Consider the following 112,803-nt stretch of genomic DNA (forward strand, 5'->3'; position numbering starts at 1 on the left):
GTTGCGCGCATCGTAAAGCCCGATAACACCGCGATTGCCATCGAAGTCGTTTTCGCTGGCGTAGAGGATCGCACCGTCGGGAGAAAATTGTCCGTGGCCGTAGAAGTGGCGGTTTTCCGGCGTGTGCATCACGACAGGCTCGCGGCGTCGCGCGGGGTCAAAGGCCATGAAGAAGGTGCCGGGCCGGCGCGCAAAGGCCACTGTCATGCCGGTCGCATGGCTCGTTGCCATTCCATGGGCGCGGGCCGGGAGCGCAACACGGTCGATGATCTCGCCGCGTTCGCTCACAGTCGCAATGCCGTAGGAACCGTCATGAGCGCGAAAAGCGGAAGCGAAGACAGCGTCGGCGCGTTCAAGCGCATGCAGCGAGCCGGGAGCGAGCGTCGCTAGGAACGGAATGCCCGCCGCCTTGATGAAGCTACGCCTGTCTATCAGCGTCGGCTTTTTGCATGATATCACCGCCTCAATCTCCGTCGGCGAAGGAAAAGCCGGAGCTGAGACCGATTGCGCCGCCATACTGGTCGTTGAGGCGGTAGATCAGGTCTTTGCCGTTCAGCAGCAGGTAATCCACCTTGGCGCGTTGCTGGTCGTCATCAAGCGCCTGTTCCACGTTGGTATCAATCGTTCCGGCAATGCGAATCATCGATTTGGCGATGAAATCGATGGAGTTGACGATGGAGCGCTGGTCGGATGGCACGAGTTCGACCATATCGGCCGTGTGCAGGAGGGTCTGAACGGCCTTGATGTTTGCGGCAATGCTTTTCCACGTCAGGCCGGACCGCCAGTAGATCGCCGTGCGGGGAAACTTCGCCTTGTCCGGCCCTTTGTAGAACGTCTCAATGCGCTGGTCGCGGATTGCTTCAGCGCCGTGTACGAGAATGCCAAGCAGCGCAACCAGCGCCTCACGCTCATCGCGAAAGACGGGATTATCCGCGCCGGGCTGCGTCCAGTTTTTCTGCGCGCCGTCAGGTGCGTTCCAGCTGTCGGAAAGCTCCGCCGCCACATTGGCAACGTTGCCGGCAATCGCCGCGCCATAACGGCAACGGAAATAGCCCTTCTTGTCGAACAGGTCACCCGCTCCGGCGCCATAGAGCACGAATTCCAGCGCGCCGAGGCCCTGCGCTGCGACACTCTTGCCCTTCAGGCTCTCGGCGCTGGTGACGCTTTCGTCCTTTTCCGCAAGGTAACGCTGTACCTGTTTCAGGCCAAGACCCTTCTTGTCTGGGTAATAGAGCACACGTTCGAAGCGGTTGTGCTCGATCACCGGACCGACCCGAACGATCTCGATGGTTGACCAGCTGGAGACCGTATCGGCAAAGGCCGCTTTGGCCGCCTCATCCGTCGTTTTGGAAGGGGCGGCGCAGAACGCCTTCATGCTGCCTTCCAGCTTCTCTGCCGATTGCCGGAAGTGGTCATAGCCGGGACGTATGAAACCGTTCACTGCTTTTTCCATCACGCCCCGCACCTGTATGGGGTCGAGCGGTGGCGGCGGCATCAGCTCCACATCCTGCGCCATTGCGGGCCGCATACCCAAAAGCAGCAGCACGGAGATGAGACCGGGTATTTTTCGCATGGCATTTTTCATCAAAGGGACTCCAGAAAAGCCAGCAAAGCCTGCCGGTCGGATTTTTGCAAGGCGGCAAAGGCATCGCGCGCTTTTTGCGCTTCGCCACCGTGCCATAATATCGCTTCTGTCAGGCTGCGCGCCCGCCCGTCATGCAGGTAAAAGCCGTTGCCATTCACGCTTCGCGTCAGACCGATACCCCAGAGCGGCTGGGTTCGCCATTCCTGCCCGCTTGCTTCGCCCACCTGCTGGCCGTCGGCAAGCTCCTCTCCCATGTCGTGCAGCAGAAAATCCGAATAGGGCCAGATCAGCTGGAAAGACTGCATGGGGTCGGCAGCGTCACGGCGGGTGACAAATTTCGGTGTATGGCAGGATGTGCAGCCGGATGCGTAAAAAAGCTGCTTTCCCCGCAACACGGTGGGATCACCCACATCGCGGCGCTGCGGCACTGCAAGGTTTTCGGTGTAAAAGGTCACGAGATCGAGAATGGGGTCTGGCGCCTCCACTGGCCCAAGCCGTGGCTGCACGCCGGTCGGCATGGCAAGACAGTCTTTCTGAACGTCGGTGCAATCACCATAGGCGTTTTGTGCATCCGGCGTGGAAATGCCGATATCGTGGGAGAAGGCGCTGGCGCTCTGGTCGCGGACGCTGGCGTTCTGGGCTTTCCAGCCAAATCGGCCGAGCTTCACTTCGCCGGTCCGGTGATCCCGTACAAAAGCAGGGCGCCCGGAAATGCCGTCGCCATTTTTGTCATCCGGATCGGCGCCGGCCAGAATGTCGGCATCGGCAATGGCCTCGATCAGCCCAAGCCCAAGGGTTGGCATTGCAATCCGCGCCGACAAAGTCGTATCGACGCCCAGGGGGCCATAGTGCAGGCCTGCCACGGCATAGTCTGGCTTGCGCAGCATCACCACCTCGCCGTCGGCCAGCCGCACGGGCTTTTCGATATAGGTGATGACAGGTTTGCCCTCTGCGGCGAGGCCGGGAATGGCAACGTTCTGAAGCTGCCGGCCATAGGTCTCGTCGGGAAAATTCAACACCTCGTGGCGCGCAATCGCTGCCCGTTCCGCCTCGTTGCGGGCAGGCCGGGCCAGCCGCAGAAACAGGGAGACGGCATCTTCGCCGGCAAGTGGCGGTCGGCCTCTGCCGTCCTTCACATGGCAGGCCTGGCAGGATCGGGCGTTATAGAGCGGCCCCAACCCGTCTGAGGCTTGCGTGGAGGAGGGGGAAGACACCCAGAGCTTCTGGAACAGCGCATTGCCGAGCTTGAAATCCTGTTTTCGCTCAAACGGCATTGTTGCGGATGGATGCGAAAACGCGCCGCTATCGGCTTTATGGGTGCTGGTCGTTGCCCCGCCGGACATGGCCTCGAAGGGCTCCGGCATGGTAAAATCCATCGTCGGCGCGGTGACAGCCTGAACGCGGCTTTGGTCTTTTTCCGTCAGATCGTCACGAAGCGGCGCGGCAAGCACCATCGATGCCACAAGGCAGGCTGCCCCGGCGAAAAAGAACGGCTTGCGGATCCGGGGCAGCGATGAGTTCATGGAAAGCATGGGAATGGCGGGCCGCAGCGATCTGCGGCCCGCATTGGCTCTTATTTGAAGACGGCGTTCGGATTATCGAGGCTGGCGGAACCCTCAAGTTCGATCTTGCCGAGATCGAGTGCCGCAATCACGCGTTCGACGGTTTTCGTCTGGTCGAGAAGGCCGTCGATGGCAGCCTGAACCACGGCGTTGCCTTCCTTGTTGCCTTCGCCGATCATCTGGTCGTAGGCCTCGACCGTCTGGGCACGCTTTTCCATGGCATGCATGGCGTCGAGCGTCTTGTTCAGTTTCGCCGTCATCTCGTCGTTCAGCGCCTTGTCCTTGGCGCCGACCAGCTCCGACAGCGAGGCGCCGGTCATCTTCGTTCCATCCACACGGGTATATTCGCCGGTATAGGCAGATGCGATGCCGATGGCGTCGTTAAGATGCGAATTATAGGTATTGTCTGAGAAGCAATCATGCTCCTCTTCCGGATCGTGCAGCAGAAGGCCGAGCTTCATGCGCTCCCCTGCCAGCTCGCCATAGGAAAGAGAGCCCATGCCGGTGAGAATGGCGGTCAGGCCGGCTTTCGGGTCGGCTTCCACTGTCTTGGTGGCTTCGCCTTCCGGCGCCCAGGCGTCCACCATTTCCTGAAGATCCTTGATCAGCAGGGTGGAGGCGGACTTCAGGTAATCGGCGCGGCGGTCGCAATTGCCGTTCGTGCAATTCTTCTTGTCGTAGTCGGTATAGGGGCGGTTGCCCGCACCCGGTCCGGTGCCGTTCAGGTCCTGGCCCCAGAGCAGGAATTCGATGGCGTGGTAACCGGTCGTCACATTGGCTTCGACATCGCCCGCCTCGTGCAGGCTTTCGATCAGTTCGGGGGTGATCTTCGAGGTATCGACATCTTCGCCGCTGATCTTGATCTTCGGATTGGCGATGATGTTTGCGACGTAAAGCTCGTTCTCGTCGCTCTCGGTGCCGTAGGAACCGTCGACATAGTCGATCAGGCCTTCATCCAGCGGCCAGGCATTTACCTTGCCTTCCCAGGCGTCGACCACAGGGTTGCCGAAACGATAGACTTCCGATTGCTGGTAGGGAACGCGCGCCTTGATCCACGCTTCACGTGCAGCTTTCAGCGTTCCTTCGCTCGGTGTTGCGATCAGCGCGTCGATTGCCTTGTCCAGCGCCTTCGCCGTGGTCAGCGAATCCTCGTATTTCGCATGCGCGACGTCGGCGTAATGCTTGACGACAGCGGCGGCGTCGGTCGCAGCGCGGGCGGGAAGCGCGGTGAAGGTCGCGGATGCGGCCAGAAGCGCGAAAGACGCGCTGAGAATGGTTTTGCGGATCATGATCCCTCTCCTTGGGCAGGCGTGAAATAACTTCACGCTGCGGCAAGCGAGTTCTGACCCAATCGCAAACTTGTGTCAAATATTCTAGTTTAGAATGCTTTGAAACAAGCTACTCGGTATTTTTCGAAGTAAAATCAGCGCGTGCAAAACCTGTTTCAGGCTTTGCGTTTCATTACGCAGAAGAAGAAACCGTCCGTATCTGTAGTTGCAGGCGTCAGCGTCACTGTCTTGCCGTCAGAGGAATGCGGTTTGTTTGCATTGCCGCCAAAAGTCGTCTGCCAGCGTTCCAGTGCCGAACCGATATAGAATTGCGGATTTTCTTCGCAGAAGCGCTTGACCTGCTGCTCGTTTTCCTCGGGCAGAACCGAGCAGGTGACATAAAGCAGCTCGCCGCCGGGGCGCACAAAACCCTTGGCCTGCGAAAGGGCCTCGCCCTGCTGCTGTACCCGTTCTTCCAGATTGCGTGTCGTCAGCCGCCATTTGGTGTCAGGCCGCCGGCGCCATGTTCCGGTGCCAGTGCAGGGGGCGTCCACCAGAACGCGATCGAATTTTTCATGAAACGGGACAAGTCCGGCTGCGCGGTCATGAACCTGCACATTGCGCGTGCCGGCTCGTTTCAGCCGCTCGATGATCGGCGCGAGGCGCTTGCGATCGGCGTCGAAGGCGTGAACCTGACCCTTGTTGTTCATGCTGGCGGCCATGGCCAGCGTCTTGCCGCCGCCACCGGCGCAATAATCGAGTATCTGTTCGCCTTCATGCGCGCCGGCAAGATCGGCAACGATCTGCGATCCCTCGTCCTGCACTTCGAACCAGCCTTTCTGGAAGGACAGTTCGGCGGTCACATTCGGCAGGCGGGAAGGGCCTTCGCCGGCGGGGATGCGGACACCCTGACGGGCGATATGCGTTGCTTCCGCACCGCTCTCTTCCAGCGCCTTCAGCACCTTGTCGCGAGTGGCCTTCAGCGTGTTGGCCCGCAGATCAAGTGTCGGGCGCTGGTTCAGCGCCTGCGCCTCGGCAAGCCAGCCCTCTCCGAACGCCGTCTCGAAGGATGCTTGAACCCATTCGGGAATGTCGCCCTGAATATGGGCTGGTGCATCGGCGAGAGAACGGGAGAGAAAGGCTTTCTGCTTTTCTTCATCAGGCGCGGCAGGGGCAAATTTGTCGCCGTCGAATTCCGCCGCAAGTTCCGAAAAGCTCTTGCCCCATTGGCGCAGCAGAACTGCATAACCAAGCGAGGCGGCGCTGTCGTCATCCATCAGCCAGGCGTGTGACAGTTTCATGCGCAACGCGTCATAGACGATGTTGCCGATCGCGGCCCTATCACCCGAACCTGCGAAACGATGGGCAAGTCCCCAGTCCTTCAGAGCATCGGCAACGGGACGCCTGCGTCCCTCAATATCCGCCAATACTTCGATTGCTCCGGCCAAACGCCCGCCCAAACGCATTGTCTACCTCATTTTGCTGATTAGCCCGGTTGGTAGACGCGAATGGCGGCAAGGGCAAGGCTCAATCGGCGCTGACGACCTCGTAGCAGACCTTGGCGGTGCCGGAACTGATCATGCCGATGTTTTTGGCAGCGGCCTTGGAAAGATCGAGAACGCGACCCTTGATGAACGGACCGCGGTCATTGATGCGTACCACAACGGCCTTGCCGTTACGGGCATTGGTAACCTTGACCTTGGTGCCGAACCGCAGCGAACGGTGAGCGGCGGTCATGTTTGCGGCGTTCATACGCTCGCCCGAAGCAGTCTTGGAGCTCAACGCATACCACGATGCCCCTCCACAACCATTTGCCGCATTCGCCTGAAGAGGCGCAATGATGGAACAGGCGGCTATAGTTGCGACGGTGAAAGTTATACGACGGATATTCAACAAACTGTGCTTCCCTGAAAATCGGCCCCGCGCCGATTGATTGTGCCCTTGCTAAACGGCCATTGTCTGGCCTGAACGCGTTTGAATGCGAGATTGTAGGGCGAGGGAAAAATGGCGAAAAAAAGCTGATCTCAAATCACGAAGTGTTACAGACCGTAACATTCGTGATTGTTAGCCGGAAAGGTGTTGTCGGTGCCTTATTGTTGAAAAGTGGAAAAAATGACGCAGAATCAATGCTCAATGGAAATGCTGTTACAAGTCACGCCTTCGTGAATCGAGTTCACGAAATGTGAGCGAAATATTTTTCTAATGGCTATGATTTTAGCGATTTTTGCATGGTTAATAAAAGCCTAATTGACTGAAAAACCACCAAAACCATCCTCAAAAACGGGTTTGGAAGGATTTTTCATCGCTTTTAAATGGGGGATTTTTAGCCCCGCCAGAGGCCGCTTTCCCACAATTGTGTCAGGGAGATTTTGTACTCCGGGAAGCTGAAATCGAAACCGAGGCCACGTATCCTGGCGTTGGAAACGCGCTTGTTCTCGCCGTAGAAGGAGCGTGCCATCGGCGTCAGATCCGCGGTCTCGAATGCCTGTTCGGGCGGCGGCTCGAGGCCCATCAACGTGGCGGCGAAGCTCACCACATCCTGCGGCGGGGCGGGTTCATCATCCGTCACATTGAAGACGCCGCGTTCATTTCTCCGCGCCAGAAAGGCGTGGGCCGCACCAATATCCTCAACCCGGATGCGGTTGAACACCTGGTCTTTCTTCACCAGCCTGCGCGCCGTTCCCTTTTTGAAATTCATGAAACTATTGCGTCCGGGGCCGTAAATTCCCGAAAGGCGCAAGATGGCAAGCGGCACCCCCGCTTTTTCAGCAGCCGCAGCCCAGGCGGTTTCGGCAGCAACGCGTTCCACGGACCGGGCGGAAACCGGGCGGCACGGGGTTTCCTCATCCACCCATGCGCCGTCATGGTCGCCATAGACGCCAACGGTGGAAAGATAAGCGATCCATTCAAGCTTGGGCAGAAGCCGATTCACGTCGTCGCCCAAAAGCGCAAGCAGTGGATCTCCATCCTTGCCCGGCGCGATGGACTGCACGAGATGCGTGACATTGGCCATTGTGGCGATGAGATCGTCATTAAGATGGGCACCGTCGAACAGGAAGGGTGTCATGCCAGTTGCAGCAAGGCTTGCGAACTTGTCAGTGCTGCGCGTGGTGCCCGATATCGTTGCAGCTTCGGTTTTCAGCGCGTTTGCGATGGCCTTGCCCGAATATCCTGCGCCGAAAATCATCACATGCATGGGTCATGCCTCTGCCAGTTGCCATTCCATTTCCGCCTCTGGATCAGGCTCCGGGGCGCGGCCGGCAGAGTATGCACTGAATTCCTCGCTGTCCATAAGCTGCGACAAAGCCCATGCGGCCATGCCGCGCACCTCCGGTGCCTGGTCTTTTTCGGCGAGAGACTTGCATTGCTGCACGAATTGCTGGTCGCGCGAGTTTCCAGCCGCTATCAGCACATTGCGGATGAAGCGGTTACGCCCGATGCGCTTGACTGGTGAGCCGCTGAAGAAGCTGCGGAAGGCAGCGTCGTCCAGCGTCAGCAGGAAGGCGATGGAAGGTTCCTTCAAATCCTCGCGCGCCTGCAGCTTCATCTCGGAGGCGCTGGCCGCGAATTTGTTCCAGGGACAGGCAGCAAGGCAATCGTCGCAGCCATAGATGCGGTTGCCTATCATCGGCCGGAACTCGTGCGGGATGACGCCTTTGTGCTCAATGGTGAGGTAGGAGATGCAGCGGCGGGCGTCCAGCTGGTAGGGGGCGGGGAAGGCGGCCGTCGGACAGGCATCGAGACAGGCGCGACAGGAGCCGCAATGGTCCTTCTCGGCCTCATCAAGAAAAAGCTCGGCGGTGGTGAACATGCTGCCGAGAAACAGCCAGGAACCATGGGTGCGGCTGACCAGATTGGTGTGTTTGCCCTGCCAGCCGAGACCCGCGGCTGCGGCAAGCGGTTTTTCCATCACCGGCGCAGTGTCAACGAAGACCTTCACGTCCTCGCCGGCGCGCGCGGCAAAACGGGTGGCGATTTCTTTCAGTCGCCCTTTTATGACGTCGTGATAGTCGCGGTTGCGGGCATAGACCGAAATGGCTGCCTTGTCGGCTTTGGAAAGAACGCCGCGAGGATCTTCCTCAGGCCCGTAATTCAGCCCGAACATGACAATGGAGCGCACGTCACCCCACAGCGTTTTCGGCTCGGCGCGACGGGCTTCGGTCTCCTCCATCCACGCCATCGTGCCATGATAGCCCTTATCGAGAAACTGCCTCAACCGTCCCGGTGCCAGCGGAATGCTGTCCGGCGCGGTGATACGACAGAGATCGAAGCCGAGCGAAAGCGCCTCCTGACGAACGAAGTCCGTCAGTTTGCGAGCGCGTATCCGCTGCTTGTCGCTGGCAACGTCGATGGTCGTTTCTCCTGCGGGTTACTCTGCGACATATATATGCGTAGCTACACGCCGCAGCAAATAACCGGGAGGCCGGAACTTAGAAATCCAGATCGGCGTAGTGGGAGGAGGGGGCAAGGCGCGGAATGCGCTCGCTGAGGAAAGGCCGGAAGGACGGGCGCGATTTCAGCCGCTGATACCACTCCTTGGCAATTGGCGCTTCAAGCCAGTTGATTTCGCCGAGATAATCCAGCACCGAAACAGAAGCAGCCGCGGCCAGATCGGCATAACTCAATCGGTCGCCGGCGAGCCAAGTGCGCGAACCCGCCAGCCATTCCAGATATTTGATGTGCTGACGAACATTGTTACGCGCGGTGCGCAGAAGCTTGGAGTCCGGGGGGCCACCACCCTGCGCCGCCGTCATCTGCAATTTATAAACCCGCTCCCGCACCAGCGGTCGGGTCACATCGTTTTCCATCTTCTGCAGGAACCACTCGGTCAAGCGGCGGATTTCCGCCCGCTGAAACGGGTCTTCCGCCAGCAATCGCCGGTCACGCTTCAAAACCCCGTGCGTTTCGTCGAGAAACTCGGCGAGCACGTAGGGACCGCTGAGAGAGCGCATATTGTCATCGAGATAGACCGGCAGGGTGCCCGCCGGATTCAGCGCCAGAAACTCCCGCCTTCTTTCCCACGGCTGCTCCTCCACGAGATCGGTCTGGAACCCGTATTCCGAAAGGATCAGACGAACGAACCGCGATGCGGTCGACATGGGAGAGTGATAGAGAGTTGGCATCGGTACTCAATTTTTACGATTGGTTGTCATGATCGACAATTGCCGGAAAACTTTTTCAGTTTCGCTTCATCAAGACGCTATAAGAGCTTGGCTACTTTAAAACAAGTTTAACGCAATTGCTTTCCATTCCCGCTTCCCCCTGAAAAAAGGATACCTCATGGGTGACCAATCGATCATCAGCGCGCTTTTGCTGGGCATTATCGAGGGTCTTACGGAGTTCATTCCCGTTTCCTCAACGGCGCATGTGCTGCTGGCCGGGCATTTTCTCGGCTTCAAATCGCCGGGCAACACCTTTGCCGTTCTCATTCAGCTCGGCGCGATCATTGCTATCCTTCTTGTTTATTTTCAGAAGCTTGTGTCGATCGCCATGGCGATGCCAACAAGTGCCAAGGCGCGCCGCTTCGTGCTGGCTGTCGCTGTCGCCTTCCTGCCGGCGGCGGTGATCGGCGCTCTGGCGCATGACTTCATCAAGACGGTGCTGTTCGAAACACCCATCCTCATCTGTATCGTACTGGTTATCGGCGGCGTCATATTGCTGGCCGTCGACCGGATGCCGCTGAAGCCCAGATATACCGACATCATGGATTATCCGCCGTCGCTTGCCTTCAAGATCGGTCTGTTCCAGTGCCTTGCGATGGTTCCGGGCACCTCCCGGTCCGGCGCTACCATTGTTGGCGCGCTGTTGATGGGCACGGACAAGCGCTCCGCCGCCGAATTCTCGTTTTTCCTGGCGATGCCGACCATGCTCGGCGCGTTTGTGCTCGATCTCTACAAGAACCGAGATGCCCTGAGCTTCGATGACAGTGCGCTGATTGTCGTCGGCTTCATCGCCGCTTTCGTCTCCGGCCTGTTCGTCGTGCGCTCGCTGCTGGACTTCGTATCGCGGCGCGGTTTTGCACCCTTTGCCTGGTGGCGCATCGTCATCGGCTCGCTGGGTCTGGCGGCACTTCTGCTCTACCGTTGAGCCGAGCTTTAAAATAGCCGTTCGTTTCCAATGCACGGACAAAACAAAAAGCGCCCCGGAGAATCCGGAGGCGCTTTTTATTTGAGACTTGTGAAAGCTGATCAGTTCGTGCTGATCGAAGCCGTTGCGCAAGGGTCGACACCGTAGGCGGGAGCGCAACCGCTCTTACCCGCTGCAACCGTGCCCGGCGCCATGAAAGAACCCGCCAGAACCACCAAAGCCGCACACGCAAAAAAGAGTGCGATAGATCTGCCCATTTTATTATTGCCTTTCAGACGTTCGTTCGCGCGGATTACGCCGCCGTGTGTGAAGTGAGGGTTCTGGATATGTTAGGAATGTGGCCATTATCAATAAAGCGGCTTGCTGAATACCGGGTTAATGCGAAGTCTTTTCCACAGTTGCGCTTGTGCCACGCTTGGCTGTGAAGGCCACTTGGCCGTTAACTTTTACCCGGCTGTTCAAAACAGCTTCAGTCGATGGTGCACCTCCCCTGCAGTTGAGGGGGAAATGCGCCAATAGCGGTTTGGTTGCGATTGAATTGCGCAAAAACAAAAAGCGGGAATGGTTCCCGCTTTCGTTCAGATCGTTAATGCGCGACGGTAGGTTTATGCTGCTTTTCCGGCGTTCGAGAACTGTCCGTGCGGGCGATAGTGCACCATGTAGGACGGCAGGACGGAAGCAACGCGAACGGGCGTAATGCCGATGCCTTCCAGGGTCAGGCCGTTCTTTTCCGCGTCAGCGGAAACGACATTATCCTTTTTCAGCATGGTCACCTGATCGACAGTCAGCGGCGGCGTAATCAGCGGCACCAGCGAAGCGATCTTGCCGATCATTGAGGCGACGCCGAAAGGCAGGTTGACGAAAGGACGCTGACGGTAGGTTGCGGCAAGAACCGCCTCAAGACAGTCGCGGAACGTCATGACGTCCTGGCCACCCAGTTCATAGATGGCGCCGGGCTTCAGCTTGCCATCCACGCTGCGGGCAACGGCTTCCGCTACATCCTCCACATAGACCGGCTGGAACTTGGTTTTTCCGCCGCCGATCAGCGGCAGGAACGGCAGGCTGCGGGCCATCTTGGCGAATTTATTGAAGAAGTCGTCTTCCGGTCCAAAGATGATCGAAGGGCGCAGGATCACGGCGCCGGGCAGAACGGAATGGATTGCTGCCTCGGCGCGGCCCTTTGTGCGGCCGTAGCCGGTCGACGAATTGGCATCGGCACCGATGGCGGAGATGTGCGTCAGCGTTGCACCGGCGTTGCGGGCTGCCTCGGCAATGGCTTTCGCGCCGAATTCCTGCACGGCGTCAAAGGTGTTGCGGCCGCTTTCGGCCAGAATGCCAACGCAATTGACCACGTGGTCGGCGTCTTCGATGGCTTTGACGATGGAGTCGCGATACCGCAGGTTCGCCTGGGCAAACGAGATCTGGCCGACATTGCCGAGCGGCTGCAGGAAACCAGCAAGATCGGGACGGCGCACGGCAACGCGGATGCGGTAACCGCGCTTGGCGAGCATCCGCACGACATGCCGCCCGACGAAACCCGAACCGCCGAAAACGGTGACGAGGGGTGGAAGGTTGGCCAAGGTCATGGGAGGCTCCTCAGAAGCTGTCGATAAAGCGTTTTTCAGTCTCTTAGCCCAAAGCCGTGCGCGCGTGAAGAGACGTTGTCACAAGGCCCGGGACTAGTTTTGGAAATGCGGTTGACGACCGTCAAATTCCTTCGACGATCATCATCTCCGCGTCGGCGACTTCCTGACGGATTTTGGCCGCCGCCTGGTATTCGGGCGAGTTGTAGCAATCGATCGCGTGCTGCACCGAAGGGAATTCGATGATGACGTTGCGTGCGCGTGCCTTGCCCTCAAGTTCGGTCAACGCACCGCCGCGGGCGAGAAAGTTGGCGCCGAACCGCTCGAAAGCGGGCTTCGCAGTCGACACGTAGTCCTTGTAGCGTTCGTTGTCGCGTACATCCACGCGCGCGATCCAGTAACCCTTTGCCATTTCGTCTCCTCCGATGGTCCTTATTGATTTGCCGGAAAGCTGGCGCGCAGCATGTCGTCAAGAATGGCGCGGGCTGCTGCTTTCGGATCTTCTGCTCTGACGATGGGGCGGCCGACAACCAGATGGCTCGAACCGGCTTTGATGGCGTCAAAAGGCGTCATCACGCGCTTCTGGTCTCCCGCCTCGGCACCGGCCGGGCGAATACCAGGGGTGACGACGGCAAGTTCGGGGCCCAAGATTTCACGCACCGCCGTCGATTCCTCTGCCGAACAGACGATGCCGCCCATGCCCGCCTCGCGCGCCTGTTCCGCACGGCGCAGCACCAGCGAACGGGCATCCGATGCATAGCCGGCTTCCGCAAGATCGGCATCATCCATCGAGGTTAGCACGGTGACACCAAGCAAGCAGAGGCCAGAGCCTTCGGCTGCCTTGACTGCGGCGCGCATGGCTTTCGGGTAGGCATGCAGGGTCAGCATCGACATGCCCATGCGGGCGATGTTTTCGACACCAGAGGCGACGGTGTTGTCGATGTCGAGCAGTTTCATGTCGAGAAAGACTTTCTTGCCGCTCTGGGCAAGGTCGCGGGCGAATTCGAGACCACCGGCAAATACCAGCTGATAGCCGATCTTGTAGAACAGAACCTCATCGCCAATCTTCGATACGATGTCTTCAGCTTGTTGCACAGTCGGAACATCGAGCCCGACGATCAGTTTTTCGCGCGCGGTCATTGTCTTATCCCTGCCATGTTTCCATTGCCGTCCAGTCGCATGTGGGGCGCTGAGCTGCAAGTGAAAATTCGGCGATTGGGAACCGGAAAAGATTGCCGCCGCCGGGTGGCTGGTCCTTGCTACGACTGATGCCGACGCCTTCGATATGGCATTTCAAAAGCGTGCCGACGCCGCCATGGCCGACAAAGGCAATCGGCTGTTGCGGGTCGTGCCGGTCTAGAACGGCCCTGACGGCGTTAACAATTCGCGCCTGCGCATCGATTGCCCGTTCCCAGCCGTGAAAGCTCTCTCGCGGATGGGCAAAAAACCAGTCGGCAGCCTTTTCGAATTCCGGCGGCGTCAGGAAGCCTGTTGCCGACCGGTCGTTCTCATGCATCACCTCGATGATCTCAATATCCGCGCCGGATGTTTCAGCAAGGATTCGGGCGGTTTCGATGGCTTTGGTTTCCGCGCTCGACACGATCCGGCGCAATGCGCGTGCCCATGGCAGGCGGCTTGCCTCACACGCCCGCCGTGCACCCAAGTCCGAAAGTCCCCATTCCGGAACCGGAACCGCCGGATCGATCCGGACCTGGGGATGGGTAATGTAAAGGGCATGCATGGGAACGGTCCTCAATGGCGATGGAAAGGGAAAATCAGGACCCTAACCATCTGTCACGACCGGGAAATGACGGCCTTTGCCCACTCTGCCGTGTGATCAGGCCCGCGTATAGGTCCACAATTGCGCCGGAGGAATGTTGCGCACGATGAAATCGAAATGGCGGATGTGGTAGAGATGCGGCTGCGCAACGATCGGGGAAATCGGACCGTAGGATATCTGTATGACGGGGCGACCGTGCGGCACGCGTTTCAGCAATTCGTCGAGAAGCTTGATGCGGGCGGCCATCGGAAAATTCAGCATCGGTACGGCGGAAATGACGCTGTCGAACATCTGGCCCTGGTGCTCGCCAAGTGTCGCATTCAGATCGAAGGCATCGCCATTGATGAAGTTGACGCCCGGATAACTTCTGAGAAGCTGGTTGTAGAAATCGGTCGAATATTCGATGGCCGTCAGGCGCTCCGGCTTGATGCCGCGTGCCAGAATGGCCTTGGTGATGACACCGGTACCGGGGCCGAGTTCGAGAACTGGCAAGTCCGAATGCGGGTCGATGACACTCGCCATTTTTCTTGCCGTGATGGAGGATGTCGGGACGATGGCTCCGACCTTTTTCGGCTGGCTGACCATGCCTTTGAAAAAGCGGATTTCTTCCTCAAATTTTCTTTCAAAGCGTTGCTTCAGGTTGAGTGCCATAATTCCCCTCGGATGTATTTTGGTCATTGTCAAAAAAATGTTACGCACTGTTGATCTCATTTGGCGCTAAAACAAGGCAAAATGTCGTAATTGGAAAAATTCGTTTAGCGTTAGAAATCTGTCTGCGCCGAATCAAAAAACGCCGGTGGAGCGATCCACCGGCGTTTTTTGATTGATTTGAGGACAAAAAGTCCACTTTAAACGCGCATCGGCATCAGAACATAAAGCGCATCGTCGCCGGCGGTGTCGCGAACGAGCGTTGGCGAGCCCGCATCCGCCAGAAGGAAAATCGCGTCTTCACCGGAAAGCTGCGAGGTGATGTCGAGGAGATATTTGGCATTGAAGCCGATTTCCATCGAATCATTGTCGTAACCGACAGCCACTTCTTCCGTCGCACTGCCGGAATCCGGATTGTTGACGGTCAGCGTCAGCTGGCCGTTGGTCAACGCCAGCTTCACGGCGCGGCCACGCTCGGAAGAGATGGTCGACACGCGATCGACCGCACGGGCGAAGGTCTGGCAATCGACGCGCATTTCCTTGTCGTTGCCGGTGGGGATGACGCGCTGGTAATCCGGGAAGGTGCCGTCGATCAGCTTCGAGGTCAAAACGACCGAGCCGATGGTCAGGCGGATTTTCGCGTCCGATACCTCGACAGTGACATCAAGTTCGGGATTGTCCATCAGCTTCTGCAATTCGCCGACGGTCTTGCGCGGAATGATGATGCCCGGCATGCCTTCGGAGCCGGAAGGCGCATCCACATCGGCGCGCGCAAGGCGGTGACCGTCCGTCGCGACTGCGCGCAGCTTGAGGTCGCCGTTGCTTTCGATGGTGTGGAAGAAGATGCCGTTCAGATAATAGCGTGTCTCTTCGGTCGAAATCGCAAATTGCGTCCGGTCGATCAGCATCTTCAGGTCGGTCGCCTTCAGTTTGAAGGTGTGGCTGAAAGTACCGGCGGTCAGATCCGGGAAATCGGTTTCTGGAAGGCATTGCAGCGAGAATTTCGAACGGCCGGAAGCAACCGTCATTGTGGAGCCATCCGGATTGGTGGCCAGAAGCACTTCGGAACCATCCGGCAGCTTGCGCACGATTTCATAAAGCAGATGCGCCGGCACGGTGGTCGCGCCCGCCTGCTCCACCATGGCCGGCGTCGCTTCGGTGATTTCGAGGTCGAGGTCGGTCGCCTTCATATCCAGATTGGCGCCGGATGCGCGCAGCAGAACGTTGGACAGGATCGGGATCGTGTTACGACGCTCTACGACCCTGTGGACGTGGTTCAGCGATTTAAGAAGGTTCGACCGCTCAAGAGTAATACGCATGGACGCTACCGCTTTCAACCGTTGCGACCCGGCCACCGCCGGATCGGTAAGAAGAGTCTTGACCGGCCGGAACGCCGGATAATGTGGACGGGCAAAATGGCAGAGTTATTGCAGAAAATGCAAGAGCCGAGTGCATCTGCCGCCGGTCATTTTGCTGCTATACAGCATGATCCACAGCCTGTGACCGCCCGTGGACCTTGTTCGCCGGTTTTCTATTGCCCATAAAGGGGTAAAACTGGAGCGACCGGCCGGGAATGATCGGCCAGAATGATTGGAAGCCGTGTGACGGAAGAAATATCGAACAGCGACGCCGGACAGGCGACCAAGAGCTTCAGGATCGGCACGGCCACTATTCCGGCGCGGCCGTTGGAGCCGGCGCTCTATCTCGTGGCCACTCCCATCGGCAATCTCGGCGACATCACCATCCGGGCGCTGGAAACGCTGGCTTCGGCTGACGTCCTTGCCTGCGAGGATACCCGCGTCACCCGCATTTTGCTCGAACGTTACGGTATCCGCACACGTCCGCTCTCCTATCACGAGCATAATGCGCAGGAAGCGGGGCCAAAACTCATAGCCGCTTTGGAGGCCGGAAAATCCGTGGCGCTGGTGTCGGATGCCGGAACGCCACTCGTCTCCGATCCCGGTTATCGCCTTGGTCAGCTCGCGCTTGAGGCCGGTCATCGCGTCGTGCCGGTGCCGGGAGCATCTGCGCCGCTTGCTGCCCTTGTCGGTTCTGGCATGCCGAGTGACGCCTTTCTGTTTGCGGGCTTTCTGCCCGTAAAGGATCGCGGCAAGCGCGACCGTTTTGCCGAACTTGCGAAAATTCCGGCCACCCTCATGTTTTTTGAATCGCCACGCCGCATTGGCACCTCCGTAAAGGTGGCATCGGAAGTCCTTGGCCGCGATCGCCGTGCTGTGGTGTGCCGCGAGCTGACCAAGACTTTCGAGGAGTTCCGGCGTGGCACGCTGGGCGAGCTTGCGGAATATTACGACGAGGACCGTGTGGTGAAGGGCGAGATCGTGCTCCTGATAGAGCCGCCCTCCTATGACGAAATTCCCGATATCGAGGATGTCGAGAGACTCCTGAAGGATCTCGTCACAACCATGCCTGCCGCAAGGGCCGCAGCCGAGGCGGCAAAGCTGACGGGCCTGCCGCGCAAGGAGCTTTATCAACGGCTGCTGGATATGAAGGATGCGGATGGCCGCTGACGGGCAAACGAACAAGAGACGAAAGGCCGAGCGACGCGGCCACACTGCGGAATACTGGGCAGCACTCTATCTGCTGTTTCGGGGATACCGCATCCTCGCCATTCGTTATCGAACCCGACTGGGGGAAATCGATCTCATTGCCCGCAAGAAGGATGTCGTCGCCATCGTCGAGGTCAAGGCGCGGCCTTCCGGTGCCGGGGCTGTCGATGCGGTCGGCTGCCGTTCGCAACAGCGCATTCGGGCGGCTGCCGATATTTGGCTCTCCCGCCGCAAGGATGCCGCGCGGTTTTCGTTGCGTTTCGATATCGTCGCAGTCCTGCCACGACGCCTGCCGCAGCATTTCATCGACGCTTTTTGAGGGGGGAGGCAATGTCCACTGAGCGGGAAAAAATGGCTGCGGGCGAATGGTACTGTTGCATGGATGCCGAACTGGACGTGCTGCGCGTCCGCGCCCGCCGTGCCGTTCACCAGCACAACACCGCGCCGCCGGATGAGCGTGAGGCCATGTCGCCTTTGCTGCGGGCGCTCTTTGCCTCCGTTGCGGAAGGAGCCTTTATCGAAGCACCGTTTCATTGCGCTTACGGCTTCAACATTACGTTGGGTGCGAACGTCTATCTCAATACCGGCTGCGTCATTCTTGATTCTGCGCCCGTGCGGATTGGCGATGGCGCGATGTTGGGGCCGGCCGTGCAGATCTATTGCGCCGAACATCACCTGGACCCGGTTCCGCGTTCGCAAGGCATTGAAATCGCAAAGCCGGTCACGATCGGTCGCGATGTCTGGATCGGCGGCGGCGCGATCCTTCTGGCCGGCATCACCATTGGCGATGGCGCGATCGTCGGGGCCGGTTCGGTGGTGACGCGGGATGTCTTGGCCGGGACGACGGTGGTCGGAAATCCGGCTCGCCCCATAAAGCGCAAGGACGCTTGAGACATCCGTTTCTGGAAGAATGGAGTCCCTATCGCAGGGACTGTAATAAATCTGACATAAAACCGTTAAAGAGGCGTCATGGAACGTCTCTATTCGCATCCTCATCCCAATAAATGGTGGAGAGGATTTAGTAATGTTGAAGAAGATTTCCATGGCCGCAGTGGCGGTCAGCATTTCGGCAACGTCTTCCATGGCTGCGACCAACATCACCTGGTGGCACGGCATGGGCGGCCGTAACGGCGAAGTCATCAACGAAGTTTCGCAGAAGTTCAACGAAGCCCAGAAGGAATGCGCTCTGACGCCGGTTTCCAAGGGCTCATACGAAGAAGCGCTTGCAAGCGGCATCGCTGCTTTCCGTTCGGGCGAACAGCCGAACATTCTTCAGGTTTTCGATGCTGGCGCTGCCACCATCATCAACGCCAAGGGCGCTGTCATTCCTGCAGAAGACCTCATCAACAAGGCCGGTTACAAGTTCGACCGCGAAGCCTTCATCAACGGCGTCCGCTATTTCTACGCTGCCGCTGACGGCAAGTTCGTCGGCATGCCTTTCAACACTTCCGCGCCGATCATGTATGTCAACGACGAAGCCCTGAAGAAGGCCGGCGTCGAAGCTCCGAAGACCTGGGAAGATTTTGAAAAGGTCGCACCGAAGCTGAAGGAAGCCGGTTACATCCCGCTCGTCCAGTCGCAGCTCACCTGGCAGTTCACGGAGAACTTCTTCTCCCGCAACAACATCCAGTTCGCAACCAACAACAATGGTTATGACAGCGTCACCGACACCAAGCTGAAGGTCACCGATCCGAACCTTGTCATGATGTTCGACAAGCTGAAGGACTGGAAAGACAAGGGTCTGTTCGCCTACTACGGCGCCGGCTGGAACGACAACCAGAAGCCCTTCGAAGAAGGCAAGGTTGCCCTCTGGATCGGTTCCTCGGGTTCGTTCGGTGGCCTGCAGAAGACGGCGTCCATGCCGTTCTCGGCAACCTTCCTTCCCTACTGGGGCTCCATCAAGGGCGCTGGCACCAACTCCTTCATCGGCGGCGCTGCCCTCTTTGCAATGTCGGGCAAGTCTGAAGCCGAAAACAAGTGCGTGGCTGACTTCTTCCAGTTCCTGACTTCGCCGGAAATCCAGGTCTTCTACCACAAGGCAACCGGTTACGTCGCTATCACCACGGCTGCTTACGAAAAGGCCAAGGCTGAAGGCTTCTACAAGGAAAAGCCTGCCGCCGAAGTCGGTATCCAGCAGCTGTCGCTGCCTTCAGGCGAATGGTCCAAGGGCTACCGCCTCGGTTTCTACCCGCAGATCCGCTCCATCATGGAACGCGAATACAACCGCATCTTCTCCGGCGAAGTAACGCCGAAGGACGCCTTCGACATCATCGAAAAAGAAGGCAATGATCTTCTCGCCCGTTTCGCTAAAACGGCTGGCTGATCTCCCTTTTTGAAACCAACGATAGTTGTCGAGCCTCCTTTCCGCCGGAAAGGAGGCTCGCTCTTGGATTAAGGAGGCGCAAGCGTGGCCTATACATCGTCTCAACCGCGTCTGGCCCGGTTTCTATCCGGCCGGTCTGCAAAAACCGGAAAAACGGCGAAGGCCGCAGAAGCCAGCATGAAGCGCGTGCAGTTCTCCTCGTCCTACGTGCCCTATCTGTTTCTGGCGCCGCAACTGGCGGTGATTTTCATCTTCTTCTACTGGCCCTCCGTTCAGGCCGTGCAATCGTCGTTCTTTATCGAAGACCCTTTCGGGTTCGGTGCAACGTTCGTGGGATTCGCCAATTATTCCGATGCCATCTTCAATCCGGAATATCTAAACATCGCCAAATTCACGGTTGTCTTCACCGTGCTGGTCACTTTCTTTTCGCTGGCGCTCGGTCTTTTGCTTGCGGTCAAGGCCGATGCGGTCGTTCGCGGCAGTTCCGCCTACAAGACGTTGCTGATCTCCGTTTACGCCATCGCGCCGCCGGTTGCGGGTCTCATCGGCATGATGTTTTTCGACCAGCATATCGGGCCTTTCGTCAAGATGGCTGCGTTTTTGGGCTGGGATATGAAGGTTGGCCTCAACTACTTCGATACAGCCTTCGCCATGATTGCCGTCGCGGTCTGGAAGCAGATCCCTTATAATTTCATCTTCTTCCTGTCCGGATTGCAGGGCGTATCCGTCGCCGTGCGCGAGGCTGCCGCCATCGATTGCCGATCGAGCGTGCGCCGGTTCTGGACGGTCATCATGCCGCTTCTGGCACCGACTGCCTTCTTCCTGCTGATCATCAACATCACCTATTCACTGTTCGATACGTTCGGCATTATCGACGTGATGGTGAAGGACAAGGCCGCCAACAATCCGATTACGCTAGTCTACAAGGTCTTTCTCGACGGTTTCCGCGGCAATGACATCGGCGGTTCCTCTGCTCAGTCCGTCATCCTGATGCTGGTCGTCTTCGTTCTGACCATCATCCAGTTCCGCTTCATCGAAAAACGCATCCATTACAATTGAGGGAAAAGACAATGTACAAGACAAAACCCCTCGACCATCTGGTGCTGATCATCGGCGCACTCTTCCTGATATTGCCTGTCGTCGTGGCATTCATGACGTCCACCCATACGGCAGCGGAAATCCACCGCAGCGGCCTGACACTCATTCCGGGCGACAATTTCGTCGGAACCTATGAAAAGGTCCTGACGCAGAAGGGCGGCTTCACCGGGCAGATCACCGGTCTCAACATGGTGCTCAACTCGCTGATCCTCGGCATCGGTTTTGCCGTCGGCAAGATCGTCCTGTCGATGATGGCAGCCTATGCGATCGTCTATTTCCGGTTCCGGTTTGCAACGCTTGCCTTCTGGATCATCTTCACCACCCTGCTTCTGCCGCTCGAAGTACGCATCATGCCGTCCTATGAGGTGATGAGCAAACTCGGCCTCTTGAACTCCTACACCGGTCTGATCGTGCCGCTTCTGGCGTCTGCGACGGGCACCTTCTATTTCCGGCAGTTCTTCAAATCCATTCCTGAAGAATTGCTGGAAGCCGCTCGCATAGACGGTGCGGGCCCGGTCAAGTTCTTCATTGATGTGATCATCCCGCTTTCCCGTACCATGATGGCGGCGATCTTCATCATCATGTTCGTTTACGGCTGGAACCAGTACCTCTGGCCCATGCTGATGACCACGGACGAGAGTTTCTTCACCCTGATGCGCGGCATCAAGTCGATCCTGCAAGTCTGGGTCGGTTCGCAAATCCCCGATTACAACGAAGCTTTCGCGCTTGCCGTTCTGGCCATGCTGCCGCCTGTGATGATCGTCGTGATCTTCCAGCGCTGGTTCATCAAGGGCCTGACGGAAAGCGACAAATAAGGAAACCGAAAATGGCCGCGATAGAAATCAGTCAGGTCTGCAAGGATTATCACGGCGGCGTGCGTGCCGTGCATCACGTCGATATCGACATCAGGGACGGCGAGTTCATTGTTCTCGTCGGTCCTTCCGGCTGCGGCAAGTCCACGCTCCTGCGTATGGTGGCCGGACTTGAGGATATTTCCGAAGGCACGGTGAAGATCGGAGACCGGGTGGTCAACCAGGTAGATCCTGCTGACCGGGATATCGCTATGGTGTTCCAGAACTATGCGCTCTATCCGCATATGTCGGTGCGCCAGAACCTGGAATACGGGTTGAAGAACCGCAAGACGCCGAAGGCGGAGATCGATGCGCGCGTGGCCGAGGCCGCCCGCATGCTCCAGCTCGAACCCTATCTGGAGCGCAAGCCGCGCGCCCTTTCCGGCGGCCAGCGTCAGCGAGTCGCCATGGGCCGCGCCATCGTGCGCAAACCGGCGGCCTTCCTGTTTGATGAGCCCCTGTCCAACCTTGATGCCAAACTGCGCGTTTCCATGCGCGGGGAGATCAAGCGCCTGCAAAAGCGCCTCGGCACCACTTCGATCTACGTCACGCACGATCAGCTGGAAGCCATGACGCTGGCAGATCGTCTGGTGGTGCTGAACGGCGGCCGCATCGAACAGATCGGCGCACCGCTTGAGGTCTATCACACCCCCGCTTCCACCTTTGTCGCAAGCTTCATCGGTTCTCCCGCCATGAACCTGCTGAGCGGCGAGTTGCATGGGGATAGCCTTGCGGTCGGGCCGTCGCTGACCGCGCTCAACGGTTTCGCCCCCACCTCCGGCCCGGTTACTGTGGGCATGCGGGCGGAAGATTTCCGCCTGGCGGCGGCAAGTGAGCCCGGTTTTTCGCTACGCGTCGAGTATATCGAGGAACTCGGCTCGCAGCGTCTTATCCACGGCATGATCGGCGACCAGAACCTGACTGTGGCGTTTTCGCCGGAGGTCGAGATTCCGGCTACCTTGTCGGTCGCCATATCTCCGGACAAGCTGCACTTCTTCTCCAGCGAGACCGGCAAGCGCATAGCGGGCAAGGCGGAACAGGCTGTGGCGCAGCCCGTGCAGTTGGCAACGGCCTGAGTGGACGATAAGAAATCGGCGCGATGACTAAAATTGCGCCGATTGTCAAAACCGCTTCGTTACGATCCCGATGATAGAAGATCTCCAATATTTCACGGGGGTTTTCTAATATGCCTTTAAAGATGATGTTCGCGGCGGCTGCCACCATGGCGATCCGCACGGTGCCGATATTTCCCGCCTCTTTGCGCCGGGCAAAAGACGAGGGCGTGGTTAGCGCGTCCTGCACCGATTTGCGGCTGCAGCCGGCCCCCATCAACCCCGACTGGATCATTTCCGGCGATCCTCAGGCGCGTGCGGCGGATCATTCCAGAAGCGGAGACCGCGCCTCCAGCACAGCCATGTGGGATTGTACGGCGGGCGAGTTCCGCTGGTTCTTCGGTTGGGACGAGACGGTCTATATCCTTGAGGGTGAGGTGCATGTGACGGCGGAAGACGGCACAGTCAGTATCCTGCGGGTGGGTGACGTCGCTTATTTCCGCGCGGGAACATGGGCCACCTGGCGGGTGGATGAGTATGTCCGCAAGGTTGCCTTCATGCGCCGCCCTTTCCCCACGGCGCTGGCTCTGGCCTACCGGGTCAAGAACAAGCTGTTTGCCGGTCGTTCCTACAAGCTGGCGGCCTGAACTGGTAAAACACTCCGTCAGGTGGGGCTCTGCGCAGCGCCACCTGCGGAATTGTGAAGGTTCAATAAAACTCACAAAAAGCACCCCTCGCAGCAGTTGCGTTTGAATGGTCGCTGCCCTACATCTTCAGGGTTTTCTGAAGCATTTCCGGGTCTCTTCCGGTCCTGCGGGGAATCGCGAACAGACGAGGCAATGGGCACGGCGGAACCGCGAAGCGTCCGCATGCTGCAAGAGGAAGATGCGCATGGCGAAGATCAAGAACGTCGCGATCCAGATGGATCATGTCTCCGGCATAAATATCGCCGGCGACTCCACCTTCGCCATGAGCCTTGAGGCGCAGGCACGTGGATACCGGCTGTTTCACTATACGCCCGAACGCCTCTCCATGCGCGATGGCAAGATCTACGCGACCGTCGAACAGATGGAACTGCGCGATATCAAGGGCGACCATTTTTCGCTCTCGGAGCCGGAGCGGGTCGATCTCTCGACCATGGATGTCATTCATCTGCGCCAAGATCCGCCATTCGACATGGCCTACATCACCTCGACCCATTTGCTCGAGCGCATTCATCCCAAAACGCTTGTTGTCAACGATCCCGCCTGGGTCCGCAACTCGCCGGAAAAGATTTTCGTCACCGAATTCGCCGATCTGATGCCGAAGACGCTGATCACCAAGGATGTCTCTGAAATCGCCCGCTTCCGCAATGAAATGGGCGATATCATCCTCAAGCCGCTTTATGGCAATGGTGGTGCAGGCGTCTTCCATTCCGCGCGGGACGACCGCAATTTCTCATCGCTGCTGGAAATGTTCGGCCAGATGTTCCGCGAACCCTATATCGCCCAGGAATACTTGCCGGATGTTCGCAAGGGCGACAAGCGTATCCTTCTGGTGGATGGCGAGCCCGTGGGCGCGATCAATCGCGTGCCAGCGGAAAATGATGCTCGCTCCAACATGCATGCCGGCGGCCGCCCGGAGCCAACGGAACTCACCGCGCGTGAGAAGGAAATCTGCCGCCGCATCGGCCCCGCCCTGCGCGAGCGCGGTTTCCTGTTCGTTGGCATCGATGTGATCGGCGATTACCTCACGGAAATCAACGTCACCTCACCGACAGGCATTCGTGAAGTGCAGAAATTCGGCGGTGCCGATGTGGCAAGCCTGTTGTGGGATGCGATCGAGAAAAAGCGCGAAGCACAGGATTTCTGAGGCAATTTCCTCGCCACCTGCGTTTGTTCCGCGTGCACAACTCTATACAACTGAAATACACCGTGCGCGCGAAATTGTTCGCTTAATGTTCTTGTTTTATTCTTTGCTCTGTGGCAGGTTACTTGAGAGTGGCCGCCATCGGGGCATAGTGCTTTGATGTTGTGGCCGGTTTGCGGGGGCAGGCCATGGTGGCGCGGGTCAATACGGTTGCATTTCAGGGAATAGAGGGTGTGCCGGTCGAGGTGCAGGTGATGGTCGCACCCGGAAAGGTCGGCATCCAGATCGTCGGCCTGCCGGACAAGGCGGTGGCGGAAAGCCGGGAGCGGGTGCAGGCCGCGCTCCACGCCTCCGGTCTGGCGCTGCCGGCAAAAAAAGTCACGGTCAATCTGGCGCCTGCGGATTTGCCCAAGGAAGGATCGCATTTCGATCTTCCGATCGCTTTGGGTCTCATGGCCGCGTTGGGAGCGATCCCGGCGGAAGCGCTCGGGCAATATGTGGTTCTCGGCGAACTCAATCTCGATGGCACCATCGGCACGGTTTCGGGCGCTCTGCCCGCGGCCATCGGTGCCAATGCGCTCGGGAAGGGTTTGATTTGCCCGGCTGATAGCGGGCCGGAAGCAGCCTGGGCGGGGGCTGGCATCGATATTCTCGCCCCACGCAGCCTTATTGCGCTTGCCAACCATTTTCGCGGCACCCAGCTTCTCTCCCGCCCGATGCCCGCCATCCGCGCCAATCCGGTCAATTTGCCGGATCTGGCCGATATCAAGGGGCAGGAGACGGCCCGGCGCGCGTTGGAGGTGGCAGCTGCCGGTGGCCATAATCTGCTGATGGTTGGCCCGCCCGGCTCCGGTAAATCCATGCTCGCCGCGCGCTTGCCCTCAATTCTTCCACCGCTCGAGGCTGCGGAATTGCTGGAAGTGTCCATGGTCCATTCCATCGCCGGCCAATTGTCCGGCGGCAAGCTGTCGGACCGCAGACCGTTTCGCACGCCACACCATTCCGCCACCATGGCCGCGCTGATCGGCGGAGGGCTGCGTGCCAAGCCGGGTGAGGCTTCACTTGCCCACCACGGCGTTCTTTTCCTCGATGAGTTCCCGGAATTTGCGCCACAGGTGTTGGATGCGCTGCGCCAGCCGCTGGAAACGGGCGAATGCATCATCGCCCGTGCCAATCACCGCGTCACCTATCCGGCGGAAATCCAGCTTGTCGCTGCGATGAACCCCTGCCGGTGCGGCAGAGCGGGGGAGCCGGGTTTCACCTGCGCCAGAGGGCCACGTTGCATGACAGATTATCAGGCCCGCATTTCCGGCCCGCTGATGGATCGCATCGATATCCGCATCGACGTTCCCGCCGTCTCCGCCACGGACCTCATCCGTCCTATGACTGCCGAACCGAGTTCGGTGGTGGCCGCCCGTGTCGCTCGCGCCCGCCTTGCGCAGCAGGAGCGTTATGCGGCGGCGGGCTTTTCAGGCATTCGCACCAACGCTCGCTGCACGACAACGCTGATCGAAAAATATGCGGAGCCCGATGTGTCCGGGCTGCAATTGCTGCGCGATGCTGCCGAACGGTTGAAGTTCTCCGCACGCGGTTATCATCGCATTCTCAAGGTCGCCCGCACATTGGCTGATTTGGACGGCAAACAAACTGTCGGACGTATACATGTGGCCGAAGCCATTTCATACCGCATTGCCGGTGAAGGACTGACGGCGGCGGCATAAGAGGCGTTCTTTCGCCCTTTACCGGCTAAAACAATTGTGCCGCTGGCGGATGGCCAGCGGCACAGTTTGTCATTGCGGTCAGGCGCGCGTTTGCGGCCTGACCGAAGAGGAACGGCTTAAAGCCCAAGCCCTTCGAAAAGAGCGGTCGAAAGGTAACGTTCCGCGAAGGAGGGAATGATGACGACGATATTCTTGCCGGCATTTTCCTCACGTGCGCCGACCTTGATTGCCGCTGCGAGTGCCGCGCCCGAGGAGATGCCGACGGGTACGCCTTCCAGCCTCGCCACCAGACGGGCGATTTCAAAAGCGTCGTCATTGGTCACGGTGACGATTTCGTCATAGATTCCAGTGTCGAGGATCGCGGGTGCAAAACCGGCGCCGATGCCCTGGATCTTGTGCGGACCGGGGTTGCCACCGGAAAGAACCGGGCTGTCGGCTGGCTCGACGGCAATGACCTTCACCTCCGGCTTGCGGGATTTCAGCACCTGGCCCGTACCGGTGATAGTGCCACCCGTGCCGATGCCCGAAACAAAAATATCGACAGCACCCTCGGTATCGTTCCAGATTTCTTCCGCCGTCGTCTTGCGATGAATATCCGGGTTTGCGGGGTTTTCGAACTGCTGGGGAATAATCGCGTCTGGCAGGGTTTCGGCCAGTTCCTGTGCCTTGGCGATGGCGCCCTTCATGCCCTTCGGGCCTTCGGTCAACACCAGTTCCGCGCCCAGCAAGGCGAGCATTTTCCGGCGTTCGACCGACATCGTTTCCGGCATGGTCAAGATCAGCTTGTAACCCTTGGCGGCGGCGGCAAAGGCTAGCGCAATGCCCGTGTTGCCAGAGGTCGGTTCAACCAGCGTCGTTTTGCCGGGGGTGATCTTGCCTTGGGCTTCCAGCGCTTCGATCATGGCAACGCCAATGCGGTCTTTCACGGAGGCGATGGGGTTGAAGAACTCCAGCTTGGCGAGAAGATTGGCCTTCACGCCCTTTTCCCTCGCCAGCTTGTCCAGCCGCACGATCGGCGTATCGCCGATTGTTTCGGTGATGGAGGAATAGACGCGTCCGCGTCCGGGCTTTCTGGCTTCGGGCATGATGCTCTCCTGTATGAAGGCCACACGATGTGTGGCCGCAAGATTTCAGCGGCAGAATAGGAGCAATAGTCTTGTCAGGCCAGCGAACGTTCGTCCTAATATCGTCTGATTACCGGAAAAAATTCACGATAAATCAGGCAAATGCACGAAATCGTTTCAGGTGCTGCGGATCGCGATCATGGTCGCCGTTCCCGCCAGAATTCCCGCCGCGGTGCGGTTGAGGATCGTCAACGCACTTGGCCGTTTCAGGAGGTTGCGCGCCTTGGCAGCAAGCAGGATGTAAGGCAGGAGAACGGCCATCAACACGACGAAGGTCAGCGCCAGAAGTGTCGCATATTCCGATGGGCCGATCATGCGGATGTCGATCAGCGTCGGCACTAGCGCCACATAAAACAGCATGGTTTTTGGATTACCCAGCGTGATCAGCAGGCCGGACAGAAACGACATGGGAATGCTGGTGCTTTTTTTCGCCTTCAGGTCCTGCGGCAAGAGGCCGGCGGTCCAGAGCTTCCATGCGATATAGAGAAGATAGGCTGCGCCGGCAAACTTCAGGACCATGAAGGCCTCCTGAAAAGTCTGCGCCACGAAGGCGAGGCCGAGGATCACGCCGGTCAGGTAGATCATGTCGCCCAGCACCAGCCCGAGGCCCATGAAGAAGGTTTCCCGAAACCCCGATCCAAGCGCCCGCGCCACGATCGCCGTCATGCCGGGGCCGGGAATGGCAGCGGCGATGAAGAGTGCGGTGGCATAGGCAAGAAGGGTCGTCAGCGTCATGGTCATTTTCCCCGAAAATCCGCCAGATCAATAGCGAAAATCAGGGGTGAAAACAATCGCCCATAAGGGGGCTGGTCAAAGCCCCGTGGAGCCGAAACCACCGGCACCGCGTGCCGTCTCGGATGTTTCGGCCACTTCGCTGACTGCCACCTGCGTAACTGGTGCAATCACCATCTGTGCGATGCGCATGCCGCGCTCGATGACAAAATCGGCCTGCCCCAGATTGGCGAGAATGACCTTCACTTCGCCGCGATAGTCGCTGTCCACCGTGCCGGGGGAATTGAGGCAGGTGATGCCGTTCTTGATGGCGAGGCCGGAGCGCGGACGGATTTGCGCCTCATAGCCTTGCGGAACCTCGAAGACGAAGCCGGTCGGCACCAGCGCCCGTTCGCCCGGCTGCAAAGTCAGCGGTTCATCGGCCGGCACTGCGGCGCGCAGGTCCATTCCGGCGGCGCCACGGGTTTCATAGGAAGGCAATTCGAGGTCTGCGCCATTGGCAAGACGCACAAGCCGGAGGAGGGGTCGATTATCATTTTGAACGGTCATGCGGCATTAGTTTGCCGAGATCGCGGCAAGGTCAATTGCAAATGCGGGCCTGAAACGCTAGATACCCCGCAATTCCACAGGATTTGTCAGATGGCCGAAACACTTGCCGAGGCGGTCTCCCGCCGCCGCACCTTTGCTATTATTGCGCACCCGGACGCGGGTAAGACCACGCTTACGGAAAAACTGCTGCTGTTCGGCGGAGCGATCCAGCTTGCCGGCGAGGTGAAGGCGAAGAAGGATCGCATCCAGACCCGTTCGGACTGGATGAAGATCGAGCGCGAGCGCGGCATTTCGGTCGTCACTTCGGTCATGACCTTCGAATATAACGACCGCGTCTTCAACATCCTCGATACGCCCGGCCACGAAGACTTTGCCGATGACACCTACCGCACGCTGACGGCGGTGGATGCGGCGATCATGGTCATCGATGCCGCCAAGGGTATCGAGCCGCGCACGCTGAAGCTTTTCGAAGTTTGCCGCATGCGCGATATTCCGATCATCACCTTCATCAACAAGATGGACCGCGAAAGCCGCGATCCCTTCGAGATTCTGGATGAGGTCGAGGAAAAGCTGGCGCTCGATACCGCGCCGATCACCTGGCCGGTCGGCCGGGCGAAGAGCTTCTGTGGCGCTTACAATCTTGCTGAAAACACCTTTCGTGGCAACGACACGCAGGTGGATGGCCTTTCGGTCAACGGCCCTCAGGCTGTCGCCGATCGTCTGCCGGAAAATGAGCGCAAGGTCTTTATCGAGGAAACGGAACTGGCTCTGGAAGCCTGCCGCCCCTTCGACCGTCAGGCGTTCCTGGAAGGTCACATGACGCCGGTATTCTTCGGTTCGGCGCTGCGCAATTTCGGTGTGCGCGACCTCATCAATGCGCTGGGTGATTTCGCCCCGCCGCCGCGCGATCAGGTGGCGGATACCCGCACCGTGCATGCGGCGGAAGACAAGATGACGGCCTTCGTGTTCAAGATTCAGGCCAATATGGATCCCAACCATCGCGACCGCATCGCGTTTGCCCGCATCTGCTCCGGCAAGCTGGAGCGCGGCATGAAGGCGCGGCTGTCGCGCACCGGCAAGCTCATGGGGCTGACAGCACCGCAATTCTTCTTCGCGTCACAGCGCCAGCTGGCCGATACCGCCTTTGCGGGCGATGTGGTCGGCATTCCCAACCACGGCACGCTGCGCATCGGTGATACGCTGACCGAAGGTGAAAACCTCGTATTCCAGGGCGTGCCGAACTTCTCGCCGGAAATCCTGCGCCGCGTGCGCTTGGAAGACGCGATGAAGGCGAAGAAGCTGAAGGAAGCTTTGCAGCAGATGGCGGAAGAAGGTGTCGTGCAGCTCTTTTCGCCAGAAGACGGCTCGCCCGCCATCGTCGGCGTTGTCGGCGCGCTGCAGCTCGATGTGTTGAAGGAACGGCTGATGGGCGAATATGGCCTGCCGGTCTCGTTTGAAATGTCTCGCTTTTCCGTCTGCCGCTGGATCTCGTCCGATCAGCCGGCGGAAATGGACAAGTTCCTCAACGTCAAGCGCGGCGATATCGCTCGCGATCTGGATGGCGATCCGGTGTTTCTGGCGCAGGATGCCTTCTCGCTGCGGTATGAATCCGAGCGGTTTCCGGCGATCAAGATGGTCGCGATCAAGGAATATCACGTCGCCAAGGCGGCGTGATATCAGCCGGATTGCACTTTGAATGCCAAGGGCTTAGTTTCCCGGTTAAACGGGAAACTGGTCCGGCATCATGACGCTTTCAGGCAAACATATTCTCCTCATCATCTCCGGCGGCATCGCGGCCTATAAGAGCCTCGACCTCATCCGCCGTCTGAAAGAGCGCGGCGCCAAGGTGACGCCAGTCATGACGAAGGGCGCACAGGAATTCGTCACTCCGCTTGCTGTTGGCGCACTGTCCGCCACCCACGTCTTCACCGAGCTTTTTTCGAGGCAGGACGAGCAGGATGTCGGGCATATCCGGCTCGCGCGCGAATGCGACCTCGTGCTGGTCGCGCCCGCCACCGCTGATCTGATGGCGAAGATGGCGAATGGTCTGACTGATGATCTTGCCTCCACGATCCTTCTGGCGACCGATCGGAAGGTGCTGGTCGCACCTGCCATGAACCCGAAAATGTGGTCGGCAAAGCCAACGGTGCGCAATGTCGAAACGCTGAAAAAAGACGGCGTGTTTTTCATCGGCCCTATGGCAGGCGAAATGGCGGAAAAGGCCGAGGCCGGTCTTGGTCGTATGGCGGAGCCTTTGCAGATCGTTCAAGGCGTTGAGGCTTTGCTGGATGGCGGGCTGAAGCCTTTAAGAGGCAGAACGGCGATCGTTACCTCCGGCCCCACCCATGAGCCGATCGATCCGGTGCGTTACATCGCCAACCGCTCCTCCGGCAAGCAGGGCCATGCCATCGCAGCTGCGCTTGCGGAGTTGGGTGCGGAGGTAACGCTGGTCTCGGGTCCCGTCACGATTGCCGATTTGGCGGGCGTTGCAACGGTCCATGTCGAGCGTGCCGAGGAGATGCGCGATGCGGTGATTTCAAGGCTGCCGGTGGATATCGCCGTCATGGTTGCCGCTGTCGCCGACTGGCGGGTGGCGGGTTCTTCGGAGCAAAAGATCAAAAAGCAGCCGGGCGATGCCCCGCCTGCGCTGCAACTTATGGAAAACCCCGATATTCTCAAAACCGTCGGCCACCACGAAAAGCGCCCGAAGCTGGTGGTGGGTTTCGCCGCCGAGACGCAGGATGTGGAGAAAAACGGCCGAGCCAAACTGGAGCGCAAGGGCGCCGATTATATCGTTGCCAATGATGTGTCGGCGGAAACCGGCATCATGGGCGGAGACCGCAACAGCGTGAAGATCATTTCGAATGAGGGTATCGAGGCCTGGCCTGATATGGACAAGGCCGAAGTCGCCAAACGTCTGGCGGCCCTCATCGCGGAGAAACTCGCATGAGCCTTTTCGATCGCAAGACATTCGACAGGGTGCTCGGAGAATGGCCGGGCGTCCGTTTCGTCGATCAATGGGACTCCCACGTTGCCAAGGTCGGAGACAAGGTCTTTTCCGTTTTGGGTGAACGTGACGACTGGCGGCTTGTGGTGAAATGTTCGGAGGAAAGCTTCGAAATCCTCACCTCGCTGGAAGGCATCCACCAGGCACCTTATTTCGCCAAGCGCAAATGGATATCGATCTCCGATCATTCACCGCTGGAGCAAGAGGAGCTGGAACACTATGTCCGCCGCTCCTATGAACTCGTTGCCGCCGGGCTGACGAAGAAGCTGCGGGTCGAACTGGGAATTCTCCCGGCCTGAAGGCGGCATTGTCGCCAATCCCTTCAATTTTCTTTCGTGTTTCGCCCGATGATCTGGCGAACCCCTTCTTTAGTGAAAGGCTGAAAAAGCTGTGGCAGAAAGCCCTTTGCAATTTCTCCCTTGATGCCGATGTTGGTCGAGGAAGGGCGATCGGGATTGAAATAGCTGCCGAACAACTGGTCGAAAATGACAAGGTTCTCGCCATAATTGGTATTTCCCTCAGGCAGCTCTTTGGAGTGGTGCCATCGGTGCAGCCGGGGCGTGCTGAACACGTAGTCCAGCGGCCCGGTTTTCATATCCACATTGCAATGGGTCAGAATGCCGATGAAGGCGGTCACAGCCGCGAGCCACCAGAACACCTGCAACGGTGCGCCCATGAGATAAAGCGGAATCTGGCTGAGCGCGATCTTGAACAGCGAGTCGGCCACATGAAAACGGCCCGTATTGACGACCCAAAGACGGACAACGCTGTGATGAAGCGCGTGGAAACGCCAGAAGAACACCGTTTCATGGGCGATACGGTGCGCCCAGTAGAGACCGAATTCAGCGATCATCAGGGCGAGCGTGACCTGAACAACCATCGGCAACTGAGAAGGCCACAGGTCGAATTTCATGGCCGCCAAAGGTTGCAGAAAAATGGCGGTCAGCATTGGAAAGAGCACCGCTGCCATGGCGGCAAGCTGAACAAGCCCCTTGGTCAAGAGCGTGTGGGCGATATTGTTGACGGTTTCACCATCAGATTGAAGCCATTCCGTCTCATAGGGAATGTAACGCTCAAGAAGAAACAGGCTGGCCACCGCGCCCGCGTAGACGGCGAGGAATGTGGTGATCGGATGCTCACTCGAAAAAGCGAAATAAGCCCCGGTAAGACCGAGAAAAAACACCATGGGCCACGAGCAATAGGTAAGGACCCGTTTTACGGCTTCATTTTTTGCCATCAATCTCAATTCCCGTCCGGCAATCATTTAACTTTCAACCAAGATCAGGTCATTATCCTCGATATGTTGCAGCAGCATGGTACGCATCTATCAAACTGGAAGACCGGCGATTTTCGGTTCGAAAGTGTGCCGCACCGGCGTGAGCGTCGAGTTTGAGTATCGTTTAGCTGATCCTGATCGCGATATAGAGAAGCGTGAGCGCAATCACCCAGAGCGCCGCCCGGCCCCATTTGGTGTGGCGCGCTTCCGCCTTGCCGATCGCTTCCGCGGTCTGGGCGTCGAAACGCAGGCCGTTCTCGCTCATATACACCAGGTCGGAATGCAGCTTCTCCGTCTTGGCAGCGATCTCGGGTGCCGCTTCCGCAAGCTTGAGAGCCGCCTTCACGCCGTCCTTCAGATCGGTGACAATGCGTTTCGGGCCAAGATTGTCCCTTATCCAGCCGCTGACGACCGGATCGGCCGCTTTCCACATGTTGAAACGCGGATTGAGCATGCGGGATACGCCTTCCACCACCACCATGGTCTTTTGCAGCATCACCAGTTCCGGGCGCGTTTCCATGTCGAAGAGCTCGGTAACTTCGAACAGCAGCGTCAGCAACTTGCCCATGGAGATCGTCTCGGCCGGCTGGCCGTGGATTGGTTCGCCGATGGCGCGGATCGCCTGCGCAAAGCTGGCTTTATCGTGATGGCCCGGCACATAACCGGCCTCGAAATGCACCTCCGCGACGCGCATGTAATCGCGGGTGATGAAGCCGTAGAGGATTTCGGCAAGGAACCTGCGTTCTTTTTTGCCCAGCCGCCCGGCAATGCCCATATCCACGGCTACGATCATGCCCTGCGGATCGACAAAGAGATTGCCGGGGTGCATGTCGGCATGGAAAAAGCCGTCGCGCAACGTGTGCCGCAGGAAGGACTGGATGAGAGTATCAGCCAGCTTGTTCAGATCGTGGCCGGCAGCCTTCAGTCCCTCAATATCCGACATCTTGACGCCGTCGATCCATTCCATGGTGACGACATCGCGGCCGGTGCGTTCCCAATCTACCTCCGGAACGCGGAATCCGGGGTCTTCTTTGGTATTTTCGGCAAGTTCGGAAAGGGCGGCGGCCTCAAGCCGCAGATCCATCTCGATCTTGGTTGTCTGTTCCAGCGTGCGAGTGACTTCCACCGGCCGCAGGCGGCGGGCAGAGCGGACGAAACGCTGTTGCAGGTCGGCGATCAGATACATCGCCTCCAGATCGTTCTGGAAGCGCTGGCGAACGCCGGGGCGAATGACCTTGACGGCGACCTTGCGCGGCCCTTTCGGCGTATCCACTATCGCCGGGTGAACCTGGGCGATGGAAGCGGCGGCGATCGGATCGCCAAATTCCCTGTAGAGTTCCGAAACAGAACGCCCGAGCGAACCTTCAATATTGGCCTTGGCCGCGGCTGCGGGGAAAAATGCCATGCGGTCCTGCAGGCTCGCAAGATCGTCGGCGAAGTCGGCGCCGACCACATCCGGCCTTGTGGCCAGAAACTGTCCCATCTTCACATAGGACGGGCCAAGCCGCTCGACAGCTACCGCCAGCCGGTCGCTACGTTGCGCCCGCTTGGCCTTGCTGCGGGCGAATGGCTTCAGCAATGCCTTCATCACTTGCGCGGAGGCAGGAAGGTCATCGGATGGCAAGGCCAGCACGACGCCTTCGCGCACGAGAACCCAGCCAACCCTTGCGAGGCGGAAATATGCGCCCAAAGTGCTCATGCTTATGCTTGTCTCCTGCTTTTGCCGGGCATGGTCTTAAAGCTTCCAGCCGGAATGCAGGGCGGCGATACCGCCGGTGTAATTTGTATAGGTCACGCGCGAAAAGCCGGCGGAGCGGATCATCGTCGCGAAATCCTCCTGATTGGGGAATTTGCGGATAGACTCGACCAGATATTGATAGGGCTCGGCATCCCCGGTGATCATCTTGCCGAATTGCGGAATGGCGTTGAACGACCATGCATCATAGACGCGGTCGAGTAGCGGCATTTCCACTTCGGAAAATTCCAGCACCAACAGTCGCCCGCCACGTTTCAGTACGCGGTAGGCTTCTTTCAGCGCGACGTCGATGCGCGGTACGTTGCGAATGCCGAAGGCGACCGTATAGGCGTCGAAGGTATTCGCCTCGAAGGGCAGCTCCTCGGCATTGGCTTCAACGAAGGTCAGATTGTCGGAGAGCTTTCGTTTTGCCGCGCGCTCCTCGCCAACGGCAAGCATCGAGCCGTTGATATCGAGAACGGTGGCATGCGCCAGACGGTTGGAGGCTTCCACGATGCGGAAAGCGATATCGCCGGTGCCACCAGCTACGTCAAGCACCTTATAAGAGGCGTCCTTGCGCGGTGAAAGCGAGGACACCATGGCGTCCTTCCACAGCCGGTGCAGGCCGGCCGACATCACGTCGTTCATAATGTCGTAGCGCTTGGCCACCTTGTGGAAGACATCGTTGACCAGCCCCTGCTTTTTGCCTTCGTCCACTTTGTGGAAGCCATAGGACGTTTCCATGCCGCCTTGGGCAGTGGTACGGGCGTCGGTCATCGTCTGTCTCCATATTAATTGCGTGGCGGACCATAGCGGAAACGCCATGGCGACGCTATCTGTTGCCGCATCGCCTGGGCGCGACATTTCGCGTGCATTGTATAGACCACATGGTCCTAACGATAAACTGCCGGATAAGCCAGATGCCAGAATTGCCAGAAGTCGAAACCGTTAGACGCGGCCTCGCGCCCACCATGGAAGGGGCAAGAATCCGCAAGCTCCACCTTGGCCGTCCCGATCTGCGCTTTCCGTTCCCGGAGGACTTCGCGGGCCTGATCGAGGGCAGGACGATCATATCGCTCGGGCGCAGGGCGAAGTATCTCTTGATAGAGCTGGAAGACGGGCTGACGATCGTTGCCCATCTTGGAATGTCCGGCTCGTTCCGTATCGAGGCGGCGGCAGATGAGGCAGGGAATAGGAACGCGCCCGGCGCGTTTCATTATGCCCGCTCGAAGGACGGCAAGCACGATCATGTCGTCTTTCATCTGGATAAGGGCGAAGAGCGCATCTGCGTCATCTATAATGACCCGCGCCGCTTCGGCTTCATGCATCTGGTGGAGCGCAACAAGCTCGACCTCTACCCCGCTTTTGCGGGGCTGGGACCGGAACCGACCGGCAACGCGCTGAGCGCGGATTATCTCGCGAGCCGGTTCCAGGGTAAAAGCCAGCCGTTAAAAAGCACGCTGCTGGACCAGAAGGTCATTGCGGGCCTTGGCAATATCTATGTCTGTGAGGCGCTGTGGCGTGCCCATCTCTCGCCTTTGCGGGCGGCGGGAACGCTGGTGACCAAAACCGGAGAGCCGAAGCCGCAGCTCATCAATCTCACGGAGAAGATCCGGGACGTGATCGCGGACGCAATCGCCGCCGGCGGCTCTTCCCTGCGCGACCATATACAGACGGACGGAACGCTCGGTTATTTCCAGCATTCCTTTTCAGTCTACGATCAGGAAGGCCAGCCTTGCCGTACACCCGGCTGCGGGGGTACGGTTGAAAGGATAGTGCAGGCCGGTCGTTCGACCTTTTATTGCGCGGCCTGCCAGAAGTAGCTGAGGCGGAATAATGGCGAGGGAGACTGCCGTGGATTATGAAACGATACTGGTCGAGAAACGCGACGAGGTGGGCGTCATCACGCTAAACCGGCCCAAGGCGCTCAACGCCCTCAATTCGGTGCTTCTGAAGGAGCTGCGGCACATTCTCTCCTCGTTCTCTGCTGACGATTCCATCGGCGCGATCATTATAACGGGGTCGGAAAAGGCATTTGCCGCTGGCGCGGACATCAAGGAAATGCAGGGGCTGGATTTTGTCGATGCCTATGTCGGCGACTTTCTCGGCGGCTGGGACGAGGTCGCATCGACCCGCAAGCCGGTCATTGCCGCAGTCTCCGGCTTTGCGCTGGGCGGCGGGTGTGAGCTGGCAATGATGTGCGATTTCATCATCGCTTCGGACACGGCGAAATTCGGCCAGCCGGAAATCACGCTTGGCGTCATTCCCGGCATGGGCGGCTCGCAGCGGCTGACGCGGGCGGTGGGCAAGGCGAAGGCGATGGATCTGGTTCTGACCGGCCGCATGATGGATGCGGCCGAGGCAGAGCGCGCCGGCCTCGTTTCGCGGATCGTCCCCGCGGCAAATCTCATGGATGAGGCGGTGGATGCCGCCACGCGCATCGCCTCGCTGTCTCGCGCTTCCGTTCTCATGGCCAAGGAAAGCGTCAATCGCTCCTTCGAGGTTCCTCTTTCGGAAGGGCTGAGATATGAAAGGCGATCCTTTCAGTCGCTCTTTGCAACAGCGGATCAGAAGGAGGGCATGGCGGCCTTCGTTGAAAAGCGCAAACCCGCTTTCCGGAATCGCTAAGGATTCGGAATATCGGCGTTTTCCGCCATTTGCGCGTTGACGGGCGTACGCTTTAGCGGTATATGCCCGCCCACGGTTAAGGAAAGCCATCCGGCTTGTCCGAAATTACTCCCGCATTCTTGGGTTAAGTGAGGTCTTCGAACGACCCGATCCTCTGGTTGCGGAATTTGGTTTGAATTCGAAGAGAGGCATACATGGCCAATACAACTTCGGCGAAAAAGGCGACCCGCAAGATCGCTCGCCGTACCGCAGTCAACAAGGCTCGCCGTTCGCGCGTTCGCGGCTTCATCCGCAAGGTCGAGGAAGCTATCGCTTCGGGCGATCTGGCAGTAGCCACCGAAGCTCTGAAGGCAGCTCAGCCTGAGATCCAGCGCGCAGCGACGCGTGGCGTTCTGCATGGCAACACGGCATCCCGTAAGGTGTCGCGTCTTGCCCAGCGCGTTAAGGCTCTTTCCGCCTAATCCGGCTAATCACAATTAACTATTCAAAAAGCCTGGTCTTTTGACCGGGCTTTTTGTGATTCTAACCCTACGTTAATCATTCCTGCCGTAACGTGACAAACGCGTGTCAGATGAGCGACAAGAAAAACTGAATAAAAACAATGGATTGCCGGAGGTCTCCCGAAAAATGGGAAGCTTTCTCTACGGAAGTCGCAGCCAGTTTTGAGTCAAGAAGATTTTTATTTTTTTGCCAAAACGGGCTATCGAAAAATGCCAAAATTGAATCTCATTGATTCATAAGCGATTCTGCTTCGGACCTTGCCGGTGATGCAAAACGACCATTGCGAGTCAATGGTCGATCTGAGTTTTTGCAGAAAAAACGCCATTGATCTCTCCCCACGATCCTGCCTAAATGCATTTCAACAAGGGGTGCGGATCTCAGTCCACAGATTATCTCGATGATCGTATCGACGATATTCACCTTCTTGCTGGCGGGCCTTTCGAGGTCCGTTTTCTCAGGTCATTGAGCTTTTTGTGCCGTTTCGGTCTCGGAACGGGCTGGAGCTTTTTGTCCTTAAGAATGCGCCTTACAGTTGTAGCGAAAGGAGCGTTTTTAGCGTGTCGCAGGCCTCTCCATGAAGGGGAGGGAAATGGGATAACCGGCTCGCAAACAAGTAGTAGTCTTTGACGCTCTTTCGAGGGGAGTGCTGGAGGCGGGAAATAATACGAGGGGGATCTCTGGCGATCGTTTTTTGATCGTCAGGCTATGATTGGCAATTTGAAAGGCGGCAATATGCAATTGAATTTGGCGATGGGTGCGGTGGCCGATGGGGACCGCGCACCACAGGCTCGTGATGCAGCTTGCTCAGAAGCGGCAGGGGATAAATCGGCAATGAAGCACGATGCGCTGTTTGAACGTTTTAGCGCGCGGCTGAAGGCACAGGTTGGTCCCGAGGTCTATGCAAGCTGGTTTGCACGGCTCAAACTCCACACCGTTTCGAAAAGCGTCGTCCGTTTTACCGTTCCGACGACCTTTCTGAAGTCCTGGATCAACAACCGTTATATGGATCTGATCACCAGTCTCGTCCAAAGCGAGGATCCGGACGTGCTGAAGGTGGAAATTCTTGTCCGCTCCGCCAGCCGCCCGGCCCGCCCCGCGCAGGTCGAGGAACGGGTGCAGCCCGTTCAGGACATGGGCGCGGTTGCGCGCAACAAGTCCTTCATTCCGTCGCAGCCGGCGACAGCACCTTCTGCACAGCCTGCGGCGGCGCAGGCGACGCTGCGGCAGGGTAGCTCCGGGCCGCTGTTCGGTTCGCCGCTCGATACACGTTTCACCTTTGACACTTTTGTCGAGGGCTCGTCCAACCGCGTCGCGCTTGCGGCGGCAAAGACGATCGCTGAAGCGGGTGCCGGTGCTGTGCGCTTCAATCCGCTGTTCATTCATGCGGGTGTCGGGCTTGGCAAGACACACCTTCTGCAGGCGATTGCCAATGCCGCCATCGACAGCCCGCGCAACCCGCGTGTGGTCTATCTGACGGCCGAATATTTCATGTGGCGTTTTGCGACCGCGATCCGCGACAATGATGCGCTGACGCTGAAAGACACCCTGCGCAATATCGACCTTCTCGTCATCGACGACATGCAGTTCCTGCAGGGCAAGATGATCCAGCACGAATTCTGCCACCTGTTGAACATGCTGCTCGACAGCGCCAAGCAGGTTGTCGTGGCCGCTGACCGCGCGCCGTGGGAGCTGGAATCGCTTGATCCGCGTGTCCGTTCGCGCCTTCAGGGTGGCATGGCCATCGAGATCGAAGGTCCCGATTACGACATGCGCTACGAAATGCTCAACCGTCGCATGGGTTCTGCACGTCAGGACGATCCGTCTTTCGAGATTTCGGACGAAATACTGACCCATGTGGCCAAAAGCGTGACGGCGAGCGGACGCGAGCTTGAAGGCGCCTTCAACCAGCTGATGTTCAGACGCTCTTTCGAGCCGAACCTCTCGGTTGACCGTGTCGATGAGCTGCTGTCGCACCTCGTCGGCAGTGGGGAGGCCAAGCGCGTCCGTATCGAGGATATTCAGCGCATCGTCGCCAGGCATTATAATGTGTCGCGGCAGGAGCTGGTTTCCAACCGTCGCACCCGCGTCATCGTCAAGCCGCGCCAGATCGCCATGTATCTGGCAAAGATGCTGACACCGCGCTCATTTCCCGAGATCGGTCGCCGTTTCGGCGGTCGCGACCACACCACGGTTCTTCACGCGGTGCGCAAGATCGAGGATCTGATTTCCGGCGACACCAAGCTCGGCCACGAGGTTGAGCTGCTGAAGCGCCTGATCAACGAAAACAACGCATGAAAAAAGCGGCCTTCGGGCCGCTTTTTTATTGGTTTCTCGGTTGTTGATTGGCTCAGGACCAGGCAGGCTGCCGGTCAGCAGGCGAGATCGGCGACCACGGCATCCAGAATAAGCATGCCGGAAGGGGTGCAGCGCAGGCGGGAATTGCCGATCCGTTCCACGAAGCCGTGTTGCAGGAGGAATTCCTCTTTCTCCGGGTCGAGTTCGCGGCCGGAGAGATCGCTCCAGCGAGCAAGATCAATGCCTTCGCGCAGGCGAAGACCCATCAATAGCAATTCGTCTGCCTGTTCGTCGACGCCGAGAAGCTCCTGATCGACCATGCCGTGGCCTTCACGCTCGACGGTATCGAGCCAGGTTTCGGGATGGCGCTCGGTGACGGTGGCGAGCTTGGAGGCGCCATTGGTCAGGCGTCCATGCGCACCGGGTCCAATACCGGCATAATCGCCATAACGCCAATAGGTCAGGTTATGGCGGCTTTCCGCACCGGGGCGGGCGTGATTGGAAACCTCGTACGCCGGCATGCCGTAACGCTCGGTGATTTCCTGCGTCGCTTCATAAAGCACCGCCGAATGCTCGCCATCCGGTACGATCAGCTTGCCAGCCTTGTGCAGCCCGTAGAACGGCGTGCCTTCCTCGATAGTGAGCTGATAGAGCGACAGATGGTCGACGGCGTAGGAGACGGCTTCCTTCAGCTCAGCGTCCCATTCGGCCACCGTCTGGTTCGGGCGGGCGTAAATCAGATCGAAGGACATGCGCGGAAAAATTTCCCGCGCCAGACGGATGGCTTTAAGCGCATCGGCAACATCATGCAGACGGCCAAGGAACTTCAGGTCCCGGTCGTTCAGCGCCTGGACGCCGAGCGAGACGCGATTGACGCCGGCTGCCCGGTAACCGCGAAACCGCTCCGCCTCGACGCTTGAAGGATTGGCCTCCATGGTGATCTCGATACCATCAGGCACATGCCAGAAGCGCGAAACGCCATCAAGAAGCGCGCCTACGGTCTGCGGGTCCATCAGCGAAGGTGTGCCGCCGCCCATGAAAATGCTGGTAACGACACGCGGACCGCTGAGCGCCCGCATCTTTGCCATTTCGCTGAGGAACGCCGCAGTGAACCGGTCCTGATCCACCGGGCGGTGGCGGACATGGCTGTTGAAATCGCAATAGGGGCATTTGGCCGCACAGAAGGGCCAGTGCAGATAGATCCCGAAACCGGGATCGCCCGTATCCGGCAGAAGCGACGCGCCGGGGGCAGAAAGTTGGTGCTCCCCGGTCATCGGGTTCATGCCTCCAGACAGGTTTCGACGAATTTTTTGAACGCGCGGGCACGGTGGGAGAGCGCAAACGCATCGCCGTGCTTCCAGCCGTGTTTTTCGTCTGCGGTCATTTCACCGAATGTGGTGTCGTAACCTTCCGGTTTGAAGATCGGGTCATAGCCGAAACCGCTCGTTCCACGCGGTGGCCACGCCACCGTGCCTTCCACCTCGCCGCGAAAATATTCGACATGCCCGTCCGGCCAGGCAAGGCACAGCACGCTGACGAAGCGGCCCGTGCGGTCTTCCGGCTTCGTTGCACCGCGTTCGGCAAGCGCATCCTCGACCTTCTGCATGGCCATGGCGAAGTCGCGCGTACCGTCAGCCGTTTCCGCCCAATTGGCGGTGTAAACGCCCGGCGCGCCATCCAGCGCATCGATGACCAGACCGGAATCGTCAGAAAGAGCCGGCAGGCCGGACGCCTTCGCAGACGCAAGCGCCTTGATGGCAGCATTTTCCTCAAAGGTGGTGCCTGTCTCGTCCGGCTCCACGAAGTTCAGCTCCGCAGCCGATTTCGCTGAAAAGCCGAAAGGCCCGATCAGGTCGGCGATTTCGGCGATCTTGCCCTTGTTGTGGCTGGCGACGACGATCGTTCTGGTATCGAGCTTGCGCATGACGTTTTCCTGTCGGCTCAGGCTATTGCCTGTTTCTGAAGGGCGACCAGTTCGCTGCATCCGGCCTTTGCAAGACCGAGCAGCGTCAGGAATTCCTCTTCGGAGAAGGGGGCACCTTCCGCGGTTCCCTGCACTTCGACGATGCCGCCGGAGCCGGTGATGACGAAATTCGCATCGGTCTCGGCGGAGGAATCCTCGAGATAATCGAGATCGATGACCGGCTGTTTTGCAAAGATGCCGCAGGAGATCGCGGCGATATGGTCTTTCAGGACCTTCTCGACCTTGATCATGTTGCGAGTTTCCATCCACTTCAGGCAATCATGCAGGGCGATCCATGCGCCGGTGATGGAGGCCGTGCGCGTGCCGCCATCGGCCTGAATGACGTCGCAGTCGATGCTGATCTGGCGCTCGCCAAGCGCCTGCAGGTCGACCACTGCACGCAGCGAGCGGCCAATGAGGCGCTGGATTTCCTGCGTGCGTCCGCCCTGCTTGCCGGCCGAGGCCTCGCGTTTCATCCGCTCATGAGTGGAACGCGGCAGCATGCCGTATTCGGCGGTGACCCAGCCCTTGCCGCTGTTGCGCAGCCACGGCGGCGTCTTTTCCTCAAGGCTTGCGGTGACGAGCACATGCGTATCACCGAATTTGACCAGACAGGAACCTTCGGCATGTTTCGAGAAATTGCGCTCGAAGGAAACCTTGCGCATCTGATCGGTTTTTCTGCCTGAAGGCCGCATATGATCCACTCTCCATGTTGGTTCCTGCCTTCTAAGGCGCGCCCCGGGGTTTTGCAAAGCCAATTTCCATTTTGCCGCAGCGGTGCAACGCATTATATTGGTACGGACAGAGTTTTGACGATAAAGAACGGATGATATGGGCTTTTCCGCACCGCTTTCAAAAGATCAGGCATCGTTGCTGGATGAACGGTCGCGGGAGATTTTCCGGCGCATCGTCGAAGGCTATCTCGACACCGGCGAACCCTTGGGGTCGCGCAGCCTGTCGCGGCTGTTGCCGATGTCGCTTTCACCGGCCTCCGTTCGCAACGTCATGAGCGACCTCGAGGAACTGGGTCTCATCTATTCGCCGCATATCAGCGCCGGGCGACTGCCCACCCAGACGGGGCTGCGCTTCTTCGTGGACGCATTCATGCAGGTGGGCGATCTGCCCGCCGATGAGAGAGCCAGTATCGACCGTCAGATCGGTCCGGTCGCCGGCCACGAGCAATCGCTGGAAGGGTTGCTGACGGAGGCAAGCCGCATGCTTTCAGGCATGTCGCGCGGTGCTGGCCTGGTGCTGACGGCCAAGAGCGACGTCATTCTCAAGCATGTTGAATTCATCCGGCTGGAGCCCACCAAGGCGCTTGCCGTGCTGGTGGGGGACCACAATCAGGTCGAAAACCGTATCATCGAATTGCCGGTCGGCATTTCGTCATCGCAATTGACAGAGGCGGCAAATTTCATCAATGCCCATCTTTCCGGGCAGACGCTGCAGGAACTGCGGGGCCAGTTTCAGACGCAGCGTGCCGAATTGCAGTCGGAACTCGGCACGCTCGCGCAGGACCTCATCGAACGTGGTCTCGCCATATGGGCGGGCGACAATGAAGAGGGCAAGCTCGGCCGCCTCATCGTACGCGGACGCTCCAACCTGCTGGAAGGTCTGGCCGGTGAGGAAGATATCGATCGTGTGCGCCTGCTGTTCGACGATCTGGAACGCAAGGAAAACCTCATCGAGATCCTCAACCTTGCAGAAAGTGGCTCAGGCGTCAGGATTTTCATCGGCTCGGAAAACAAGCTCTTCTCGCTGTCCGGCTCGTCACTGATCGTGGCACCTTATCGGGATGAGGAAAATCGCGTTGTGGGTGCCGTCGGCGTCATCGGTCCCACGAGGCTCAATTACGCCCGTATCGTGCCTATGGTGGACTACACCGCACAAATTATGGCCCGCCTTTCCCGAAAGCAGAGATAGGACAAGCCCGCAAGGTTAGAGAATGCGGCAAGCTTTTCGCCGCAAGCCTTGATTTTTGCCCTTCAAACCTCGATATCGGGCGCAACCAACAATATTCAAATCTGGAGAACGTCATGACCGACGATACGAAAAAGCCCGGACCTGACGCGGACGTCGCCGAAGAGTTTGTCGAACCCGCATTTACAGGGGAAGAGACGGCGGAAGCTGCCGAGCCCGATCCGATCGAACTGCTCAGGGCCGAAAATGCCGATCTGCGCGACAAGTTCCTGCGTCTTGCAGCAGAAATGGACAATCTTCGTCGCCGCACCGAACGCGAAGTCAAGGATGCGAAGGCCTATTCTCTCGCCGCTTTCGCGCGCGACATGCTTGCCGTTTCCGACAATCTTCGCCGCGCTCTTGAAGCCATTCCGGACGAACTCAAGACCAATGGCGAAGCCGGTCTCAACGGCCTGATCGAAGGTGTCGAGATGACGGAGCGCTCGATGCTCTCGACGCTGGAGCGCCATGGCGTCAAAAAGATCGATGCGGAAGGCCAGAAATTCGATCCGAATTTCCACCAGGCGATGTTCGAAATTCCGAACACGGCAGTTCCGAACAACACGGTACTGCAGGTGGTTCAGGCCGGTTTCACCATCGGTGACCGGGTGCTGCGCCCCGCCATGGTTGGCGTCTCAAAGGGTGGCCCGAAGGTGGAGACCGCCGCAGCGCCCGAGCCGGGCACCGCCTCCGTCAACGAGAAGGATGCGTGAGGCATTCCCTCATCTAAAGCGCGTCCGGATATAAAACCGGGACGCGCTTTTGTTTGAAATGCTCCAATAAAAAACGCGCCTCAAGGGCGCGTTTTTTTGTCCATGGAAAGGACCGTCGGCAGCCTTTGATCAGGCAGCGGTCGCCTGCTCCTGATTGAGGAAGGCGTAAATTGCCGTGTCGGAATCGGTGGCGCGCAGCTTGGCCACCAGCTCGGGGTCGCGTAAAGCACGGGCAATTCTCGACAGCGCCTTCAGATGATCCGCGCCGGCGCCTTCGGGTGCAAGCAGCAGGAAAACCAGATCGACCGGCTGGTCATCCAGCGCCTCGAAATCAACAGGTGTTTCAAGACGTGCGAAGACGCCGGTGATCTGATGGATGCTGCTCAGCTTGCCATGCGGAATGGCAATGCCGTGCCCCACACCGGTGGAGCCGAGTTTCTCACGCTGGAGGATGACGTCGAAAACTTCCCGTTCCGAGACTCCGGTAATTCTGGCTGCCTTTGCGGCCAGCTCCTGAAGCAATTGCTTTTTGGAATTCACCTTGAGGGCGGGAATAATCGCATCTTGTTGCAGCAAATCTGCCAACGCCATTCTCTTTTTCCTTCATGCCATCGAGACGATGCAGGAGGCAGATACGCTTTCGCGCTCTGCCTCCCATGTCTTGTCAGACTGTTCAGCTCTTGATCGTTTCCGCGTCGATCCAGCCAATATTGCCGTCATGTCGTCGGTAGACGATGTTGAGATATTCCTTGCCGGGGCTGCGGAACAGCAGAACCGGTTCGTCCGTCATGTCGAGCGCCATCACGGCGCTGGCGACGGACATCGTCTTTATCTGTTTCGAACTTTCCGCAACGATCGTGGGTGCGTAGTCTTCCGGAACCTCGTGGTCCTCATCGGGGACAGCATCCATTACCGTATAGGCGATTTCCGACATCGCGCCGTTCGCCGCGGAACCATTGTGGTGATGGTCCTTCAGCTTCCGTTTGTAGCGACGCAGGCGCTTCTCGATACGCTCGGCGGCGGCATCGAAACTCGCTTGCGGATCATTTGCCTGACCCGCCGCATGCAATACAACGCCCGTATCGAGATGCAGTTTGCAATCGGCTGCAAAACGCGATCCGGACTTCTCTACGGTCACTTGGCCTGAATACCCCCCATCGAAGTATTTGGTAACTGCCAGACCTATATTGTCCTCAATCCGCTGCCGGAAAGATTCGCCGATCTCCATATGTTTACCAGATACACGCACACTCATGGAAAATTTCCTTTTTGTAGTGATTTGCGAGTACCAGCTTACGTCAAGCCGCGCGCGCATCCAAGCGTTTCGAAGGCCTTTAAAAGCCCCCATTCGAATTTTACGCCCATGGACGGTGGAGATGAATCCGTTACAAATGACCTTGCTTACGTGTGCGGCGGGCTTCTAGCCCTTGCCGTAGCAAGAGTCAATGGTGCGGCTGGAAAGCCCTGAAAACGTGACCAGCGCCACCGCTCAGAACGCCGACAGTCTGGCCAGGGCCTTCTTCTCGCGCCGTCTCTGAACGGAGGATGGGATGTTCATCGCCTCGCGATATTTGGCCACGGTCCGGCGGGCAAGATCGATACCACTCTTTTTCAGATTATCGACGATATCGTCGTCGGAAAGCACTGCGTCGGCGGCCTCCTGCGCGATCATCGCCTTGATGCGATGACGCACCGCTTCTGCCGAATGGCTGTCACCGCCTTCCACCGAGCTGATGGAAACACTGAAGAAATATTTCAGCTCGAACAGGCCGCGCGGCGTCAGCATGTATTTTTTCGACGTCACCCGGCTGACGGTGGATTCGTGCATCTTGATGGCGTCGGCCACCGTCTTGAGGTTCAGCGGGCGAAGGTGGTCCACGCCATTGACGAGAAAGGCGTCCTGCTGGCGCACGATTTCGGTCGCCACCTTCATGATCGTTCTGGCGCGCTGGTCGAGGCTGCGGGTCAGCCAATGGGCCGTCTGCATGCATTCGGAAAGGAAATCCTGATCCTCTCCCTCGCGCGACTTGTGCCTTGAAACCTCTGCGAAATAGGTCTGGTTGATGAGCACGCGCGGCAGGGTCTCGGGGTTGATTTCCACAAGCCAGCCGCCGGCAGAGGAGGGGCGAATGATGATATCAGGAACGATTGTCTCGGAAACGGTCGAATCGTAACCAGCGCCCGGACGCGGATTGAGCGTGCGGATTTCCGCCAGCATGTCGAGAAGGTCTTCCTCATCCACGCCGCAGAGTTTTTTTAGAGAAGCGAAATCCCGTTTCGCCAGAAGATCCAGATTGTCGATAAAAGCCCGCATTGCCGGATCAAGCCTGTCCTTCTGGGCAAGCTGGATCGCCAGACATTCGCTCAGCGAGCGGGAAAACACGCCGGGAGGATCAAAGCCCTGAAGCGTCTCCAGAATGCGCTCTACTGCCGAAGGCGCCGCCCCCAGCCGTTCAGCGACGTCTTCGACGGCATCTACGGCGATATATCCGGTCTCGTCGAGCTGGCCGATCAGCGCATCGGCAATCATCCTATCTTCCACAGAGGATATGGCGAGAGGCAATTGCTGATTGAGATGGTCGCTGAGGGTCTGTTTCGCGGCAACGAAGTCGTCGAGATCGTAACTCTCGCCTGACTCCTGCCCGGGCATGGATTTCCACTGCCCCGCAAGTTCGGGTGCGTCGGGCTTTCTGGGTTCGGTATCGTCGGGAAAGACATTTTCGAAGCTGGTGTCGAGCTGTTCGCCGAGATTTGCCGCGCGATCGCTGTACCAGTCGTCGCTGTCGGCCGTTACCGGCGCGGCCTTGTCGGACCCTTCGCTGTCGGCATCGCCGAAATTCTCCGCATCAACAGGGCTATCGCTGCTCAAATCGCCGTCGTTTGCCGCAATTTCAAGCAAAGGATTGCGCTCCACCTCCTGCGCGATGAACTGCGTCAGTTCGAAATGCGTCATCTGAAGCAGCTGGATGGACTGCATCAGTTGCGGTGTCATCACGAGAGACTGGTTTTGACGCAGCAAAAGGCTGGCAGATAATGCCATGGCGGACGCGAAACTCCCCTTACAGCTTCTTCGTCGCCACAAATTTCATAAATTTTGCGCTGGCAACGAAACTTGGCCCAAAAATTGCTTTTTTATTATGTTTGGTCAAGCGTCACTGCGGGGCGCGATGAAGAATCTTTCGCGCCCGGGAGCTTAAAGGCTAAAATTATTGCCGAGATAGAGCCGGCGCACATCCGGATTGTTGACGATATCGTCTGCACGGCCATGGGTGAGAACCTCACCGGCATGGATGATATAGGCGCGGTCAATGAGGCCGAGCGTTTCGCGGACATTGTGGTCAGTGATGAGAACGCCGATCCCGCGCGCGGTCAAATGTCTGACAAGGTTCTGAATGTCGCTGACGGAGATCGGATCGACGCCGGCAAAAGGTTCGTCCAGAAGCATGAAGGTCGGATCGGTCGCCAGAGCACGGGCGATTTCCAGACGGCGACGTTCGCCGCCCGACAGCGCGACAGCGGGCGATTTGCGCAGCTGCGCAATGTGGAACTCTTCCAGCAACTCATCGAGCTTGCGGCTGCGCTTGGCGCTGTCAGGTTCGTGCACTTCCAGCACGGCGCGGATGTTTTCCTCGACTGTCAGTCCACGGAAGATGGAGGCTTCCTGTGGCAGATAGCCGACACCGAGGCGGGCACGCCTGTACATCGGCATGGTGGTGACGTCGTTGCCGTTGATGGCGATCTTGCCGCTATCGACGGGTACAAGGCCCGTGATCATGTAGAAACAGGTGGTTTTGCCTGCGCCGTTCGGGCCAAGCAGCCCCACGGCTTCACCGCGGCGCACGACCAGCGAGACGCCGTTGACGACGCGCCGTGTATTGTAGGTCTTCGTCAGACCATGCGCGATCAGGGTGCCGTCATAGCGAGCCTTGTCGGCCTGCGACGCAGCGTCCACAGGTCGGTCGCGCCCACCGCCAAATATTTTTGAGATCGAGGCTATCTTCACGAGGTAAGACTACTGTTTCTTCTGCTGCGATTTCGGATCGAGCATGATCCGGACAGGGCCGCCGCAGCTTTCAAGCTTTGCCTGCCCCGAATTCATCAGAACAGTGAGCTTGCAGCCGGTGAAGACATTCGCGCCCTCGGACAGCACAACCTGCTTGCCGGTCAGAATGAAGGTCTGCGCCGCCATGTCGAATTCGCCGTGATCGGCCGTGGCCTTCTGCGTCTCGGACGTCAGGTAGACGTTATTGTCGACGAAGATTTTTTCGATATTGGCGTCACCGCTGGTGAGCGAGGAACCTTCACCCTTGTAATTGACCGTCATCTTGCCGGCCTGAAGGGTGGTGGTGCCCTGCACAACTTTCACGTTACCGGTGAAATAGGCCTTGCGCTCCTGGTCCCGAATCTCGAGCTGATCGCTTTCGATAGCGATCGGCTGGTCGCCGGAGAGCTTGACGCCTGTCATGTTGCTGGTGGTGTTCTGAGCGAAAGCCACGGTTGCAAGACAGGAAAAAGCAAAAGCTGCGGCTGTAACGCCTGCGGATTTGCCAAGGGAAACGGGACGGGAAATTTGCATCATCTGGACCGGGCTCTCACTTGCCTTCATTCTTGATATTGGATGCAGCGATACGTGCGCGTACCTGCCCCGAAAACGTAATAGTCTTGCCATTATCCGCGATATCAATCGATTGCGCAACAATGGCGCCGTCGTTTGTTTTGATCGAAACCGGCTCTTTACTGCTCATTTTTCCAGCCTTCAGATCGACATCCGCAGATTGGAACTTCGCTTGTATGCCATTGCTGAGATTGATGTCAAAAGGGGCGGTCATCTTCAGCGTGTTGGTGGCCCGGTCGAAAATGCCTTCCTTGGCGACCACCTGGGCGACGCTGTCGTTCACAGGCACCGCAGCCAGAACCCTTTCGAGCGTCATGAGGTTGGGGTTGGCGATATCCTGCAACGCACGGTCTGCGTTCATGGAGTAGTCGATCCCCTTCTCGTTGCGGCCCGCAACGGCCGGCTTTTCCATCACGATCTTGCCGTCTTCGATCCTTGCGCTTTCAAGCGAAACCTCTTCGGGCGCCCAGGTGCGAATGAGCGAAACGGCGACGAAGGCAAACGAGATGATCGCCGCACCGAGCGGCAGAATGATTTTCAGCCGCTTCACGCGCGCGGAATGCCTCAGCGCGCGCTCGTAAGCGCCGTTCTGGTCATTGGGCAGCGGAAACGCTGGCGCGGGTTGGCGGAGTCTTTCGAGCATAAGAGTGGGTCCGGAAAACTTCCTGGGCGCCACTTTGGCGCGCAACTGAAGCTTATATGTTTATCTTGATGTCTTTGGCATGAGTGCTGTGTCCTGCCAATATGGTTTTTGTCTGGAAAGGTGCAAGGGAAATGCGAATTTAATCGTAATTCTGGTTTCCTTATTGTTTCCTTGCGGCTTCGCGCTAGAAGAACCATATGGCCATGACACTTACATTACGCTTCAAATGCCGGAAGGCAGGGGTTTTCGATGGATAATATGGCGATAGCGGATCGCAGACGATTGCGCCGCAAGCTGACTTTCTGGCGGATTGCCGCTGTTTTTCTGTTTGTCGCCGGCATTTTCGGCCTCTACCGGTTTTTATGGGCCACCCCGCAGCAAAGCGAGAGACCCCATATTGCCCGTGTCCAGATCTCCGGGCTGATCCAGGACAATACCGAACTTCTGGAGCGGCTGGACAAGATTGCCAAGAGTGACAATGTCAAAGGGCTGATCGTTTCGATTTCATCGCCCGGTGGCACCACCTATGGCGGCGAGCGCATCTTCAAGGCCATTCGCGGCGTTGCGGAAAAGAAGCCGGTGGTCTCCGATGTCCGCACGCTTGCCGCCTCCGCTGGATATATGATCGCATCTGCAGGCGACGTCATCATCGCTGGCGAAACCTCGATCACCGGCTCTATCGGCGTGATCTTTCAATATCCCCAGATCGGCCAGCTGATGGATAAGCTCGGCGTCTCGCTGCAGGAAATAAAGTCCTCTCCGATGAAGGCGGAGCCTTCGCCGTTCCACGAGGCGCCCGAAGAGGCGAAGACGATGATCCGTTCCATGGTGATGGACAGCTACGGCTGGTTCGTCGATCTTGTGGCCGATCGCCGCAAATTGCCGCGCGAGGATGTGTTGAAACTGGCGGACGGATCGATTTTCACGGGCAGACAGGCGCTCGCCAACAAGCTGGTCGACACGCTTGGCGGCGAAAAGGAAATTCGCGGCTATTTCGAAACGCGCGGTGTTGCCAAGGATTTGCCGATCGTGGAATGGCGCGCACCGTCTTCCAGTTCGCCTTTTTCGCTTTTCAGTGTTGCGCAAATAGCGAAGCTTCTGGGATATGACGATTTAATCCCATTTGCGGGCTCCGGTCAGCTCGGTGCGGACAAGTTGTTTCTTGACGGTCTTGTTTCCGTTTGGCAGGTTGAGCCGCATTAAAAATCCAATTCTTTCAGGGGGCAACCGTGATCAAGTCTGAACTGGTGCAGATCGTTGCTGCGCGTAACCCGCACCTTTATCACCGTGACGTGGAAAATATCGTCAATGCGGTGCTGGATGAAATCACCGATGCCTTGGCAGCGGGAAATCGTGTCGAGCTTCGTGGTTTCGGCGCATTTTCGGTGAAGAACCGTCCTTCGCGATCCGGTCGGAACCCGCGCACGGGTGAATCGGTTTTCGTTGAGGAAAAATGGGTGCCTTTCTTCAAGACGGGCAAGGAACTGCGTGAGCGCCTGAACCCCGGTATGGGTGACGAAGAGGACGATTGATCGTTCTCACCGCCGCCCCGGAAACGGAGCCGAGGGAATGCACGCCGCGATGGAGTAATGTCGGATGTCGAAAAAAATCATCAACCTCATCATCCTGCTTCCGCTGGCGATTATCCTCGTCATCCTGTGCGTGGCCAATCGTCAGTCCGTGACGCTCGCGCTCAATCCGTTCCGGCCGGAGGATGGTGTACTTTCCTTCACCGCGCCGTTTTTCGTGTTCCTGTTTCTGGCCGTCATTTTCGGTGTGCTTCTGGGATCTTCCGCCACATGGTTTGCGCAGGGCAAGCATCGCAAGCGCGCCCGTATCGAGGCGAAGGAAGCCGTTCGCTGGCATGACGAGGCGAACCGGCACAAAGCGGCAACAGCCGCGCAGCTTCCGAATGCGGGCCAACTCCCGGCAAAGTGATGGTGCCGACATTCGTTGCGGCTCTAGTCGAGCGACGCTTGGAATGCTATTTGCTGGCGCGATAAGACGCGGGCAGAAGCGGAAAGATTTCCATTGAAGAAAAAAGACAGCCGGCCGGGCAATCGCGTGCGTGCCGGGAGCGAGAAAAAACAGGTTCATGCCGCAAAGCCGGCACGGCGAATGGATGCGGCACCGAAAAAGCGCGAGCCGGACGCGGTGCGCAGCGCGCCCAAATCTGCGCCGAGGGAAAAAATAGCCCCAGTACCGGCCGTTGAGCAGGTGCCTGCGCGGCCCCTCAAGCATCGCACCGGCGAACGTCCCGCAGAACAGGTTCCGGTTATTCTGGAATCGAGTGGCGCGGGTGATTTTCATCTCATCGACAGCGGCAATGGCCTGAAGCTTGAACAATACGGCGAATATCGCGTCGTCCGTCCCGAGGCGCAGGCTCTCTGGCAGCCGTCGGTTCCCGACCGCGTATGGCAGAATGCCGACGCCATTTTTACCGGCGACACGGATGAAGACGGCATGGGCCGTTGGCGTTTTCCAAAGGCAGCACTTGGCGAAACCTGGCCACTGTCGCTGCTCGGCGTCGAATTTCTCGGCCGTTTCACGGCCTTCCGGCATGTCGGCGTCTTCCCGGAGCAGATTGTCCACTGGGAATGGCTGAAAAATGCCGTTGAAACGGCTGACCGGCCGCTGAAAGTCCTGAACCTGTTTGGTTACACCGGCGTCGCTTCTTTGGTCGCCGCTGCTGCAGGCGCTGAAGTAACCCATGTCGACGCCTCCAAGAAAGCGATCGGCTGGGCAAAGGAGAACCAGGCGCTTGCCGGGCTCGAACAGGCGCCGATCCGCTGGATTTGCGAAGACGCGATGAAGTTCATCCAGCGCGAGGAGCGTCGCGGCAGCACCTACGACATCATTCTCACCGACCCGCCGAAATTCGGCCGCGGCACCCATGGTGAAATCTGGCAATTGTTCGACCATCTTCCGTTGATGCTCGATATCTGCCGGGAAATCCTGTCGCCCAAAGCGCTCGGTCTGGTGCTGACGGCCTATTCTATCAGGGCCAGCTTCTATTCGATGCATGAATTGATGCGCGAAATCATGCGCGGCGCCGGTGGCGTCGTTGCGTCCGGCGAGCTCGTCATTCGCGAGGCCGGGCTTGATGGCAAGACGCCGGGCCGGGTGCTTTCCACATCGCTGTTCAGCCGCTGGGAGCCGAAATGACGAACGACATGCGCGAAAACACGACGCGCCGGGTTGGCCAGGTCAAGGAAGTCACCAGCCTTGCCAATCCCATCATCAAGGATATCAAGGCGCTTACCCAGAAAAAGGGCAGGGAAGAGACCGGCACCTTCATGGCGGAAGGCCTGAAGCTGGTTATCGACGCGCTCGAACTGGGCTGGACCATCCGCACCCTGGTTTACGCCAAGGCGGCCAAGGGCAAGCCGCTGGTGGAGCAGGCGGCCGTAAAGACGGTCGCTTCGGGCGGTCTGGTGCTCGAAGTCAGCGAAAAAGTCATCGCCTCGATCACCCGACGCGACAATCCGCAAATGGTCGTTGGCATCTTTGACCAGAGATGGAAGCCATTGAAAGATATCCGTCCGGAAAAAGGCGAGACCTATATCGCGCTCGATCGGGTGCGTGATCCCGGCAATCTCGGCACCATCATCCGCACGGCGGATGCGGCGGGTGCCTCAGGTGTCATTCTGGTCGGCGATTGCACCGATCCGTTTTCGCTGGAAACGGTGCGTGCGACCATGGGTTCGGTCTTCGCTACGCCCGTTACCCGCGCCTCGGTTGAGGAATTCCTCTCATGGAAAAAATCAGCCAATGTCAGTGTCGTTGCCACCCATCTTGCCGGGTCGGTGGATTATCGAAAAATCGATTACGCCGGAAAGCCCGTCGTGCTTTTGATGGGTAACGAACAATCCGGCCTGCCGCCTGAACTGGCCGGCAGGGCCGACCAACTGGCGCGCATTCCCCAACAGGGCCGTGCCGATAGTCTCAATCTCGCCATCGCAACCGCTGTCATGCTTTTCGAGGCGCGGCGACATCTCCTCGAACTGGCACCGGTGAAGTAATGGCCAAAGCGGCGTTGTTTTCGAAATTTGGCCCGGCTTTCGCGCTTATCGTTGCTGCCCTTGTGCTGGACCAGGTCGTCAAGCAACTGGTCGAGACCTATCTGCCGTTGCAGGAGATGGTGCCGGTCATTCCGTTCCTGGCGCTTTACCGCACCTATAATCTCGGTGTGGCGTTTTCGATGCTGGCGGACATGCACGGCTGGTTCATCGTCAGCATGCGGCTCGTCATCGTGGTCTTCGTTCTGTGGCTCTGGCGCAAGACGGCGGCGGATCGGACTTTTGCCCATCTTGGCTTCGCCTTCATCATCGCTGGAGCGGCGGGCAATCTTCTCGACCGCTTTTTCTACGGTCACGTCATCGACTACATCCTGTTTCACACCGATACATGGTCGTTCGCGGTCTTCAATCTGGCCGACACTTTCATAACAATCGGTGCCGGTTGCGTCATTCTCGATGAGTTTCTGCACGCCCGGGCGGCTAAAAAGTAAAATTTTAGCGTTTGAGCCAAACATATCAAAACCGCTGCCGTGGTAGCGGTTGTGCATGAGCGAACTGGCAAGACTGCGGGAAAAAGTTTCAGATGGCCTCGCCGCCACCCCGGCGCAGCCGGCGGATCGCGTCGACACGACATCTCACCATGGCGGTGCGGGGCGCGGGATAGATGCCAGATCGATCACGCTATACGTTGCCGCGTCATTGTCGGTGGGTGCCTTCTCCGCGGCCTTGATCGCGCTTGCGGTGCCTTATGCGGTCACCGTCGCCTTGGCATCCTTCTTCGGTGCGGTGCTGGTCGGTCTCCTGTCCTACGCCATGTTCGGCAAATCCTTCCAGTATCCCGGCAAACTATCTGCAGATGATTTGGATGTACGGCTACGCCAAACTCAAAACCGATCGCTGATTGCCGAGATCCAGGAGGCCATGGGCGATATCATCGTCATCCGCAATATGGATCGGCGCATCGTCGAGGCGAATGCGGTTTTTCGTGAAGTGACGGGCTGCTCGGCACCCGAAGGGCTGAGCTGTGAGGAAATCGGCATCGCTTTCCGGCCAGGCGACAAGGCCCACGCTTATGATGTGGAAATCGCGACCCCGTTCGGTCAGCGCATTTTCTCCTGGCACGATGTCGTCACCCGCGATCTGGCAAGCAGTCGTCTTCTCATCAGCAGCATCGCGAGAGATGTCACCGAGGAGCGGCTGGCACTCGGCGAGCGGGAAAACGCCCGGTTACGCGCGGAAAAGGCCGATGCCGAAAAGGCAAGGCTGCTGGCAACTGTTAGCCACGAGATCCGTCTGCCGCTTTCCGGCATGCTCGGCATGAACCATCTTCTATCGCAGACGAAGCTCAATGAAGAGCAACGTAATTATCTCGACGGCATGAAGCAGTCCGGTCAGTCGCTGGTACAGTTGGTCGAGGACCTGCTGGATTATTCGACCATGGAGGCGGGCCGTTTCAAACTCAATCCGCGTGCGGAAAACCTGCGCCGGCTGATCGAGAGCATTGTCGAGATGCTGGCGCATCGCGCCCACGAAAAGGGCATCGAAATCACCTCCTTCGTCACGCCGGATGTGCCTGATTATCTGGATTTCGATCCGGCAAGGCTGCGTCAGGTTCTGTTCAACCTCCTCGGCAATGCCGTCAAATTCACGCAGGTGGGCGGGGTCGTCATCCGAGCGCGCATGGTTGAAGGCGAATTGCATATCACCGTCGAGGACACCGGCCCCGGCATGAGCCAAGCGGAACAAGCCCGTATCTTTGGCGAATTCGAACAGGCAGGCCCGATGTCGCAACAAAGTGGGGGAACAGGGCTTGGGCTCGCGATTTCCGCCCGCATCGTGCGGGAATTCGGCGGCAGCCTCACGGTCTTCAGCCGCAAGGGTGAGGGCAGCACCTTCAAGCTGGCATTCCGTCCGGGCAGTTCGTCCACCGGCACGCCGGACCCGGACCGGCACCATTGCCTGCAGCATACCAATGTCCTGCTGGTCGCGCCGAGGGGCGTGGCAGCAACGGTGACGATGGAGGCGATCGAGGCTTTCGGCGGTAAATGCGCTCTTATCCACGAACCGGAGGACTTGGAAAGGCTGCACGGTACAGCTGCCGATCTCACCGATATCATTGTCGACAGGCGTATTTCGCCTCTGTTCAGAGACGCGCTAAGGGATTGGCCGCAACAGAATGTCCGCCGCACGTTGCTGGTCAGTCCCGAAGAGCGGGCGTCGACCATGCATGCGTCCTTCGACGCCTGGTTGATCCGGCCGCTGCGCGAAAAGTCTCTTATTGACGTCCTCTGCGGCCGTCTGCGCGGCATAGAACGGCGCGATGCCATCAACGACAACTATCCGGATGTGGGGTTTTCGTCACGGGTGACGGAAGGGGTAAGCGGTATCGATATCCTCGTGGCCGAGGACGACGCCGTCAATGCGCGCATCATCCGGGCCGTTCTGGAAAAAAGCGGTTACATCGTGCGCGGTGTCGACGATTTTCAGGCCCTGCAGGAAGCCGTGGCGCCGGGCACAACCCGCCTGCCGCACCTCATCATATCCGATCTCAATATGCCGGGCGGCGAGGGGCTTGAGGTGCTGCCGGAGCTTCTCGGCACGCTGAAGGGCGGAAGAAATATTCCGCTCATCGTGCTCAGCGGCGATGCGAGCGTTGAAACCGCCGAAATCCTGCTGAATGCCGGTGCGGCCAAGGTTTTGACCAAGCCTGCCGACCCGAGACGACTGGTGGAGGAAATCCGCCGCTTGCTGGAGGCGAAACGCCTGTTGCCATCATGACTTGAGAGACTCGCAATGGCTGCATTTTGTCACTATTCTGTCGTCAATTAGTGATTTATGACAGGAAAAATCTTTTGGTGGCGGAGCGATTCCCCATGGTTGCCGAAATCTACAGTCACGACATTTGTGAAAACAAAGTTGTTATTCATCCTCGTCCAGACACCGCTCAGGACAATGAGGGGCTTTTCGGCCGTATCGGCTCGCTGGAAACACGGCTCGCAAGAAACGAGCGAGAGATCGACGCGGCGCAGTCCGTGCGTTACCGGGTTTTCGTTGATGAAATGAAGGCGCGCCTTCCCGCAGACGCCATGCGCCGCAAGCGCGACATCGACGCCTGGGACAGTGTCTGCGACCATCTGCTCGTGCTCGACAAGGCGATTGAAGGCGACAGCGAGGACCAGATCGTCGGTACCTACCGTCTGTTACGTCAGGAAACTGCACTCGCGAATAACGGTTTTTATTCCGCAAGCGAATTCGACATCGCCGGGCTGGTAGCGCGCCATCCGGGCAAGCGCTTCATGGAGCTTGGCCGCTCCTGCGTGCTGCCGGAATATCGCACCAAGCGCACGGTTGAGCTTTTGTGGCAGGGCAACTGGGCCTATGCCGTGAAACACCGCATGGATGCCATGATCGGTTGCGCTTCGTTCCCCGGCGTGCAGCCGGAAGCCCACGCGCTTGCTCTGTCCTTCCTGCATCACAATTGCGTTGCAAAGGGCGAGTGGGCGGCTTCCGCTCTTCCCGAGCTTTATCACGAGATGGACCTGGTACCGGCTGAGGCGCTGAACGCCCGCAAGGCGCTGAACGCCATGCCGCCGCTGATCAAGGGCTATATGCGTCTCGGCGCCATGTTCGGCTCCGGCGCCGTGGTGGACCATGCCTTCAACACGACAGATGTTCTCGTGGTCCTGCCGGTTTCCTCTATCGCCGGCCGCTACATCAGCTATTACGGCGGCGAGACCGAGCGCATCAACGGCTGACCGGTTTTAACTCGGATCTAGCGGGATGTTCCTGTGGGCAGCGGTGCCGTGTGTGTTGTCTTGGTGCGGCCATTGCCGCTAGTGTCGGCGCTCCCTTTCCGCAACACGATATGACATCGGCAAGCCATTGACGGACGTTTTGACCACCGCTTCCCTGATCTCGGAAGAGAGCCGCGCCACGGCCACTCCCATGATGGAGCAATATATCGAGATCAAGGCGAACAACCCCGGTTCGCTGCTGTTTTACCGCATGGGCGATTTTTACGAATTGTTCTTTGACGATGCGGTGGAAGCCTCGCGGTCGCTCGGCATCACGCTGACGAAACGCGGCCAGCATATGGGGCAGGATATTCCCATGTGCGGCGTTCCCGTTCACGCCGCCGATGATTATCTCCAGAAGCTCATCCTGCGCGGTTATCGCGTCGCCGTCTGCGAGCAGGTGGAGGACCCGGCCGAGGCGAAGAAGCGCGGATCGAAATCCGTGGTAAAACGCGATGTGGTGCGGCTTGTCACGCCCGGCACGCTCACCGAAGAAAAGCTGCTGTCGCCGACGGAATCCAACTATCTTATGGCGCTCGCTCGTATTCGCGGCAGTGCGGAGGCACAGTTTGCGCTTGCCTGGATTGATATTTCCACCGGCGTCTTCCGCTTGGCGGAAACCACGCTGACGCGGCTCCTCGCTGATATCTGGCGCATCGATCCACGTGAGCTGATCGTTGCCGACAGTCTGTTCCATGACGAAGAGCTGCGACCGGTTTTCGATATGCTTGGCCGTGTCGCCGTGCCGCAGCCGGCCATTCTGTTCGACAGCGCTACGGCGGAAGGGCGGATCGCGCGTTACTTCAACGTCTCGACCCTCGATGGTTTCGGCACATTTTCGCGCGTGGAGATGGCCGCTGCCGCTGCCGCGGTTGCCTATGTTGAAAAGACCCAGATTGCCGAGCGCCCGCCGCTTGGTGCGCCGGAACGCGAAAGCGCTGCCTCCACGCTGTTCATCGATCCCGCGACCCGCGCCAATCTGGAGTTGGTGAAGACGCTCTCGGGCGAAAGGGACGGATCGCTCCTGCATGCCCTCAACCGCACGGTCACGGGCGGCGGTGCGCGGCTTCTGGCCGAGCGGCTGATGTCTCCCTTGACCGATCCGGAAAGGGTTAATGCCCGTCTCGATGCGGTCGCCTATCTCATTGATGACGTCTCCCTTTGCGATGGCCTGCGCGATGCCTTGAAACAGGTTGCCGATATGCCGCGCGCGCTCTCCCGTCTTGCGCTGGAGCGCGGTGGCCCGCGCGATCTCGGGGCGATCAGGCAGGGCCTGGCGTCGGCCGAGAGAATTGCCGCCATTCTCGATCAGGGACTATTGCCGGAGGAGCTTGCTGCTGCACTTGCGGATCTGAAGGCTTTGCCGGGCGGGCTGGAAGCCATGCTCGGATCGATGCTGGCCGACGATCTGCCACTTCTGAAACGCGACGGTGGTTTCCTGCGCGAAGGCGCCAATCCCGAACTCGACCAGGTGCGCGCATTGCGTGACCAGTCGCGCCGGGTGATCGCCGGGCTGCAGCTGCAATATGCCGAGGAAACCGGCATCAAGTCGCTCAAGATCAAGCATAACAACGTGCTTGGTTATTTCATCGAGGTAACGGCGGGCAACGCCGATGTCATGATGGCGACGGATGAGGCGAAGGCGCGCTTCATCCACCGCCAGACCATGGCCGGCGCCATGCGCTTCACCACCACCGAGCTTGCCGATCTCGAAAGCCGCATCGCCAATGCCGCGGCAGAAGCCCTGACCATGGAGCTGGAAGCCTTCGAGCGCATGGTCGAGGCCGTGGTGCAGCAGGCGGAGGCGATCAAGGCGGGTGCGCTGGCGCTTGCGGTGATCGATGTCGCCTCAAGCCTTGCTTATCTCGCTACCGAACAGGCCTATTGCCGCCCGATCGTTGATGCCTCCATGACCTTCGCGATCAAAGGCGGGCGCCATCCGGTGGTTGAACAGGCCCTGCGGCGTCAGTCGGCTGGGCCATTCATCGCCAATAATTGCGATCTGTCGGCTGCTGAGGGCGGCAAAAATGGTGCGATCTGGCTGCTGACCGGCCCTAATATGGGCGGTAAGTCGACTTTCCTGCGTCAGAATGCGCTTATCGCCATCCTCGCGCAGATCGGCTCCTTCGTTCCGGCAGAAGCCGCCCATATCGGCATCGTAGACCGGCTGTTTTCCCGCGTCGGCGCGTCCGACGATCTGGCGCGTGGCCGCTCGACCTTCATGGTGGAAATGGTGGAAACGGCCGCCATCCTCAATCAGGCGACGGATCGCTCGCTGGTCATTCTGGATGAGATCGGCCGTGGCACGGCAACCTTCGACGGCCTTTCGATCGCTTGGGCGGCGGTCGAGCATCTGCACGAGGTCAATCGTTGCCGTGGCCTCTTCGCCACGCATTTCCACGAACTGACGGTGCTGTCGGAAAAACTTGGTCGCCTTTCCAATGCCACGATGCGGGTGAAGGAATGGGAGGGTGATGTCATCTTCCTGCACGAGGTCGGACCGGGTGCTGCGGATCGTTCCTACGGTATTCAGGTGGCAAGGCTCGCCGGACTTCCGGCATCGGTGGTGGAGCGCGCCCGTGAGGTGCTGACGAAGCTCGAAGATGCCGATCGAAAGAACCCGGCCAGTCAGCTGATCGACGATCTTCCGCTGTTCCAGATCGCGGTTCGCCGTGAGGAAACCCGCAAGGCTGGACCATCGAAGGTGGAAGAAGCTTTGAAGGGGTTCAACCCGGACGAAATGACGCCGCGTGAGGCATTGGACGCGCTCTATGCGTTAAAGAAAGAACTTGGCAAGGCTTAAGAGGATAGACTGCCTGTCCATCGCCTTTGAAACTCGCTATAGGACAATCCCATCGCAAGCGGTGGCTTTCCCACAGGACATGGATAACGGCATAAATGGCCATCAAGGACCTGGATTTTTCCGAAATTCTCGATGTTTCGGCGCTGAAGCGCGAATGCGACATCATCTTCAAGAACGACGGCAAGCGCATCGCCGATGTCAGGTCAGACCTGCTGCCGATCTTTCGCAAGGCCAGCACGGAAGGCCGGGAAAAGGCTCGCGAACTGCTGAAATCCGACGGCAGCGGCATCGATTGCGCCCGACGTATCTCCTGGCTCCAGGACCGGCTGATCGAAATCCTCTATGATCTCGCCTGCCAATATGTCTATCCGAAAGACGCGCCGCAGATCGCCGTTGCAGCGGTGGGGGGTTACGGTCGCGGCACGCTGGCGCCGGGATCGGATATCGACCTTCTGTTCCTGCTGCCAGCCAAGAACACGCCGGATATGCACAAGGCCGTGGAGTTCGTGCTTTATCTGCTCTGGGATCTCGGCTTCAAGGTCGGCCACGCCACGCGCACGGTGGATGAGTGCGTTCGCCTTTCGAAATCCGATATGACCATCCGCACCGCCATTCTGGAAGTGCGGGCAATCTGCGGCAAAAAATCCCTGACCGATGATCTCGAAAAACGTTTCGAGTCGGAAGTTGTCACCGGCACCGGGCCGGAATTCATCGCCGCCAAGCTGGCCGAGCGTGACCAGCGTCACCGCAAGGCGGGCGATACGCGCTATCTGGTGGAGCCGAACGTCAAGGAAGGCAAGGGCGGCCTGCGCGACCTGCACACGCTGTTCTGGATCGCCAAATATTATTACCATGTCCGCGATACAGCCGATCTCGTCAAGCTTGGCGTCCTGTCTAAGCGCGAACTCAGGCTGTTCGAAAAGGCCGATGATTTTCTCTGGGCCGTCCGTTGCCAGATGCATTTCATCACCAACAAGGCGGAAGAGCGCCTTTCCTTCGACATTCAGCGCGAGATCGCCGATGCGCTGGGCTACCAGCCACGCCCCGGGCTTTCCGCCGTCGAACGTTTCATGAAGCATTACTTCCTGGTGGCGAAGGATGTGGGTGACCTGACCCGCATCGTCTGCGCCGCACTGGAGGACAGGCAGGCAAAGGACGTGCCGGGCCTGTCGGGTGTTCTCAGCCGCTTTGCCCACCGCGTCCGCAAAATTCCCGGTTCTGTTGAATTCGTTGAGGATCGCGGACGCATCGCGCTGGCCAAGCCGGACGTGTTCAAAAACGATCCGGTCAATCTGATCCGGCTCTTTCACATCGCCGATATCAACAATCTCGAACTTCACCCGGATGCGCTGCGTGTCGTTACCCGGTCGCTGTCGCTGATCAATGACGGGCTTCGCGAGAACGAGGAGGCGAACCGGCTGTTTCTGGCGATCCTCACCTCGAGGCGTGATCCGGCGCTCACCTTGCGGCGCATGAACGAGGCTGGCGTCCTCGGCAAGTTCATTCCCGAATTCGGCAAGATCGTCGCGATGATGCAGTTCAACATGTATCATCACTATACGGTGGACGAGCATCTGATCCGCTCTGTCGGCGTACTGTCGGAGGTGGATAAGGGAACGGCTGTGGATGCCCATCCGCTTGCCAACCAGCTGATGCCGGGTGTCGAGGAGCGTGAGGCACTTTATGTGGCCGTTCTGCTGCACGATGTGGCCAAGGGCCGGCAGGAGGATCACTCGATTGCCGGCGCGCGGGTGGCCCGCAAGCTTTGCCAGCGTTTCCGGCTGACCGGCAAGCAGACTGAAATGGTGGTCTGGCTGATCGAGCAGCATCTTCTGATGTCCATGGTCGCCCAGACGCGCGACCTGCACGACCGCAAGACCATCACCGATTTCGCCGACAAGGTACAATCCATGGAGCGGCTGAAGATGCTGCTTATCCTGACGGTCTGCGATATCCGCGCGGTCGGTCCGGGTGTCTGGAACGGCTGGAAGGGTCAGTTGCTCCGCTCGCTTTATTACGAGACCGAGCTGCTTCTCTCCGGTGGCTTTTCGGAAGTCTCCCGCAAGGAAAGGGCGCATATTGCCCGTCAGGCGCTTTACGACGCGCTGGAAGACTGGGGCCAGAAGGCACGGCGCAAATACACCAAGCTGCACTATGAGCCCTATCTGCTGACGGTGGCGCTGGAAGATCAGGTGCGTCACACCCGCTTCATCCGCGAGGCCGACAAGCAGGAAAAAGCGCTGTCGACCATGGTGCGCACACATTCCTTCCACGCCATCACCGAAATCACCGTGCTGGCGCCCGACCATCCGCGCCTGCTGTCGATCATTACCGGCGCCTGTGCTGCGGCCGGCGCCAACATTGCCGACGCGCAAATCTTCACCACATCCGATGGGCGGGCGCTCGATACGATCCTGATCAACCGCGAATTTCCGATCGACGAAGACGAGACGCGGCGCGGCAACAATGTCGGCAAGCTGATCGAAGAGGTTCTGTCCGGTCGTCAGCGCCTGCCGGAAATGATTGCCACCCGCACCAAGAGCCGGAGGAAGAAAAGCGCCTTCACCATTCCGCCCTCCGTTATCATTTCCAACGGGCTCTCGAACAAGTTCACCGTTATCGAGGTCGAGTGCCTCGACCGGCCGGGGCTTCTGGCGGATATGACGGCTGTCATTGCCGATCTGTCGCTGGATATTCATTCCGCACGCATCACCACCTTCGGCGAGAAGGTCATCGACACATTCTACGTGACGGATCTCTTCGGCCAGAAGGTCACTAATGACAACCGGCAGGCCAGCATTGCCACGCGCCTGAAGGCCGTGATGAGCGAGCAGGAAGACGAATTGCGCGATCGCATGCCAAACGGCATCATCGCCCATCCCGATGTGGCGGCGCTGCCGGCCACGCGCACGGCAAAGGCTTGAAATTCCCATGAGCTTGATCGGAAAGTTCGCCACGGTCGGCACGGCCACGCTCGGAAGCCGTATCTTCGGTTTCCTCCGCGAAACGCTGATGGCCGCAGCCGTCGGTACCGGCCCGGTCGCCGATGCCTTCAATGCTGCCTTCCGGTTCCCGAACACCTTCCGGCGCCTTTTTGCCGAAGGCGCGTTCAACTCGGCCTTCGTACCGCTTTTTGCCAAGGAGATCGAGGCGAACGGCATGGAGGGCGCAAGGCGCTTTTCCGAAGAAGTTTTCGGCGTTCTGTTCACCGTGCTTCTGGCTTTGACGATCCTGATGGAACTGTCGATGCCGTTCATCGTGCGCACCGTTATTGCGCCGGGCTTTCTGGAAGACCCGGTGAAATTCGACAACACCGTCCGTCTCGCAACCATCATGTTTCCCTATCTCGCCTGCATGTCGCTGGCGGCGATGATGGGCGGCATGCTGAATTCGCTGCACCGTTATTTCGCTGCCGCGATTGCACCGGTCTTCCTGAACATCATTCTGATTGGTGTTCTGATGCTGGCCTGGTGGAAGCATTACGACCCGCTTCAGGTGGGTTATGCCCTGTCCTGGGGTGTCATGGCGGCGGGTGTGGTGCAGCTTGGCATCGTCTGGATCGCCGTGCGCAATGCCGGCATGCGGATCGGTTTCCGCAGACCCCGGCTGACGAAGAATGTCCAGCGCCTGCTGGTCCTTGCTTTGCCGGCCGCGATCACCGGCGGCATCACCCAGATCAATCTCCTGATCAACACCAATATCGCGTCTGCCGGTGAGGGTGTGATCTCCTCGCTCGCCTATGCCGACCGGATTTACCAGCTGCCGCTCGGTGTCGTCGGCATCGCCGTTGCCACCGTGCTTTTGCCGGAGCTGGCGCGGGCTTTGCGTGGCGGACATATGGTCGAGGCGGGAAGCCTGCAAAACCGCTCGGTCGAATTCGTGCTGTTTTTGACATTGCCCGCCGCCGCTGCCCTTCTCGTCATGGCGGAACCCATCGTGCGCTTTCTGTACGAGCGCGGCAATTTCGCGCCTTCGGCCACCGTCACCGTCGCGCAGATCCTCGGTATTTATGGCCTCGGCCTGCCGGCTTTCGTGCTGATAAAGGCGTTCATTCCCGGCTTCTTTGCCCGCGAGGACACCCGCACACCGATGATCTTCGCGGCGATTTCCGTTGTTGTGAACGTCTCTCTGGCGCTGACGTTGTTTCCGCGTCTCGGAGGTCCGGGCATCGCCATTGCCGAGATCACCGCCGGCTGGGTCAATGCCGCCCTGCTGTTCGGCATGCTGTTGTGGCGGGGTCACTGGCATGTGGACATTCCGCTCCTCACCCGCATTCCGCGCTTGCTGCTGTCCGCCGCCCTTATGGCGGGCTTCGTTCACTATGCACTGACCTATCTCAGCTTCGAGCTGTCCTCCGCCTCCTCCATTTTCGTCCGGGCCGGAACCATCATGGGCCTCGTGCTTTCCGCCATGCTCGTTTATTTCGTGCTGGCTTTCGTTTCGGGTGGTGCCGATCTCGGCATGGTCAAGAGAGCCATCAAAAAGCGCCGCAACAAGAATGCCCAGACGGAGACAAGCTGATGTCCTTCGCAGAAAACCGTCGCATCGCCCTCATCACACTCGTGGTGGACGATTATGACCGGGCAAAGACGTTTTATTGCGAGGTTCTGGGGTTTGACTGCCTTTCCGACCAACCTCTTGATGACGGCAAACGCTGGCTGGTGGTGAAGCCTCAAGGGACCGATGGCTGTGCCCTCTTGCTTGCCGAGGCGGATGGCGAAGCGCAGCGTCTTGCCATCGGCAACCAGACCGGCGGCCGTGTCGGGTTTTTCCTGCATACCGACGATTTCGGTCGTGACTACGAGACGATGCTTGCGCGCGGCGTGCGCTTTCTGGAAGAACCGCGCCATGAGGTTTATGGCTCTGTCGCGGTCTTTGCGGACCCTTATGGAAATCACTGGGATCTTCTTCAGCCGCGCGGCTGACGCGCCCTGAAACCGCTTGATTGCGAGGGGCTGTAGGTGCATAAGCGCGCGTGCAATTCCAACCACGGGGCGGGGCCCTCCACAAGCCTTTTCGAGGACGACAATGAACGCATTCAAGCCGCTGGTTTTCTCGGGCGTCCAGCCGACCGGCAATCTGCATCTCGGCAATTATCTCGGGGCCATCCGCAAATTCGTGGCGTTGCAGGAAGATAACGACTGCATCTATTGCGTCGTCGACATGCACGCCATCACCGCCCAGCTCGTTCATTCGGACCTGAAGGCGCAGACCCGCTCGATCGCTGCCGCCTTCATTGCCGCAGGCATTGATCCGGTGAAGCATATCGTCTTCAACCAGTCGGCTGTGCCGCAGCACGCCGAACTCGCCTGGATCTTCAATTGCGTGGCGCGCATCGGCTGGATGGAGCGCATGACGCAGTTCAAGGACAAGTCCGGCAAGAATGCCGAGCAGGTGTCGCTTGGGCTGCTTGCCTATCCGAGCCTGATGGCTGCGGACATTCTCGTCTACCGCGCGACCCACGTTCCTGTCGGCGACGACCAGAAGCAGCATCTGGAACTGGCCCGCGACATCGCCCAGAAATTCAACATCGATTTCGGCGACCATATCCGCAACGCCGGTCTCGGGCTTGACATCACCGTGGGCAATGAGCCGGTGCATGCCTATTTCCCGATGGTGGAGCCGCTGATCGGCGGTCCGGCACCGCGGGTGATGTCGTTGAAGGACGGCACCAAGAAGATGTCGAAGTCCGATCCGTCGGATCTGTCGCGCATCAACCTCATGGACGATGTCGACGCCATTTCGAGAAAGATCAAGAAGGCGAAGACGGACCCGGATGCACTGCCGAGCGAAGTGGAAGGCCTGAAGGGCCGCCCGGAGGCCGAAAACCTAGTTGGTATCTATGCAGCACTGTCTGACAAGACGAAAGCGGAAGTTCTTTTAGAATTCGGCGGACAGCAGTTCTCGGCCTTCAAGCCGGCTCTCGTCGAGCTTGCCGTCAATGTGCTGGCTCCGGTCAACAACGAGATGCGCCGCCTTCTCGACGATCCCACCCACATCGATGCCATCCTCAAACAGGGTGGTGAGCGCGCGCGCGCGATCGCCGAAAACACGATGAACGAGGTGCGCGACATCATCGGGTTCCTGCGCTGACCACGTATCGCCTTGCGGATCACGGCGGGCGGTTTGCGCCTGCCGTGATTTGATATAATCTCCGCCCGAACCGTCGGGCGGTTTTTCGGATCGCGGCGGACACAGGGAGTGCGGAATGGTTTCAAAACGGCTGTCGCGTCTGGAAGGGCATCGTCGCAAATTTCTCGCTGTTATCGATGACACACCGGAATGCGAAAGGGCCGTGCATTATGCCGGTCGTCGCGCCAAGAACTCCAATGGCGGACTGGTTCTGCTTTACATGATACCGGAAGGCGATTTCCAGCAGTGGCTGGGCGTCGAGCAGATCATGCGGGCCGAGGCGCGCGAGGAGGCGGAAGCAACGCTTGCAAAGATCGCCCAGAAGGTCCGTGAGACCATCGGCATCGAGCCGGAAGCGGTTATCCGTGAAGGCGGTGCAACCGAACAGATCCACGGGCTCATCGAGGAAGATCGCGATATTGCCATTCTGGTTTTGGCGGCAGGATCGACGAAGGAAGGGCCGGGACCGCTCGTCTCCTCCATCTCAGGACGCGGTGCGGCCTTCCCCATACCCGTCACCGTGCTGCCAGATACGCTGACGGATGAGGAAATCGACGCCCTTTGCTGACCTTCGTTCGACCGCGAAAGGCAGGAACGGATTCGGGCAAGAATTTGGGGCTGACGATTTCTTGAATGTAATTATCATGTCAGGGCTTGAAGTAAGGCTTCGCCAGGCGTATTTTTTGGAAGAATTCTAAATTGCGGGGCGTGAACGGCGACCTCGAAGGAGACAGATAATGTTCATTCAGACGGAAGCCACGCCGAACCCCGCGACCCTCAAGTTCCTGCCGGGCAAGGTGGTGCTGGAAAGCGGCACGGCTGAGTTTCTCAACCCCGCGCAGGCGCAGGCCTCGCCGCTGGCAGAGCGCCTCTTCACCATTCCGGGTGTCACCGGCGTTTATTTCGGCTTCGATTTCATCACCGTCACCAAGGATGACGCCGAATGGCAGCATCTGAAGCCCGCCATTCTTGGTTCGATCATGGAGCATTTCATGTCTGGCCGCCCCATCATGGGCACTGCCATTGCGGCTGAAGTGTCGGATGAGGAAGGCGAGTTCTTTGAAGCGGGTGACGAAACCATCGTCGCCACCATCAAGGAACTGCTTGATACCCGCGTCCGCCCCGCCGTGGCGCAGGATGGTGGCGATATCACTTTCCGTGGTTTCCGCGACGGCACAGTGTTCCTGAACATGAAGGGCGCCTGCTCCGGTTGCCCGTCCTCCACCGCCACGCTGAAGCACGGCGTCCAGAACCTGCTTCGTCATTTCGTGCCGGAAGTGCGCGAAGTCGAAGCTGTATGACGTTGTAAGCCAGGCCGCGCCATGATTGTTCTCGCACTCGATACCTCAGGTGTGGACTGTTCCGCCTGCGTCTACGACAGCGCCTCCGACACGGTGCTTGGCGAGGTGTGCGAAACCATCGGAAAAGGTCATGCCGAGCGGCTGATGGCTGTGATTGATGGCGCTCTGCAGCAGGCACGCCTGCCGCTTCAGAAAGTCGGGCGCATCGCGGTAACGATCGGACCGGGTTCCTTTACCGGCATTCGCGTCGGCGTTGCCGCCGCGCGTGGTTTTGCCCTGTCGCTCGGCATAGAGGCAGTCGGCGTAACCACGCTTGAGACGATCGCCTTGCATCATCTGCTGGAAAATCCCGGCCGGCCAGTGGCTGTCGGGCTCGACGCCAAACGGGGCGAAGCCTACCTCCAGACATTTGCAGAGGATGGATCGCCGCTCCTCGAGGCCGCGCTTTTGTCTCTGGAGGATGCCAAAACGGCTCTCTCCGGTTTCGATGGCGCCATTATCGGTTCCGCCGCACCCCTTTTTCAGGGTTTCGACGCGGGGTCAGGGCCCGATCACTTTCCGATTTCCACTGTCGCGCGGGCGGGTGGACGCAAGCCGAAAGGCATGCCGAAACCCGCACCGCTTTACCTTCGCGGCCCGGATGCCCGGCCGCAGACGGGTTTTGCGCTGGCACGCCAGAGCGTTGCCTGATAGGTGGCACCCGTAAATGCGTGCGGATGATTCCTTGTTATGTTTGACGAATATCTAAGCTGGAAGCCCTATTTCGAGATCGTGCCGATGCAGCATGAGGATTGCGCCGGAGTGGCGGAATTGCATGCGCTGCGCTTTCCGCGCCCCTGGAATGACGGGGAGTTTTCCGGGCTGTTGACGCAAGGCTCGGTTTTCGGTGCCGTCGCGCGGCAGACGAACGCATTTTTCAGTAAACCGCTCGGTGGTTTCGTGCTTGCGCGCGAAGTGGCCGGCGAGGCGGAAATCCTGACCGTTGCGGTAGCCGACAAGTTCGCGCGCACCGGCCTCGGCTGGCGCCTGATGCAATCGGCCGTCCGTGAGGCGATGATGCGCGGTGCTGAAACGATGTTCCTGGAAGTGGACAGCAACAATGCCTCCGCCCTGGGACTTTATAAAAAGCTCGGCTTCAAAACGGTCGCTGAGCGCAAGGCCTATTACACAGCCAAGGATGGCGCGAAGTCGACGGCGCTTGTCATGCGCCGCGATCTTCGCTAGTTCCCTGCGACAGGCATTTTTCGGCGACAGCCCCGAAATTCAACCGGAATACTCAAAAGGCCAGAAGACGTGATAGACCTTTCGAAAACGCTGGAGGAACTTTGTGCCGAACGCGGCATGCGGATGACGGACCAGCGCCGTGTCATCGCCCGCGTGCTGCAGGAATCGGCAGACCATCCGGATGTCGAGGAGCTTTACCGCCGTTCCTCCGCCGTGGATCCGCGCATCTCGATTTCCACCGTTTACAGAACGGTGAAGCTGTTCGAGGACGCCGGCATCATCGAGCGTCATGATTTTCGCGATGGCCGCTCGCGTTACGAGACCGTGCCTGAGGAACATCACGATCATCTGATCGATCTGAAGAATAGTGTGGTCATCGAGTTTCATTCACCCGAGATCGAGGCGCTTCAGGAAAAGATCGCCAGGGAACATGGCTTCAAGCTCGTTGATCACCGGCTCGAACTCTACGGTGTACCGTTGAAGCCCGGCGAACATTGAGACGCTGGTGAGCAAGCGCACGGTTCAATCATGATGTGGCTTCGGACAGCCTATATTGCGGTCGTTCTCCTGATCGTCACGCTTATATTGCTGCCGCTGCAACTGTTGGGCCTTGCCTTCGACTGGCGGCTTCGTCGCCGCATTCCACGCATCTGGCACCGCATCGCCTGCCATGTCCTCGGCATTCGCGTGCATGTCCATGGGGATGTGGAGCGGGCAAAACCGCTGATGCTGGCGGTCAATCACGCCTCGTGGAAGGACATTCTCGTTCTCGGCAGTATTGCCGACGTGGTGTTCATCGCCAAGACGGAAGTGCGTGACTGGCCCGTCTTCGGCTGGCTCGCCCGTCTGCAGAAAAGCATCTTCGTCCAGCGCGAGCAGAAGCGCAGCACCGGTGCGCAGGTCGGCGAGATCGCCGCCCGCATGGCCGATGGCGAGATCGTCGTGTTGTTCCCGGAAGGCACTACCTCTGACGGCAACCGCATGCTTGCCGTCAAATCCTCGCTGTTTGGCGCAGCCTCCACGGCTGCCGAGCAGGTTCCGGGCAAGCTCGTCTATGTGCAGCCGGTCGCAATCGCCTATACGCGGGTGCAGGGCATGGCCATGGGACGTTACCACCGGGTCATTGCGGCCTGGCCGGGCAGCATAACTCTGGTGCCGCATCTGCTCGGTATCATCAGGGCAGGTGCCATCGACGTCGACGTTACATTCGGCGACAGCGTTCCGTTTCACAGCACAGATAACCGCAAGCGTCTGGCGACCGATATCGCCGCTTCTATCCGTTCCATGTTGGCTTTCAGCCTGCGTGGTGGCTGGCGGAAATAGAGCATTCCAGCTTTTCCGGTATTTTTCTGTTTAATCCGGGCGTGAAAAACACTAGATAACCGCCATGACCCAGGAAACGCTTGGCCTCGATGCCCCCGAAATGATTGCCCGCGAGGGCTCTAACAGCAGGAAGGTCTTCATCAAGACCTATGGCTGTCAGATGAACGTCTACGATTCCGTCCGCATGAGCGATGCGCTGGCGAAGGACGGTTACGTTCAGACGGAGGATATGGGCGAGGCGGATCTGGTGCTTCTGAACACCTGTCACATCCGCGAAAAGGCCGCTGAAAAGGTCTATTCGGCGCTCGGCCGCCTGCGCGACATGAAAAAATCGCGCGAAGAACAGGGCCGCGAATTCGTGATCGGCGTTGCCGGATGTGTGGCACAGGCAGAAGGCGAGGAAATCCTTCGCCGTGCGCCAGCCGTCGATGTCGTCATCGGCCCACAGACCTATCATCGCCTGCCGGACGCCCTGAAGCGGGTGCGCGGCGGCGAGCGCGTCATCGAGACCGAATATGCCGTTGAGGACAAGTTCGAACATCTGCCGGTGGCCGAAAAGGCAACACTGCGTACGCGCGGCGTCACGGCATTTTTGACGGTGCAGGAAGGCTGCGACAAGTTCTGCACCTTCTGTGTTGTGCCCTATACGCGTGGTTCGGAAGTTTCGCGTCCCGTGCGCCAGATCGTCGATGAGGCGATGAAACTGGTGGATGCCGGTGTGCGCGAAATCACGCTGCTCGGCCAGAACGTCAATGCCTGGCAGGGCGAAGGCTCGAAAGGCGAAAAATGGGGACTTGCCGAGCTTCTTTACCGGCTGGCGGAAATTCCCGGTCTCGCACGCCTTCGCTATACCACCAGCCATCCGCGCGACATGGATGACCGCTTGATTGGCGCCCATCGCGACCTGCGCATTCTGATGCCCTATCTGCATCTGCCTGTTCAGTCCGGGTCGGATCGCATTCTGAAGGCGATGAATCGTCGCCACACAGGTGAGGAATATATCCAGCTCATTGAAAAAATCCGGGCCGCCCGCCCTGATATCGCCATGTCCGGGGATTTTATTGTTGGCTTCCCCGGCGAGACGGATCGTGATTTCGAAGACACGATGGCGATCATCGAACAGGTGAAATATGCGCAGGCCTTTTCATTCAAATATTCCACACGCCCCGGAACGCCGGGCGCCGATCTGACGGATCAGGTTGCGGAAGAGGTGAAGGCCGAGCGGCTGGAACGATTGCAGGCGCTGCTCTTGCGGCAGCAGAAGGAATTTGCGGAATCGCTGGTCGGAAAGACGATGGATGTGTTGCTGGAAAAGCCCGGCCGCATGCCTGAACAGTTGATAGGTCGCTCTCCCTGGCTGCAATCTGTGAATCTTGATGCAAAGACTTTGAAAATCGGTGACATTGTTAATGTACGAATCACCGCAACGGGTCCAAACAGCTTGTTTGCCGAGGTGGCAGAGAGTTAGAGTGAGGAGCCGACACTGATTGGGACAGGAGCCTGACCGCTTGAACGCACATGAATTGGTATCACCTTCATCGCGCCAGCCACGCCAAGCCGCGACCGACGCCAATCACTTCGTCCTCACGTTCGAGAATAACAGGATAGCGGGAGAGCTATTCGGTCAGTTCGATCAGAACCTCAAATTGCTGGAACAACGCCTCAACATCGATGCGCGCCCGCGCGGCAATTCCGTTGCCATCACCGGCGATGTCGTTGCCACCAATCAGGCTCGCCGGGCGCTGGATTTCCTTTACGAGCGTCTGCTCAAGGGCGGAACCGCCGAGGTTTCCGACGTGGAAGGTGCGATCCGAATGGCGATGGCGGCAGATGACCAGCTGACCTTGCCGACGATGGAGCGCAAGGCGAAGATCTCCATGGCGCAGATTTCCACGCGCAAGAAGACCGTCGCTGCCCGAACGCCCACCCAGGATGTCTACATGCGGGCGCTGGAGCAATCCGAACTGGTTTTCGGCGTCGGCCCCGCCGGCACGGGCAAGACCTATCTTGCCGTGGCGCATGCAGCGCAACTTCTGGAGCGTGGTGCGGTCGACCGCATCATCCTCTCGCGTCCCGCAGTAGAAGCGGGCGAACGCCTTGGCTTCCTGCCGGGCGACATGAAGGAGAAGGTCGATCCTTATCTGCGCCCGCTTTACGACGCGCTTTACGACATGATGCCGGGTGACAAGGTGGAGCGCGCCATTCAGGCGGGCGTCATCGAAATTGCGCCGCTGGCTTTCATGCGCGGACGCACGCTTGCCAACGCCGCCGTCATTCTGGACGAAGCCCAGAACACCACGACCATGCAGATGAAAATGTTCCTCACCCGTCTCGGTGAGAAAGGCCGCATGATCGTGACCGGCGACCCAAGCCAGGTGGACCTTCCGCGCGGCGTGAAGTCGGGCCTTGTCGAGGCCCTGCAAATCCTCACCGATGTGGAAGGTGTATCCGTCGTGCGCTTCAAGGATGTGGACGTCGTGCGCCATCCGATGGTGGCGCGCATCGTGCGGGCGTACGAATCCCACACGGCGGTGCCGGATGAAAGCCTCGTGAAGGGCAACTGACGCAAGACAATGACAGCTCTGGATATCCAAATCAGCGTCGAGGCCGAAGGCTGGTCCTCGGAAGAGGACCTTCTTGCCTTCGCCACCAAGGCGCTGGATGCGGCGGTTGATTTTTTGAAGCGGGAAGAGAAACAACCCTTCCCGAAAATGCCGGTGGAACTGTCGCTGGTCTTTACCGACGATGAAAATATCCGGGAAATCAATGCCGAATGGCGCGACAAGGACAAGGCAACCAATGTCTTGTCTTTCCCCGCTTTTCCGCTGGAGCCGGGCGGCATGCCCGGCCCGATGCTGGGCGATATCGTCATCGCGCGCGAGACGGTTGAACGCGAGGCTCTTGAACTTGAGAAGAGTTTCGAGGATCATCTGACCCATCTTCTTGTTCATGGGTTCCTGCACCTGTTCGGTTATGACCACATGGATGAGGAGGAGGCGGAAGAAATGGAGTCGCTTGAGACTCGCATTTTGGCGGTGCTTGGCCTATCTGATCCTTACGCGGGACAGGAACCGCTTTGAATATTGTCTGGAGCCATGAACGAACATTCTGCACGACCTGCCAATGAGGGCAGAGAAAACGGCGAGCAGTCCTCCTCGGAGGAGGGCAGTAGTCATTTACGGAACGACTCCAATGCAAAGCCGAGATCGACGATCTGGTCACGCATTGGACGGTTGCTGAAACCGTCACAGGGCGAGCGCCTGCGCGAGGATTTGACCGACGCGCTGATGGACGACACCGAAATCGGTGCCGCCTTTTCGCCCGAAGAGCGGGCGATGCTGAACAATATCCTGCGTTTCCGGGAGGTTCGGGTCGAAGATATCATGATCCCACGCGTGGATATCGACGGTCTCGACCAGAATATGACCATCGGCGAAGCTCTGATCCTCTTTGAGGAAACCGGGCGCTCCCGCATGCCGGTCTACGATGAGACGCTGGATAATCCGAAGGGCATGATCCACATTCGCGATCTGCTGGCCTATGTCGCCAAGCAGGCGCGCAACAAACGCCGGGTGGGATCGCGTGGCGTTGCCTATGGCGAGGCGAAGGCTCCGCGCTCGCCGCGACCGAATTTTGACCTGGCTCGGGTGGATCTGGAACAGACGGTCGCCGATGCCGGGCTGGTGCGTAAAATTCTTTTTGCACCCCCCTCCATGCTGGCCTCCGATCTTTTGAAGACCATGCAGGCACAGAGAACACAGCTTGCCCTGGTGATCGACGAATATGGTGGCACGGACGGTCTCGTCAGCCATGAGGACATCGTCGAGATGGTCGTGGGTGACATTGATGACGAGCACGACAAGGACGAGACGATGTTTTCGCGTTTGTCCGCCGACGTGCTGGTGGCGGATGCCCGCGCAGAGCTTACAGAGCTTGCCGAGGCAATCGGACCGGAATTCGATGTCCGCGAGCATCTTGAAGAAATCGATACGCTCGGCGGCCTGATATTCTTCGCACTCGGCCGCATTCCGGCCAAGGGTGAAGTGGTCAGGGCCGTACCTGGTTTCGAGTTCCAGATCCTCGATGCGGATACAAGGCGTATAAAGGGTGTCCGTATCGTCCGCGATCATGGCTCGGAAGGGCAGGATGACCGCGCGCCGGGCGATGCCGATGCCGATGAGGTTATTCCGCTGCCCGCGCCGGATGTTCGCCTCATCACCCACCAGCAAAACGCTGACTGAGGTGGGCGACGGGATGCTCCCCGTCGCCTCCGCTCCTTGAACGCGTCATCAAGAGTCCAAAAGGACGCACGGTGCTCCGGCGACCATCCCTTCTGTGGACTGCGAATCTTTTTTCCTTTACGTCGAGTCTAAAGGGAAATTCCTTTGCGCGGCCATGCCGGGTTGGGCTTTTCCGGGTGGGCATTAAACGGAGATGGCATGGAGCGTCTTGCAGGCAGGGTAATGCTGGCCGGCGGCAAAAGCCGCGCAGTGATGGCGATTGCCGCAGGCGCGGTTGGAGCGCTTGCCTTGCCTCCGGTTGGCTTTTTCGCAGCGCTTTTTTTGTCTTTCACCCTGCTTGTCTGGTTGGTCGATGGCTGCACCGGCAAGCCGGGCGGCGGCATCTTCAGCCGCATCATGCCCGCTTTCGGCATCGGTTGGTGTTTCGGCCTTGGTTATTTCGTGGCGGGCCTGTGGTGGCTGGGCAATGCGCTCCTGCTGGAAGCTGACGAGTTCGCCTGGGCGCTACCGCTCGCCATCCTCGGCCTTCCGGCTGTTCTCGCCGTGTTTTACGGTTTTGCGGTCGCAGCCGCCAATATCGTCTGGTCGGACGGTCTCGGCCGTATCGCCGCACTTGCGGCCGCATTCGGCCTTTTGGAATGGCTCCGCAGCTTCATAGCAACTGGCTTTCCCTGGAACGCCATCGGTTATGGCATCATGCCTGTGCCGATCATGATGCAGTCGGCGCATCTGCTTGGTCTTTTTGGTGTCACCACGCTTGCCGTCTTCATCTTCGCCTCGCCTGCCTTGATCGGCACGAAAAAAGGCATGTGGCCGGGTCTCATTGCGGCGGGCCTGCTGCTGGCTGGCCATTTTGGTTATGGCTTTTACCGCCTTCAGACACCGTTGGAGACACCTGCGGACGCGCTGACCGTGAGGATCGTGCAGCCGTCGATCGACCAGTCCCGCAAGATGCTGAATGCAGACAGGGCCGAGATTTTCAGCGAGCATCTGCGCTTGACGGGCCTGCCGCCTGGCGAAGGAAAAAAACGCCCAGATATCATTGTTTGGCCGGAGACCTCCGTGCCTTTCATCCTGACGCAAAATCCGGACGCTCTGGCGGAAATCGCCAAGACGCTTGAAGACGGGCAGGTCCTGTTTACCGGTGCGGTCAGAATGGAAGATGCCGGTGCCGGCCGGCCTCCGCGTTACTACAATTCGGTCTATGCGATTGACAGTCAGGGCGAGATCATCGGCGCGACCGACAAGGTCCATCTGACACCCTTTGGAGAATATGTCCCTTTCGAAGATATTCTACGGGGATTCGGCATCAATAATGTCATCAGCCTGCCGGGCGGCTTTTCAGCCGCGTCTTCGCGCACGCATTTGACGCTTCCTTCCGGTAAAACCCTCTATCCCCTGATCTGCTACGAGATCATTTTTCCCGAAGAGATGACCCCTGGTCTGGCGGGCGCCGCAGCGATCCTGAACGTCACGAATGATGGCTGGTTCGGCGATACACCCGGCCCTTATCAGCATTTTCTGCAGGCAAGAGTACGGGCCGTTGAAACGGGAGTGCCGGTGATTCGCGGCGCTAATACCGGAATTTCCGCCGTTATAGATCCCTATGGTCGTATTATTGCCAGGTTGGATTACGGCCGGGTCGGAATTGTTGACGCCACCTTGAGTGGTGGGTCAAATGACGCTGTTACTTACGACATACATCGGACGTATTTCTGGTTGATTTTTTCTATCATGCTGACCGTTTCGGTATTTTCTGCCTGGCGTTTTGCCCGGCGCCAGAATTGACCGGGAACCCCTACAATTGCATAGTGAATACGTCAGTCGTAAAACAAGTTTAGACGCTGTCGAAATACCAGCTCATTTCTTCGAATAAGCAATGAAACGAGATATCAACCCTTTCCGAGTGTCAGGACCGCATGATGACCGAAAATAAGAAAAAGCCTAACCCCATCGACATTCATGTCGGAAGCCGAATTCGTCTTCGCAGAACCATGCTGGGCATGAGCCAGGAAAAGCTGGGTGAAAGCCTCGGAATTACCTTTCAGCAAATTCAGAAGTATGAAAAGGGCACGAACCGCGTGGGCGCCAGCCGCCTGCAGAATATCTCCGCGATTCTGAATGTGCCGGTTTCCTTCTTCTTCGAGGACGCGCCGGGTGATCAGGCCGTCGGCACGACGGGCATGGCAGAAGCATCGAGTTCCAATTACGTGGTGGATTTCCTGTCGTCTGCCGAAGGCTTGCAACTGAACCGCGCTTTCGTGAAGATCGCCGACCCGAAGGTTCGCCGCCGCCTCGTTGATCTCGTGAAGTCGCTCGCCGCCGAAGGGGATGCTGAGTAGCACTCGCAGGCGACTGCTTTATTTTCCAGCGTACGGCGCTGGACACTCAACGGTCCGCAAGGGCCGTTTTTTTGTGCCCAATTAGAAAGGAATTCTCACATAAAGATATATTTATGTGGTTGTGTCCTTGTCTTTCATGGCTGAAATGACTAACAAACTCGAAGACCGTTCTTTGAGGGGAATCCCGCATGCGTGCCAATTACCTGTTCACCAGCGAGTCCGTGGCCGAAGGTCATCCGGACAAGGTTTGTGATCGTATTTCCGATGAAATCGTGGATCTCATCTATCGTGAGGCATCCAAGACGGGTGTCGACCCCTGGACCGTGCGCATCGCATGCGAAACGCTTGCGACGACGAACCGTGTCATTATCGCCGGTGAGGTTCGGGTTCCCGATACCCTGCTGAAAAAGGACAAGGACGGCAAGGTTCTCAAGGATGCTGCCGGCCACCCGGTCATCAATCCCTCGAAGTTCAAGTCGGCTGCCCGCAAGGCGATCCGCGACATTGGCTATGAGCAGGATGGTTTCCACTGGAAGACGGCGAAGATCGACGTTCTCCTGCATCCGCAGTCGGCGGATATCGCGCAGGGCGTGGACAACGCCTCCGACAAGCAGGGCGACGAGGGTGCTGGCGACCAGGGCATCATGTTCGGTTACGCCTGCAAGGAAACGCCGGACCTGATGCCGGCTCCGATCTATTATTCCCACCGTATTCTGCAGCTGCTCGCGACCGCCCGTAAAAGCGGCGAAGGCGAAGCTGCGAAACTCGGTCCCGACGCCAAGAGCCAGGTGACGGTTCGTTACGTCGACGGCAAGGCTTCGGAAGCCGTATCCATCGTTTTGTCCACGCAGCATCTCGATGCCAGCTGGGATTCGAAGAAGGTTCGCGAAGTTGTCGAACCTTATATCCGCGAAGCGCTGGGTGACCTGAAGATCGCCGATGATTGCCAGTGGTATATCAACCCGACGGGCAAATTCGTCATCGGTGGTCCCGATGGCGATGCGGGTCTGACCGGCCGCAAAATCATCGTGGACACCTATGGCGGTGCTGCCCCCCATGGCGGCGGTGCATTCTCCGGCAAGGACACGACCAAGGTCGACCGTTCCGCGGCCTATGCTGCCCGCTATCTGGCCAAGAACGTGGTGGCTGCCGGTCTGGCCGAGCGCTGCACCATTCAGATTTCCTACGCGATCGGCATCGCCCAGCCTCTGTCGATTTATGTCGATCTGCACGGTACCGGCAAGGTCAGCGAAGATCAGGTCGAAGGCGCCATCCGCAAGGTCATGGATCTGTCGCCGTCGGGCATTCGCCGTCATCTCGATCTCAACAAGCCGATCTATGCCAAAACATCTTCCTACGGCCATTTCGGTCGCAAGGCGGGCCGTGACGGTTCCTTCTCCTGGGAGAAGCTCGATCTGGTGAAGCCGCTCAAGGAAGCTTTGAGCGCTTGAAGCATTTCCAGTAAAATTGCGTAGCGATTTTACGTCCGGAAAATGCGGGGACTTGTTCTAAGCCTTGTCATTCGACGGGGATTGAGAGATACCGGTTGCACCATTTGTAACCCGCATAGTGCCATTCAAGTGGCCCTGTGCGGGTTTAGTCTATTTGTTCTTGAGAGTATGACATGACGGAAGAGCGGCGTTCGCGCGCAACGGAAGCGTTTTTTGGCAGACGCAAGGGCAAGCCCCTGCGCAATCAGCAGATCGATACGATCGAAAACCTGCTGCCTTTGCTGAAAATCGATCTGGAAAGCGCGCCTCCGAAAAATCTCGTCGCTCTCTTTCCGGCGGATGTGAAATCGGTGCGTCTGGAAATCGGTTTCGGCGGCGGCGAGCACCTTGCCCACCGCGCGGTTGAAAATCCTGAGACCGGCTTTATCGGCGTCGAGCCCTTCGTCAATTCCATGGCCAAGCTGCTGGCAAGCGTGCGTGAAGGCGAGTTGATGAATATCCGCCTTTACGATGATGACGCGACGCAATTGCTGGATTGGCTGCCGGATGGGTCGATCGATCACATCGATCTTCTCTATCCCGATCCCTGGCCGAAGAAGAAGCACTGGAAGCGCCGTTTCGTTTCCGACGTCAATCTTGCCCGTTTCCATCGCGTCCTGAAACCCGGTGGCAAGTTCTGCTTTGCTTCCGATATCGATACCTACGTCAACTGGACGCTACAGCATTGCGCCCGCCACGGCGGTTTCGAGTGGACGGCGGCAAGTGCCGAGGACTGGCACACCCCCTATACCAACTGGCCGGGCACGCGTTATGAGAACAAGGCGAAAAGAGAAGGCCGCAGCTCGGCCTATCTCACTTTCATTCGCATTTAACAGCTCGAACCGTCAGATATTCGCGTCCACTTCGGCAGCAACCGGAATGGAAGGCTGGGCGCCGGCGCGGGTGCAGGCGAGCGAGCCTGCGACGGCGGCGCGCTTCAGCGCCTTTTCGAAATCCATACCCTGATCGAGGCTGGCGGCGAGATAACCGCAGAATGTATCGCCAGCGCCGACAGTATCGACCGGCTCGATCTTGAGACCGGACGCCTTGAAGACCTTGCCGTTGCGAATGGCGATCACGCCATCAGCACCAAGCGTCACGATCAATGTCTGGCTGGTCTGCTCATGCAGGGATTTGAGTTCATTTTCCCGTTCGGAGGCTGAAAGTCCGTTTTTGCCGATCAGCAGTTCGAACTCGGTTTCATTGGCGATGACGATATCGGCAAGGCTGGCAAGGCGCGGCCCGTCCGCGGTCAGCGGCGCGGTATTGATGATAGTGGTGATACGTTTAGCCTTCGCGGCCGTCAGTGCTGCTTCGATTGAGGGTGCGGGCACCTCGAACTGAAGCATCAGAATATCGCCCGCTGCCATCTCCGCCACGGCTCTTGCGGCGTCGGATGCGGAAACTTCGCCATTGGCGGCGGGAATGACCGAGATCATGTTCTCCCCGCCTTCACCGATCAGGATTACGGCGGTTCCCGTGGGGCCGGGCGCGGTCTTGACGAGCGACAGATCGGTGCCGGCATCGCGCAGCAATGTCAGCGCTGGCGCGGCAAAGGTGTCATCACCCCTAGCGCCCGCCATTTTGACCGTTGCACCTGCGCGCCGTGCGGCAAGCGCCTGATTGGCTCCCTTTCCGCCGGCCGCCGTGGAAAAGGTCTCTCCCGTCACGGTTTCACCGGGTTTGGGCAGGCGTTTGGCGGTGGCGACGAGATCCATGTTGATGGAGCCGAAAACAGTAATCATCAGGGCATGTCCGTATGAAATTCAAAGCAAGGCGGCGACTTTGCCCGAGGGGATCACTCGTCGTCAACCACCCGCAACTTGGCCGTTCCTGCCCTGTTCTCTGCAAAGCGTCGCGCCTGCTCGATTTCGCTATGGGAGGTCTCCTTTTCCGTCGGCGAAAAATCGAGTCCCTCGATCTTCTGGCCACGCGCCAGCACCTTGTCGGAGGAGATCAGCATCATGTCGACATCTTTCTGCGCCAGCCCGAAATGGGCTTGCAGCTTGCGCGTCCGGTCGTCCAGCCGCCGCACGTCATCCATGAGAAGCGCGACTTCACCCTGAATGAGGTGCGCCTGCTCGCGCATGCGCTGGTCCTTCAGCACCGACTGGATAACCTGCACCGACAGCATCAAAAGCGATGGCGAGACAATAACGACACGAGCGCGATGGGCACGCTGCACGAGATATTCGAAATGCTGGTGAATATCGGCGAAGATCGATTCCGACGGCACGAAGATGAAGGCCGTATCCTGCGTTTCTCCGCGTATCAGATATTTCTCCGCCACGTCGCGAATATGCACTTCCATATCGCGGCGGAACTGCTGGGTCGCAGCCCGTTTGCCCTCGGGCGTTTCATCCGCCTTCAGCGCATTCCACGCCTCCAGCGGAAACTTGGCATCGATGACGAGGGACGGGGCGTTGTTCGGCATCCTGATGATGCAGTCCGGTCGGTAGCCATTCGAAAGCGTGGGCTGAAGCTGAAAGGCCCCGGCGGGGAGCGCATCGGCGATCAGCGCTTCCATGCGCGCCTGCCCGAAAGCGCCGCGCGTCTGCTTGTTGGAGAGGATCGCCTGAAGCCCGACCACGTCCTTTGCCAGATCCTGAATATTACCCTGGGCGGCATCGATAACCGCAAGCCGCTCCTGCAGGCGGCTTAGATTCTCGTGCGTCGATCGGGTCTGCTCGGTCAGCGTCTCGCCCAGCCGCTGCGACATGCCGTCGAGGCGCTGGTTGATCGTCTGGCCCATCTCGCTCTGGCGCGTGCCGAGCGTCTCGGCCATCGCGGCGATCCGGCCGTGCAGTTCCGACTGGGTTTTCAACAGATCGGAAATTTCACCATCGGCTTCCGCTTTTTTCCCACGACTTTTCGTGACCATCCAGAAAGCGGAAAGGCCGAAAACGAGAGCCGTAAGAAGCCCGCCGAAGCTGATGTCGACGGAGCCGGCCCGCAAGGCGGGATCGAGGAGAAAAGAGAAATCGATGCTCATGGCTAAATCTACCAGATTTCCAGTGATTCGTAAGATCAAAACAAGAACATTCATGCGGCGGAATTGAGTCGGGCAAAACCGGACGAAGGTCTCATTTCGACCGCGTATTTTTTATTTCCTCAGCGCAAGAGATACGTTATGGGAAGCCATGACTATCAAACCGCTTATCATTTTGCCCGATCCCGTGCTGCGCCAGCAATCAAGGCCCATCGAACAGGTGGATGCCGAAGTGTTGCGCCTTGCCGACGATATGCTTGAAACCATGTATGATGCGCCGGGTATCGGCCTTGCCGCCATTCAGGTGGGCGTGCCGCGCCGCATGCTGGTGATCGACGTTTCGCGCGAGGACGAGGAGAAAAAGCCGGTCGTCTTCATCAATCCGGAAATCCTCAGAGTGTCGGACGACGTCTCGGCCTATGAGGAAGGGTGTCTCTCCATTCCCGATTATTATGCCGAGGTGGAGCGTCCCGCATCCCTGACAGTGCGATATGTCGATCGTGACGGAAAGCAGCAGACGGTCGATGCGGACGGACTTCTGGCGACGTGTCTGCAGCATGAGATCGACCACCTGAACGGCATTCTGTTCATCGACCATATTTCGCGCCTGAAGCGAGAAATGGTCATCAAGAAATTCACCAAAGCAGCCCGCGCTAAGGTCTGATTCGTCTTAAATATGTAGACGGACCGGCATAGAGGGCAGGGGGCGATATGGCTCTTCGCATCATTTTCATGGGCACGCCGGATTTTTCCGTTCCCACGCTGCGTGCATTGGTGGACGCTGGTCACGAGGTCGTTGCCGTTTATACGCAGCCGCCGCGTCCAGGCGGTCGCCGTGGCCTCGATCTGCAGAAATCGCCGGTGCATCAGGCGGCCGAACTGCTGGGTCTGCCCGTGCTGACGCCGGTGAATTTCAAGGCCGAGGAAGACCGGCAGCAATTCAGGGAATTCAACGCCGATGTCGCTGTTGTCGTTGCCTATGGGCTGCTATTGCCCGAGGCGATCCTGAGCGGTACGCGTCTTGGCTGCTATAACGGCCACGCCTCGTTGCTGCCGCGCTGGCGCGGCGCTGCTCCCATTCAGCGGGCGATCATGGCTGGCGATGCCGAGACGGGCATGATGGTCATGAAAATGGAAAAGGGGCTCGATACCGGCCCGGTGGCGCTGACCGCCAAGGTCACGATCGGTGAGAATACCACGGCAGGTGAATTGCACGACAGCCTGATGCTGACAGGCGCGCGGCTGATGCGGCAGGCGATGGACAAGCTGGAAGCAGACGATCTTCCTCTCGTTGCGCAGCCGGAAGAAGGCGTCGTTTATGCCTCGAAAATCGACAAGGGCGAGACCCGGATTAATTTTTCCCGGCCGGCACAGGACGTCCATAACCATATCCGCGGCCTTTCGCCTTTTCCCGGCGCTTGGCTGGAAATGGAAATCGGCGGTAAGGCCGAGCGCGTGAAGGTTCTGACGTCAGAACTGGCAAGCGGTATGGGCGAAGCGGGCGCTGTGCTCGATGACGCCCTGACCATCGCCTGCGGAAGTGGCGCGGTGCGGCTTACCCGTTTGCAGAAGGCAGGTGGCAAGCCGCTGTCGGCTGCCGATTTCGTTCGTGGCACACCCGTTCCCGCCAGAACGAGGCTCGGCTGATGCCGCGTTTCCGCATGACCGTCGAATATGACGGTACGCCTTACTTCGGCTGGCAGAGACAGGATAACGGCCCTTCAGTTCAGGGCGCGCTTGAAGCTGCCGTCCGGTCGCTGACCGGCGAAACCGTTTCTATTCGCGGCGCTGGCCGCACCGATTCCGGCGTGCATGCCGTGGGACAGGTAGCTCATGTCGATCTTTCCCGCGATTGGGCGCCATATAAGCTTCGCAATGCTCTCAACGCCCATCTGGCCATGGCGAAAGAGGCCGTCTCGGTTGTCGATGTAACGGCGGTGACCGAGGATTTCGACGCGCGCTTCTCCGCGCTTCGCCGCCATTATCTGTACCGCATCATTTGCCGGAAAGCGCGGCTGGCACTCGAGCACAAGCGCGCATGGTGGGTATCGAAAGATCTGGACCACGAACACATGCATGAAGCTGCACAGATGCTCGTCGGCCGGCACGATTTTACCACTTTCCGCTCGGTTCATTGTCAGGCGAGCAGCCCGGTCAGAACGCTCGACCGGCTGGATGTGACGCGCAATGGCGATCTTATCGAGATACGCGCCACCGCGCAGAGCTTTCTCCACAACCAGATACGCTCTTTTGCCGGAACGCTGAAAATGGCCGGTGAAGGCAGCATGACACCGGAAGACGTGCGCGCGGCACTGGAAGCACGGGATCGCAAAGCCTGTGGCCCAGTCGCGCCGCCGGATGGTCTCTATTTCATGCAGGTCGATTATCCCGACGTCATTCCGCCGCGGGTCTATTCAAAGGTCGAGACGGTCGAAGACACGGACTGAAGTGTCTAGTTTCTTAGGCCGGATAAACGCCGAGAAAACGCTGCAGCGCCTCGGACAGAAGCATGCCCGGCACCAGCAGGGTCATGACGATCGCCGAGACAAGCAACGACTGGTCGCGGATGAAGAAGCGCACGATCCGCGAAAAGGCGAAGACCAGCGACAGCAGGAGTGCCAGCCAGAGAATGGCGATCAGCCCCTGCAAGGGCGGCAGAAAAAACGCGATCAGGATCAGAACCGCATAGGCATAGGAAAATGGCAGCGACAGCCAGTTCATGGTGGTGACGAGGGGGGCGAATTTTTCCCGCGCGCCGAAAGCGAACAGCAGCATGCCGATCAACAACAGCGGCACGATCCAGCAGATAGCCTCGACCATCGCAAGGCGGAAAAAGAAGATGAACCCCGTTCCTGTTCCGGGCGGATAGCTTGCCAGGAACGCAGCGCGCAGCCACAGCCAGGACACCAGCATGGCGGGCAGGCACCAGAGAGCGGAATAGAAGGATCGCCACATGCCGCGCTCGGACAGATCCAGATAACGCGCGCCGGTGTGGTCGCCGAGCAGCAGCAGCCAGAGGCCTTTCAGATAGAGCCTTACTTCACTTGCCGTCGGCATGGGAGAACCAGCGTTCGATGAAGGTCTCGTAGATGCGTGTCAGCGTCTCCAAATCGGCGACTTCCACGCGCTCATCGACCATATGCATGGTCTGCCCGACGAGGCCGAATTCCACGACGGGGCAATAATCCTTGATGAAACGCGCATCAGACGTGCCGCCGGTGGTCGAAAGCTTGGGCTCCTTGCCTGTCACGGCTTCCACGGCGCCGGAAAGCGATGAGATGAGCGCATTGTTCCGGGTCAGGAAAACATGGGCCGGACGGTCCGCCCAGACGATCTCATATTTGACCGGGCTGCGGTCGGGACGAAGTTCTCCCTCGGCAGCGGCGGCATCGAGGCGGCGGATGATTTCCGCCCGCAGGCTCTCCACCGTCCAGCTGTCATTGAAACGGATGTTGAACGACGCCGTCGCCCGCGCCGGAATAACATTTGTGGCGGCGTTGCCGGTGTCGATGGTCGTCACTTCCAGATTGGACGGCTGGAAGTCGTCCGTACCGTGATCGAAGGGCGGATACATCAGCGCGTGGGTCAGTTGCAGCAGCCCGCGAATGGGGTTGTCGGCCAGATGCGGATATGCGGCATGACCCTGCACGCCATGCACGGTGATGCGGCCCGAAATCGACCCCCGGCGGCCGATCTTGATCATGTCGCCCAGCTGGTCGGGGTTGGTCGGTTCACCCACCACGCAGGCATCCCATGTCTCGCCTTTGGCGGCGGCCCACTCCAGCAGCTTGGAGGTGCCGTTGATCGAGGGGCCTTCCTCGTCACCGGTGATCAGGAAAGAAACGGAACCTTTCGGTTTTCCGTGTTTCTCGATGTAGCGGGCAATGGCAGCAACGAAACAGGCAATGCCGCCCTTCATGTCCACCGCACCACGGCCGAACATTTCCCCGCCGGCAATTTCAGCGGCAAAGGGCGGATGGCTCCATGCCGCCTCGTCGCCCACCGGAACGACATCGGTATGGCCCGCAAACATCAGGTGCGGACCTTCCGTGCCAAGCCGGGCGTAGAGGTTTTCAACGTCAGGCGTTCCCGCTTCCGTCGCCACCATCTTTTCCACCGCAAAGCCAAGCGGTGAAAGCAGGGTGTCTAGCAGCGATAGCGCGCCACCTTCGGCGGGCGTCACCGAAGGGCAACGGATGAGGGCGGCGAGATTGGCAACGGGATCGGTCGTGGTCATGGTATCAGCTTTTATCAGTCGCGCAGAAGCTCGTTGATGCCGGTCTTGGAGCGGGTCTTTTCATCGACGCGCTTGACGATGACGGCGCAATAAAGGCTCGGGCCCGGCTCGCCGTTTGGGAACGGCTTGCCCGGCATGGTGCCGGCAACGACGACGGAATAGGGTGGCACTTCGCCATAGGTGATCTCGCCGGTGGCGCGATCGACGATCTTGGTCGACTTGCCGATGAAGACGCCCATGCCGAGAACGGCGCCTTCGCGCACGATGCAGCCTTCTACGACTTCCGAACGGGCACCGATGAAGCAATTGTCCTCGATGATGGTCGGGCCGGCCTGAAGCGGCTCCAGAACGCCGCCGATGCCAACGCCGCCAGACAGATGCACGTTCTTGCCGATCTGCGCGCAGGAGCCGACCGTCGCCCAGGTGTCGACCATCGTGCCTTCATCGACATAGGCGCCGAGATTGACGAAGGAAGGCATCAGCACCACGTTCTTGGCCACATAGGCCGAGCGGCGCACGACGGCGTTAGGCACTGCGCGGAAGCCCGCAGCGCGGAACTGGTTTTCACCCCAGTTCTCGAACTTCGACGGCACCTTGTCCCACCAGGTGGATTCACCGGGGCCGCCGGTGACGATTTCCATGTCGTTCAGACGGAAGGAGAGGAGCACGGCCTTTTTCAGCCATTGGTTCACTTTCCAGTTCCCGTCCGCCTGCTTTTCGGCGACGCGGACCTTGCCGCTGTCGAGAAGTTGAAGAGATGTGTTCACCGCGTCGCGAACCTCGCCCTTTGTCGATACGTTCACACCGTCACGGTTGTCGAAGGCTGTTTCGATGGTGGTTTCGAGAGAGGTGAGATCCGGAAGGCTCATGGAAAATTCCTTGAATGTCGCGTGTGTTCGTGGCCACGGATGGTCCCGCGCCGCTGGAAGGCTCTGGTCATTTGATCTAAGGGAGTGTTGGAAAGGCGTCAATGTGATTTGGGTGATTTGGCGCACCAGACGAAAGGCTTGGAAATGACACGACTGAAAAACGGCAAATTGCGGCGCAAGGATGGGGTGTGGGACCCGTTGAAGCGTAGCTCTGCGGACAAGCAGCAGGCCGATGTCATTCCCAAAACACCGCAGTCGGATTCCCCATCCTACCGGCTTGCCTATGCGGATATGGATTTTCTCTGCCGCGAAGAGTTGCGCCCCGTCAGGCTTCAACTCGAACTTCTGAAGACGGAAATGGCGCTGACCGAGCGGGGCATCAAGTCCACCGTCGTCATGTTCGGCGGCGCGCGCATTCCCGAGCCCGGCGGCGAGGCTTGGGCGGCCCGCAACGAGACGCAGAAACGCAATCTGGAGCAATCCTCGGTTTATTACGAGGAGGCGCGCAAGTTCGCCCGGCTCTGCACCGACTACGGCGCGAAATCGGACCATCTGGAATATGTCGTGGTCACTGGCGGTGGTCCCGGCGTGATGGAAGCAGGCAATCGCGGCGCAGCCGATGTCGGAGGCCCGTCCATCGGCCTCAACATCGTGCTGCCGCATGAGCAGGCGCCCAACCCCTATGTCACGCCGGAGCTGAGCTTCAACTTCCACTATTTCGCCATCCGCAAGATGCATTTCCTGATGCGGGCCAAGGCCGTGGTGATCTTCCCCGGTGGTTTCGGCACGCTCGATGAACTCTTCGAGACGCTGACGCTGATCCAGACGAAGCGCATGGCGCCCATCCCGCTCATTCTCTTCGGAGAGAAATTCTGGCGCTCCGTCGTCAATTTCGAATTCCTCGCGGACTTCGGAACCATTGCGCCCGAAGATATGGAGCTGCTACATTTCGCCGAAACGGCCGACGATGCATGGAACATCGTATCCGCCTATTACGAGCACTGATTTCGGCTCGATGCGACGGGGGAATTTTAGGGGTTAATTAGCAAAGATATTCTAATTTCCCCTCGTCGCGTTGCAGCGCACTGCCCCCAGCGGGCGGGCCTCCATGACGGAGATTTCTCATCCGTTGACGCCAGCCTTTTCGGCCGGCGATTTGATCGAGGCCAAAATGTTCAATTTCAAAGTGAAGTCGCTTGCGACCAAGCTGATCCTTGTAACCGGCTGTGCAATCACCACGGTCCTTGTCGCATCGAATTCCTTCCTCATTTCCCAGACCAGCGACCGTGTCCATTCGCTGACCATGGATCAGGCGAACACTGAGGCACGCGCCATCGCCAACGTCATCGCCGCCGATGTCGGTGAACTCGGCAGCGCTGCCCGCTCCATGGCCGGTATCATCGGCCGTGCGCATCAGGCGAAATCGATGGACCGCCCGGGCATCGTCAACATCCTCAAGGCCAATGTCGAGCAGAATGCTTTCGCTTTCGGAAGCTGGTTCTGTGAGCAGTTGGGCCTTTTCGACGGACAGACCACCGAAATCGCCAACAGGCTCGATCTCGGCACCAATGCAACGGGTGCATTTGCCCCCTACTGGTCGAAGACCCAGAAAGGCGACATCCAGTTTTCGACCTTCAAGAACGACTATGCGGCGGAGTGGTATTCGCTCGCTGCCAAATCCGGCAAGGGCGCCATTACCCAGCCCTATCTGGCCGAAGGCACGGAAGTGCCCACCACAATGACCTCGCTTGCCTATCCCGTCATGTCTGATGGTAAGATGATTGGTGTGGCGGGGGTCGATATCTCGCTGGCAGCTCTGTCGCAGAAGCTGCAGGCGCTGCATCCTTTCGAAACCGGCCGTGTGACACTCATTTCGCAGGGCGGCCAATGGCTGGTACCGCCGACGCCCGAGCAGAACATGAAGGCCTATGACGGAGAGGGTGCAAGCACCGTTCAGGCGGCGATCACATCCGGCAAGCAGGGCCTGATCGAAAATCTCGGCCTTGATACCGACGCGCCCTATAACCGCCTTGTCTATCCGTTTGCGGTTCCGGGCCTCAATGCCACCTGGGTGGTTCTGGTGGATATCCCGCATCAGGCGTTGAACGCGCCGGTGCAGGAGCAGACTTATCTGATGATCCTCGGGGCGATCGTCATTCTTGCGGCGGTTATTGCCGCGCTCTATTTCTCCGTCCGCTATTTCGTCCGCAATCCGCTCGCCTCGCTGGTCTCCGATGTGAAAACACTGAGCGACGGTCGTTACGATGTGCCGGTTTCCGGACAGGACCGCAGGGATGAGACGGGCGCGGTGGCAACGGCTCTGGAAGGCTTCCGTGCGAAGCTTGCCGGTATCCGCGAAATGGAAGCGGATGCCGCCGTGCAGCGTGGCAATGCGGAAACGGAGCGCCAAAGGTCCGAATCCGAGCGCAATGAGAACAGCCGGATGCAGCAACACATCGTGAGCGTACTCGGCGCGGGTCTCAATGCGCTCTCGCAGGGCAATCTGACTTATCGCATCGAGGACCAGTTCCCCGGTGAATATGCAAAGCTGCGCAACGACTTCAACTCGGCGCTCGCTAGCCTCGAGGAAACCGTTTCCACCGTCAACGGAACCGTTGCCAGCATCGGCAACGGCACCGGCGAGATCACCCGCGCTGCGAGCGATCTCTCCCACCGCACGGAACAGCAGGCTGCAAGCCTGGAAGAAACCGCTGCCGCCCTCAACCAGCTGACGGCGCAGGTCAATTCCAGTGCGGAAAACGCAGCGCAGGCGGCGACAGCTGTCAGCAATGCCTGCGACGACGCCGGCAAGTCGGGCGAGGTCGTACAGCAGGCCGTCAGTTCCATGGAAGGCATCGCTCAATCCTCGGCGGAAATCTCCCGCATCATTGGGGTAATCGACGAAATCGCTTTCCAGACCAACCTTCTGGCGCTGAATGCCGGTGTGGAAGCTGCCCGTGCGGGCGAGGCTGGCAAGGGGTTTGCCGTCGTCGCGCAGGAAGTACGTGAACTGGCGCAACGTTCCGCGACGGCCGCGAAGGAGATCAAAGGTCTGATCAACACCTCCGCAAGGCAGGTGGGCGAGGGCGTCCAGCTGGTCGGCAAGGCCGGCGAGACGATGAGAAAGATTGCCGATCAGGTTCTGCAGATCAACCAGCTGATACGGCAGATTTCGGCCTCTGCCAGCGAGCAGGCGGTAGGTCTCAAGGAAATCAATTCCGCCGTCACCCAGATGGATCAGGTCACCCAGCAGAATGCTGCCATGGTGGAAGAAACAACGGCGGCAAGCGTGACGCTGAACAGCGAGGCGGAAACGCTGAAATCGCTCGTTGCCGGTTTCTCCGTATCCGGCGGTCATTCCAGCCAGTCCGGCCAGCAATTGCGCGCCACCGCGGCGGCAATGCGTGCGCCTGTCGCCCCGTCACAGGCATCGGGTCGCTCGGCTGCGACCCAACGTGCCCGCCCAAGAACCAGCGGCGCAAACGCGCTGGCGCAGGACGACTGGACCGAGTTCTGAGAATATCCCGTGGTTCCAAATGAATGGGCCGCTGGTCACGCCAGCGGCCCTTTTTCATGTCTGCGTTCCCATCAGAGGCGGGCGAAACGTTCCGTCAGCAACTCGAAGAAGCCGTCCGCATCCACATTTCGCATCACGCGGGCGTTGACCGGGCGCTCGGTCACCCGCCACCAATCCACCACCGTCATGCCCATGGTCAGTTCGGAATTGACCTCGATTTCGACATTGCAATCGCGGCCCTGAAACAGCTCGGGCTTGAGGAGATAGGCGATGACGCTTGGATCGTGCAGGGGGCCGCCGTCCGAACCGTATTTCTCGATGTCGAAACGCTCGAAGAATTCCAGCATTTCCGCCATGGCGATTGCCGGGCGTGTGCCTATATCGCGAATGCGGCTGACACGCGCCTTGGTGGTCAGCAACTGGTGGGTTACGTCAAGCGGCATCACGACGATGGGCACGCCGGAACGGAAGACGATATCGGCAGCCTGCGGATCGACATAGATGTTGAATTCCGCAGCCGGTGTGATGTTGCCGCCTTCAAAGAAGCCGCCACCCATCATCACCAGTTCCTTGACGCGGCCTGCAATCTCGGGGGCCTTCTGCAAAGCCAGCGCCACATTGGTCAGCGCGCCGAGCGTGCAGAGCGTCACGGTGCCCGCAGGCTCCCGCAGCAGCGTTTGGATGATGAAATCGACGGCGTGCTGCTTTTGTGCCTCCATCGTCGGCTCGTCGAGAACCGGGCCATCAAGGCCGGTGCTGCCGTGAACATGCTCGGCAGTGATGGGCTTTCGCACCAGTGGCCGCTCGGCACCCTCATAGACGGGAATATCGGTGCGGTCGCACAATTCGCAGATGATGCGGATGTTGCGGCTGGTCAGTTTCAGCGGAACATTGCCGGCGACGGCGCACAGACCGAGAATCTCAATTTCTTCCGGGCTTGCGAAAGCCAGCATGATCGCTGCCGCGTCGTCCTGACCTGGATCCGTGTCTATGATGATTTTTCTGCGTTCTGCCATGTCTTGCCCGCCGTTGAGATAAGGCGCTTTTTTCGAGCGGCGGACGCTCACTTGTCAAGTCTCATTCCTCGGAGTGCCCGCCTTTGCCTTGTGGCCCCGCCTTGCGCATCGTGGTTTTGCTTCCCATATTGCGTAGAGCCGGTAAGATTGACCGGCAGGGTTGCCGGAAGCGGGACCGCGAAACGTCGCTTGGTTGCAAGGACAGAGACGATATGAGCCGCATGACGCCATTCACCCACCCGCTTTTGCTGGGTTTTGATGCCATGGAAAAAACGCTGGAGCGTATGGCGAAGGCCAATGATGGCTATCCTCCATACAACATCGAGCGCCTGCCCGGCACTGAAGACGTGCCGGAACGCCTGCGTATCACGATTGCAGTCGCCGGTTTTTCGCAGGACGATTTGGATGTGACGACGGCCGACAACCAGCTCGTCATTCGCGGTCGCCAGCAGGAGCAGGAAAAGCGGGATTTTCTCTACCGGGGTATCGCTGCCCGGCAATTCCAGCGGGTCTTCGTGCTTGCAGACGGCATGCAGGTGAGGGACGCGCGCCTGCGCAATGGCCTTCTTGCCATCGATCTGGTGAAGCCCGAAATTTCAAACGTGGTAAAGAAAATTAATATTTCCGTCTCAGAGTAGAACGTGAACGCCGGAATCCGACACGAATCGCTCGGCGTGAAGAAGGAGGCTGAAATATGCTTTTAAAAGAAGCGCATGCGCGTCTCACCCGGTCCCAGCTCGCTCATATCGGCGAGGGAGAAGTGGGCTATATCCGTAAAATCCGTGCGGAAGACGTAAGCCGCTGTTTCCCGGAAGCGCCTGATCTCGATCCGCAACTCGATCTCTGGGCCCTGTTTGGCGCGGATGGCACGCCGATCCTCCTGACAGACAATCGTTCCAGCACGTTTTTCAAGGCTGCCGAAGACGATCTGAAAACCGTCAGCCTGCATTGAAAGGAAAAAAGCCCGCCGATTGAGCGGGCTTTTTCTTATGTGATTAAAGGAACGGGCGGTCTGGCATATCATCGATAGAGATGACGCCGTCCTTGTTCCTGTCCAGCCGTTCGAACATTTTTTCGCCGGCTGCGGTGAATTCGGCCTTGCTGACCTGGCCGTTTTCATCGGTGTCGGCCATGCGCATCATCGCGAACGCCCCACCCTTGCCGCCATGCTTGCCCCAGCCCTGACGACCGCCATGTTCGCGTTCGGCGCGCTTGCCTTCAGGTCCCTTGCCTTCGCCCGCTTTGGCGTCAGCAGCCTCTGGGCGCGGATGAGCCGCACGGAACGCCTCCATTTTGGCCTGGCGGTATTCACGCATTTCCTTTGGCGTGATCGAACCGTCCTTGTCCTTGTCGATCTCGGCAAAAAGTGCGTCCTGACGTGCGGCGAACTCTTCCTTGGTAATCTTGCCGTCCTTGTTGGTGTCCGCCACCTTCAGCAGCTGAACGAACGCCAGTTCCGGGCGGAACGGCATGCGCTCGCCGTGGCCTTTGCCGTGCGCTGGCGGGGCCGCAAAGCTGGCTGTAGCGGCCGAGCCGAGCAAGAGGGCTGCGCCAAGAGCAGAGAGTGCGATCTTTCGTGTAGACATCGTCATTACCTTCCGTTGGTGTCCCTGAGGAGGAAGATAGTGGCGCAGGTGGCAGTTCACTACTTAAACATCCGTAAGGTGCATGAAGCTTCGGTAATGTCGTCTGCGCTCGATTTCGATGTTACCTGTCAGCGGGCGATCGTTTTGATCAGGAAACCGGTCAGATCGTCAGTGATGTAGTCGATATGCTCATCCGTCGCGGCGGGGATCTCCCAGCGCTCCATGATCACGCCTTCGGGGTTCGAAGGAACGAGCAGCACTGTCTTCATGCCGAGTGCCTTGGGTGCCGCGAGATTGCGCGGCAGGTCCTCGAACATGGCGGCTTTTCTGGTGTCGAGCTTCGCAAGTGCGGCAAACTTCTCATAGGTCGCACTGGCCGGCTTTGGCAGATAGTCCGCGGCGACGATATCGAAAATATCCTCGAACTGGTCGAGAATGCCGAGCGCGCCCGCCGCTGCCTGTGCATGCTTGACGCTGCCATTGGTGAGGATGAACTTGCGGCCCGGCAACGCCTTGATTGCCTCGCCGAGCTCCGGATGCGGGCTCAGCGCGGAATAGTCGATGGCATGCGCGCGCTCCAGAAACTCGTCCGGGCTGATGCCGTAGTGGATCATCAGGCCCTGAAGCGTGGTGCCATGTTCGTGGTAATAGCGCTTCTGAAGCGCGCGAGCCTCGTCGGGCTCGAGCTTTAAAAGCTCCGCAACATAGGCCGTCATGTTACGATCGATCTGGGAAAACAGATTGACGTGATGCGGATAGAGCGTGTTGTCGAGGTCGAAGACCCATTCGCTGACGTGGGCGAAATCGGCGGCATCGGGCAGGTTTTTCGGCTTTGTGTCCATGGGCAGCTTTATGCCCGTTTCGAATGCCGAAGAAAATCGAAAAGACGACGACAGACGGGAAAATCGGGCTTGGCTGCGGCCTCCAGCGCATGATACCGCCAAGATCATGGAACTCTGGATAGGCATAACCTTCGCAAGCGCGTTCTTGCAGAACCTGCGCTCGACCCTGCAAAAGCACCTGAAGGGCATGATGGGCACCACGGGCGCAACTTTCGTGCGCTTCGTTTTTGGAATGCCCTTCGCTCTTGCCTATCTCGGTTTTCTGCATGGTGTACTTGGCCGGCCGCTGCCGGTGCCGAACATGTCATTCGCCGTCTGGGCGATGGTCGGGGCCATGGCGCAGATCGCCGCCACTTTCCTGTTGGTGCACCTGTTTTCCTTCCGCAACTTCGCGGTTGGCACGGCCTATTCCCGAACTGAGCCGGCGCAGGCGGCATTGTTTGCGCTGATTTTCGTTGGCGAAAGCGTCAATGGCGGCACTCTTGCGGCCATCGCTATTTCGGTGGCCGGCGTCATGCTGATTTCGGTTGCACGCACGGAAGTGACCCCTGCCTCCATTCTCACCTCCATCTTCAGCCGGACGGCGGGCATCGGCCTCGCCTCGGGGGCTTTTTTCGGCCTGTCGTCTGTCGCTTACCGTTCGGCCTCGCTGGCGCTAGCACCCAGCCTGCCGGCACCGGATGCGGTGATGCAGGCCGGCTTTACCCTCGTCGTTGTCATCGTGACGCAGACCTTGGCGATGTTCTTGTGGATCGTATGGCGGGAGAGGGACGAATTGCGGCGGATCGCGAAGGCGTGGAAACCGTCGCTTGCGGTCGGTTTCGTGGGGGCCACGGCGTCATTCGGCTGGTTCACGGCGATGACGTTACAACAGGCGGCCGTGGTCAAGGCGCTGGCGCAGGTGGAGATGCTCTTCGCCTTCGCCTCGACCGTGCTCTTCTTCAAGGAAAAGATCAACCGGCTGGAACTTTCGGGCTGCCTGCTGATCGTTCTGGGCGTGCTGTCGCTTCTGATATTCGGCTGAAAGTGTTGTCGTGGCGGACAGGCATTCCCGTCCGCCACATGAACCGTATCAGGGCACGATGAGCGTGCCCGCGCCTTCCGTGAAGATTTCCAGAAGAACGGAATGGGCGGTCTTGCCGTTGAGGATCACCACGCCCTGAACACCGGCCTTGATGGCCTCGATGCAGGTCTCGACCTTCGGGATCATCCCACCGGAAATCGTGCCGTCCTTGATCAGCGCACGCGCCTGGGAGACCGTCAGTTCCTTGATGAGTTCCTTATTCTTGTCGAGAACGCCAGGCACGTCCGTGAGGAACAGCAGGCGGGTGGCGTTGAGCGCACCGGCAATGGCGCCGGCAAAGGTGTCGGCATTGATGTTGTAGGTGGCGCCATCGCGACCGGGAGCGACGGGAGCGATGACCGGGATCATCTCCGACTTGGCAAGCAGGTCGAGCAGGGTGCGGTCGACCTCGACGACTTCACCGACAAAACCAAGATCGAGAACGCGCTCGATATTGCTGTCGGGATCGACGACGGTCTTTTTCGCCTTTTCGGCGAAGACCATGTTGCCGTCCTTGCCGCACAGGCCAATGGCCCATTCGCCCGTCTGGTTGATGAGCGCGACGATCTCCTTGTTGATCGAGCCGGCCAGAACCATTTCGACGATCTCGACTGTCTTGGCATCGGTAACGCGCAAGCCGCTTTCGAACTTCGATTCAATGCCCATCTTCGTCAGCATCGCGCCGATCTGCGGGCCGCCGCCGTGCACGACGATGGGGTTGATACCGGACTGCTTCAACAGGGCGATATCTTCCGCAAAAGCCTTTCCAAGTGTGGAGTCGCCCATGGCATGACCGCCATATTTCACCACGATGGTCTTGTTCTCATATTTCTGCATAAAGGGCAGAGCCTGTGCGAGCAGCCGCGCCTGAGTCTCGCTTTCGGAAGCAGTCATGGAAAAACCTCGGTCTGTGGTTGCGGCCCTTGAGAGCCTTTCATCGCTCTACAGCATCGGCGCAAAAATCGGAATCGATTTTTGCGGTGCAGGATGCGCAGATTCGACATGTCGATGCGTTAGCAAGGACAGGTGAATGCGCGGGGTGAATGAATGAAGTAACCTCCGGGCCATATTGTGTCGGCGCATAGTAAAATTCCGCTTTTGGGCGGCCTGCGGCGCGTAATGAGATTGACATAAAGCACCAATCGGACCAGCCTTGTGGCGAGCAGGGGAGGGGTTATTCAGCAGGGCGACGGAGGATCGTTGCGCATCGCAAAAAACGATGCTGGCCTGAACGACCGAGGAGTTTGAAAACATATGACCGTACCGGATCGAGACAAGCAAAGCGGTTTGCGGGACGAAGTACTCGCTGGCGAATATGTGCTGGGTGCCTTGCCACCGGAAAGCATGGCGGAGCTTGCAAAACGCGTCAAACGCGACCGCCAGTTTGCGGCCATGGTCAGGCGCTGGCGGGACAATCTGGCGGAAACCGAATATCGAGAAAGAGCGGGCGTCGCAGCCCTGCTTGACAGGGATCCGCTTCGCTCCGGTCTGCCATTCAAGGGCCAGCCGCTTCGCAATGGCAGCATATTCGCCGCGATGCTTCTGGAGGTGTGGAATTCCGTGCGTTTCTGGCGGCTTCTGGCATTGACGGCGATGCTGTGGACCGCCGTCCTGCTTTTCACCATCGCCTGAAGGCGATGGTCTTTTAGAGCGAGACCGTTCGTACGATCTCGGCGCGCAGGCTATCCAGCCCGAAGGATTTTTCCGAAGAGGTAGCGAGAACTTCCGGATAGGCGGCGGGACGCTTGCGGATTTTCTCCAGCGTTTCACTGATCAGCCGGGGAACGCCAACGTCCTTGATCTTGTCCGTCTTCGTCAGCACGACCTGATAGGACACGGCCGCCTTGTCGAGCAGGCCAAGAACCTCCTCGTCGTTCTTTTTTATTCCGTGGCGGGAATCGATCAGCACGTAGACGCGCTTCAGCGTCGCACGTCCACGCAGGTAATCGAAGACGAGCTTCGTCCACGCATCGACATGGTCCTTCGGCGCCTGCGCATAGCCGTAACCCGGCATATCGACCAGCGCCATCGGCGGCAGGTCGCCCGGCTCGCCGGAATAACCCTCAGGAACGAAGTAGTTCAGTTCCTGCGTGCGTCCGGGTGTGTTGGAGGTGCGGGCAAGGCCTTTGTGGCCCACGAGCGCATTGATGAGCGAAGACTTGCCGACATTCGAACGTCCGGCGAAGGCAATCTCCGGCGGGCCTTCGGGCGGCAGGAATTTCATCGCGGGAACGCCGCGAATGAATATCCAGGGTCGCCCGAAGAGGGGCTTTTCGGTTGCCGGGCCGGTTTCACTCATTTCGATTGCACCGGCTTTCGCTTGAATAGCCCTTTGAGATTATCGAACAGTTCGATCTTGGCACCGTGACGCTTCATGATGAGGGCCTGCTGCGAGATCGACAGCGTGTTGTTCCATGCCCAGTAGATAACCAGACCGGCGGGGAACGAAGCCAGCATGAAGGTGAAGATCAGCGGCATCCAGGTGAAGATCATCGCCTGTGTCGGATCGGGTGGGGTCGGGTTCATGCGCATCTGCAGGAACATCGTGATGCCCATGACGAGCGGCCAGACGCCGATCATCAGGAAGTGCGGCACGTCGTAGGGCAGAAGGCCGAACAGGTTGAACAGCGAGGTCGGATCTGGCGCGGAAAGGTCGTGAATCCAGCCGAAGAACGGTGCATGCCGCATTTCGATGGTGACGTAGATGACCTTGTAGAGCGCGAAGAAGACCGGAATCTGCAGCAGCATCGGCCAGCAGCCGGCAACCGGATTGATCTTCTCTTCCTTGTAGAGCTGCATCATCGCCTGCTGCATGGCCATGCGGTCATCGCCATGCTTGGCCTTCAGCTCTTCCATCTTCGGCTGCATGCGCTTCATGTTCGCCATGGATGCATATTGCTTGCTGGCGAGCGGGAAGAAGAGAGCCTTGACGACGATGGTGGTCAGCAGGATGGCCACACCGAAGTTGCCAAAATAACGGAAGAAGAAATCCATCATTTTGAACATCGGCTTGGTGATGAAGTAGAACCAGCCCCAGTCGATCAACAGGTCGAACTTCGGAATGGAATATTCGGTTTCATAGCGGTCAACCAGCGGCACTTCCTTGGCACCGGCGAAGACAAGGCTCTTCAGTTCGATGGACTGGCCGGGTTCGACCGTCATCGTGTCGCTCTTGAAATCGGCCTGGTAGCTCGGCTGATTGCCCTTGATGTGCGAGTAACGCGTTTCGAACGGCGTCATCTGCGGCGGCACAATGGCAGCGGCCCAATATTTGTCGGTGATGCCGAGCCAGCCGCCGGTCGCCTTGGCAATCGTTACCGGGGTTTCTTCGACATCCTTGTATTTTTCTTCCGTCAGGCTGCCGTCTTTGCCCGAGACGCCGAGGAAGCCTTCATGGATGACGAAAACGGGCGGTATTGCCGGCTTGTTGTTGCGCGTCACGCGGCCGTAGGTGGCAAAGGAGACGGGCGCCTGCCCGGGGTTCTCGACCTTGTCGTTGACCGTGATCATGTAATGCTGGTCGATCGAAACGGTACGGGAGAAAACGACGCCATTCTGGTTGGTATACTTCAGGGTAACCGGTGTGGTCTCCGTCAGCTTGTCGCCGCTTGCGAGTGTCCACACGGTCGCAGGACCGGGAACGCTGCCGGCATCGGCACCGCCAACGTAACCGAGTTCGGTGAAATAGCCGTCCTTGGTGTCGGAAGGCGAAAACAGCGTGATGATCGGGCTCGAGTCATCGACGGTCTCATGGTAGCCCTTGAGCCGGATGTCATCGAAGCGGGCGCCGGTCAGATTGATCGAGCCGGCGATGGCGTTGGTGTCGATGGCCACACGCTGGCTTTTTGCAATCGCCTCTTCACGCGTCGCCGTGGCGGCGGCCTGCGTGGAGGAGGCAGGCGGTGCGCCGTCGACGGTCACGCCGGGTGCGGCACCCGGTGCCGGCTGTTGCTGCGTTGTCTGCTGCTGCGCCTGGCGGGCCTCTTCGGCGCGGCGCTGCTGCTCGATGCGCGGATTCATGTAAAGGAATTGCCAGGCGAGGACGATGACAACCGAAAGGGCTATCGCGATGAAGTAATTGCGGTTCTTTTCCATCATTCTTTCCTGGAGCGGGTGTCCTGGGACCGTTTCGGTTTCGCCGTTCCTTCAATTCGCTCGGTAAGGAGAGACTGAAGTTTTGGGAAGGCCGTCTCGAGCACGTCCCTGCGGGCGACAATCACATAGTCATGGCCGGGCTTCATTGCGAATCCGGCAGAAAGCCTGACGGCTTCCTTGAGACGGCGGCGCATGCGATTTCGCTCGACCGCGTTGCCTTGTCTTTTCGTTACGGTGAAACCGACCCGAGGTTCGGTTTCCGGGGTTTTCCTGTCGAGGACCTCCAGAAGAAAGGTGCCTCCCCGACGCTTTTCCCCCGTCTGCACGGCAAGAAAATCCGACCGGTTTTTAAGCCGGCCGGGCAGTTTTTTTGTCTTGCTCATGTGCCCGCGACTTTCATCGGGCCACAGAGACGGCAATTAAGCCGACAGACTTGCGCGGCCGCGCGCACGGCGGGCTGCGAGAACTTTGCGACCGCCGGCAGTAGCCATACGGGCACGGAAACCATGACGACGCTTGCGAACAAGCTTGGATGGCTGGAATGTACGCTTCGACATTTATTTAATACCGCGGTGTGCGGCCCTTCTTGAATTTGCACTATTTGCAAGAGCGTTTCGTTTTTTGCACGGCTAACCCCGCCTGGGCGAGCTTTTAATGGCCGAGCGTGCGCGGCTTATAAGGGCATAGGCCGAGCAAAGTCAATTGCCGAAGGGGTTTTCGCGCTTCACCTTTTGCGGAAGCGCCATGAAATCGGCTTCGCTCACGGGCGCTGCGGGCGCATTCCGATCGCACGATCGGTAAATTCTGAAATTCTTTCTTAAGGCGGCATTGATAAATGTTGTGATGGGAAAAGTTATGCCAGCTTCCCATTTTCCATCGTGCGGCTGGCTTTTGGGGGAACGAAATTGAGAATTCGCGGTCGTATCAATCTTCTTGTCGGGCTTATGAGCCTTGTGGCCTGCACCATCGGCGGCCTGTCCATATATGCGGTCAGCGAGTTTCAGGTGCGCACGGTCGGATACGAAAAGGCAGCGGAGCGCGCCTATAAGGGTGAAGCGCTGAACCGGCTTGTGACTGCGGTCGTCATGGAGGCGCGCGGGGTCTACGCTGCGCCCGATATCGAAAAGGCGGCACCTTTTGCCGATGGCATCGTCAAGAACCTCGACGCCATGGAGAAGCTGATCGCAACCTGGACCCCTCTCGTTCCGGCAGAACAGAAGGCGGCCTTCGACAATCTCTCCAGTCGCTTCAAGGAATTCAAGGCCTTCCGTCTGGAAACGGCGCGGCTTGCCCGCGAGGCCGGCCCGCAGGCCGCCAACCAGCAGGGTAACAACGACGCGAACCGGGCCAACCGCAAAGCCTATCAGGCGGAAATCGATGCTGTCGTGAAGAATGACATCGCCGGGCTTGAAGCCGTCAAGGCGGGCATCGACGGGTTTGTAACGACGACCTTCTGGCTGGTCATCATCGTCACCGGCAGCGGCATATTGGCCGGCGCGGCGTTCGGCCTCTACATCGGAGCGCGGCAGCTGAGCGCGCCCATCCGCAAGGTTTCGGAAGTGATGAATGCCGTTGCGGACGGAAATCTGGACGCGGACGTTCCCTATCTCGGCCGGACCGACGAAATCGGCGAAATGGCAGCGGCAGTCGAAGTCTTCAAGAAGAACGGTCGTGAAGTGCGCCGCATGAATGCGCAGGAAACCGCCATGCGTGCCAAGAGCGATGACCTGCAGGCCGGCATGGCCGTTGTCGTCGACGCTGCGGCCCAGGGCGATTTCAGCCGCCGCATCAACAAGGATTACGGCGACGAAAACCTCAATCGTTTCGCTGCGACGATCAATGCCCTGCTCACCGGCGTGGACAATGGTGTTTCCGAGACCAGCCGCGTCATCGAAGGTCTGGCGCGGGGCGATCTGACGGAAAAGATGGATGGCGAGTTCCGCGGCGTCTTCGCCGAGCTCCAGACCAATGTCAACGAGACGCTGGCCAAGCTGCGGGAGACGATGCGGGAAGTGCGCAGCAGCACGGAAGGCATCAGCGGCAATGCGAACGAATTGCGTTCGGCGGCCGACGACCTTTCGAAGCGGACGGAACAGCAGGCTGCGGCACTGGAGGAAACCTCCGCCGCCCTCGACGAAATCACCGCCGTCGTTCGCAATTCCACGGATCGGGCTCAGGAAGCCAGCACCATGGTTGCCGAGACCAAGCAGAAGACGGCAGAATCCGCCAATGTCGTGCGCGATGCCGTCTCAGCCATGGATCGGATCGAGCATGCCTCGCGGGAAATCAGCCAGATCATCAATGTCATTGACGAGATCGCCTTTCAGACCAACCTCCTGGCGCTGAACGCCGGCGTTGAGGCTGCGCGTGCGGGTGAGGCGGGCAAGGGCTTCGCTGTCGTCGCACAGGAAGTGCGTGAACTGGCGCAACGCTCCGCGACGGCTGCGAAGGACATCAAGGCGCTGATCACCAAGTCCGGCGAAGAGGTCGGTCGCGGTGTGTCGCTGGTGCAGAGAACCGGCAGCGCGCTGGGCGAGATCGAGACCCGCGTTCTGGCCATCAACGAACATATCCATTCGATCGCCACGGCGGCGCGGGAACAGTCGACCGGCTTGCATGAGGTGAATACCGCCATCAACCAGATGGATCAGGTGACGCAGCGCAATGCCGCAATGGTCGAGGAAACCTCGGCCGCAACCCACAAGCTGAGCGGTGAGGCGGGCCATCTCGTCACGCTGGTGTCGCGCTTCAAGGTCGGCGTAGAGGATGGTCAGATCCGCTCTCGCGCAGAACAGCCGATGCGGCCCGTGGCGGTGTCCGGAAGGGCAGCGGCCGTGGCCTCTCCGGCACGTAAATTGATGAGCAGCGTCAGCCGCGCTCTCAACGCCCAACCAGCCGCTGCCGTAGCGAACGGGGACTGGCAGGAGTTCTAAGCCATTCCGCCTGCGGTTTCGCTTGAGACCGGTTCTAAGTCAAACGCCGCCCTCCCGGGCGGCGTTTTGTTTTTCAGGCGATGGAAACGTTTGTTTTGCGACGCATTTGAAAAATATCTGTTAGGTCCTATTATCGTGCTTGCATATAAACCGAGCCGTTCCACCGAAGCGGCGGCGCGCATACAGGATCAGGGCCCGGTGTTTTCTAAAGGCGTAGACAGCTTGGACGGCACGGAAGACAATCCGGTGCACTGCATGCCGGGATTGACCGGGGGGCTTTCCGGGCGCCTGCTGTTGCTCACCGTTATTTTCGTGATGATTGCCGAAGTGCTGATCTTCGTGCCTTCGGTCGCCAATATGCGCCTTTCATGGCTGCGGGACCGTCTGAACACGGCGGCAGCAGCCGGCGCGGTGATCGATGGCTTGCAGGCCGAATTGCCGCGGAGCGTGCAGAACGACACGCTGATGGCCACCGGGGCGAAGCTGATTGCGCTGCGCAAGGATGGTACATCGCGCCTGCTTGCCGTGGCGGAAACGCCACCCGGGGTCGATGAGCAATATGATCTATCCGATGTCTCGCAACTGGCAGCGGTGCGGGATGCCTTCTCCACATTGCTGTTTGGCGGCAATCGCGTCATCCGTGTTTTCGATGTGGTCGGAGACAGCGACACCATCATTGAACTCGTGCTGGGTGAAAACAAACTACGGGCGGCGATGCTGGCTTATGCCCGCAATGTTTTCCTGATCTCCATCGTCCTGTCGCTTGTCACCGCCGGTCTCATCTTCGTTTCCATCAACCGCATCATGATCCGGCCCATACGTCGCCTGACGCTCGGCATGCAGCGTTTTTCCGAGGAACCGGGCAATCCCGAGCGGATTTTCGTGCCGGAGGAGGGAAGCGACGAGCTGTCCGTCGCGGGCCGTCACCTGGCCGATATGCAGACGGAGTTGCAGAAAACCCTGCGGCAACAGAAAAACCTCGTGGATCTCGGTCTGGCGGTTTCGAAGATCAACCACGACATGCGCAATATCCTGTCATCCGCACAGCTTATGTCGGACCGGCTGGTGGACGCCAAGGATCCGATGGTCAGGAGCTTTGCGCCGAAACTGCTGCGCACGATCGACCGCGCCGTGGCCTATACAACCGAGGTTCTGGCCTACGGGCAGGCGACGGAGGGCGCGCCGAAACGCAAGACGGTGCAGTTAAGTCTTCTGGTGCGGGATGTGCGTGACATTCTGGCGCTTGATCCGGAAAGCGGCATCGAGTTTCACGATAGCGTGCCGCCCGATCTCACCGTCGATGCGGATGCCGAGCAGCTTTTCCGGGTGATCCACAATCTCTGTCGCAACGCCGTTCAGGCACTGCAATCCGACACGGCGAACGCGTCGCCTCGGCATCTGTCGATTGCAGCCCAGAGGGCCGGCAACGTCGTCAGCATCGTGATAGACGACAACGGGCCGGGAATGCCGCGCAAGGCGAAAGAGAACCTGTTTTCCGCCTTCAGGGGATCGGCCCGCTCCGGCGGCACCGGTCTCGGCCTCGTCATTGCGCGGGAACTTGTGCTTGCCCATGGTGGCACGATAGCGCTTGTCGAAAAACCCGGTCCCGGCACGCAGTTTCGCATCGAGATCGCCGACCGCGCCGCCTCCGTACACGCCGCTCGAACCGCCTGATCACTTCGCCTGAACAAGGTCCTGCACAATCGCCGCACCTCCCGGAATATGCGCCCCATATGGCCACTCAAAAAAGCCCTTGATGGAATTTCTAGTATAATCAATAAGATACATGAATTGCTGCGGAAAAATGACAATTTCGAAACGAAATCGCTTGCAATCGGAATGAGGACGTTTTAGAGGATCGCCACGCCACCGGAAATGACCGGAACGGCACGCACCCGTAGCTCAGCTGGATAGAGCACCAGACTACGAATCTGGGGGTCAGGAGTTCGAATCTCTTCGGGTGCGCCATTTCTCTTCCCACAAAAATACTATGATACGGCCTTTACTCAAGGCTTTTAGTCATGCCGATAGAATATCGGCACCGTTGGCATATACGTAAAACCCACGTGGCCGAACAGATTCCGAATTTCCCTTATATGTGCTAAAGTTCCGGGGTCATCAGCTGACCGCAGGGTGAAAGCCATGTTGGAAACGGACAAGGTTTTTTCCGGCTCTATCCCGGAAAACTACGACCGCTATATGGTGCCGTTGATTTTCGAGCCATTCGCCCGCGATCTGGCACGGCGGGCGGCGGCGTTGACGCCGATCAATGTTCTGGAAATCGCCGCAGGTACCGGGGTTGTCACGCGTGAACTGGCACCAGGATTACCGCCGGCGGCAAACTATGTCGTGACAGACCTCAACCAGCCGATGCTCGACTTTGCGGCGTCGCGCCAGATGCCCGACAATCGCATCCAGTGGCGCCAAGCCGACGCTCAGGCGCTGCCGTTCGAAAATGCTGCTTTCGATCTCGTTATCTGCCAGTTCGGTGCGATGTTTTTTCCCGACCGCCCGTCTGCCTATCGCGAAGCGAAGAGGGTGCTGAAGCCCGGCGGCCATTATTTATTCAACGTATGGGACCGCATCGAGGAGAATCATCTCGCGAATGAGGTGACGAACGCCCTTGCAAGCCTGTTTCCCGACGATCCGCCGCGCTTCATGGTCCGCACCCCGCACGGCTACCACGATACGACATTGATTCGTGGTGAGCTGGAAAGTGCCGGCTTCTCTCGGGTGGTGATCGAGACGATAGCGGCGCAAAGCCGTGCATCGTCACCGCGCATTCCTGCCATCGCCTATTGTCAGGGAACCGTTCTCCGGACCGAAATCGAAGCCAGAGCGCCGGGAAAACTTGAAGCCGCGACGGACTGCGCCGCATCCGCCATTGAAGCGCGCTATGGCAGCGACGAAGTCGTCACCAAAATTCAGGCTCATGTGATTCTTGCAGCCGTTTAGAAACCGGGCCCGCGAGGCTCGCGGAGCCGGTGAACAAGCGTCGAGCTCGGATAGTCGAACTGCCCCCTGATATTAGCGGTTTTTTGTGAAGGTCGGCATCGCAAGGCATGGCGATGAGCAGGGATTGCCGGGCTTTTCAGTGTCACGGAACTTTCTGCAAACCTTCGTCATATTGTCATACAATATAAGCATATGCGCTCCAGAAAAGGAGCGCAGAATGACGCCACAATCACTTGAACTTTCGGGTATCGGAAAAGGCTTTGGAGCTGACGATGTTCTGAAAGAGATCGATCTCTCCATCCGTCCCGGAGAATTTTTGTCCCTCGTCGGCATGTCCGGCTGCGGCAAGTCAACGCTGCTGCGCATCATCGCGGGGCTGGAAACGCCGGATCGCGGTTCGGTGACGATCGGCGGTCAGGATGTGACGGAGATCGATCCGAGTGACCGCAATCTGGCGATGGTGTTTCAATCCTACGCGCTTTATCCGCATATGAGCGTGCGCCAGAACATCGCGACGCCGCTTCGGATGCGACGTCTGCCGCTTGCTGCACGCTTGCCACTGATCGGAAGATTTGCGGCGCCTGCCGAAACTTTGCGCCAGATCGATGCTGCCGTCGAACAGGCGGCCGAGACCCTGCAGATCGCGCATCTGCTGGACCGCAAGCCGGCCCAGCTTTCAGGCGGCCAGCGCCAGCGAGTGGCTCTGGCCCGAGCACTGGTGCGCTCGCCTGCCGCATTCCTCATGGACGAACCACTCTCCAACCTAGATGCAAAGCTTCGCGCACACATGCGCGAGGAGCTTGCCGGGCTGCACCGGCGGTTGGGCGCGACATTTATCTACGTCACCCATGACCAGATCGAAGCGATGACAATGTCGGACCGCATCGCGCTGATGTCGGAAGGTCGTATCGAGCAACTGGGCACGCCGGACGAGCTTTACCGGAAACCGGCGACACTGACGGTTGCGCGCTTCATTGGCACGCCGTCGATCAACCTGCTGCCGGTGGAAATCCATGCTGAAGGTAAGGTCACGGCTTTCGGCCGCGATCTTGGCGTCGAGGCTTCTGGTCGTGATGCCGGCCCGGCGACGCTTGGCCTTCGCGCCGAGGATCTGCGCCTGGGTGCGGAAGGCTTCGCGGTGCGGGTGACCCGCAGCGAAACCCACGGCGCGGACCGTTTCGTGAACTGCCGTCTTCTGAGCGACGAGACCGTCGCCATTACCCTGCGTCAGGCCGCGGGCGAGGTACTGGGCGCCGATGAGAACGGCGTGATGAACCTCGGCTTTGCGCCGGAGCGCGTGCATCTTTTTGCCGCGGACGGCCTGCGTCGCAAGACGACGGTGCGTGAAATGGTGCCGGCATGACGGCGGTTGATTTTTCCTCGGCCACGCGCGCAAAGTCTCGCCCGCGCCTCTCGAAGGCGGACCGGCGGATGATCTGGCGTGGATTGATGTTCGCGGCACCGGCAAGTCTGCTGCTTTTGGCGATCTATATCGTTCCCATATTCGTTCTGGCCGGTTTTTCCGTCACAGATTACAAGCTCGGCGCACTCTCCACCCGCTTTGTGGGTCTCGACAATTTCGTGAAGGCTTTCCACGACCCGGTCTTCCTGCGCGCGCTGGCGAATACGGCCATTTATGCGGTCATCGTCATTCCCTTCGGCGTGTTCCTGGCGCTTGGCGTCGCTTTGCTCGTTTATAATCGCAAGCGCAGCCGTGCCTTCTGGGAAGTCGCTTATTTCCTGCCCGTCACCGCAACGCTCGTCGCCATGGCGACCGTGTGGCAATTTCTGCTGCATCCTTCGCTTGGCCCGGTGAATGCGGCGATCAAGTGGTTCGGCTTCGAGCCCGTCGCGTTCCTCTCCAACCCGGTTCTGCTCATTCCCACCATGGCGCTGATGGGTGTCTGGCAGGTTCTGGGCTTCAACATGGTGCTGTTCCTCGCCGGGCTCACCGCCATTTCGAAGGATCTGCACGAGGCATCGAGACTGGACGGCGCTAAAAACCCGATCGACCGGTTCCTGACGGTGACTTGGCCGATGCTGGGGCCGACGACGATGTTCGTGGTGGTCACCACCTCGATCTCGGCCTTCAAGGTGTTCGAGACGGTTGCCGTGCTGACCAAGGGCCGCTTCGGTTCCGAAACCCTGCTTTTCGATCTCTATCTTGAAGGGTTCGAATATTCCAACACCGGTTATGCCGCCGCGCTGACGGTGATCTTCCTCGCTATCGTGTTGATCCTCTCGATCGGCCAGACGCTGCATATGGACCGGAAGGTGCACTACTGATGGCCGCGCTCCGCAAATACTTCCCGCATCTCGTGCTGGCACTTGGCGCTTTTGTGATGCTCCTGCCGTTCTACTGGATGATGTTGACGTCGATCCGCTCGCCTGCGGAAATATTCGACGTCTCGCTCTGGCCGATCCCGGCGAAATTCGATGCCGTCGAAAACTATACCCGCGCAGCGAGCCAGGTGCCGATGGCACGTTTCATGCTGAACGGCGTCATCGTCTGCGTCGGTATCCTCGTCGTACAGGTCCTGACATCGGTGCCGGCGGCCTATGCGCTGGCGAAGCTCAGGTTTCCGGGTCGCAAGCTGCTGCTGGGTCTCATCATCGCGGCACTCTGCGTGCCAATTCAGGCACTTGCCCTGCCGCTTTTCGTCGGTCTGGCGAAGACGGAACTGCTGAACACCTATTTCGCGATGATGATGCCGTTCTTCCTGTCGGTCTTCGCCATCTTCCTGTTCAACCAGTCCTTCCGCAGCTACCCGGATGAAATCATCGAAGCGGCCCGCATGGATGGTTTTTCGGAAATGGAGATTTGTTGGGGACTGGTGCTGCGCGGCTCGCTGCCTTCGCTCGCGGCTTTCTCGATCTTCTCGCTCGTCGCCCACTGGAACGACCTTTATTGGCCGATGATCGTGGTCTCCGACACCAATCTCGCCCCGCCGCCGCTCGGCATGATGCTTTTTGCGGATGTCGAATCCGGCGCCAATTACGGTGCCCTGATGGCGGGCGCAACACTGATTACCGCGCCAATGGTGCTGTGCTTCCTCCTCGCACGGCGGCATTTCATCGCCGGTATTACCATGACCGGCGTCAAGTGACGTCGTTCGAACTCCTCCTCCCAACCCATTTTGGAGAATGACATGAAAATCAACCGACGCGCTCTGATGGGCGGTCTGGCACTCGGCGTGGCCTTTGCAGGCCTCGCAACGCCGGTTCTTGCCAACGAAATCACGCTGAACGTTCTCTACAACCTGCCGGGTTTCACGAAATTCCATCAGCCGCTGGCCGATGAATTCATGAAGAAGAACCCGGATGTGAAGATCAACTTCCTCGCTCCGGCCGCAGGCTACAATGAAGGCCAGCAGCAGGTCTTGCGCTCGGCCGTCACCGGCAATCTGCCCGATGTTTATTTCTCGGGTTACAACCTGACGGCGGAACTGGTGCACACGCTCGCACCGCGCAACCAGATCACCGATCTTAGCCCCTTCATCCAGGCTGAAGGCGGTCAGGCCTTCCTCGACAAGAACTACAGCCCGAAGATGGCAGCTCTCGGCCAGATCGACGGCAAGCAGTACGGCCTGCCGGTCAACGCTTCCTCGCCGATCATCTACATCAACTCCGACCTCGTCACCAAGGCTGGCGGCGACCCGGACAAGATGCCGACGACCTTCCCGGAGCTGATCGCTCTCGCCGAGAAGATCAAGGCACTCGACCCGAAGTTTGCGGGCATGAGCTACGACATCAATGGCTGGCCGGATGACTGGTTGTGGCAGGCGCTTGTTTTCGAACAGGGCGGCAAGCTCGTTGACGAGAAGACCAAGACCGTTGCGTTCGACAACGAGATCGGCCTCAACGCCCTGAAGATGACCCGCCAGTTCGTCACCGAAGGTGGCCAGAACCTGCTCGACTGGGACCAGTCGCGCCAGCAGTTCGGTGCAGGCCTTACCGGCTTCATCTTCTCGACGCCCGCCCACGTTCAGACCATCACCGGCCTGGTTGGTGACCGCTTCAAGCTGAAGACGGCAACCTTCCCGCTCGACAACAAGGAAAAGGGCGGCGTGCCGACGGGCGGCAACTCTGCCGTTATCCTGACGCAGGAAAAAGCCAAGCAGGATGCTGCCTGGAAGTACCTGAAGTGGATCACCGGCCCCGAGGCGCAGAACACCATCGTGCGCATCACCGGCTACCTGCCGACCAACAAGCTGGCAACCGGCGCTGACTTCCTGGCTCCCTATTACGCCGAGAACCCGAATGTGAAGACAGCTTCGCTGCAGGCTGATCGTTCTCTGCCGTGGGCCGGTTATCCCGGTGGCGATTCCGTCCGCATCTGGCGCACCCAGCGCGATATCATCGGCACCGTCATGCGCGGTGAAGTGTCGCCGGAAGCTGGTCTCAAGCAGATCGTCGAGCAGACCAACGCCCTGCTGAAGTAAGCGATACCATCGAAAAGGCTGCGGGAACCACATTCCCGCAGCCATTTTTATGCAGAGAGACCGACAATGAAGATCATCCAGATTACAGACACCCATCTTTTGCCGCCAGGCATCGCGATAAACGGCGTGGATCCCGAGAAGCAGTTGCGCGCGGCGATATCAGATATTGTCGAAAAACACGCAGACGCCGACCTTCTGGTGATGACGGGCGATCTTTGCAATTACGGCGAGCCGGAGGCCTATGAACTCCTTCGCGACATTTTGGCGCCCGTGTCCTTGCCCGTGCGGCTGATGCTCGGCAATCACGACCGCCGTCCGGAATTCGTGGCGGCTTTTCCCGAACAGCCACGGGATGAAAACGGCTATATCCAGTCCTTTATCGATACCGAATTCGGCCGGCTGCTGTTTCTCGACAGCCACGAGGCCGATGTCATCGGCGGCATGTACGGTGCGGATCGCCTGACATGGCTGGACAAGGCGCTTGAAGGCGCTGGCGACCTTCCCGTGACGGTTTTCGTTCACCACCCGCCAATGGATTGCGGTATCCGGCATTTCGAAAACATCGGCATGCATGATGACGGCGCGGTTATGCAGCGTCTAGGCAGACATCCGGCCGGCGTGCGCCATATTGTTTTTGGCCATATCCACGTTCCGATGGCGGGCACCAGCGCCGAAGGCATCGCCTATAGTTCCGGCCAGGCCTGCGCGCATCGCTTCATCACAGATATCGAGGTTGTCGATCCCCTGTGGACCGGCGGCAACCCCTGTTACCGGGTGATCAGCCTCGGTACATTCGGCATGCGTGCCTATGATGTCGAGGTAGGGCAGGTCGTGCTGGGTCAGGCCTCCGCATGCGAAGGCCCCTGAATAGCTGAGGCAACCCTCCGGTATGCGACGAGGCGATCCATACGCCTCATCAGCGGTTGCGGTCGGCTGCGATGCTGCGATCGCCCCGCAGCCTGTCGCGCCGATGCGCCACTTGCGGTCTGTCGATCAGATTTGATGGATCAAAGCCATGGTCCCGTTCACACCCTTGATCTATGTCAGTTTCATCGTTGAAACTCCGCGCCATAGTCACTGGTGAGGTGGCCAGCCACGTGACGCGCCATCTGGAATGCAGATCATGGAGAAGTGCATGCTTGAAAAGCGTATCCGCAACGCGTCCCTCTTGAACAGGATCGTCAGCGCCGAAGAGGCTGCCGGCCTCATTCAGGATGGCATGACGGTGGGCATGAGCGGCTTTACGCGGGCCGGCGAAGCAAAGGCGGTACCGCTGGCGCTGGCCGAGCGTGCGAAGACGCACCCGATGAAGATCACCCTGATGACCGGTGCATCGCTTGGCAATGATCTCGACAAGACCATGGTGGAGGCGGGCATGCTGGCGCGCCGTATGCCGTTTCAGTCCGACCCCGCTTTGCGCAAGGCGATCAATGACGGCAAGGTGATGTTCATCGACCAGCACCTTTCTGAAACGGTCGAGCAATTGCGCGGCGGCCAGATCCACGGCGTCGATGTTGCCATCATCGAGGCGGTGGCGATTACGGCGGACGGCGGTATCGTGCCCACCACATCCGTCGGTAATTCGGCGAGCTTTGCCATTCTGGCCGAAAAGGTCATCGTTGAGATCAACCTGTCGCAACCCGACGTTCTCGAGGGGTTGCATGATATTTTCATCCCCGCAAAACGCCCCACCCGCATGCCCATTCCGGTGGTGGCAACGGACAGCCGCGTCGGTCTGCCGTTCATTCCGGTGCCGCCGGAAAAAATCGCCGCAATCGTCCTGAGCGACAAGAGCGACAGTTTTTCGACGGTGCTGCCACCTGATGACGAGACCAAGGCGATTGCCGGCCATCTCACCGAATTCCTGCTGAATGAGGTCCGTCATGGCCGCATGACCCACGAACTCCAGCCGTTGCAGGCCGGTATCGGCACCATCGCAAATGCCGTCATGCACGGTTTCATCGATACGCCGTTTCACGATCTCAAAATGTATTCGGAAGTTCTGCAGGATTCGACCTTCGAGCTTTTCGACGCGGGCAAGCTGACTTTCGCCTCCGGTTCATCGATCACGCTCTCCTCTGCCATGAACGAACGGGTCATGCCGCGACTGGCCGATTACAAGAGCAGGCTGATCCTGCGTCCGCAGGAGGTCAGCAATCACCCGGAGGTCATCCGCCGCCTCGGCATCATCGGCATCAACACCGCGCTGGAGTTCGATATTTACGGGAACGTCAATTCCACTCATGTCGGTGGCACTCACATGATGAACGGCATTGGCGGCTCGGGGGATTTTGCCCGCAACGCCTATATGTCCATCTTCGTCACCAAGTCGATTGCCAAGGGCGGCGCCATCTCCAGCGTCGTGCCGATGGTCAGCCATGTCGACCATACCGAACATGATGTGGATATTCTGGTCACGGAAATCGGGCTGGCCGATCTGCGCGGCCTTGCCCCGCGTGAGCGCGCTGCTGTCATTATCGCAAATTGCGTGCATCCCCACTATCGCGATGCCCTGACGGACTATTTCCAGCGGGCAGTGGCACGTGGCGGACATACGCCGCACCTCATTGAAGAGGCGCTGTCCTGGCACAATGCCCTTCGCGAAAGGGGCACAATGCTGCCGCAGCGATAGAACTCGCCTGCACGTTACAATCACGTCTCCCGGCTCCGCAAGGCGGGAAAATTGGGTCTGTTTGGACACACCGGTGCGGAAATCTCCGCGCTTGCGCGATGGTTGCTGGCGCGGCAGTTCCGCCTCCGGTAGAAATTCCTGTCCTCTGGCCGCTATCCGGCTGCCTTTGGGTTGCAGGAGAATGATGTGATGCCCATCCGCTTCGTAGCCATAATCGCGATTGTTGCCCTGCTCGCTGGCTGCGGGGGGCGTCCCATCGGGGTCATGACGCCAACAGGGCAGACCGTGGCGGGAACCACGCCCGTCAATCTCCTGGTCGCCACCACGCGAGCTCCCTCGGACAATGCCGCCGTGCTTTTCGGCGGCGAACGCGGAACCGGCTTGAAGGTCGATGCCGTCACCATCTCCATTCCGCCCAAGGCCAACCGCAAGGTCGGGCAGGTGCAGTGGCCGAAGAAGCTGCCGCCTAACCCTCTGAAGGATTTCACCACGGTGGCGGTTGAGCCTGTTCGTTCCGAAGCGGAGACGAAAAGCTGGATCAGCAAACATATCCATAAGGACCGCCGCGTTCTGGTCTTCGTGCACGGTTTCAACAATCGTTACGAGGAATCGGTCTATCGCTTTGCGCAGATCGTCTATGATTCCGGCTCGGATGTCGTGCCTGTGGTTTTCACATGGCCGTCACGGGCGAGTATTTTCGACTATAATTACGACAAGGAAAGCACCAATTACTCGCGCGATGCGCTTGAGGAAATGCTGACCCGTCTGGCAAAGGACAAGTCGATCGGCGAGGTCACGGTCATGGCGCATTCCATGGGCACATGGCTTGCCGTGGAGGCGCTGCGCCAGATGGCCATCCGCAACGGCCGCGTCGATCCGAAGATCAGCAATGTCATTCTGGCAGCACCAGATCTCGATGTGGACGTGTTCAGCCGGCAGTTCGCCAGCTTCGGCAAGGCGCCGCCGAAATTCACCCTGTTCGTCTCGCAGGATGACCGTGCGCTCAGCCTGTCGCGCCGCATTTCCGGCAATGTCGACCGTCTGGGCCAGATCGACCCTTCCGTCGAACCCTATCGCAGCCAGCTGGAAAAGGCTGGCATCACTGTTCTCGATCTGACCAAGCTGCAATCCGGTGACCGGTTGAACCACGGCAAATTTGCAGAAAGCCCTGAAGTCGTGCGCCTGATCGGCGACCGCCTCATTGCCGGCCAGACTGTGACGGATTCCGATGTCGGTCTGGGGGAG

General features: G+C 58.9%; 109 protein-coding genes and 1 tRNA gene (2 of these 110 only partly in view). 67 read left to right on the top strand and 43 right to left on the bottom strand.

Annotation, left to right across the window (positions count from 1 at the left end; all coding sequences use genetic code 11):
• The 9 genes from GH784_RS02740 to GH784_RS02780 all read right to left on the bottom strand — a co-directional run.
• On the bottom strand, positions 1 to 459 hold the start of the coding sequence (locus GH784_RS02740; protein ID WP_112493086.1) for a DUF1513 domain-containing protein. 636 nt of this gene lie to the left of the window's left edge; only the first 459 of its 1,095 coding nucleotides appear in the window; the start codon lies at positions 457 to 459; its stop codon lies beyond the left edge, outside the window.
• Between the two features lie 4 nt (positions 460 to 463).
• Complete coding sequence (locus tag GH784_RS02745; RefSeq protein WP_065703708.1) at positions 464 to 1,585, bottom strand: imelysin family protein; 1,122 nt, start codon at positions 1,583 to 1,585, stop codon at positions 464 to 466.
• Entirely contained in the window at positions 1,585 to 3,117 is a 1,533-nt protein-coding gene (locus tag GH784_RS02750; protein ID WP_038489585.1) for a di-heme oxidoreductase family protein, read from the bottom strand. The genes GH784_RS02745 and GH784_RS02750 overlap by 1 nt, the downstream gene beginning before the upstream one ends.
• A 41-nt stretch (positions 3,118 to 3,158) precedes the next feature.
• A complete protein-coding gene (locus GH784_RS02755) occupies positions 3,159 to 4,436 on the bottom strand; it encodes an imelysin family protein (RefSeq protein ID WP_003514680.1) in 1,278 nt (425 codons plus the stop codon).
• Between the two features lie 155 nt (positions 4,437 to 4,591).
• Entirely contained in the window at positions 4,592 to 5,881 is a 1,290-nt protein-coding gene (locus GH784_RS02760) for an RsmB/NOP family class I SAM-dependent RNA methyltransferase (protein WP_065703710.1), read from the bottom strand.
• A 61-nt stretch (positions 5,882 to 5,942) separates the two neighbouring features.
• Positions 5,943 to 6,311 carry a septal ring lytic transglycosylase RlpA family protein gene (locus GH784_RS02765; protein ID WP_013635343.1) on the bottom strand — a complete coding sequence of 123 codons (369 nt, stop codon included), beginning with the start codon at positions 6,309 to 6,311 and terminating at the stop codon, positions 5,943 to 5,945.
• Positions 6,312 to 6,738: 427 nt separating this feature from the next.
• Positions 6,739 to 7,611, bottom strand: a complete 873-nt coding sequence (locus GH784_RS02770; RefSeq protein WP_065703712.1) for an SDR family oxidoreductase — start codon at positions 7,609 to 7,611, stop codon at positions 6,739 to 6,741.
• 3 nt (positions 7,612 to 7,614) lie between these two features.
• Positions 7,615 to 8,766 carry a tRNA epoxyqueuosine(34) reductase QueG gene (gene queG / locus GH784_RS02775; RefSeq protein ID WP_065703714.1) on the bottom strand — a complete coding sequence of 384 codons (1,152 nt, stop codon included), beginning with the start codon at positions 8,764 to 8,766 and terminating at the stop codon, positions 7,615 to 7,617.
• A gap of 79 nt (positions 8,767 to 8,845) precedes the next feature.
• The gene (locus GH784_RS02780) at positions 8,846 to 9,538 is read right to left on the bottom strand and encodes a glutathione S-transferase family protein (protein WP_003514689.1); all 693 of its coding nucleotides are present in this window, start codon (positions 9,536 to 9,538) and stop codon (positions 8,846 to 8,848) included.
• A gap of 157 nt (positions 9,539 to 9,695) precedes the next feature.
• Here GH784_RS02780 and GH784_RS02785 point away from each other — a divergent pair, with 157 nt between their 5' ends.
• Positions 9,696 to 10,502: an undecaprenyl-diphosphate phosphatase gene (locus tag GH784_RS02785; protein ID WP_065703716.1), complete on the top strand. Its 807-nt coding sequence runs from the start codon at positions 9,696 to 9,698 to the stop codon at positions 10,500 to 10,502.
• A gap of 605 nt (positions 10,503 to 11,107) precedes the next feature.
• Here the strand turns inward: GH784_RS02785 and GH784_RS02800 are convergent.
• The 6 genes from GH784_RS02800 to dnaN form a co-directional block, all read right to left on the bottom strand.
• Positions 11,108 to 12,088, bottom strand: coding sequence for a complex I NDUFA9 subunit family protein (locus tag GH784_RS02800; RefSeq protein WP_003514695.1), 981 nt, complete (start codon positions 12,086 to 12,088; stop codon positions 11,108 to 11,110).
• Positions 12,089 to 12,209: 121 nt separating this feature from the next.
• Positions 12,210 to 12,497 (bottom strand): DUF1330 domain-containing protein, encoded by a 288-nt coding sequence (locus GH784_RS02805; protein ID WP_003514697.1) that lies wholly within the window; start codon positions 12,495 to 12,497, stop codon positions 12,210 to 12,212.
• Between the two features lie 20 nt (positions 12,498 to 12,517).
• A complete protein-coding gene (gene pyrF, locus GH784_RS02810) occupies positions 12,518 to 13,225 on the bottom strand; it encodes an orotidine-5'-phosphate decarboxylase (RefSeq protein WP_065659807.1) in 708 nt (235 codons plus the stop codon).
• 4 nt (positions 13,226 to 13,229) lie between these two features.
• On the bottom strand, positions 13,230 to 13,826 hold the full coding sequence (locus GH784_RS02815; RefSeq protein ID WP_065703717.1) for a histidine phosphatase family protein: 597 nt from the start codon (positions 13,824 to 13,826) through the stop codon (positions 13,230 to 13,232).
• Positions 13,827 to 13,922: 96 nt separating this feature from the next.
• Positions 13,923 to 14,516, bottom strand: coding sequence for a phospholipid N-methyltransferase PmtA (gene pmtA, locus GH784_RS02820; protein ID WP_003514702.1), 594 nt, complete (start codon positions 14,514 to 14,516; stop codon positions 13,923 to 13,925).
• A 197-nt stretch (positions 14,517 to 14,713) separates the two neighbouring features.
• Positions 14,714 to 15,832 (bottom strand): DNA polymerase III subunit beta, encoded by a 1,119-nt coding sequence (dnaN, locus tag GH784_RS02825; protein ID WP_003514704.1) that lies wholly within the window; start codon positions 15,830 to 15,832, stop codon positions 14,714 to 14,716.
• A 267-nt stretch (positions 15,833 to 16,099) separates the two neighbouring features.
• Between dnaN and rsmI the strand changes: the two genes are divergently transcribed.
• The 10 genes from rsmI to GH784_RS02875 all read left to right on the top strand — a co-directional run bounded on the left by rsmI (position 16,100) and on the right by GH784_RS02875 (position 25,973).
• Complete coding sequence (rsmI, locus tag GH784_RS02830; RefSeq protein WP_003514706.1) at positions 16,100 to 17,041, top strand: 16S rRNA (cytidine(1402)-2'-O)-methyltransferase; 942 nt, start codon at positions 16,100 to 16,102, stop codon at positions 17,039 to 17,041.
• On the top strand, positions 17,031 to 17,399 hold the full coding sequence (locus GH784_RS02835) for a YraN family protein (RefSeq protein WP_111828555.1): 369 nt from the start codon (positions 17,031 to 17,033) through the stop codon (positions 17,397 to 17,399). The genes rsmI and GH784_RS02835 overlap by 11 nt, the downstream gene beginning before the upstream one ends.
• Positions 17,400 to 17,410: 11 nt before the next feature.
• Complete coding sequence (locus GH784_RS02840) at positions 17,411 to 17,971, top strand: sugar O-acetyltransferase (protein ID WP_065703719.1); 561 nt, start codon at positions 17,411 to 17,413, stop codon at positions 17,969 to 17,971.
• Positions 17,972 to 18,104: 133 nt separating this feature from the next.
• Positions 18,105 to 19,403: an extracellular solute-binding protein gene (locus GH784_RS02845; RefSeq protein WP_003514712.1), complete on the top strand. Its 1,299-nt coding sequence runs from the start codon at positions 18,105 to 18,107 to the stop codon at positions 19,401 to 19,403.
• Positions 19,404 to 19,487: 84 nt separating this feature from the next.
• On the top strand, positions 19,488 to 20,462 hold the full coding sequence (locus GH784_RS02850) for an ABC transporter permease (RefSeq protein WP_025592231.1): 975 nt from the start codon (positions 19,488 to 19,490) through the stop codon (positions 20,460 to 20,462).
• Between the two features lie 11 nt (positions 20,463 to 20,473).
• On the top strand, positions 20,474 to 21,316 hold the full coding sequence (gene ugpE / locus GH784_RS02855; protein ID WP_025592232.1) for a sn-glycerol-3-phosphate ABC transporter permease UgpE: 843 nt from the start codon (positions 20,474 to 20,476) through the stop codon (positions 21,314 to 21,316).
• Positions 21,317 to 21,327: 11 nt separating this feature from the next.
• Complete coding sequence (locus tag GH784_RS02860; RefSeq protein WP_153793198.1) at positions 21,328 to 22,428, top strand: sn-glycerol-3-phosphate import ATP-binding protein UgpC; 1,101 nt, start codon at positions 21,328 to 21,330, stop codon at positions 22,426 to 22,428.
• A 110-nt stretch (positions 22,429 to 22,538) separates the two neighbouring features.
• Positions 22,539 to 23,051 carry a cupin domain-containing protein gene (locus GH784_RS02865; protein ID WP_065703723.1) on the top strand — a complete coding sequence of 171 codons (513 nt, stop codon included), beginning with the start codon at positions 22,539 to 22,541 and terminating at the stop codon, positions 23,049 to 23,051.
• Between the two features lie 244 nt (positions 23,052 to 23,295).
• Positions 23,296 to 24,255 carry a glutathione synthase gene (gene gshB / locus GH784_RS02870; RefSeq protein ID WP_003514721.1) on the top strand — a complete coding sequence of 320 codons (960 nt, stop codon included), beginning with the start codon at positions 23,296 to 23,298 and terminating at the stop codon, positions 24,253 to 24,255.
• Positions 24,256 to 24,440: 185 nt separating this feature from the next.
• On the top strand, positions 24,441 to 25,973 hold the full coding sequence (locus tag GH784_RS02875) for a YifB family Mg chelatase-like AAA ATPase (protein WP_065703900.1): 1,533 nt from the start codon (positions 24,441 to 24,443) through the stop codon (positions 25,971 to 25,973).
• Positions 25,974 to 26,089: 116 nt separating this feature from the next.
• Here the strand turns inward: GH784_RS02875 and cysK are convergent, their stop codons facing one another.
• The 3 genes from cysK to dut all read right to left on the bottom strand — a co-directional run bounded on the left by cysK (position 26,090) and on the right by dut (position 28,378).
• Positions 26,090 to 27,058 carry a cysteine synthase A gene (cysK, locus tag GH784_RS02880; RefSeq protein WP_038489629.1) on the bottom strand — a complete coding sequence of 323 codons (969 nt, stop codon included), beginning with the start codon at positions 27,056 to 27,058 and terminating at the stop codon, positions 26,090 to 26,092.
• A 156-nt stretch (positions 27,059 to 27,214) separates the two neighbouring features.
• Positions 27,215 to 27,832: a LysE family translocator gene (locus tag GH784_RS02885; RefSeq protein ID WP_019564444.1), complete on the bottom strand. Its 618-nt coding sequence runs from the start codon at positions 27,830 to 27,832 to the stop codon at positions 27,215 to 27,217.
• Positions 27,833 to 27,907: 75 nt separating this feature from the next.
• A complete protein-coding gene (gene dut, locus GH784_RS02890; RefSeq protein WP_025592237.1) occupies positions 27,908 to 28,378 on the bottom strand; it encodes a dUTP diphosphatase in 471 nt (156 codons plus the stop codon).
• A gap of 90 nt (positions 28,379 to 28,468) precedes the next feature.
• Here dut and GH784_RS02895 point away from each other — a divergent pair, with 90 nt between their 5' ends.
• From GH784_RS02895 to GH784_RS02905, 3 genes are all read left to right on the top strand, one after another.
• Positions 28,469 to 30,052: a peptide chain release factor 3 gene (locus GH784_RS02895; RefSeq protein ID WP_003514729.1), complete on the top strand. Its 1,584-nt coding sequence runs from the start codon at positions 28,469 to 28,471 to the stop codon at positions 30,050 to 30,052.
• 70 nt (positions 30,053 to 30,122) lie between these two features.
• Entirely contained in the window at positions 30,123 to 31,328 is a 1,206-nt protein-coding gene (coaBC, locus tag GH784_RS02900; protein ID WP_065703725.1) for a bifunctional phosphopantothenoylcysteine decarboxylase/phosphopantothenate--cysteine ligase CoaBC, read from the top strand.
• Positions 31,325 to 31,684 (top strand): MmcQ/YjbR family DNA-binding protein, encoded by a 360-nt coding sequence (locus GH784_RS02905; protein ID WP_003514733.1) that lies wholly within the window; start codon positions 31,325 to 31,327, stop codon positions 31,682 to 31,684. The genes coaBC and GH784_RS02905 overlap by 4 nt, the downstream gene beginning before the upstream one ends.
• 23 nt (positions 31,685 to 31,707) lie before the next feature.
• Here the strand turns inward: GH784_RS02905 and GH784_RS02910 are convergent, their stop codons facing one another.
• The 3 genes from GH784_RS02910 to ubiE all read right to left on the bottom strand — a co-directional run bounded on the left by GH784_RS02910 (position 31,708) and on the right by ubiE (position 35,173).
• Positions 31,708 to 32,622 (bottom strand): ornithine lipid hydroxylase OlsE, encoded by a 915-nt coding sequence (locus GH784_RS02910; RefSeq protein ID WP_003514735.1) that lies wholly within the window; start codon positions 32,620 to 32,622, stop codon positions 31,708 to 31,710.
• A gap of 163 nt (positions 32,623 to 32,785) precedes the next feature.
• The gene (ubiB, locus tag GH784_RS02915; protein ID WP_019564439.1) at positions 32,786 to 34,360 is read right to left on the bottom strand and encodes a 2-polyprenylphenol 6-hydroxylase; all 1,575 of its coding nucleotides are present in this window, start codon (positions 34,358 to 34,360) and stop codon (positions 32,786 to 32,788) included.
• Between the two features lie 36 nt (positions 34,361 to 34,396).
• On the bottom strand, positions 34,397 to 35,173 hold the full coding sequence (gene ubiE, locus GH784_RS02920; RefSeq protein WP_003514739.1) for a bifunctional demethylmenaquinone methyltransferase/2-methoxy-6-polyprenyl-1,4-benzoquinol methylase UbiE: 777 nt from the start codon (positions 35,171 to 35,173) through the stop codon (positions 34,397 to 34,399).
• A gap of 143 nt (positions 35,174 to 35,316) precedes the next feature.
• Between ubiE and mutM the strand changes: the two genes are divergently transcribed.
• The 4 genes from mutM (at position 35,317) to dnaA (ending at position 39,820) form a co-directional block, all read left to right on the top strand.
• Positions 35,317 to 36,219, top strand: a complete 903-nt coding sequence (gene mutM / locus GH784_RS02925; RefSeq protein ID WP_003514741.1) for a bifunctional DNA-formamidopyrimidine glycosylase/DNA-(apurinic or apyrimidinic site) lyase — start codon at positions 35,317 to 35,319, stop codon at positions 36,217 to 36,219.
• Positions 36,220 to 36,250: 31 nt separating this feature from the next.
• Positions 36,251 to 37,024 carry an enoyl-CoA hydratase gene (locus GH784_RS02930; RefSeq protein WP_003514743.1) on the top strand — a complete coding sequence of 258 codons (774 nt, stop codon included), beginning with the start codon at positions 36,251 to 36,253 and terminating at the stop codon, positions 37,022 to 37,024.
• Positions 37,025 to 37,218: 194 nt separating this feature from the next.
• Complete coding sequence (gene rpsT / locus GH784_RS02935) at positions 37,219 to 37,485, top strand: 30S ribosomal protein S20 (protein WP_003493474.1); 267 nt, start codon at positions 37,219 to 37,221, stop codon at positions 37,483 to 37,485.
• An 871-nt stretch (positions 37,486 to 38,356) separates the two neighbouring features.
• Positions 38,357 to 39,820 carry a chromosomal replication initiator protein DnaA gene (dnaA, locus tag GH784_RS02940; protein ID WP_003514748.1) on the top strand — a complete coding sequence of 488 codons (1,464 nt, stop codon included), beginning with the start codon at positions 38,357 to 38,359 and terminating at the stop codon, positions 39,818 to 39,820.
• A gap of 74 nt (positions 39,821 to 39,894) precedes the next feature.
• Here dnaA and hemW read toward each other — a convergent pair whose 3' ends face one another.
• Genes hemW through rph form a run of 3 tightly spaced genes read right to left on the bottom strand, consistent with a single transcriptional unit; the run spans position 39,895 to position 42,478 of the window.
• Positions 39,895 to 41,094 carry a radical SAM family heme chaperone HemW gene (gene hemW, locus GH784_RS02945; protein WP_065703902.1) on the bottom strand — a complete coding sequence of 400 codons (1,200 nt, stop codon included), beginning with the start codon at positions 41,092 to 41,094 and terminating at the stop codon, positions 39,895 to 39,897.
• 5 nt (positions 41,095 to 41,099) lie between these two features.
• Positions 41,100 to 41,744 (bottom strand): RdgB/HAM1 family non-canonical purine NTP pyrophosphatase, encoded by a 645-nt coding sequence (gene rdgB, locus GH784_RS02950; RefSeq protein WP_003514751.1) that lies wholly within the window; start codon positions 41,742 to 41,744, stop codon positions 41,100 to 41,102.
• Between the two features lie 17 nt (positions 41,745 to 41,761).
• A complete protein-coding gene (gene rph / locus GH784_RS02955) occupies positions 41,762 to 42,478 on the bottom strand; it encodes a ribonuclease PH (protein ID WP_003514752.1) in 717 nt (238 codons plus the stop codon).
• Positions 42,479 to 42,614: 136 nt separating this feature from the next.
• Between rph and hrcA the strand changes: the two genes are divergently transcribed.
• Complete coding sequence (hrcA, locus tag GH784_RS02960; protein ID WP_003514754.1) at positions 42,615 to 43,706, top strand: heat-inducible transcriptional repressor HrcA; 1,092 nt, start codon at positions 42,615 to 42,617, stop codon at positions 43,704 to 43,706.
• Between the two features lie 113 nt (positions 43,707 to 43,819).
• Positions 43,820 to 44,455, top strand: coding sequence for a nucleotide exchange factor GrpE (grpE, locus tag GH784_RS02965; protein WP_003514756.1), 636 nt, complete (start codon positions 43,820 to 43,822; stop codon positions 44,453 to 44,455).
• A 129-nt stretch (positions 44,456 to 44,584) separates the two neighbouring features.
• Here grpE and ptsN read toward each other — a convergent pair whose 3' ends face one another.
• From ptsN to lptC, 6 genes are all read right to left on the bottom strand, one after another.
• A complete protein-coding gene (gene ptsN, locus GH784_RS02970) occupies positions 44,585 to 45,046 on the bottom strand; it encodes a PTS IIA-like nitrogen regulatory protein PtsN (protein ID WP_003493488.1) in 462 nt (153 codons plus the stop codon).
• Between the two features lie 82 nt (positions 45,047 to 45,128).
• A complete protein-coding gene (gene hpf / locus GH784_RS02975) occupies positions 45,129 to 45,710 on the bottom strand; it encodes a ribosome hibernation-promoting factor, HPF/YfiA family (RefSeq protein WP_003514759.1) in 582 nt (193 codons plus the stop codon).
• A 234-nt stretch (positions 45,711 to 45,944) separates the two neighbouring features.
• A complete protein-coding gene (gene rpoN, locus GH784_RS02980; RefSeq protein WP_065703727.1) occupies positions 45,945 to 47,495 on the bottom strand; it encodes an RNA polymerase factor sigma-54 in 1,551 nt (516 codons plus the stop codon).
• 153 nt (positions 47,496 to 47,648) lie between these two features.
• On the bottom strand, positions 47,649 to 48,458 hold the full coding sequence (gene lptB / locus GH784_RS02985) for an LPS export ABC transporter ATP-binding protein (RefSeq protein ID WP_003514762.1): 810 nt from the start codon (positions 48,456 to 48,458) through the stop codon (positions 47,649 to 47,651).
• Between the two features lie 9 nt (positions 48,459 to 48,467).
• Positions 48,468 to 49,034: an LptA/OstA family protein gene (locus GH784_RS02990; RefSeq protein ID WP_003514763.1), complete on the bottom strand. Its 567-nt coding sequence runs from the start codon at positions 49,032 to 49,034 to the stop codon at positions 48,468 to 48,470.
• Between the two features lie 13 nt (positions 49,035 to 49,047).
• Positions 49,048 to 49,713 (bottom strand): LPS export ABC transporter periplasmic protein LptC, encoded by a 666-nt coding sequence (lptC, locus tag GH784_RS02995; RefSeq protein ID WP_038489653.1) that lies wholly within the window; start codon positions 49,711 to 49,713, stop codon positions 49,048 to 49,050.
• Positions 49,714 to 49,962: 249 nt separating this feature from the next.
• Here lptC and sppA point away from each other — a divergent pair, with 249 nt between their 5' ends.
• The 27 genes from sppA to trmB all read left to right on the top strand — a co-directional run bounded on the left by sppA (position 49,963) and on the right by trmB (position 79,215).
• Complete coding sequence (gene sppA, locus GH784_RS03000; protein ID WP_038489656.1) at positions 49,963 to 50,916, top strand: signal peptide peptidase SppA; 954 nt, start codon at positions 49,963 to 49,965, stop codon at positions 50,914 to 50,916.
• 2 nt (positions 50,917 to 50,918) lie between these two features.
• A complete protein-coding gene (locus tag GH784_RS03005; RefSeq protein ID WP_219256707.1) occupies positions 50,919 to 51,245 on the top strand; it encodes an integration host factor subunit beta in 327 nt (108 codons plus the stop codon).
• Positions 51,246 to 51,309: 64 nt separating this feature from the next.
• On the top strand, positions 51,310 to 51,651 hold the full coding sequence (locus tag GH784_RS03010; RefSeq protein ID WP_003514766.1) for a LapA family protein: 342 nt from the start codon (positions 51,310 to 51,312) through the stop codon (positions 51,649 to 51,651).
• 93 nt (positions 51,652 to 51,744) lie between these two features.
• On the top strand, positions 51,745 to 52,878 hold the full coding sequence (locus GH784_RS03015; RefSeq protein ID WP_038489658.1) for a class I SAM-dependent methyltransferase: 1,134 nt from the start codon (positions 51,745 to 51,747) through the stop codon (positions 52,876 to 52,878).
• Positions 52,875 to 53,735 (top strand): TrmH family RNA methyltransferase, encoded by an 861-nt coding sequence (locus tag GH784_RS03020; RefSeq protein ID WP_065703730.1) that lies wholly within the window; start codon positions 52,875 to 52,877, stop codon positions 53,733 to 53,735. Before GH784_RS03015 ends, GH784_RS03020 begins: the two co-directional genes overlap by 4 nt.
• On the top strand, positions 53,735 to 54,223 hold the full coding sequence (gene lspA / locus GH784_RS03025) for a signal peptidase II (RefSeq protein WP_003514769.1): 489 nt from the start codon (positions 53,735 to 53,737) through the stop codon (positions 54,221 to 54,223). Before GH784_RS03020 ends, lspA begins: the two co-directional genes overlap by 1 nt.
• Positions 54,224 to 54,278: 55 nt before the next feature.
• Positions 54,279 to 56,510: a hybrid sensor histidine kinase/response regulator gene (locus tag GH784_RS03030; RefSeq protein ID WP_065703732.1), complete on the top strand. Its 2,232-nt coding sequence runs from the start codon at positions 54,279 to 54,281 to the stop codon at positions 56,508 to 56,510.
• 95 nt (positions 56,511 to 56,605) lie between these two features.
• On the top strand, positions 56,606 to 57,487 hold the full coding sequence (gene olsB / locus GH784_RS03035; RefSeq protein ID WP_003514771.1) for a l-ornithine N(alpha)-acyltransferase: 882 nt from the start codon (positions 56,606 to 56,608) through the stop codon (positions 57,485 to 57,487).
• Between the two features lie 190 nt (positions 57,488 to 57,677).
• Complete coding sequence (gene mutS / locus GH784_RS03040; protein WP_083211593.1) at positions 57,678 to 60,329, top strand: DNA mismatch repair protein MutS; 2,652 nt, start codon at positions 57,678 to 57,680, stop codon at positions 60,327 to 60,329.
• A 95-nt stretch (positions 60,330 to 60,424) separates the two neighbouring features.
• The gene (locus tag GH784_RS03045; protein WP_003514778.1) at positions 60,425 to 63,253 is read left to right on the top strand and encodes a [protein-PII] uridylyltransferase; all 2,829 of its coding nucleotides are present in this window, start codon (positions 60,425 to 60,427) and stop codon (positions 63,251 to 63,253) included.
• A 7-nt stretch (positions 63,254 to 63,260) separates the two neighbouring features.
• Positions 63,261 to 64,850, top strand: coding sequence for a murein biosynthesis integral membrane protein MurJ (gene murJ / locus GH784_RS03050; protein WP_065703736.1), 1,590 nt, complete (start codon positions 63,261 to 63,263; stop codon positions 64,848 to 64,850).
• Positions 64,850 to 65,254 carry a VOC family protein gene (locus GH784_RS03055; RefSeq protein ID WP_019564425.1) on the top strand — a complete coding sequence of 135 codons (405 nt, stop codon included), beginning with the start codon at positions 64,850 to 64,852 and terminating at the stop codon, positions 65,252 to 65,254. The genes murJ and GH784_RS03055 overlap by 1 nt, the downstream gene beginning before the upstream one ends.
• Before the next feature lie 103 nt (positions 65,255 to 65,357).
• Positions 65,358 to 66,422 carry a tryptophan--tRNA ligase gene (gene trpS, locus GH784_RS03060; RefSeq protein WP_003514781.1) on the top strand — a complete coding sequence of 355 codons (1,065 nt, stop codon included), beginning with the start codon at positions 65,358 to 65,360 and terminating at the stop codon, positions 66,420 to 66,422.
• 115 nt (positions 66,423 to 66,537) lie between these two features.
• Entirely contained in the window at positions 66,538 to 67,029 is a 492-nt protein-coding gene (locus GH784_RS03065; RefSeq protein WP_003514782.1) for a universal stress protein, read from the top strand.
• Between the two features lie 169 nt (positions 67,030 to 67,198).
• Positions 67,199 to 67,762 (top strand): NifU family protein, encoded by a 564-nt coding sequence (locus GH784_RS03070; RefSeq protein WP_003514783.1) that lies wholly within the window; start codon positions 67,199 to 67,201, stop codon positions 67,760 to 67,762.
• Between the two features lie 21 nt (positions 67,763 to 67,783).
• The gene (tsaB, locus tag GH784_RS03075) at positions 67,784 to 68,452 is read left to right on the top strand and encodes a tRNA (adenosine(37)-N6)-threonylcarbamoyltransferase complex dimerization subunit type 1 TsaB (RefSeq protein ID WP_065703738.1); all 669 of its coding nucleotides are present in this window, start codon (positions 67,784 to 67,786) and stop codon (positions 68,450 to 68,452) included.
• 39 nt (positions 68,453 to 68,491) lie between these two features.
• Complete coding sequence (locus tag GH784_RS03080; RefSeq protein WP_003514785.1) at positions 68,492 to 68,986, top strand: GNAT family N-acetyltransferase; 495 nt, start codon at positions 68,492 to 68,494, stop codon at positions 68,984 to 68,986.
• 69 nt (positions 68,987 to 69,055) lie between these two features.
• The gene (locus tag GH784_RS03085) at positions 69,056 to 69,484 is read left to right on the top strand and encodes a Fur family transcriptional regulator (protein WP_003514787.1); all 429 of its coding nucleotides are present in this window, start codon (positions 69,056 to 69,058) and stop codon (positions 69,482 to 69,484) included.
• Positions 69,485 to 69,514: 30 nt separating this feature from the next.
• Positions 69,515 to 70,309: a lyso-ornithine lipid O-acyltransferase gene (olsA, locus tag GH784_RS03090; protein ID WP_019564424.1), complete on the top strand. Its 795-nt coding sequence runs from the start codon at positions 69,515 to 69,517 to the stop codon at positions 70,307 to 70,309.
• A 64-nt stretch (positions 70,310 to 70,373) separates the two neighbouring features.
• Positions 70,374 to 71,777: a tRNA (N6-isopentenyl adenosine(37)-C2)-methylthiotransferase MiaB gene (gene miaB / locus GH784_RS03095; protein ID WP_003514798.1), complete on the top strand. Its 1,404-nt coding sequence runs from the start codon at positions 70,374 to 70,376 to the stop codon at positions 71,775 to 71,777.
• A gap of 40 nt (positions 71,778 to 71,817) precedes the next feature.
• On the top strand, positions 71,818 to 72,873 hold the full coding sequence (locus GH784_RS03100; protein ID WP_003514799.1) for a PhoH family protein: 1,056 nt from the start codon (positions 71,818 to 71,820) through the stop codon (positions 72,871 to 72,873).
• Positions 72,874 to 72,882: 9 nt separating this feature from the next.
• A complete protein-coding gene (ybeY, locus tag GH784_RS03105; protein ID WP_019564421.1) occupies positions 72,883 to 73,389 on the top strand; it encodes an rRNA maturation RNase YbeY in 507 nt (168 codons plus the stop codon).
• 15 nt (positions 73,390 to 73,404) lie between these two features.
• On the top strand, positions 73,405 to 74,550 hold the full coding sequence (locus tag GH784_RS03110; protein WP_003514803.1) for a hemolysin family protein: 1,146 nt from the start codon (positions 73,405 to 73,407) through the stop codon (positions 74,548 to 74,550).
• Between the two features lie 198 nt (positions 74,551 to 74,748).
• Complete coding sequence (lnt, locus tag GH784_RS03115) at positions 74,749 to 76,338, top strand: apolipoprotein N-acyltransferase (RefSeq protein ID WP_065703740.1); 1,590 nt, start codon at positions 74,749 to 74,751, stop codon at positions 76,336 to 76,338.
• 134 nt (positions 76,339 to 76,472) lie between these two features.
• Entirely contained in the window at positions 76,473 to 76,892 is a 420-nt protein-coding gene (locus GH784_RS03120; RefSeq protein WP_003514807.1) for a helix-turn-helix domain-containing protein, read from the top strand.
• A 188-nt stretch (positions 76,893 to 77,080) separates the two neighbouring features.
• Complete coding sequence (gene metK, locus GH784_RS03125) at positions 77,081 to 78,343, top strand: methionine adenosyltransferase (protein WP_003514808.1); 1,263 nt, start codon at positions 77,081 to 77,083, stop codon at positions 78,341 to 78,343.
• Positions 78,344 to 78,516: 173 nt separating this feature from the next.
• Positions 78,517 to 79,215: a tRNA (guanosine(46)-N7)-methyltransferase TrmB gene (trmB, locus tag GH784_RS03130; protein WP_065703742.1), complete on the top strand. Its 699-nt coding sequence runs from the start codon at positions 78,517 to 78,519 to the stop codon at positions 79,213 to 79,215.
• A gap of 12 nt (positions 79,216 to 79,227) precedes the next feature.
• On the opposite strand, the gene GH784_RS03135 is transcribed toward trmB, so the two are convergent.
• Positions 79,228 to 80,127, bottom strand: coding sequence for a ribokinase (locus GH784_RS03135; RefSeq protein WP_153793199.1), 900 nt, complete (start codon positions 80,125 to 80,127; stop codon positions 79,228 to 79,230).
• A 53-nt stretch (positions 80,128 to 80,180) separates the two neighbouring features.
• A complete protein-coding gene (locus GH784_RS03140) occupies positions 80,181 to 81,374 on the bottom strand; it encodes a DNA recombination protein RmuC (protein ID WP_065703748.1) in 1,194 nt (397 codons plus the stop codon).
• A 148-nt stretch (positions 81,375 to 81,522) separates the two neighbouring features.
• On the opposite strand from GH784_RS03140, the gene def reads away from it, so the two are divergent.
• From def to truA, 3 genes are read left to right on the top strand one after another with little or no spacing between them, the layout of a single operon-like run.
• Positions 81,523 to 82,035, top strand: coding sequence for a peptide deformylase (def, locus tag GH784_RS03145; protein ID WP_065703749.1), 513 nt, complete (start codon positions 81,523 to 81,525; stop codon positions 82,033 to 82,035).
• Positions 82,036 to 82,082: 47 nt separating this feature from the next.
• Entirely contained in the window at positions 82,083 to 83,018 is a 936-nt protein-coding gene (gene fmt, locus GH784_RS03150) for a methionyl-tRNA formyltransferase (RefSeq protein ID WP_065703750.1), read from the top strand.
• Entirely contained in the window at positions 83,018 to 83,818 is an 801-nt protein-coding gene (gene truA / locus GH784_RS03155; RefSeq protein ID WP_003514816.1) for a tRNA pseudouridine(38-40) synthase TruA, read from the top strand. Before fmt ends, truA begins: the two co-directional genes overlap by 1 nt.
• A gap of 13 nt (positions 83,819 to 83,831) precedes the next feature.
• Here truA and GH784_RS03160 read toward each other — a convergent pair whose 3' ends face one another.
• The 3 genes from GH784_RS03160 to dapD are packed head-to-tail and all read right to left on the bottom strand — an operon-like array spanning position 83,832 to position 86,477.
• Positions 83,832 to 84,428 carry a hypothetical protein gene (locus GH784_RS03160; RefSeq protein WP_065659831.1) on the bottom strand — a complete coding sequence of 199 codons (597 nt, stop codon included), beginning with the start codon at positions 84,426 to 84,428 and terminating at the stop codon, positions 83,832 to 83,834.
• Entirely contained in the window at positions 84,412 to 85,608 is a 1,197-nt protein-coding gene (gene dapE / locus GH784_RS03165; protein WP_065703752.1) for a succinyl-diaminopimelate desuccinylase, read from the bottom strand. Before dapE ends, GH784_RS03160 begins: the two co-directional genes overlap by 17 nt.
• 14 nt (positions 85,609 to 85,622) lie before the next feature.
• Positions 85,623 to 86,477 (bottom strand): 2,3,4,5-tetrahydropyridine-2,6-dicarboxylate N-succinyltransferase, encoded by an 855-nt coding sequence (gene dapD / locus GH784_RS03170; protein ID WP_003514821.1) that lies wholly within the window; start codon positions 86,475 to 86,477, stop codon positions 85,623 to 85,625.
• Between the two features lie 144 nt (positions 86,478 to 86,621).
• Between dapD and GH784_RS03175 the strand changes: the two genes are divergently transcribed.
• Both GH784_RS03175 and GH784_RS03180 read left to right on the top strand, forming a co-directional pair.
• A complete protein-coding gene (locus tag GH784_RS03175; protein ID WP_034501844.1) occupies positions 86,622 to 87,482 on the top strand; it encodes an LOG family protein in 861 nt (286 codons plus the stop codon).
• A gap of 166 nt (positions 87,483 to 87,648) precedes the next feature.
• Entirely contained in the window at positions 87,649 to 89,994 is a 2,346-nt protein-coding gene (locus tag GH784_RS03180) for a methyl-accepting chemotaxis protein (RefSeq protein WP_065659887.1), read from the top strand.
• A 71-nt stretch (positions 89,995 to 90,065) separates the two neighbouring features.
• On the opposite strand, the gene GH784_RS03185 is transcribed toward GH784_RS03180, so the two are convergent.
• The gene (locus tag GH784_RS03185; protein WP_065703904.1) at positions 90,066 to 91,010 is read right to left on the bottom strand and encodes a nucleoside hydrolase; all 945 of its coding nucleotides are present in this window, start codon (positions 91,008 to 91,010) and stop codon (positions 90,066 to 90,068) included.
• A 212-nt stretch (positions 91,011 to 91,222) separates the two neighbouring features.
• Between GH784_RS03185 and GH784_RS03190 the strand changes: the two genes are divergently transcribed.
• Together GH784_RS03190 and GH784_RS03195 are read left to right on the top strand one after the other, a co-directional pair.
• Complete coding sequence (locus GH784_RS03190; protein WP_003514826.1) at positions 91,223 to 91,648, top strand: Hsp20 family protein; 426 nt, start codon at positions 91,223 to 91,225, stop codon at positions 91,646 to 91,648.
• A gap of 56 nt (positions 91,649 to 91,704) precedes the next feature.
• Positions 91,705 to 91,962 carry a BQ00720 family protein gene (locus GH784_RS03195; RefSeq protein ID WP_003493591.1) on the top strand — a complete coding sequence of 86 codons (258 nt, stop codon included), beginning with the start codon at positions 91,705 to 91,707 and terminating at the stop codon, positions 91,960 to 91,962.
• A gap of 43 nt (positions 91,963 to 92,005) precedes the next feature.
• Here the strand turns inward: GH784_RS03195 and GH784_RS03200 are convergent, their stop codons facing one another.
• A complete protein-coding gene (locus GH784_RS03200) occupies positions 92,006 to 92,602 on the bottom strand; it encodes an EF-hand domain-containing protein (protein WP_025592284.1) in 597 nt (198 codons plus the stop codon).
• Positions 92,603 to 92,724: 122 nt separating this feature from the next.
• Positions 92,725 to 93,438 (bottom strand): pyrimidine 5'-nucleotidase, encoded by a 714-nt coding sequence (locus tag GH784_RS03205; protein WP_065703754.1) that lies wholly within the window; start codon positions 93,436 to 93,438, stop codon positions 92,725 to 92,727.
• Between the two features lie 106 nt (positions 93,439 to 93,544).
• Here GH784_RS03205 and GH784_RS03210 point away from each other — a divergent pair, with 106 nt between their 5' ends.
• Entirely contained in the window at positions 93,545 to 94,462 is a 918-nt protein-coding gene (locus GH784_RS03210) for a DMT family transporter (protein WP_035252051.1), read from the top strand.
• Positions 94,463 to 94,510: 48 nt separating this feature from the next.
• Here GH784_RS03210 and argB read toward each other — a convergent pair whose 3' ends face one another.
• Complete coding sequence (gene argB / locus GH784_RS03215; RefSeq protein WP_003514834.1) at positions 94,511 to 95,395, bottom strand: acetylglutamate kinase; 885 nt, start codon at positions 95,393 to 95,395, stop codon at positions 94,511 to 94,513.
• Between the two features lie 360 nt (positions 95,396 to 95,755).
• Between argB and GH784_RS03225 the strand changes: the two genes are divergently transcribed.
• Positions 95,756 to 96,133 (top strand): hypothetical protein, encoded by a 378-nt coding sequence (locus tag GH784_RS03225; RefSeq protein WP_003514836.1) that lies wholly within the window; start codon positions 95,756 to 95,758, stop codon positions 96,131 to 96,133.
• A 13-nt stretch (positions 96,134 to 96,146) separates the two neighbouring features.
• Here GH784_RS03225 and yihA read toward each other — a convergent pair whose 3' ends face one another.
• The 4 genes from yihA to rpmH are packed head-to-tail and all read right to left on the bottom strand — an operon-like array spanning position 96,147 to position 99,153.
• The gene (gene yihA, locus GH784_RS03230) at positions 96,147 to 96,800 is read right to left on the bottom strand and encodes a ribosome biogenesis GTP-binding protein YihA/YsxC (RefSeq protein WP_003514838.1); all 654 of its coding nucleotides are present in this window, start codon (positions 96,798 to 96,800) and stop codon (positions 96,147 to 96,149) included.
• Positions 96,797 to 98,596, bottom strand: a complete 1,800-nt coding sequence (gene yidC / locus GH784_RS03235) for a membrane protein insertase YidC (protein ID WP_003514840.1) — start codon at positions 98,594 to 98,596, stop codon at positions 96,797 to 96,799. Before yidC ends, yihA begins: the two co-directional genes overlap by 4 nt.
• A complete protein-coding gene (gene rnpA, locus GH784_RS03240; protein ID WP_003514841.1) occupies positions 98,596 to 98,979 on the bottom strand; it encodes a ribonuclease P protein component in 384 nt (127 codons plus the stop codon). The genes yidC and rnpA overlap by 1 nt, the downstream gene beginning before the upstream one ends.
• A 36-nt stretch (positions 98,980 to 99,015) precedes the next feature.
• The gene (gene rpmH, locus GH784_RS03245; protein WP_013635393.1) at positions 99,016 to 99,153 is read right to left on the bottom strand and encodes a 50S ribosomal protein L34; all 138 of its coding nucleotides are present in this window, start codon (positions 99,151 to 99,153) and stop codon (positions 99,016 to 99,018) included.
• Between the two features lie 348 nt (positions 99,154 to 99,501).
• On the opposite strand from rpmH, the gene GH784_RS03250 reads away from it, so the two are divergent.
• The 11 genes from GH784_RS03250 to GH784_RS03305 form a co-directional block, all read left to right on the top strand.
• Positions 99,502 to 101,529 carry a methyl-accepting chemotaxis protein gene (locus GH784_RS03250; protein WP_003514848.1) on the top strand — a complete coding sequence of 676 codons (2,028 nt, stop codon included), beginning with the start codon at positions 99,502 to 99,504 and terminating at the stop codon, positions 101,527 to 101,529.
• Positions 101,530 to 101,784: 255 nt separating this feature from the next.
• A complete protein-coding gene (locus GH784_RS03255) occupies positions 101,785 to 103,203 on the top strand; it encodes a sensor histidine kinase (protein ID WP_034501842.1) in 1,419 nt (472 codons plus the stop codon).
• Between the two features lie 217 nt (positions 103,204 to 103,420).
• Positions 103,421 to 103,497: transfer RNA gene (locus tag GH784_RS03265), tRNA-Arg, on the top strand.
• 174 nt (positions 103,498 to 103,671) lie between these two features.
• Entirely contained in the window at positions 103,672 to 104,484 is an 813-nt protein-coding gene (locus GH784_RS03270; RefSeq protein ID WP_065703758.1) for a class I SAM-dependent methyltransferase, read from the top strand.
• A gap of 217 nt (positions 104,485 to 104,701) precedes the next feature.
• Positions 104,702 to 105,847 (top strand): ABC transporter ATP-binding protein, encoded by a 1,146-nt coding sequence (locus GH784_RS03275; RefSeq protein ID WP_065703760.1) that lies wholly within the window; start codon positions 104,702 to 104,704, stop codon positions 105,845 to 105,847.
• Positions 105,844 to 106,770 (top strand): carbohydrate ABC transporter permease, encoded by a 927-nt coding sequence (locus GH784_RS03280; RefSeq protein ID WP_003514858.1) that lies wholly within the window; start codon positions 105,844 to 105,846, stop codon positions 106,768 to 106,770. The genes GH784_RS03275 and GH784_RS03280 overlap by 4 nt, the downstream gene beginning before the upstream one ends.
• Positions 106,770 to 107,591 carry a carbohydrate ABC transporter permease gene (locus tag GH784_RS03285; protein WP_003514860.1) on the top strand — a complete coding sequence of 274 codons (822 nt, stop codon included), beginning with the start codon at positions 106,770 to 106,772 and terminating at the stop codon, positions 107,589 to 107,591. Before GH784_RS03280 ends, GH784_RS03285 begins: the two co-directional genes overlap by 1 nt.
• Before the next feature lie 42 nt (positions 107,592 to 107,633).
• Positions 107,634 to 108,926, top strand: a complete 1,293-nt coding sequence (locus GH784_RS03290) for an ABC transporter substrate-binding protein (protein WP_065703762.1) — start codon at positions 107,634 to 107,636, stop codon at positions 108,924 to 108,926.
• Between the two features lie 66 nt (positions 108,927 to 108,992).
• Positions 108,993 to 109,793: a phosphodiesterase gene (locus GH784_RS03295; protein WP_065703764.1), complete on the top strand. Its 801-nt coding sequence runs from the start codon at positions 108,993 to 108,995 to the stop codon at positions 109,791 to 109,793.
• A 268-nt stretch (positions 109,794 to 110,061) separates the two neighbouring features.
• The gene (locus GH784_RS03300) at positions 110,062 to 111,558 is read left to right on the top strand and encodes an acetyl-CoA hydrolase/transferase family protein (RefSeq protein ID WP_003514866.1); all 1,497 of its coding nucleotides are present in this window, start codon (positions 110,062 to 110,064) and stop codon (positions 111,556 to 111,558) included.
• A 189-nt stretch (positions 111,559 to 111,747) separates the two neighbouring features.
• On the top strand, positions 111,748 to 112,803 hold the 5' portion of the coding sequence (locus tag GH784_RS03305) for an alpha/beta hydrolase (protein WP_013635402.1). 267 nt of this gene lie beyond the right edge of the window; the window shows 1,056 of its 1,323 coding nt (coding positions 1–1,056); it begins with the start codon at positions 111,748 to 111,750; its stop codon lies beyond the right edge, outside the window.

Source organism: Agrobacterium tumefaciens (genome assembly GCF_009649785.1).
GTDB lineage: Bacteria > Pseudomonadota > Alphaproteobacteria > Rhizobiales > Rhizobiaceae > Agrobacterium > Agrobacterium tumefaciens.

What these genes read in the sequence shown, in the direction of transcription:
- rph (WP_003514752.1), bottom strand. Translation starts at nt 42,478, where the DNA reads ATGCGGCCTTCAGGCAGAAAAACCGATCAGATGCGCAAGGTTTCCTTC.
- GH784_RS03190 (WP_003514826.1), top strand. Translation starts at nt 91,223, where the DNA reads ATGAGCCGCATGACGCCATTCACCCACCCGCTTTTGCTGGGTTTTGAT.
- hemW (WP_065703902.1), bottom strand. Translation starts at nt 41,094, where the DNA reads ATGACCGGGGAGCACCAACTTTCTGCCCCCGGCGCGTCGCTTCTGCCG.
- GH784_RS02760 (WP_065703710.1), bottom strand. Translation starts at nt 5,881, where the DNA reads ATGCGTTTGGGCGGGCGTTTGGCCGGAGCAATCGAAGTATTGGCGGAT.
- GH784_RS02840 (WP_065703719.1), top strand. Translation starts at nt 17,411, where the DNA reads ATGTCCACTGAGCGGGAAAAAATGGCTGCGGGCGAATGGTACTGTTGC.
- GH784_RS03185 (WP_065703904.1), bottom strand. Translation starts at nt 91,010, where the DNA reads ATGGCAGAACGCAGAAAAATCATCATAGACACGGATCCAGGTCAGGAC.
- GH784_RS02835 (WP_111828555.1), top strand. Translation starts at nt 17,031, where the DNA reads ATGGCCGCTGACGGGCAAACGAACAAGAGACGAAAGGCCGAGCGACGC.
- GH784_RS03140 (WP_065703748.1), bottom strand. Translation starts at nt 81,374, where the DNA reads ATGAGCATCGATTTCTCTTTTCTCCTCGATCCCGCCTTGCGGGCCGGC.
- trmB (WP_065703742.1), top strand. Translation starts at nt 78,517, where the DNA reads ATGACGGAAGAGCGGCGTTCGCGCGCAACGGAAGCGTTTTTTGGCAGA.
- GH784_RS02815 (WP_065703717.1), bottom strand. Translation starts at nt 13,826, where the DNA reads ATGCATGCCCTTTACATTACCCATCCCCAGGTCCGGATCGATCCGGCG.
- hpf (WP_003514759.1), bottom strand. Translation starts at nt 45,710, where the DNA reads ATGAGTGTGCGTGTATCTGGTAAACATATGGAGATCGGCGAATCTTTC.
- sppA (WP_038489656.1), top strand. Translation starts at nt 49,963, where the DNA reads ATGGATAATATGGCGATAGCGGATCGCAGACGATTGCGCCGCAAGCTG.
- GH784_RS02800 (WP_003514695.1), bottom strand. Translation starts at nt 12,088, where the DNA reads ATGACCTTGGCCAACCTTCCACCCCTCGTCACCGTTTTCGGCGGTTCG.
- fmt (WP_065703750.1), top strand. Translation starts at nt 82,083, where the DNA reads ATGGCTCTTCGCATCATTTTCATGGGCACGCCGGATTTTTCCGTTCCC.
- GH784_RS03255 (WP_034501842.1), top strand. Translation starts at nt 101,785, where the DNA reads ATGCCGGGATTGACCGGGGGGCTTTCCGGGCGCCTGCTGTTGCTCACC.
- dnaN (WP_003514704.1), bottom strand. Translation starts at nt 15,832, where the DNA reads ATGCGTATTACTCTTGAGCGGTCGAACCTTCTTAAATCGCTGAACCAC.
- GH784_RS02860 (WP_153793198.1), top strand. Translation starts at nt 21,328, where the DNA reads ATGGCCGCGATAGAAATCAGTCAGGTCTGCAAGGATTATCACGGCGGC.
- GH784_RS02750 (WP_038489585.1), bottom strand. Translation starts at nt 3,117, where the DNA reads ATGCTTTCCATGAACTCATCGCTGCCCCGGATCCGCAAGCCGTTCTTT.
- ubiE (WP_003514739.1), bottom strand. Translation starts at nt 35,173, where the DNA reads ATGACCGACGCCCGTACCACTGCCCAAGGCGGCATGGAAACGTCCTAT.
- dut (WP_025592237.1), bottom strand. Translation starts at nt 28,378, where the DNA reads ATGACCGTTCAAAATGATAATCGACCCCTCCTCCGGCTTGTGCGTCTT.
- GH784_RS03205 (WP_065703754.1), bottom strand. Translation starts at nt 93,438, where the DNA reads ATGGACACAAAGCCGAAAAACCTGCCCGATGCCGCCGATTTCGCCCAC.
- GH784_RS03175 (WP_034501844.1), top strand. Translation starts at nt 86,622, where the DNA reads ATGACACGACTGAAAAACGGCAAATTGCGGCGCAAGGATGGGGTGTGG.
- rdgB (WP_003514751.1), bottom strand. Translation starts at nt 41,744, where the DNA reads ATGCGCAAGCTCGATACCAGAACGATCGTCGTCGCCAGCCACAACAAG.
- rpsT (WP_003493474.1), top strand. Translation starts at nt 37,219, where the DNA reads ATGGCCAATACAACTTCGGCGAAAAAGGCGACCCGCAAGATCGCTCGC.
- GH784_RS02755 (WP_003514680.1), bottom strand. Translation starts at nt 4,436, where the DNA reads ATGATCCGCAAAACCATTCTCAGCGCGTCTTTCGCGCTTCTGGCCGCA.
- GH784_RS03120 (WP_003514807.1), top strand. Translation starts at nt 76,473, where the DNA reads ATGACCGAAAATAAGAAAAAGCCTAACCCCATCGACATTCATGTCGGA.
- pmtA (WP_003514702.1), bottom strand. Translation starts at nt 14,516, where the DNA reads ATGGCACTCAACCTGAAGCAACGCTTTGAAAGAAAATTTGAGGAAGAA.
- GH784_RS02845 (WP_003514712.1), top strand. Translation starts at nt 18,105, where the DNA reads ATGTTGAAGAAGATTTCCATGGCCGCAGTGGCGGTCAGCATTTCGGCA.
- GH784_RS03270 (WP_065703758.1), top strand. Translation starts at nt 103,672, where the DNA reads ATGTTGGAAACGGACAAGGTTTTTTCCGGCTCTATCCCGGAAAACTAC.
- GH784_RS03135 (WP_153793199.1), bottom strand. Translation starts at nt 80,127, where the DNA reads ATGATTACTGTTTTCGGCTCCATCAACATGGATCTCGTCGCCACCGCC.
- rnpA (WP_003514841.1), bottom strand. Translation starts at nt 98,979, where the DNA reads ATGAGCAAGACAAAAAAACTGCCCGGCCGGCTTAAAAACCGGTCGGAT.
- GH784_RS03030 (WP_065703732.1), top strand. Translation starts at nt 54,279, where the DNA reads ATGAGCGAACTGGCAAGACTGCGGGAAAAAGTTTCAGATGGCCTCGCC.
- cysK (WP_038489629.1), bottom strand. Translation starts at nt 27,058, where the DNA reads ATGCCCGAAGCCAGAAAGCCCGGACGCGGACGCGTCTATTCCTCCATC.
- coaBC (WP_065703725.1), top strand. Translation starts at nt 30,123, where the DNA reads ATGACGCTTTCAGGCAAACATATTCTCCTCATCATCTCCGGCGGCATC.
- GH784_RS03210 (WP_035252051.1), top strand. Translation starts at nt 93,545, where the DNA reads ATGGAACTCTGGATAGGCATAACCTTCGCAAGCGCGTTCTTGCAGAAC.
- GH784_RS03065 (WP_003514782.1), top strand. Translation starts at nt 66,538, where the DNA reads ATGGTTTCAAAACGGCTGTCGCGTCTGGAAGGGCATCGTCGCAAATTT.
- lspA (WP_003514769.1), top strand. Translation starts at nt 53,735, where the DNA reads ATGGCCAAAGCGGCGTTGTTTTCGAAATTTGGCCCGGCTTTCGCGCTT.
- rpoN (WP_065703727.1), bottom strand. Translation starts at nt 47,495, where the DNA reads ATGGCATTATCTGCCAGCCTTTTGCTGCGTCAAAACCAGTCTCTCGTG.
- olsA (WP_019564424.1), top strand. Translation starts at nt 69,515, where the DNA reads ATGATGTGGCTTCGGACAGCCTATATTGCGGTCGTTCTCCTGATCGTC.
- GH784_RS03020 (WP_065703730.1), top strand. Translation starts at nt 52,875, where the DNA reads ATGACGAACGACATGCGCGAAAACACGACGCGCCGGGTTGGCCAGGTC.
- GH784_RS03300 (WP_003514866.1), top strand. Translation starts at nt 110,062, where the DNA reads ATGCTTGAAAAGCGTATCCGCAACGCGTCCCTCTTGAACAGGATCGTC.
- def (WP_065703749.1), top strand. Translation starts at nt 81,523, where the DNA reads ATGACTATCAAACCGCTTATCATTTTGCCCGATCCCGTGCTGCGCCAG.
- truA (WP_003514816.1), top strand. Translation starts at nt 83,018, where the DNA reads ATGCCGCGTTTCCGCATGACCGTCGAATATGACGGTACGCCTTACTTC.
- GH784_RS03080 (WP_003514785.1), top strand. Translation starts at nt 68,492, where the DNA reads ATGTTTGACGAATATCTAAGCTGGAAGCCCTATTTCGAGATCGTGCCG.
- argB (WP_003514834.1), bottom strand. Translation starts at nt 95,395, where the DNA reads ATGACTGCTTCCGAAAGCGAGACTCAGGCGCGGCTGCTCGCACAGGCT.
- yihA (WP_003514838.1), bottom strand. Translation starts at nt 96,800, where the DNA reads ATGAGTGAAACCGGCCCGGCAACCGAAAAGCCCCTCTTCGGGCGACCC.
- GH784_RS03070 (WP_003514783.1), top strand. Translation starts at nt 67,199, where the DNA reads ATGTTCATTCAGACGGAAGCCACGCCGAACCCCGCGACCCTCAAGTTC.
- GH784_RS02745 (WP_065703708.1), bottom strand. Translation starts at nt 1,585, where the DNA reads ATGAAAAATGCCATGCGAAAAATACCCGGTCTCATCTCCGTGCTGCTG.
- lptC (WP_038489653.1), bottom strand. Translation starts at nt 49,713, where the DNA reads ATGCTCGAAAGACTCCGCCAACCCGCGCCAGCGTTTCCGCTGCCCAAT.
- ubiB (WP_019564439.1), bottom strand. Translation starts at nt 34,360, where the DNA reads ATGAGCACTTTGGGCGCATATTTCCGCCTCGCAAGGGTTGGCTGGGTT.
- tsaB (WP_065703738.1), top strand. Translation starts at nt 67,784, where the DNA reads ATGATTGTTCTCGCACTCGATACCTCAGGTGTGGACTGTTCCGCCTGC.
- GH784_RS03195 (WP_003493591.1), top strand. Translation starts at nt 91,705, where the DNA reads ATGCTTTTAAAAGAAGCGCATGCGCGTCTCACCCGGTCCCAGCTCGCT.
- rsmI (WP_003514706.1), top strand. Translation starts at nt 16,100, where the DNA reads ATGATTGGAAGCCGTGTGACGGAAGAAATATCGAACAGCGACGCCGGA.
- GH784_RS02780 (WP_003514689.1), bottom strand. Translation starts at nt 9,538, where the DNA reads ATGCCAACTCTCTATCACTCTCCCATGTCGACCGCATCGCGGTTCGTT.
- metK (WP_003514808.1), top strand. Translation starts at nt 77,081, where the DNA reads ATGCGTGCCAATTACCTGTTCACCAGCGAGTCCGTGGCCGAAGGTCAT.
- grpE (WP_003514756.1), top strand. Translation starts at nt 43,820, where the DNA reads ATGACCGACGATACGAAAAAGCCCGGACCTGACGCGGACGTCGCCGAA.
- dapE (WP_065703752.1), bottom strand. Translation starts at nt 85,608, where the DNA reads ATGACCACGACCGATCCCGTTGCCAATCTCGCCGCCCTCATCCGTTGC.
- GH784_RS02990 (WP_003514763.1), bottom strand. Translation starts at nt 49,034, where the DNA reads ATGATGCAAATTTCCCGTCCCGTTTCCCTTGGCAAATCCGCAGGCGTT.
- GH784_RS02885 (WP_019564444.1), bottom strand. Translation starts at nt 27,832, where the DNA reads ATGACGCTGACGACCCTTCTTGCCTATGCCACCGCACTCTTCATCGCC.
- dnaA (WP_003514748.1), top strand. Translation starts at nt 38,357, where the DNA reads ATGAAGCACGATGCGCTGTTTGAACGTTTTAGCGCGCGGCTGAAGGCA.
- GH784_RS02895 (WP_003514729.1), top strand. Translation starts at nt 28,469, where the DNA reads ATGGCCGAAACACTTGCCGAGGCGGTCTCCCGCCGCCGCACCTTTGCT.
- GH784_RS02785 (WP_065703716.1), top strand. Translation starts at nt 9,696, where the DNA reads ATGGGTGACCAATCGATCATCAGCGCGCTTTTGCTGGGCATTATCGAG.
- miaB (WP_003514798.1), top strand. Translation starts at nt 70,374, where the DNA reads ATGACCCAGGAAACGCTTGGCCTCGATGCCCCCGAAATGATTGCCCGC.
- GH784_RS03045 (WP_003514778.1), top strand. Translation starts at nt 60,425, where the DNA reads ATGGCCATCAAGGACCTGGATTTTTCCGAAATTCTCGATGTTTCGGCG.
- GH784_RS03200 (WP_025592284.1), bottom strand. Translation starts at nt 92,602, where the DNA reads ATGACGATGTCTACACGAAAGATCGCACTCTCTGCTCTTGGCGCAGCC.
- GH784_RS02875 (WP_065703900.1), top strand. Translation starts at nt 24,441, where the DNA reads ATGGTGGCGCGGGTCAATACGGTTGCATTTCAGGGAATAGAGGGTGTG.
- murJ (WP_065703736.1), top strand. Translation starts at nt 63,261, where the DNA reads ATGAGCTTGATCGGAAAGTTCGCCACGGTCGGCACGGCCACGCTCGGA.
- GH784_RS02770 (WP_065703712.1), bottom strand. Translation starts at nt 7,611, where the DNA reads ATGCATGTGATGATTTTCGGCGCAGGATATTCGGGCAAGGCCATCGCA.
- ybeY (WP_019564421.1), top strand. Translation starts at nt 72,883, where the DNA reads ATGACAGCTCTGGATATCCAAATCAGCGTCGAGGCCGAAGGCTGGTCC.
- yidC (WP_003514840.1), bottom strand. Translation starts at nt 98,596, where the DNA reads ATGGAAAAGAACCGCAATTACTTCATCGCGATAGCCCTTTCGGTTGTC.
- ugpE (WP_025592232.1), top strand. Translation starts at nt 20,474, where the DNA reads ATGTACAAGACAAAACCCCTCGACCATCTGGTGCTGATCATCGGCGCA.
- GH784_RS03290 (WP_065703762.1), top strand. Translation starts at nt 107,634, where the DNA reads ATGAAAATCAACCGACGCGCTCTGATGGGCGGTCTGGCACTCGGCGTG.
- trpS (WP_003514781.1), top strand. Translation starts at nt 65,358, where the DNA reads ATGAACGCATTCAAGCCGCTGGTTTTCTCGGGCGTCCAGCCGACCGGC.
- GH784_RS03160 (WP_065659831.1), bottom strand. Translation starts at nt 84,428, where the DNA reads ATGCCGACGGCAAGTGAAGTAAGGCTCTATCTGAAAGGCCTCTGGCTG.
- GH784_RS03285 (WP_003514860.1), top strand. Translation starts at nt 106,770, where the DNA reads ATGGCCGCGCTCCGCAAATACTTCCCGCATCTCGTGCTGGCACTTGGC.
- GH784_RS03010 (WP_003514766.1), top strand. Translation starts at nt 51,310, where the DNA reads ATGTCGAAAAAAATCATCAACCTCATCATCCTGCTTCCGCTGGCGATT.
- GH784_RS03280 (WP_003514858.1), top strand. Translation starts at nt 105,844, where the DNA reads ATGACGGCGGTTGATTTTTCCTCGGCCACGCGCGCAAAGTCTCGCCCG.
- hrcA (WP_003514754.1), top strand. Translation starts at nt 42,615, where the DNA reads ATGGGCTTTTCCGCACCGCTTTCAAAAGATCAGGCATCGTTGCTGGAT.
- GH784_RS02865 (WP_065703723.1), top strand. Translation starts at nt 22,539, where the DNA reads ATGCCTTTAAAGATGATGTTCGCGGCGGCTGCCACCATGGCGATCCGC.
- GH784_RS02805 (WP_003514697.1), bottom strand. Translation starts at nt 12,497, where the DNA reads ATGGCAAAGGGTTACTGGATCGCGCGCGTGGATGTACGCGACAACGAA.
- ptsN (WP_003493488.1), bottom strand. Translation starts at nt 45,046, where the DNA reads ATGGCGTTGGCAGATTTGCTGCAACAAGATGCGATTATTCCCGCCCTC.
- lnt (WP_065703740.1), top strand. Translation starts at nt 74,749, where the DNA reads ATGGAGCGTCTTGCAGGCAGGGTAATGCTGGCCGGCGGCAAAAGCCGC.
- GH784_RS02905 (WP_003514733.1), top strand. Translation starts at nt 31,325, where the DNA reads ATGAGCCTTTTCGATCGCAAGACATTCGACAGGGTGCTCGGAGAATGG.
- gshB (WP_003514721.1), top strand. Translation starts at nt 23,296, where the DNA reads ATGGCGAAGATCAAGAACGTCGCGATCCAGATGGATCATGTCTCCGGC.
- GH784_RS03055 (WP_019564425.1), top strand. Translation starts at nt 64,850, where the DNA reads ATGTCCTTCGCAGAAAACCGTCGCATCGCCCTCATCACACTCGTGGTG.
- GH784_RS03295 (WP_065703764.1), top strand. Translation starts at nt 108,993, where the DNA reads ATGAAGATCATCCAGATTACAGACACCCATCTTTTGCCGCCAGGCATC.
- mutS (WP_083211593.1), top strand. Translation starts at nt 57,678, where the DNA reads ATGATGGAGCAATATATCGAGATCAAGGCGAACAACCCCGGTTCGCTG.
- GH784_RS03180 (WP_065659887.1), top strand. Translation starts at nt 87,649, where the DNA reads ATGTTCAATTTCAAAGTGAAGTCGCTTGCGACCAAGCTGATCCTTGTA.
- GH784_RS03275 (WP_065703760.1), top strand. Translation starts at nt 104,702, where the DNA reads ATGACGCCACAATCACTTGAACTTTCGGGTATCGGAAAAGGCTTTGGA.
- rpmH (WP_013635393.1), bottom strand. Translation starts at nt 99,153, where the DNA reads ATGTCGAAGCGTACATTCCAGCCATCCAAGCTTGTTCGCAAGCGTCGT.
- GH784_RS03225 (WP_003514836.1), top strand. Translation starts at nt 95,756, where the DNA reads ATGACCGTACCGGATCGAGACAAGCAAAGCGGTTTGCGGGACGAAGTA.
- dapD (WP_003514821.1), bottom strand. Translation starts at nt 86,477, where the DNA reads ATGAGCCTTCCGGATCTCACCTCTCTCGAAACCACCATCGAAACAGCC.
- mutM (WP_003514741.1), top strand. Translation starts at nt 35,317, where the DNA reads ATGCCAGAATTGCCAGAAGTCGAAACCGTTAGACGCGGCCTCGCGCCC.
- GH784_RS03110 (WP_003514803.1), top strand. Translation starts at nt 73,405, where the DNA reads ATGAACGAACATTCTGCACGACCTGCCAATGAGGGCAGAGAAAACGGC.
- GH784_RS02910 (WP_003514735.1), bottom strand. Translation starts at nt 32,622, where the DNA reads ATGGCAAAAAATGAAGCCGTAAAACGGGTCCTTACCTATTGCTCGTGG.
- olsB (WP_003514771.1), top strand. Translation starts at nt 56,606, where the DNA reads ATGGTTGCCGAAATCTACAGTCACGACATTTGTGAAAACAAAGTTGTT.
- pyrF (WP_065659807.1), bottom strand. Translation starts at nt 13,225, where the DNA reads ATGACCGCGCGCGAAAAACTGATCGTCGGGCTCGATGTTCCGACTGTG.